104 protein-coding genes, 3 tRNA genes and 1 other RNA gene (1 of these 108 only partly in view) are annotated in these 115343 nt (G+C 58.2%); 42 read left to right on the forward strand and 66 right to left on the reverse strand.

All coding sequences use genetic code 11. The annotated features are described in order from the left end of the window. From V8V93_RS14440 to V8V93_RS14480, 9 genes are all read left to right on the forward strand, one after another. Positions 1-681, forward strand: the end of a protein-coding gene (locus V8V93_RS14440) for an outer membrane homotrimeric porin (protein ID WP_338667294.1). Its footprint begins 687 nt before the window's first position; the window shows 681 of its 1368 coding nt (coding positions 688-1368); its start codon lies beyond the left edge, outside the window; it ends in the stop codon at positions 679-681. A gap of 261 nt (positions 682-942) precedes the next feature. Next, on the forward strand, positions 943-2247 hold the full coding sequence (gene hisD / locus V8V93_RS14445; protein WP_338667295.1) for a histidinol dehydrogenase: 1305 nt from the start codon (positions 943-945) through the stop codon (positions 2245-2247). 29 nt (positions 2248-2276) lie between these two features. Further along, entirely contained in the window at positions 2277-3173 is an 897-nt protein-coding gene (locus tag V8V93_RS14450; RefSeq protein WP_338667296.1) for a phosphoribosylaminoimidazolesuccinocarboxamide synthase, read from the forward strand. Positions 3174-3437: 264 nt separating this feature from the next. Then, a complete protein-coding gene (gene rpsF, locus V8V93_RS14455; RefSeq protein WP_338667297.1) occupies positions 3438-3728 on the forward strand; it encodes a 30S ribosomal protein S6 in 291 nt (96 codons plus the stop codon). Between the two features lie 11 nt (positions 3729-3739). After that, positions 3740-4003: a 30S ribosomal protein S18 gene (gene rpsR, locus V8V93_RS14460; RefSeq protein ID WP_014321549.1), complete on the forward strand. Its 264-nt coding sequence runs from the start codon at positions 3740-3742 to the stop codon at positions 4001-4003. A gap of 12 nt (positions 4004-4015) precedes the next feature. Beyond that, complete coding sequence (gene rplI, locus V8V93_RS14465; RefSeq protein WP_338667300.1) at positions 4016-4564, forward strand: 50S ribosomal protein L9; 549 nt, start codon at positions 4016-4018, stop codon at positions 4562-4564. After that, the gene (dnaB, locus tag V8V93_RS14470) at positions 4536-5987 is read left to right on the forward strand and encodes a replicative DNA helicase (RefSeq protein WP_338667302.1); all 1452 of its coding nucleotides are present in this window, start codon (positions 4536-4538) and stop codon (positions 5985-5987) included. Before rplI ends, dnaB begins: the two co-directional genes overlap by 29 nt. Before the next feature lie 21 nt (positions 5988-6008). Beyond that, entirely contained in the window at positions 6009-7298 is a 1290-nt protein-coding gene (locus V8V93_RS14475; RefSeq protein WP_338667303.1) for a phenylacetate--CoA ligase family protein, read from the forward strand. Positions 7299-7307: 9 nt separating this feature from the next. Continuing rightward, complete coding sequence (locus tag V8V93_RS14480; RefSeq protein WP_338667304.1) at positions 7308-7805, forward strand: DUF456 domain-containing protein; 498 nt, start codon at positions 7308-7310, stop codon at positions 7803-7805. A 55-nt stretch (positions 7806-7860) separates the two neighbouring features. Here V8V93_RS14480 and V8V93_RS14485 read toward each other — a convergent pair whose 3' ends face one another. Both V8V93_RS14485 and V8V93_RS14490 read right to left on the reverse strand, forming a co-directional pair. Continuing rightward, positions 7861-8211: a carboxymuconolactone decarboxylase family protein gene (locus V8V93_RS14485; protein WP_338667305.1), complete on the reverse strand. Its 351-nt coding sequence runs from the start codon at positions 8209-8211 to the stop codon at positions 7861-7863. 99 nt (positions 8212-8310) lie between these two features. Continuing rightward, on the reverse strand, positions 8311-9195 hold the full coding sequence (locus V8V93_RS14490) for a patatin-like phospholipase family protein (protein WP_338667306.1): 885 nt from the start codon (positions 9193-9195) through the stop codon (positions 8311-8313). A 165-nt stretch (positions 9196-9360) separates the two neighbouring features. On the opposite strand from V8V93_RS14490, the gene thrC reads away from it, so the two are divergent. The 3 genes from thrC (at position 9361) to V8V93_RS14505 (ending at position 12576) form a co-directional block, all read left to right on the forward strand. Next, the gene (thrC, locus tag V8V93_RS14495; protein ID WP_338667307.1) at positions 9361-10809 is read left to right on the forward strand and encodes a threonine synthase; all 1449 of its coding nucleotides are present in this window, start codon (positions 9361-9363) and stop codon (positions 10807-10809) included. 137 nt (positions 10810-10946) lie between these two features. After that, on the forward strand, positions 10947-11696 hold the full coding sequence (locus V8V93_RS14500) for a TlyA family RNA methyltransferase (protein WP_338667308.1): 750 nt from the start codon (positions 10947-10949) through the stop codon (positions 11694-11696). 4 nt (positions 11697-11700) lie between these two features. After that, the gene (locus tag V8V93_RS14505; RefSeq protein WP_338667309.1) at positions 11701-12576 is read left to right on the forward strand and encodes a DMT family transporter; all 876 of its coding nucleotides are present in this window, start codon (positions 11701-11703) and stop codon (positions 12574-12576) included. Positions 12577-12592: 16 nt separating this feature from the next. On the opposite strand, the gene V8V93_RS14510 is transcribed toward V8V93_RS14505, so the two are convergent. The 3 genes from V8V93_RS14510 to V8V93_RS14520 all read right to left on the reverse strand — a co-directional run bounded on the left by V8V93_RS14510 (position 12593) and on the right by V8V93_RS14520 (position 14965). Further along, entirely contained in the window at positions 12593-13417 is an 825-nt protein-coding gene (locus V8V93_RS14510) for a rhodanese-like domain-containing protein (protein WP_338667310.1), read from the reverse strand. 97 nt (positions 13418-13514) lie between these two features. After that, entirely contained in the window at positions 13515-14225 is a 711-nt protein-coding gene (locus V8V93_RS14515; RefSeq protein WP_338667311.1) for a cobalt transporter, read from the reverse strand. Next, a complete protein-coding gene (locus V8V93_RS14520) occupies positions 14222-14965 on the reverse strand; it encodes an energy-coupling factor ABC transporter ATP-binding protein (protein ID WP_338667312.1) in 744 nt (247 codons plus the stop codon). The genes V8V93_RS14515 and V8V93_RS14520 overlap by 4 nt, the downstream gene beginning before the upstream one ends. A 360-nt stretch (positions 14966-15325) precedes the next feature. On the opposite strand from V8V93_RS14520, the gene V8V93_RS14525 reads away from it, so the two are divergent. Then, a complete protein-coding gene (locus V8V93_RS14525; RefSeq protein WP_338667313.1) occupies positions 15326-15574 on the forward strand; it encodes a PEP-CTERM sorting domain-containing protein in 249 nt (82 codons plus the stop codon). A gap of 115 nt (positions 15575-15689) precedes the next feature. On the opposite strand, the gene V8V93_RS14530 is transcribed toward V8V93_RS14525, so the two are convergent. After that, the gene (locus tag V8V93_RS14530; RefSeq protein ID WP_338667314.1) at positions 15690-16910 is read right to left on the reverse strand and encodes an OmpP1/FadL family transporter; all 1221 of its coding nucleotides are present in this window, start codon (positions 16908-16910) and stop codon (positions 15690-15692) included. A gap of 282 nt (positions 16911-17192) precedes the next feature. On the opposite strand from V8V93_RS14530, the gene V8V93_RS14535 reads away from it, so the two are divergent. After that, entirely contained in the window at positions 17193-17630 is a 438-nt protein-coding gene (locus tag V8V93_RS14535; RefSeq protein ID WP_338667315.1) for a hypothetical protein, read from the forward strand. Positions 17631-17670: 40 nt separating this feature from the next. Here the strand turns inward: V8V93_RS14535 and V8V93_RS14540 are convergent, their stop codons facing one another. The 3 genes from V8V93_RS14540 to arsS all read right to left on the reverse strand — a co-directional run bounded on the left by V8V93_RS14540 (position 17671) and on the right by arsS (position 20495). Then, positions 17671-18417: a DUF4198 domain-containing protein gene (locus tag V8V93_RS14540; protein WP_338667316.1), complete on the reverse strand. Its 747-nt coding sequence runs from the start codon at positions 18415-18417 to the stop codon at positions 17671-17673. A 129-nt stretch (positions 18418-18546) separates the two neighbouring features. After that, positions 18547-19470, reverse strand: coding sequence for a bile acid:sodium symporter family protein (locus tag V8V93_RS14545; RefSeq protein WP_338667317.1), 924 nt, complete (start codon positions 19468-19470; stop codon positions 18547-18549). An 80-nt stretch (positions 19471-19550) separates the two neighbouring features. Beyond that, the gene (gene arsS / locus V8V93_RS14550; protein WP_338667318.1) at positions 19551-20495 is read right to left on the reverse strand and encodes an arsenosugar biosynthesis radical SAM (seleno)protein ArsS; all 945 of its coding nucleotides are present in this window, start codon (positions 20493-20495) and stop codon (positions 19551-19553) included. Positions 20496-20660: 165 nt separating this feature from the next. On the opposite strand from arsS, the gene ffs reads away from it, so the two are divergent. Next, positions 20661-20754, forward strand: an RNA gene (ffs, locus tag V8V93_RS14555) — signal recognition particle sRNA small type. A 40-nt stretch (positions 20755-20794) separates the two neighbouring features. On the opposite strand, the gene V8V93_RS14560 is transcribed toward ffs, so the two are convergent. The 4 genes from V8V93_RS14560 to V8V93_RS14575 all read right to left on the reverse strand — a co-directional run bounded on the left by V8V93_RS14560 (position 20795) and on the right by V8V93_RS14575 (position 27625). Then, positions 20795-24226 (reverse strand): hybrid sensor histidine kinase/response regulator, encoded by a 3432-nt coding sequence (locus tag V8V93_RS14560; protein ID WP_338667319.1) that lies wholly within the window; start codon positions 24224-24226, stop codon positions 20795-20797. Positions 24227-24413: 187 nt separating this feature from the next. Continuing rightward, positions 24414-25061, reverse strand: coding sequence for a transporter substrate-binding domain-containing protein (locus V8V93_RS14565; RefSeq protein WP_338667320.1), 648 nt, complete (start codon positions 25059-25061; stop codon positions 24414-24416). 1378 nt (positions 25062-26439) lie between these two features. Then, the gene (locus V8V93_RS14570; protein ID WP_338667321.1) at positions 26440-27144 is read right to left on the reverse strand and encodes a hypothetical protein; all 705 of its coding nucleotides are present in this window, start codon (positions 27142-27144) and stop codon (positions 26440-26442) included. Then, positions 27116-27625: a hypothetical protein gene (locus V8V93_RS14575; protein WP_338667322.1), complete on the reverse strand. Its 510-nt coding sequence runs from the start codon at positions 27623-27625 to the stop codon at positions 27116-27118. The genes V8V93_RS14570 and V8V93_RS14575 overlap by 29 nt, the downstream gene beginning before the upstream one ends. Positions 27626-28533: 908 nt before the next feature. Here V8V93_RS14575 and V8V93_RS14580 point away from each other — a divergent pair. The 11 genes from V8V93_RS14580 (at position 28534) to V8V93_RS14625 (ending at position 37980) form a co-directional block, all read left to right on the forward strand. Further along, a complete protein-coding gene (locus V8V93_RS14580; RefSeq protein WP_338667323.1) occupies positions 28534-30003 on the forward strand; it encodes a hypothetical protein in 1470 nt (489 codons plus the stop codon). Between the two features lie 173 nt (positions 30004-30176). Then, positions 30177-30476 carry an acyl carrier protein gene (locus V8V93_RS14585; protein ID WP_338667324.1) on the forward strand — a complete coding sequence of 100 codons (300 nt, stop codon included), beginning with the start codon at positions 30177-30179 and terminating at the stop codon, positions 30474-30476. Next, positions 30469-30807: a helix-turn-helix domain-containing protein gene (locus V8V93_RS14590; RefSeq protein WP_338667325.1), complete on the forward strand. Its 339-nt coding sequence runs from the start codon at positions 30469-30471 to the stop codon at positions 30805-30807. Before V8V93_RS14585 ends, V8V93_RS14590 begins: the two co-directional genes overlap by 8 nt. Further along, positions 30807-31667, forward strand: a complete 861-nt coding sequence (locus V8V93_RS14595; RefSeq protein WP_338667326.1) for an ImmA/IrrE family metallo-endopeptidase — start codon at positions 30807-30809, stop codon at positions 31665-31667. Before V8V93_RS14590 ends, V8V93_RS14595 begins: the two co-directional genes overlap by 1 nt. Beyond that, the gene (locus V8V93_RS14600; protein ID WP_338667327.1) at positions 31660-32487 is read left to right on the forward strand and encodes a hypothetical protein; all 828 of its coding nucleotides are present in this window, start codon (positions 31660-31662) and stop codon (positions 32485-32487) included. The genes V8V93_RS14595 and V8V93_RS14600 overlap by 8 nt, the downstream gene beginning before the upstream one ends. Beyond that, the gene (locus tag V8V93_RS14605; protein WP_338667328.1) at positions 32487-32735 is read left to right on the forward strand and encodes a hypothetical protein; all 249 of its coding nucleotides are present in this window, start codon (positions 32487-32489) and stop codon (positions 32733-32735) included. The genes V8V93_RS14600 and V8V93_RS14605 overlap by 1 nt, the downstream gene beginning before the upstream one ends. A 16-nt stretch (positions 32736-32751) precedes the next feature. Next, positions 32752-34395: a nucleotide kinase domain-containing protein gene (locus V8V93_RS14610; RefSeq protein ID WP_338667329.1), complete on the forward strand. Its 1644-nt coding sequence runs from the start codon at positions 32752-32754 to the stop codon at positions 34393-34395. Next, on the forward strand, positions 34373-35404 hold the full coding sequence (locus V8V93_RS14615) for a thymidylate synthase (RefSeq protein WP_338667330.1): 1032 nt from the start codon (positions 34373-34375) through the stop codon (positions 35402-35404). The genes V8V93_RS14610 and V8V93_RS14615 overlap by 23 nt, the downstream gene beginning before the upstream one ends. A gap of 138 nt (positions 35405-35542) precedes the next feature. After that, a complete protein-coding gene (locus V8V93_RS14620; RefSeq protein WP_338667331.1) occupies positions 35543-36010 on the forward strand; it encodes a TIR domain-containing protein in 468 nt (155 codons plus the stop codon). Continuing rightward, on the forward strand, positions 36010-36615 hold the full coding sequence (locus V8V93_RS19500; protein ID WP_422394373.1) for a hypothetical protein: 606 nt from the start codon (positions 36010-36012) through the stop codon (positions 36613-36615). Before V8V93_RS14620 ends, V8V93_RS19500 begins: the two co-directional genes overlap by 1 nt. A gap of 138 nt (positions 36616-36753) precedes the next feature. Then, positions 36754-37980, forward strand: a complete 1227-nt coding sequence (locus V8V93_RS14625; RefSeq protein WP_338667332.1) for a tetratricopeptide repeat-containing protein — start codon at positions 36754-36756, stop codon at positions 37978-37980. A gap of 333 nt (positions 37981-38313) precedes the next feature. On the opposite strand, the gene V8V93_RS14630 is transcribed toward V8V93_RS14625, so the two are convergent. Together V8V93_RS14630 and V8V93_RS14635 are read right to left on the reverse strand one after the other, a co-directional pair. Further along, the gene (locus V8V93_RS14630) at positions 38314-39219 is read right to left on the reverse strand and encodes a helix-turn-helix domain-containing protein (protein ID WP_338667333.1); all 906 of its coding nucleotides are present in this window, start codon (positions 39217-39219) and stop codon (positions 38314-38316) included. A 491-nt stretch (positions 39220-39710) separates the two neighbouring features. Continuing rightward, positions 39711-40463, reverse strand: a complete 753-nt coding sequence (locus tag V8V93_RS14635; protein WP_338667334.1) for a ParA family protein — start codon at positions 40461-40463, stop codon at positions 39711-39713. An 89-nt stretch (positions 40464-40552) separates the two neighbouring features. Here V8V93_RS14635 and V8V93_RS14640 point away from each other — a divergent pair, with 89 nt between their 5' ends. From V8V93_RS14640 to V8V93_RS14650, 3 genes are all read left to right on the forward strand, one after another. After that, positions 40553-40804, forward strand: coding sequence for a hypothetical protein (locus tag V8V93_RS14640; protein ID WP_338667335.1), 252 nt, complete (start codon positions 40553-40555; stop codon positions 40802-40804). Between the two features lie 61 nt (positions 40805-40865). Continuing rightward, the gene (locus tag V8V93_RS14645; protein WP_338667336.1) at positions 40866-41327 is read left to right on the forward strand and encodes a hypothetical protein; all 462 of its coding nucleotides are present in this window, start codon (positions 40866-40868) and stop codon (positions 41325-41327) included. Positions 41328-41390: 63 nt separating this feature from the next. Further along, positions 41391-41669, forward strand: coding sequence for a hypothetical protein (locus V8V93_RS14650; RefSeq protein WP_338667337.1), 279 nt, complete (start codon positions 41391-41393; stop codon positions 41667-41669). Positions 41670-41814: 145 nt separating this feature from the next. Here the strand turns inward: V8V93_RS14650 and V8V93_RS14655 are convergent, their stop codons facing one another. The 4 genes from V8V93_RS14655 to V8V93_RS14670 form a co-directional block, all read right to left on the reverse strand. After that, positions 41815-44055, reverse strand: coding sequence for a DotA/TraY family protein (locus V8V93_RS14655; protein WP_338667338.1), 2241 nt, complete (start codon positions 44053-44055; stop codon positions 41815-41817). 6 nt (positions 44056-44061) lie between these two features. Beyond that, positions 44062-44352: a hypothetical protein gene (locus tag V8V93_RS14660; RefSeq protein WP_338667340.1), complete on the reverse strand. Its 291-nt coding sequence runs from the start codon at positions 44350-44352 to the stop codon at positions 44062-44064. After that, on the reverse strand, positions 44333-44779 hold the full coding sequence (locus tag V8V93_RS14665; RefSeq protein WP_338667341.1) for a hypothetical protein: 447 nt from the start codon (positions 44777-44779) through the stop codon (positions 44333-44335). The genes V8V93_RS14660 and V8V93_RS14665 overlap by 20 nt, the downstream gene beginning before the upstream one ends. A 220-nt stretch (positions 44780-44999) precedes the next feature. Continuing rightward, a complete protein-coding gene (locus V8V93_RS14670) occupies positions 45000-45284 on the reverse strand; it encodes a hypothetical protein (RefSeq protein WP_338667342.1) in 285 nt (94 codons plus the stop codon). Positions 45285-45314: 30 nt separating this feature from the next. Here V8V93_RS14670 and V8V93_RS14675 point away from each other — a divergent pair, with 30 nt between their 5' ends. Continuing rightward, positions 45315-45545, forward strand: a complete 231-nt coding sequence (locus V8V93_RS14675) for a DUF6471 domain-containing protein (protein WP_338667343.1) — start codon at positions 45315-45317, stop codon at positions 45543-45545. Between the two features lie 544 nt (positions 45546-46089). Here V8V93_RS14675 and V8V93_RS14680 read toward each other — a convergent pair. The 12 genes from V8V93_RS14680 to V8V93_RS14735 all read right to left on the reverse strand — a co-directional run bounded on the left by V8V93_RS14680 (position 46090) and on the right by V8V93_RS14735 (position 54325). Beyond that, positions 46090-46452: a hypothetical protein gene (locus tag V8V93_RS14680; protein WP_338667344.1), complete on the reverse strand. Its 363-nt coding sequence runs from the start codon at positions 46450-46452 to the stop codon at positions 46090-46092. Positions 46453-46510: 58 nt separating this feature from the next. Beyond that, positions 46511-47227 carry a metallophosphoesterase family protein gene (locus tag V8V93_RS14685; RefSeq protein ID WP_338667345.1) on the reverse strand — a complete coding sequence of 239 codons (717 nt, stop codon included), beginning with the start codon at positions 47225-47227 and terminating at the stop codon, positions 46511-46513. Beyond that, positions 47220-47606 (reverse strand): hypothetical protein, encoded by a 387-nt coding sequence (locus tag V8V93_RS14690; protein WP_338667346.1) that lies wholly within the window; start codon positions 47604-47606, stop codon positions 47220-47222. The genes V8V93_RS14685 and V8V93_RS14690 overlap by 8 nt, the downstream gene beginning before the upstream one ends. After that, positions 47603-48277, reverse strand: a complete 675-nt coding sequence (locus V8V93_RS14695; RefSeq protein WP_338667347.1) for a metallophosphoesterase family protein — start codon at positions 48275-48277, stop codon at positions 47603-47605. The genes V8V93_RS14690 and V8V93_RS14695 overlap by 4 nt, the downstream gene beginning before the upstream one ends. Further along, the gene (locus V8V93_RS14700; RefSeq protein ID WP_338667348.1) at positions 48274-48774 is read right to left on the reverse strand and encodes a hypothetical protein; all 501 of its coding nucleotides are present in this window, start codon (positions 48772-48774) and stop codon (positions 48274-48276) included. The genes V8V93_RS14695 and V8V93_RS14700 overlap by 4 nt, the downstream gene beginning before the upstream one ends. 473 nt (positions 48775-49247) lie before the next feature. After that, positions 49248-50324, reverse strand: a complete 1077-nt coding sequence (locus V8V93_RS14705) for a site-specific integrase (RefSeq protein ID WP_338667349.1) — start codon at positions 50322-50324, stop codon at positions 49248-49250. A 178-nt stretch (positions 50325-50502) separates the two neighbouring features. Continuing rightward, positions 50503-50967 (reverse strand): hypothetical protein, encoded by a 465-nt coding sequence (locus tag V8V93_RS14710; protein ID WP_338667350.1) that lies wholly within the window; start codon positions 50965-50967, stop codon positions 50503-50505. 58 nt (positions 50968-51025) lie between these two features. Beyond that, positions 51026-51292, reverse strand: a complete 267-nt coding sequence (locus tag V8V93_RS14715) for a hypothetical protein (RefSeq protein WP_338667351.1) — start codon at positions 51290-51292, stop codon at positions 51026-51028. 2 nt (positions 51293-51294) lie between these two features. Then, positions 51295-52173 (reverse strand): hypothetical protein, encoded by an 879-nt coding sequence (locus V8V93_RS14720; protein WP_338667352.1) that lies wholly within the window; start codon positions 52171-52173, stop codon positions 51295-51297. Beyond that, a complete protein-coding gene (locus V8V93_RS14725) occupies positions 52166-52687 on the reverse strand; it encodes a hypothetical protein (RefSeq protein ID WP_338667353.1) in 522 nt (173 codons plus the stop codon). The genes V8V93_RS14720 and V8V93_RS14725 overlap by 8 nt, the downstream gene beginning before the upstream one ends. Before the next feature lie 259 nt (positions 52688-52946). Further along, positions 52947-53204 (reverse strand): hypothetical protein, encoded by a 258-nt coding sequence (locus tag V8V93_RS14730; RefSeq protein WP_338667354.1) that lies wholly within the window; start codon positions 53202-53204, stop codon positions 52947-52949. Next, positions 53204-54325, reverse strand: a complete 1122-nt coding sequence (locus V8V93_RS14735) for a hypothetical protein (protein WP_338667355.1) — start codon at positions 54323-54325, stop codon at positions 53204-53206. Before V8V93_RS14735 ends, V8V93_RS14730 begins: the two co-directional genes overlap by 1 nt. Before the next feature lie 373 nt (positions 54326-54698). Here V8V93_RS14735 and V8V93_RS14740 point away from each other — a divergent pair, with 373 nt between their 5' ends. Continuing rightward, complete coding sequence (locus V8V93_RS14740; protein WP_338667356.1) at positions 54699-55862, forward strand: tyrosine-type recombinase/integrase; 1164 nt, start codon at positions 54699-54701, stop codon at positions 55860-55862. 45 nt (positions 55863-55907) lie between these two features. Here V8V93_RS14740 and V8V93_RS14745 read toward each other — a convergent pair. The 3 genes from V8V93_RS14745 to V8V93_RS14755 form a co-directional block, all read right to left on the reverse strand. Beyond that, positions 55908-55999: transfer RNA gene (locus V8V93_RS14745), tRNA-Ser, on the reverse strand. Between the two features lie 62 nt (positions 56000-56061). Further along, on the reverse strand, positions 56062-56979 hold the full coding sequence (locus V8V93_RS14750) for a dihydroorotate dehydrogenase (protein ID WP_338667357.1): 918 nt from the start codon (positions 56977-56979) through the stop codon (positions 56062-56064). A gap of 12 nt (positions 56980-56991) precedes the next feature. Then, the gene (locus tag V8V93_RS14755; RefSeq protein ID WP_338667358.1) at positions 56992-57777 is read right to left on the reverse strand and encodes a dihydroorotate dehydrogenase electron transfer subunit; all 786 of its coding nucleotides are present in this window, start codon (positions 57775-57777) and stop codon (positions 56992-56994) included. A gap of 11 nt (positions 57778-57788) precedes the next feature. Between V8V93_RS14755 and V8V93_RS14760 the strand changes: the two genes are divergently transcribed. Next, entirely contained in the window at positions 57789-59801 is a 2013-nt protein-coding gene (locus V8V93_RS14760) for a peptidase U32 family protein (protein WP_338667359.1), read from the forward strand. A 146-nt stretch (positions 59802-59947) separates the two neighbouring features. On the opposite strand, the gene V8V93_RS14765 is transcribed toward V8V93_RS14760, so the two are convergent. The 8 genes from V8V93_RS14765 to carB all read right to left on the reverse strand — a co-directional run bounded on the left by V8V93_RS14765 (position 59948) and on the right by carB (position 72086). Further along, the gene (locus V8V93_RS14765; RefSeq protein ID WP_338667360.1) at positions 59948-61975 is read right to left on the reverse strand and encodes a methyl-accepting chemotaxis protein; all 2028 of its coding nucleotides are present in this window, start codon (positions 61973-61975) and stop codon (positions 59948-59950) included. 230 nt (positions 61976-62205) lie between these two features. Beyond that, on the reverse strand, positions 62206-62544 hold the full coding sequence (locus V8V93_RS14770) for a phenylpyruvate tautomerase MIF-related protein (protein ID WP_338667361.1): 339 nt from the start codon (positions 62542-62544) through the stop codon (positions 62206-62208). An 8-nt stretch (positions 62545-62552) separates the two neighbouring features. Beyond that, positions 62553-63335: a PhzF family phenazine biosynthesis protein gene (locus tag V8V93_RS14775; RefSeq protein ID WP_338667362.1), complete on the reverse strand. Its 783-nt coding sequence runs from the start codon at positions 63333-63335 to the stop codon at positions 62553-62555. 15 nt (positions 63336-63350) lie between these two features. Continuing rightward, on the reverse strand, positions 63351-65699 hold the full coding sequence (locus V8V93_RS14780; protein WP_338667363.1) for a penicillin-binding protein 1A: 2349 nt from the start codon (positions 65697-65699) through the stop codon (positions 63351-63353). A 10-nt stretch (positions 65700-65709) separates the two neighbouring features. Then, positions 65710-66273, reverse strand: a complete 564-nt coding sequence (locus V8V93_RS14785) for a YkgJ family cysteine cluster protein (protein ID WP_338667364.1) — start codon at positions 66271-66273, stop codon at positions 65710-65712. Next, positions 66273-67286, reverse strand: coding sequence for a KpsF/GutQ family sugar-phosphate isomerase (locus tag V8V93_RS14790; RefSeq protein WP_338667365.1), 1014 nt, complete (start codon positions 67284-67286; stop codon positions 66273-66275). Before V8V93_RS14790 ends, V8V93_RS14785 begins: the two co-directional genes overlap by 1 nt. A 124-nt stretch (positions 67287-67410) precedes the next feature. Next, positions 67411-68823, reverse strand: a complete 1413-nt coding sequence (purF, locus tag V8V93_RS14795; RefSeq protein ID WP_338667366.1) for an amidophosphoribosyltransferase — start codon at positions 68821-68823, stop codon at positions 67411-67413. Positions 68824-68852: 29 nt separating this feature from the next. Then, positions 68853-72086, reverse strand: a complete 3234-nt coding sequence (gene carB / locus V8V93_RS14800; RefSeq protein WP_338667367.1) for a carbamoyl-phosphate synthase large subunit — start codon at positions 72084-72086, stop codon at positions 68853-68855. Positions 72087-72408: 322 nt separating this feature from the next. On the opposite strand from carB, the gene V8V93_RS14805 reads away from it, so the two are divergent. Further along, positions 72409-72690: a FeoA family protein gene (locus V8V93_RS14805; RefSeq protein ID WP_338667368.1), complete on the forward strand. Its 282-nt coding sequence runs from the start codon at positions 72409-72411 to the stop codon at positions 72688-72690. Between the two features lie 142 nt (positions 72691-72832). Further along, a complete protein-coding gene (locus V8V93_RS14810; protein ID WP_338667369.1) occupies positions 72833-73783 on the forward strand; it encodes a YbgA family protein in 951 nt (316 codons plus the stop codon). A gap of 57 nt (positions 73784-73840) precedes the next feature. On the opposite strand, the gene V8V93_RS14815 is transcribed toward V8V93_RS14810, so the two are convergent. The 8 genes from V8V93_RS14815 to murA form a co-directional block, all read right to left on the reverse strand. Continuing rightward, a complete protein-coding gene (locus V8V93_RS14815; RefSeq protein ID WP_338667370.1) occupies positions 73841-74599 on the reverse strand; it encodes a hypothetical protein in 759 nt (252 codons plus the stop codon). A 455-nt stretch (positions 74600-75054) separates the two neighbouring features. Next, entirely contained in the window at positions 75055-76992 is a 1938-nt protein-coding gene (gene metG / locus V8V93_RS14820) for a methionine--tRNA ligase (protein ID WP_338667372.1), read from the reverse strand. Positions 76993-77037: 45 nt separating this feature from the next. Then, positions 77038-78186 carry a regulatory iron-sulfur-containing complex subunit RicT gene (ricT, locus tag V8V93_RS14825; protein ID WP_338667373.1) on the reverse strand — a complete coding sequence of 383 codons (1149 nt, stop codon included), beginning with the start codon at positions 78184-78186 and terminating at the stop codon, positions 77038-77040. 179 nt (positions 78187-78365) lie between these two features. Beyond that, positions 78366-78761, reverse strand: coding sequence for a response regulator (locus V8V93_RS14830; protein WP_338667374.1), 396 nt, complete (start codon positions 78759-78761; stop codon positions 78366-78368). Positions 78762-78871: 110 nt separating this feature from the next. Continuing rightward, on the reverse strand, positions 78872-79753 hold the full coding sequence (locus V8V93_RS14835) for an MBL fold metallo-hydrolase (protein ID WP_338667375.1): 882 nt from the start codon (positions 79751-79753) through the stop codon (positions 78872-78874). Then, a complete protein-coding gene (locus tag V8V93_RS14840) occupies positions 79753-80616 on the reverse strand; it encodes an HDOD domain-containing protein (RefSeq protein ID WP_338667376.1) in 864 nt (287 codons plus the stop codon). Before V8V93_RS14840 ends, V8V93_RS14835 begins: the two co-directional genes overlap by 1 nt. 48 nt (positions 80617-80664) lie before the next feature. Then, positions 80665-83118 carry a DNA internalization-related competence protein ComEC/Rec2 gene (locus tag V8V93_RS14845; protein ID WP_338667377.1) on the reverse strand — a complete coding sequence of 818 codons (2454 nt, stop codon included), beginning with the start codon at positions 83116-83118 and terminating at the stop codon, positions 80665-80667. A 434-nt stretch (positions 83119-83552) separates the two neighbouring features. Beyond that, on the reverse strand, positions 83553-84809 hold the full coding sequence (gene murA, locus V8V93_RS14850) for a UDP-N-acetylglucosamine 1-carboxyvinyltransferase (protein WP_338667378.1): 1257 nt from the start codon (positions 84807-84809) through the stop codon (positions 83553-83555). 68 nt (positions 84810-84877) lie between these two features. Between murA and V8V93_RS14855 the strand changes: the two genes are divergently transcribed. After that, positions 84878-84953, forward strand: a tRNA-His gene (locus V8V93_RS14855). A 7-nt stretch (positions 84954-84960) separates the two neighbouring features. On the opposite strand, the gene V8V93_RS14860 is transcribed toward V8V93_RS14855, so the two are convergent. Together V8V93_RS14860 and selB are read right to left on the reverse strand one after the other, a co-directional pair. Beyond that, positions 84961-85710 carry a lipid-binding SYLF domain-containing protein gene (locus V8V93_RS14860; protein ID WP_338667379.1) on the reverse strand — a complete coding sequence of 250 codons (750 nt, stop codon included), beginning with the start codon at positions 85708-85710 and terminating at the stop codon, positions 84961-84963. Between the two features lie 31 nt (positions 85711-85741). Then, on the reverse strand, positions 85742-87649 hold the full coding sequence (gene selB / locus V8V93_RS14865; protein ID WP_338667380.1) for a selenocysteine-specific translation elongation factor: 1908 nt from the start codon (positions 87647-87649) through the stop codon (positions 85742-85744). Positions 87650-87862: 213 nt separating this feature from the next. Between selB and V8V93_RS14870 the strand changes: the two genes are divergently transcribed. Then, the gene (locus tag V8V93_RS14870; RefSeq protein WP_338667381.1) at positions 87863-88801 is read left to right on the forward strand and encodes a FecR family protein; all 939 of its coding nucleotides are present in this window, start codon (positions 87863-87865) and stop codon (positions 88799-88801) included. 38 nt (positions 88802-88839) lie between these two features. Continuing rightward, positions 88840-89379, forward strand: coding sequence for a tetratricopeptide repeat protein (locus V8V93_RS14875; protein ID WP_338667382.1), 540 nt, complete (start codon positions 88840-88842; stop codon positions 89377-89379). A 204-nt stretch (positions 89380-89583) separates the two neighbouring features. Here V8V93_RS14875 and V8V93_RS14880 read toward each other — a convergent pair whose 3' ends face one another. From V8V93_RS14880 to V8V93_RS14890, 3 genes are read right to left on the reverse strand one after another with little or no spacing between them, the layout of a single operon-like run. Then, positions 89584-90966 carry an aminopeptidase gene (locus tag V8V93_RS14880; RefSeq protein ID WP_338667383.1) on the reverse strand — a complete coding sequence of 461 codons (1383 nt, stop codon included), beginning with the start codon at positions 90964-90966 and terminating at the stop codon, positions 89584-89586. Between the two features lie 13 nt (positions 90967-90979). Continuing rightward, positions 90980-92386, reverse strand: a complete 1407-nt coding sequence (gene selA / locus V8V93_RS14885; protein WP_338667384.1) for an L-seryl-tRNA(Sec) selenium transferase — start codon at positions 92384-92386, stop codon at positions 90980-90982. A gap of 13 nt (positions 92387-92399) precedes the next feature. Next, positions 92400-93578, reverse strand: coding sequence for a bifunctional folylpolyglutamate synthase/dihydrofolate synthase (locus V8V93_RS14890; protein ID WP_338670197.1), 1179 nt, complete (start codon positions 93576-93578; stop codon positions 92400-92402). Positions 93579-93788: 210 nt separating this feature from the next. Here V8V93_RS14890 and V8V93_RS14895 point away from each other — a divergent pair, with 210 nt between their 5' ends. Beyond that, the gene (locus V8V93_RS14895; RefSeq protein WP_338667385.1) at positions 93789-95513 is read left to right on the forward strand and encodes a methyl-accepting chemotaxis protein; all 1725 of its coding nucleotides are present in this window, start codon (positions 93789-93791) and stop codon (positions 95511-95513) included. 77 nt (positions 95514-95590) lie between these two features. Here the strand turns inward: V8V93_RS14895 and V8V93_RS14900 are convergent, their stop codons facing one another. Then, positions 95591-96496: an AEC family transporter gene (locus V8V93_RS14900; RefSeq protein WP_338667386.1), complete on the reverse strand. Its 906-nt coding sequence runs from the start codon at positions 96494-96496 to the stop codon at positions 95591-95593. Between the two features lie 159 nt (positions 96497-96655). On the opposite strand from V8V93_RS14900, the gene V8V93_RS14905 reads away from it, so the two are divergent. Both V8V93_RS14905 and V8V93_RS14910 read left to right on the forward strand, forming a co-directional pair. After that, a tRNA-Leu gene (locus V8V93_RS14905) sits at positions 96656-96742 on the forward strand. 153 nt (positions 96743-96895) lie between these two features. Beyond that, positions 96896-98518 (forward strand): site-specific integrase, encoded by a 1623-nt coding sequence (locus V8V93_RS14910; RefSeq protein WP_338667387.1) that lies wholly within the window; start codon positions 96896-96898, stop codon positions 98516-98518. A 216-nt stretch (positions 98519-98734) separates the two neighbouring features. On the opposite strand, the gene V8V93_RS14915 is transcribed toward V8V93_RS14910, so the two are convergent. Next, on the reverse strand, positions 98735-99691 hold the full coding sequence (locus tag V8V93_RS14915) for an integrase domain-containing protein (protein ID WP_338667388.1): 957 nt from the start codon (positions 99689-99691) through the stop codon (positions 98735-98737). A gap of 788 nt (positions 99692-100479) precedes the next feature. Here V8V93_RS14915 and V8V93_RS14920 point away from each other — a divergent pair. Both V8V93_RS14920 and V8V93_RS14925 read left to right on the forward strand, forming a co-directional pair. Then, positions 100480-100968, forward strand: coding sequence for a helix-turn-helix domain-containing protein (locus V8V93_RS14920; protein WP_338667389.1), 489 nt, complete (start codon positions 100480-100482; stop codon positions 100966-100968). Further along, entirely contained in the window at positions 100965-101696 is a 732-nt protein-coding gene (locus V8V93_RS14925; protein ID WP_338667390.1) for a DNA-methyltransferase, read from the forward strand. The genes V8V93_RS14920 and V8V93_RS14925 overlap by 4 nt, the downstream gene beginning before the upstream one ends. Positions 101697-101730: 34 nt before the next feature. Here the strand turns inward: V8V93_RS14925 and V8V93_RS14930 are convergent, their stop codons facing one another. The 9 genes from V8V93_RS14930 to V8V93_RS14970 all read right to left on the reverse strand — a co-directional run bounded on the left by V8V93_RS14930 (position 101731) and on the right by V8V93_RS14970 (position 115222). Then, complete coding sequence (locus tag V8V93_RS14930) at positions 101731-104871, reverse strand: type I restriction endonuclease subunit R (RefSeq protein ID WP_338667392.1); 3141 nt, start codon at positions 104869-104871, stop codon at positions 101731-101733. A 6-nt stretch (positions 104872-104877) separates the two neighbouring features. Continuing rightward, positions 104878-106644, reverse strand: a complete 1767-nt coding sequence (locus V8V93_RS14935) for a GmrSD restriction endonuclease domain-containing protein (RefSeq protein WP_338667393.1) — start codon at positions 106642-106644, stop codon at positions 104878-104880. Positions 106645-106801: 157 nt separating this feature from the next. Then, positions 106802-107308, reverse strand: a complete 507-nt coding sequence (locus V8V93_RS14940) for a DUF4411 family protein (RefSeq protein WP_338667394.1) — start codon at positions 107306-107308, stop codon at positions 106802-106804. Continuing rightward, positions 107305-108453 carry an ImmA/IrrE family metallo-endopeptidase gene (locus V8V93_RS14945; RefSeq protein ID WP_338667395.1) on the reverse strand — a complete coding sequence of 383 codons (1149 nt, stop codon included), beginning with the start codon at positions 108451-108453 and terminating at the stop codon, positions 107305-107307. The genes V8V93_RS14940 and V8V93_RS14945 overlap by 4 nt, the downstream gene beginning before the upstream one ends. Before the next feature lie 37 nt (positions 108454-108490). Beyond that, positions 108491-109228, reverse strand: coding sequence for an abortive infection family protein (locus V8V93_RS14950; RefSeq protein ID WP_338667396.1), 738 nt, complete (start codon positions 109226-109228; stop codon positions 108491-108493). After that, positions 109225-110547, reverse strand: a complete 1323-nt coding sequence (locus tag V8V93_RS14955; RefSeq protein ID WP_338667397.1) for a restriction endonuclease subunit S — start codon at positions 110545-110547, stop codon at positions 109225-109227. The genes V8V93_RS14950 and V8V93_RS14955 overlap by 4 nt, the downstream gene beginning before the upstream one ends. Next, complete coding sequence (locus V8V93_RS14960) at positions 110540-112153, reverse strand: type I restriction-modification system subunit M (RefSeq protein WP_422394420.1); 1614 nt, start codon at positions 112151-112153, stop codon at positions 110540-110542. The genes V8V93_RS14955 and V8V93_RS14960 overlap by 8 nt, the downstream gene beginning before the upstream one ends. Positions 112154-113576: 1423 nt before the next feature. Next, entirely contained in the window at positions 113577-114671 is a 1095-nt protein-coding gene (rfbG, locus tag V8V93_RS14965) for a CDP-glucose 4,6-dehydratase (protein WP_338667399.1), read from the reverse strand. 341 nt (positions 114672-115012) lie between these two features. After that, a complete protein-coding gene (locus V8V93_RS14970; protein ID WP_338667400.1) occupies positions 115013-115222 on the reverse strand; it encodes a TOBE domain-containing protein in 210 nt (69 codons plus the stop codon). Between the last annotated feature and the right edge of the window lie 121 nt (positions 115223-115343).

Genomic DNA, 115343 nt, shown 5'->3' on the forward strand with positions numbered 1-115343 from the left:
AGCCAGGACACTGTCACCTCCGGTCTTAAGGGCCAGGATGTGTCCGCTTACTGGGTTGGCTCCAACTTCACCATGTCCCTGTTCGATCCCTTCATCGTGAAGGCCGACGTGAACTATGGTAAGCTCGACGCCGAAACCGACACCAACGACGCTTCCGGTTGGTTGTTCGACCTGGGCCTGGACTACACCGGCTTTGACTTCATGACCGTGTCCGCTTTCTTCGTCTACACCACTGGTAGCGACGACGACAACAGCGACGGCGTGGAGACCATGCCCATCCTGGACGGCGACTGGGCCGTTGGCTCCTTCTGGTTCGGCGGTGGTTCCATCACCTCTGACGACATCAACGGTGGCGACACCCCGCTGGGCTTCTGGACCCTCGGCCTGTCCCTGACCGACATCCAGTCCTTCGCCGAAGGCCTGACCCACGACTTCCACGTCCTGTACGTCAAGGGTACCAACGACAAGCGTGCCACCCTCGGCACCTACGGCAAGTACCTGACCGAGAAGGACTCCCTGTGGGAAGTTGACTTCAACACCGCTTACGCCGTGTACGACGAGCTGACCCTGTACGGCCAGCTGGGCTACATCAATTCCGACTTCGACCAGGACGTCTGGACCGCTCAGAACGTCGAGGACGATGCCTGGAAGATCGCCACTGGTGTTGTCTACAAGTTCTAAGCTCGCTTAGAACCTTAAGCTGAAAAGCTTATTTGCCAAGTAACGCCCAGAGGGCCGGGGAGTGCAAACCCCGGCCCTCTTCCATTTCTTCAACAATGCCGGGGAGCAGGCGTATCGACGCCATCCGGCCCTGGCCCGACATCGAGGGGCGTCCCCCGCCCCGCATTCCAGGCCTGGCCGCCCTCGACTTTTGATCGGCGCTCGGCTATAAAATTTCCCCTTGGACGAACAACAGGACAACCGCCTTTTTTCGAGGTCGATATGAATTGCAGAGAATTGACATATGCGAACCGGGACGATTGGGATGCCATCGGCCGGTGGCTGGAACGGCGCAAAGACCCGGACACCAAGGTCGACGCCATCGTGCGCGATATTCTGGCCGACGTCCGCGGCCGCGGCGACCAGGCCCTGGCCGAGTACACCCGTAAATTCGATTGCCCGGACTTTGACGCGGCCGCCCTGCGCGTGCCCGGAGCGGCCATTGCCGCCGCCCTGACCGAGATCCCGGACGCGGACGTCGAGATACTGAAGGAAGCCATCCACCGGGTGCGCGCCTTCCACCTGAATCAGAAGGAAAAGTCCTGGTGGACCACCGCCGAAGACGGCACCATCCTCGGCCAGATGGTCCGGCCCGTGGACCGCGTGGGCCTGTACGTGCCCGGCGGCCAGGGCGGGGAGACCCCGCTCATCTCAAGCCTGATCATGAACGCCATCCCGGCCCAGGTGGCCGGGGTCGACTCCATCGCCGTGACCTCACCTCCGCGCAAGGACGGCACGCTCAACCCGTATATCCTGGCCACCGCCGCCCTGCTCGGGCTGGACGAAATCCACCTGGCCGGGTCCGCCTGGGCCATCGCGGCCCTGGCCTTCGGTACCGAAACCATCGCCCCGTGCGACGTGCTGGCCGGTCCGGGCAACATCTTCGTGGCCACGGCCAAATCCCAGCTCATCGGACAGGTGGGCATCGACATGGTCGCCGGTCCGTCCGAGATCGTCATCCTGGCCGACGCCACGGCCACCCCGGCCTGGCTGGCCGCGGATATGCTCTCCCAGGCCGAGCACGACCCCCTGGCCGCGTCCATCCTGGTCACCCCGGACAAGGGCCTGGCCGACCAGGTCCGCAAGGAGCTGGACACCCAGTGCGCCGCCCTGCCGCGCTGCGACATCGCCGCGAAATCCCTTGAGGACTGGGGCGCGATCGTCACCGTGCCCGGCATCGAGGCCGGGACGGAGCTGGTCAACCTGCTGGCGCCCGAGCACCTGGAACTGGCCGTCGGCGACCCGTGGTCCCTGCTCGGCTCCATCCGCCACGCCGGAGCCATCTTCATGGGCCACAACTCGCCCGAACCCGTGGGCGACTACTTTGCCGGGCCCAACCACGTGCTGCCCACCCTGCGCACGGTCCGTTTTTCCTCCGCCCTGTCGGTGCAGAACTTCTGCAAGAGATCCAGCGTGATCGCCGCCAGCCCGGGCTACGTGGCCGAGCACGGCGCCAAGATCGCCCGGCTGGCCCGGCTGGAAGGGCTCGAAGCCCACGCCCGCAGCGTGGAACAACGCAACAAGTAACAGTACATTCAAGCAATAGAGGAAATATCATGGCTGCCGTTCTTGAAACCAACATCACCGAATATCCGCTCATCTCGCGGGGCAAGGTCCGCGACATCTACGAGATCGACGCGGACACCCTGCTCCTGGTGACCACCGACCGCATCTCCGCCTTCGACGTGGTCATGCCCGATCCCATCGAGGACAAGGGCAAGGTGCTCAACCAGATCACCCTGTTCTGGATGAAGATGATGGAGGACCTGGTCCCCAACCACATCCTCGCCACCAACGTGGACGACTACCCCGAACCGTTGCGCAAGTACCGCGACCAGTTGCAGGACCGCTCGGTGCTGGCCAAAAAGGCCAAGCCCCTGCCCATCGAATGCATCGTGCGCGGCTTCATCACCGGCTCGGGCTGGTCCGACTACCAGAAGACCGGCGAGGTCTGCGGCCACAAGCTGCCGGAGGGGCTGAAGGAATCCGAGATGCTCGAAAAGGCCCTGTTCACCCCGTCCACCAAGGCGGACCTGGGCGAGCACGACGAGAACATCACCCTCGACAAGGCCGCCGACCTGCTCGGCGAAGAGATGATGCGCAAGGTCGAGAAGCTGGCGCTTTCCATCTACACCCGCGCCCGGGACTACGCCAAGCAGCGCGGCATCCTCATAGCGGACACCAAGTTCGAGTTCGGCATCCTGGACGGGGAACTGCTCTTCATCGACGAAGCCCTGACCCCGGACTCGTCGCGCTTCTGGCCCGAAGAGGGATACGCGCCCGGCAAGTCCCAGCCGAGTTTCGACAAGCAGTACTTCCGCGACTGGCTCGTGGAGATCGGCTTCAACAAGCAGCCGCCCGCGCCCCACGTGCCCGAAGACATCGCCGCGCGGACCCGCGAGAAATACCTCGAAGCATACAAGCTCCTGACCGGAGAGGACCTGAAGGTCTAAGGAGGGCCCCATGCCCGAATGGTTGCAACTCATCGCCCTGGTCGTCGTGGGCCTGGCCATCGGCCGGTTCCTGCGCGGAAAATTCGGCGGCGGATGAGGACCGTCGAACCAATGCGGCTGGACGCCGCCCGACGACAAGGATAAGAAATAGAGAGCCCGGAGCCGGGACCGCCTCTTGACAGGCGGACCGATTCCCCATATGTAACGCCTCTTGCCTTGCTCTCCTCCAGGTGGAGGAGGGCCAATGACCAAAAGGAGAATGAAATGGCAAACAATTACGAGACGCTCGTCCTGCTCTCCCCGGAGCTGGCGGCAGAGGACAGGACCACCCTCCTGGACACTCTGACCGGCATCGTGGACCGCGAGGGCGGCAAAATGGTTGAGACCGACGACTGGGGCATGCGCCAACTGGCCTACCCCGTCCAGAAGCAGACCCGTGGATACTACGTTCGCCTGGTGTACGAAGCCCCCGGCGCGCTGGTTGCCGAACTCGAGCGCAACATCCGCATCGCTGACGGCATCTTCAAATTCATGACCGTCAAACTGGCTGCCTAGGAGGTTTCACCATGGCTTTCCGCAAGAAATTCACCCCGAGGAAGAAGTTCTGCCGCTTCTGCGCGGACGCAGAGCTGCCCCTGGACTACAAGCGCCCGGATATCCTCCGCGACTTCGTCACCGAACGCGGCAAGATCATCGCCCGTCGGATCACCGGCACCTGCGCCAAGCACCAGCGCCGCCTGACCAACGAGATCAAGCGCGCCCGGCAGATGGCCCTGCTTTTCTACACCACCGTTCACAGCACCGATGTGAAGAAACGGAGCTCCATGTAGGAGGGAGGACCCATGAAACTTATCTTACGCGCTGACGTCGACGCTCTGGGTCGACTCGGAGACATCGTTACCGTCAAGCCCGGTTACGGCCGCAACTACCTGATTCCCCAGGGACTGGCCAAGCCGGCTACCACCGCCAACCTGAAGGCGTTCGAACTGGAGCGCCGCAAGCTGCAGGAGCAGGCCGATTCCCTGCGCGCCCAGGCCGAGGGCCTGGCCGACCGCATCGCCGCCGCCCCCATCGAGATCGAAGTGCGGGTCGGTGACGGCGACAAGCTGTACGGCTCCGTGACCACCTCCAACATAGGTGACGCCATGGAAGCCGCCGGCATTGAGATCGATCGCCGCAAGATCATCCTGGCCGAACCCATTCGCTCTCTGGGTGAGTACGAGATCGAGATCCGCCTGCACCCGGACGTGCACGGCGTGCTGAAGCTCTCCGTCATCCGCCACGGCGGCCCCGTCGTCGAGGAGATCGAAGAAGTCGAAGAAACCGCAGAAGTGGCCGAGGCCGTCGAGGAATCCGTAGAGAATGTCGACGCCGAAACCACAGAGGCCTAAATCAGGCCAATACGCAGATAATCCGGAAGAGGCCCTGGACAGGGCCTCTTCCGATATCCTACGCAAAGTCCCCCCACACTCTTTCGAGGCCGAGCAGTCCGTGCTCGGCGGCGTGTTCCAGTCCGAGTCCATGTTCCACCAACTGGTGGACATCATCGGCCCGGATGATTTCTATTCCCCCGTCCACCGGGACATCTTCAAGGCCTTCACCCAGCTCTACGACGACCACCAGCCCATCGACGTGGTCACCGTCGCCAACCAACTGGCCATGAACGGCACCCTGGACACCGTGGGCGGCCCGGTCTACCTGGCCGAACTGTCCGACTCCGTGGTCAGCGCGTCCAACGCCCTGCACCACGCCCAGATCGTCCGCGACAAGTGCATCCTGCGCGAACTCATCGACATCTCCAGCGGGATCATCTCCAACTGCTTCTCCTCCGCCGACGTGGGCGAGGTCCTGGACGAGTCCGAAAAGGAAATTTTCCGCATCGCGCAATCTAAGGAAATGCGCGGCATGCAGTCCAGCGGTCAGTTGATGTCCAAGGTCTTCGACGAGCTGACCGCGCGGTTCAACAACAAGTCCGTGGTCACGGGCATCCAGACGCACTACCACGAATTCGACAGCATGACCGCGGGGTTGCAGAACTCTGACCTGATCATCATCGCGGGCCGCCCGTCCATGGGCAAGACCGCCTTCGCCCTGAACGTGGCCTTGCGCGCCGCAGCCCGGTCCGAATGCCCCACGGCCATCTTCTCGCTGGAGATGTCCATGGAACAGCTCATGACCCGCCTGCTGGCCGTGCAGAGCAAGGTGGAGCTGTCCAACCTGCGCACCGGCTACCTCGACGACTCCGACTGGAACAAGCTGTACGAAGGCGCGGACGTGCTCAGCAAGGCCCCGATCTTCATCGACGATACCCCGGCCCTCTCCACCCTGGAGCTCCAGGCCCGCTGCCGCCGTCTCAAGGCCGAGCACAACCTCGGGCTGGTGGTCGTGGACTACCTCCAGTTGATGCGCTCCAGCGCCCGCCCGGACTCCCGCGAGCAGGAAATTTCGGACATCTCCCGCCACCTCAAGGCCCTGGCCAAGGAGCTGAACGTGCCGGTCATTGCCCTGTCCCAGCTCAACCGCAAAGTCGAAGAGCGCACGGACAAGCGGCCCATGATGTCGGACCTGCGCGAGTCCGGCGCCATCGAGCAGGACGCGGACATCATCATCTTTCTCTACCGCGACGCCGCGTACAACAAGAGCGAGGACAACCCGCTCAAGAACCACGCGGAAGTCATCATCGGCAAGCAGCGCAACGGCCCCACCGGCAGGTGCGAGCTCTTCTTCAAGAAGGAATACACCCTGTTCGAGAACATGGACGCCACGGCCTATCCCTCCGAGCTGCCCGAGGGATTCCACCAGGACTCCGACTAACTTCAAGCCTGCGGAACAGCTATGTACTACGATCCGGTTGAAGCCATGGACCGCGCCGCCCTGGAACAACTCCAGGCCGAACGCCTCAGAGAGACCATCGAAATCGCCAAGCGGTCGCCCTTCTACTCCGAGCGCCTCAAGGGCGTGGAGCCCGGCGACATCAAGAGCCCTGCGGATATCACCTCCCTTCCCTTCACCACCAAGGACGACCTGCGCAACCAGTATCCCCACGGGCTGCTGACCCGGCCCCTGGACGACTTCGTGCGCCTGCACGCGTCGAGCGGCACCACCGGTACGCCCGTGGCCGTGTTCTACACCCAGAAGGACCTGGACACCTGGGCCGACCTCATGGCCCGGTCCATGTACTGCTGCGGCTGCCGCCGGTCCGACGTCCTGCAGAACACCTCGGGCTACGGCCTGTTCACCGGGGGCTTGGGCATCCACTACGGTTCCGAACGGCTGGGCATGCTGACCATCCCGGCGGGCGCGGGCAACACCAGGCGCCAGATCAAGATGATCCTGGACCACCAGGTCACGGTCCTGCACATCATCCCGTCCTTCGCCTTGTATTTCGCCCAAAAGGTCCGTGAAGCGGGCTACAAGCCCGAGGAGATGCCGTGGCGCATCGCGCTCATCGGGGCCGAGCCCCACACCGAGGAGGCCCGGGCCAAAATCGAGGAACTCATGCACATCAAGGCGTACAATTCCTACGGACTTTCAGAGATGAACGGTCCGGGCGTGGCCTTTGAATGCGTGCACCAGCAGGGCATGCACCTGTGGGAGGACGCCTACATCGCCGAGATCATCAACCCCGAGACCGGGGAGCACGTGGCCGAGGGCGAGATCGGCGAGCTGGTCATGACCACGCTCCGGCGCGAGGGCATGCCGATCATCCGCTACCGCACCCGCGACCTGACCCGGTTCATTCCGGGCCAATGCGAGTGCGGCCGCACCCACCGGCGCATCGACCGCATCACCGGCCGGGCCGACGACATGATGATCCTCAAGGGCGTGAACATCTACCCCATGCAGATCGAGCAGTGCCTCATGGCCATGCCCGAGGTGGGCCAGAACTACCTCATCGAACTGATCCGCGAGGGCGTGTCCGACCAGATGCGCGTCAAGGTGGAGATCAAGGACGAATACTTCGTCGAAGACATGCGCGCCCTGCAAGGATTGCAGAAGCGCATCGCCAAGAATTTGTGCTCGGAAATCCTGGTCACCCCGCGCGTGGAGTTGTGCCAGTCGGAATCCATCCCCAAGGCCGAAGGCAAGGCCGTGCGCGTGGTCGACCTGCGCGACAAGGAGTAGGGCCGGAGCATGGAATACGTCTGGGCCGTCCTGCTCATCCTGGGGCTGATGCTCTCCCAGGTCCTTCAGATCTTCAGCATGCCCGCCAACTGGGTGGCGCTGGCCCTGGTGGCCCTGTGGAAGTACATCTACCCCGAGTCCATGACCTGGAACTTCGTCTTCGTCTTCGGCGTGGCCGCAGCCGCGGGAGAGGCCTTGGAATTCGGGTTGCAGGCTTGGGGCGCGGGGCGCTACGGCGCGTCCGTGCGCGGCAACGTGGGCGGCATCGTCGGGGCCATCGCGGGCGCCATCTTCGGCGCGCCCTTCTTCCTCGGCCTGGGCGCGCTCGTCGGGGCCCTGGGCGGAGCCTGGCTCGGCTGCTTCATCGCCGAGACGCCCGGCCGCACCCGGCCCGAGGCCATGCGCGCGGCCAAAGGAGCGTTCGTGGGCAAGGCGCTGGGCTTCACGGTCAAGACGGCCATCGGCGCGACCATGGTCATTCTGTCCATCCCGCGCGTCTGGCCTTGATCCCATGAAAAAAGGCCGGAGCCGGGCACATGCCCGCCCCCGGCCCGACTCCGTTCTATTCGGGCAAAAGCCCCCGCTCCCGCAGATAGGCCATGACCCGCGTGGTTTCGCCCATGCCCGTGGTCCCGCGCAGGGCCAAGGTCACGGAGCAGGTCTCCAGAATTTCATCCACAGTGGCCCCCAACTCCAGGGCCTGTTCGGTCTGGAACAGAATGCAGGCCCGGCAACCGATGCACAGGGACGCGGCCAGGGCCATGAGCCGCTTGTGCTTGCCGCTGAGCACCCCGTCCTTGTATACTTCCTGGTTCAACTCGTCGTAGTGCCCGGCCACCTCGGGCATGAGCCGCTTGTACGCCGCCGCATTGGTCTCGTTGGCGTCCATCACTTCCATCTGTGTTTCAATCATGACTCTCTCCTGTTTGTTGGAGAACATACCATGCCGCGGCAAGGACGGACGGACAATCCGGAATTCCCGATACCGGCCATCATCGCGCCTGATCCCCGACTAGCGCGAGGCGAACACCTTGGGCAACTGTGCCTCGGCCAGATCGTAGCCGTGCTTTATGAGCGGGGCGGCCTTGTCGAAGTCCATCAGGCTGGACAGGTTGATGGGAATTTCCAGGACGGCGTCGGGCGGGTAGGCCGCGATCTTCTGCCGGGCGATGGAGCCCTGCATGGCGTCGAAGGATTTGTAGAGGATGTCGTAGGCGCGGATATCCTTGCGCTTCTGGGCGATCTTGTCGGTCACGGAACCGATGAACTCGCTCACGGCGTGGGACACCCCGGAGCCGTTCTCATCCCCGTTGTGCTTTCCAGCGGAGATCTCGGCCCCCTTGACCGGGGGCGCGCACAGGTTCACGGCGATGGTGAAGTCGGTCAGGTCGCCGAAGGTCGGGGCGATGGGCACGGGATTGAGGATGCCGCCGTCAATGATATCCTCGCCGTCCACGACCACGGGTTTGAAGACGAGCGGCAGGGCGATGGACGCCTTGATGGCGTCGAAAAGCGGCCCCTTGCGGATCCAGACCTCCTTGCGCCGGGAGATGTTCGCGGCCACGGCCGTGAAGCTGATGGGCAGGTTTTCTATGCGCTCCTCGCCGACCACGTCGCGCAGGGTGTCGATGAGCCGGTCGCCCTTGATCAGCCCGTCCATGCCGAATGACAGGTCCATCAGGGCGAGCATGTCCCGCTTGGTGATGCGCCGCGCCCACTGCTCGTACTCGTCGAGCTTGCCGATGGCGTGGATGCCGCCCACCAGCGCGCCCATGGAGCAGCCCGCGATGGACTTGATCACGCAGTTGTGTTCCTCAAGCCAGCGGATGACGCCGATGTGCGCAAGCCCGCGCGCCCCGCCGCTGCCCAGAACCAGGGATATGGTTTTCTTTTTCATGCGATGAGTCTCCGATGCGGGCCGGACCGGGAAAGGCCCGCCGTCCCGCTGTTTGCAAGGCCAGCCTACACAATTTTGACTTGCCATACACTACCTTTTAAGCGAACCTTTGGTCCCTTTCGAGGCGAGTGTGACGAGAGAACCTTATTCCCATCGGGTGAGACAATGACTGCCGATCTTTTTCCCTCCTACCGCGGCCACATGGAATACTTCTGCCTGGGCTGCGGCAAACGATTCCCCACGGACGAGCTGTACTACACCTGCCCCGACTGCGGCGGCGTGTTCCTGCTCGACAATCTGAATTTCGACGAGTTGAAAAAGACCTCCGGCGAGGAGTGGCGCGCCATCTTCGACCAGCGCGCGGCCTCCAAGAAGACCGCCCTGCGCGGCATTTTCCGCTTCTACGAGCTCATGGCCCCGGTGCTTGAGGAAGACGACATCGTCTATCTCGGCGAGGGCAACACCCCGCTGGTGGCCTCCAGTCCCACGCTGAACGCGGCCACGGGCCTGACCACGGCCTACAAGAACGACGGCCAGAACCCGTCGGCCTCGTTCAAGGACCGCGGCATGGCCTGCGGCTTCTCCTATCTCCGTTCGCTCATCCGCCGCCACGGCTGGGACCAGATCCTGACGGTCTGCGCCTCCACGGGCGACACCTCGGCCGCGGCCGCGCTCTACGCCTCCTACGCGGGCGGGGCCATCAAGTCCGTGGTCATCCTGCCCCACGGCAAGGTCACCCCGGCCCAACTGGCCCAGCCGCTCGGCTCCGGGGCCGTGGTCCTGGAAGTGCCCGGCGTGTTCGACGACTGCATGAAGGTGGTCGAGCACCTGGCCGACAACTACCGCGTGGCCCTGCTCAACTCCAAAAACGCCTGGCGCATCCTGGGCCAGGAGTCCTACGCCTTCGAGTGCGCCCAGTGGTACGACTGGGACATGGCCGGCAAGTGCATCTTCGTGCCCATCGGCAACGCGGGCAACATCACGGCCATCATGGCCGGTTTCCTCAAGCTCTATGACCTGGGCGTCATCACCGAGCTGCCGCGCATCTTTGGTGTGCAGTCCCACCACGCGGACCCGGTCTACCGCTACTACGCGGTGGACGACCCGACCGAGCGGGAATACCATCCCATGAAGGTCAGCGCGTCCGTGGCCCAGGCGGCCATGATCGGCAACCCGGTCTCCTTCCCGCGGGTCAAGTACTTCGCCGAAAAGTTCGAGGCCGTGGGCGGCAAGCGCGCCTTCCAGGTCATCCAGGTGACCGAGCAGCAGATCATGGACTCCATGATCCAGGCCAACCGCAACGGGCACATCGCCTGCACCCAGGGCGGCGAGTCGTTCGCCGGGGCCAAGCGCGCCCTGGAACTCGGCCTGGTCACCCGGGAGGAGTTGTGCATCCTCGACTCCACGGCCCACCAGCTCAAGTTCGTGGATTTCCAGAATATGTACTTCGACAATTCCTTCCCGCCCGAGTTCGGCGTCAAGCCCGACATGGCCCTGGCCAACAAGCCGGAACTGGTCATCTCCCCGGAGGAAAAGGAAACCCTGTCCGAAGCGGACTTCACCCGCAAGACCGCCGACAAGGTGGTCGCCAAACTCGGCCTCGAAAAGAAATAACCATTTCCCCGCTCTCCCGACCCCGCCGCAGGCGGCCTGAAAGTTCAGGAAGGGAGAGGGATGGAGTCGAGGAGGCAGAGGAAAGCCCTTTTCAAAGGGTTTCCCTCTCCCCTTCCCCCGACCGCCGGAGGCACATTATGCCCAAGAAACAGCGTGCGGATCAGCTTTTGGCCCAGCAGGGCCTGGTGGAGAGCCGCGGCAAGGCCAAGCGGCTGATCATGGCTGGCAAGGTCCACTACATGGATCGCGGCCAGAAGACGCCGGTGATCAAGCCGGGCCAGCAGTTCGACCCGGACACGGAGTTCGTGGTCCCGCATAACGAGCGCTTCGTGTCGCGCGGGGCGTACAAGCTGCTCACGGCCATCGAAGAATTCTCCATCGATTTCACGGGCAAGATCGCCATGGACGCAGGCGCGTCCACGGGCGGGTTCACGGACTGCATGCTCCAGTTCGGCGCGGTGCGGGTCTACGCCGTGGACGTAGGCTACGGCCAGTTGCACGAGAAACTCAGGCAGGACGACCGGGTGATCAACCTGGAACGGACCAACGTACGCCACGCCGAACCCGACCTGATTCCCGAGCCCGTGGACGTGATCGTGGCCGACGTGTCGTTCATCTCCCTGACCAAGATCCTGCCCGCATGCCTGCAGTTCCTGAAGCCCGGCGGCGAGCTGGTGGTGCTGATCAAGCCGCAGTTCGAGGTGGGACCGGGCCAGACCGACAAGGGTGTGGTCCGCAGCAAGCGGCTGCAGCAGGAGGCCGTGGACACGGTGGTCGGATTCTGCGAGTCCGAGCTGGGGCTGATCGTGCGCGGCGTGGTGCCGTCACAGATCCTGGGGCCCAAGGGCAACCAGGAATACATGGCCTACATGGCCATGCCGGAATAGCGCCATGCTCCAAGGCCTGATCTATGCGGTGATCTCCGCCGCCTGCTTCGGCTCCATGGCGATCCTGGTCAAATTCGGCTACATGGCGGGCATGGACGGCGCGGTGATGATGCAAACGCGTTTCACCCTGGCCGTGGTCATGCTGTTCTTCTACCTGCTGGTCAAGTCCCCCCGGATGCTGCGCATCTCCCTGCGCGACCTGGCCAAATGCGCCTTTCTCGGGCTGGTTGTCTGCTGGATGCAGACCTCCTGCTTCGTCTACTCGCTGGAGACCATCCCGGCTTCCACGGCGGCCCTGGTCCTGTACGGACACCCCATGGCCGTAACCCTGCTCTCCTCCCAGTTCCTGCGTATGCGCATCAACCGGGTGGTCATCCTCTCCCTGGTCCTGGTCATGACCGGCTGCTGCCTGGTCTTCTACGACGCCTTCCTGCGCGAGGTGGACGGCACGGGGTTGGCCTACGCCCTGGGGGCCATGGCCACCTTCTCCATCTACGTCATCCTGGTCCAGGTGCTGCTCAAGGGGCTCAGGCCGCTGACGGCCACCTTCTACGTCATCGGATTCGCGGCGGTGTCCTTCACCCTGTCGGGCGACATCCATGCGTGGGGATCGATGAACCTGGAACAGGCAGGCATCGCCCTGGCATTGGGCCTTTTCCCCGGACTGCTGGCCGCGACCTTGCAGTACACGGCTATCGAAAAGGTCGGCAGCGCGTACGCCTGCATCTTCTCGTCCGTGGAGCCGGTCATCACCCTGCTGGCGGCGGCCGTGTTCCTGGGCGAGCCCGTGGTCTGGCTCCAGATTGGGGGCGCGGCCCTGATCATCCTGGGCATCGTCGTACCGAACCTGCGCCTGCGGGAACCTGCGCCGGCGGGCTGACCCCGCCGGACCGGGCTCAGTCCCGCTTGTCCATAAACTTGCCGAGCAGCTTGAGGTGGGCCTTTTCCTCGCGGGCCAGGAGCTGAAGCACGTTCCGCGTGTCGTCGCTCTCGGCGCGCAGGGCGCAGCGCAGATAGTAGTCCAGGGCCTGGGCCTCGACCATGGAGGCCAGTTCCAACACGCCGCGGTCATCGTCGAACGCGCCGGGGAAACGGTCCATGAACTCGCTGACCGGCACCCCGCCCTCGGCCATGTCCGAGGCGTTGCGCAGGGCCATTTCCTCGAACTCGTCACGGCTCATGACCTCTTCGGCGGTGCGGGTGTACAACTCGTACAGGACGTCCTTGTGCTTATCCTCGAATCCGGCCAGACGCATGAACAGCTCGATGCGCTCCGTGGTCTCGGCCATGTCCGCGCGCTGCACGTAGAAGACCTGGAGCACGTTCTCCATGGCGTAGGCCTTGAGAATGACCTCGGCCGGGCTCTCGGCCCCGGTGAAGGCGATCATGCCCAGTTCCATGGGGCCGAAAGCGCCCTCGCCTTCCCAGGCGGAGATGCCGCCTACCAGGTTGTTGACGTCCTCGAACCCCTGGCCCTGCAGGAGTCCGGCGGCGGCCATGGACCGGCCGCCCGAGGCGCAATAAACCAGCAGGGGGCGCTCCTTGTCCAATTCGTCGAACCTGTCGGGCAACTCGGACAGGGGCACCAGCCTGGCCCCCGGAATATGGTCCTGCTCGTATTCCACTTCCTGCCTGACATCGAGGAGCGTGTAGGAGTCCGGTTTGCTGCCTTCCATGAACTTGCGGGCCTCATCCGGCGTCATCTGGGTGATGGTGGACATGATTTCCCCCTGGAAATTGCGGTCTGACGGGCAAAGCTGCCCTTTTTAGCAAACAGTAGGAGGGACGGCGCATTCCGTCAATACGGGTCGGGAAGGACTAGAGGAAAAACATGGCCCCGGCGGCCGCGAGCACGAAGGCGGAGCCCAACCAATCCCGGACGGACCAGGCGAAGTCCGGCTCCCAGGCCCCGGCCCGGTCCAGGCCGCGACAGGCCACGGCCAGGGTCTGGTTCCAGGTCTTCTGCCCGAGATTGCGGATCACGGCCTGGGGGATCATGCGCATGCGCCGGAAGAACCCCGCCTTGGGGAAGCGCCGGGCGACCACCTCGCGCACGCCCGACAGGGTGGACAGGCAGACAGGCAGGAAGTGGACCATCAGGGAAAGGGACAGGGCGATGCGCCACGCCCGCTTCCGGCCCAAAAACGGCCGCAGCGCCCAGGCCACGGCCAACCCTAGGGCGCGGGCAGAGGAGGACAGGGCCAAGCCCAGGCCGAGCAAGACCAGGGCCACCAACCGCACGCCCAATTGGCCCGCGTCCCGGGCCATGGCCTCCACCGGCACACCGGAGAGGCCGTCCAGGACGAGCTTGGCCGCCACCCAGAAGAAGACGAAGGAAAGCAGGCTGCGGACCATCTTGCCGCCGCCCGGCTGCCCGGCGGCCAGGGCCCGGTCCAGAACCAGCAGGAATGCGGCGCAGGCGGTGGCTGCCAACACGGGAACCTTCCACAGAAAGGGGCCGATCAGCAGCGCGGCTGCCAGCTTGAGGCGCGGATCCAGGGCCCGGACCAGTCCGGCCACGCCGATCATCGGCGCCCCCCTTCGTCCCACGGCACGATGGTCCGGCATGCGGTCCAGGAACCCGGCGGGCGCACAGCGTGCTCGGCCACGTGGTCCAGGACGGTCTCTGCCGGACCGTTCAGGACCAGCTCGCCGTTGTCGAGCACGGCCAGCCCGTCCACCAGGTCGATGAAACTCTCCAGGTCGTGGCTGGAGACGACCTGAGTCAACCCGGCCTCCCGGTTGGCCCGGATCAGAGCGCGCATCTCGCGCACGCCGGGATAGTCCAGGCCGCTGAACGGTTCGTCCAGGAGCAGTACCCGCGGCCGGTCCAGGAGGGCTGCGGCCAGACAGAGCTTGCGCTTGGTACCCCAGGACAGAGTCTGTACCGGGCGGTCCCAATATTTCAAGAGGCTGAACCGTTCGGCCATGGCTCGGGCCTCGGTCGTCGCCGCTTCGCCCCGCCCTCGGCCCAGGAGCAAATCCTCCTCCACCGTGGCACCGAGAATCTGCAGATCCGCGTCCTGCATGACCAACCGGCAAATGGAACGAATGTCCCCCTCGTGCCCGGGACTGGACCGTCCGGCCACTTCCAGCCCTCCCCCGGTGGGGGCGTACAATCCGGCCATCAGGGCGAGCAGGGTGGACTTGCCGCTGCCGTTGGCGCCGGCCAGCCCGAGCAGGCCGCCCTGTTTCACGGCCAGGGAAACTCCGCACAGGACCTCGTCCCCGGAGGGATAAGCGAATGTAACGGTATTGAATTCTATCATGTGTTCCTCACTGCCAACTCATCAACATTTAGCGGAAGCCTGTCAACCATGGCGTCGCGAGCCATGCCGCCGCGCCAGAAACTCAAGGGGTGGTCGGCACGAACCGCCCCGAACGGCTCTCTTCGCGGCATAGGGGCCACGGCAAGAGGCCGATCATGCTCCGCTGCCCGGCCCGACCGGCACGGTCAGTCCGCACTACTCCGCATACAACGGCTATGCAATGGATCTCAGCATACCCCGCAGCGAGGCCTCCCCATTCACTTTCAACAGCGCACCTCACCAGCCGCCTGGAGCTCCGGCCTGAACATCACCGTTAGGGGGCTTTTCGGCGGTTCCCTGCTCTACGACGCCTCGGTCGTCGTGGACACGTTGTCCGCCAACCTGTTCTCCTTCAATTTCGAGGGAATCGACACCCTGGTCCTGTCCGCCTCCGGCGGCACCGATTACGCCGCCAACGAAGGCGGCGCGGGGGCCCTGTTGGTGATGGACGACTTCACCTACAATGAACCCGTTGCCACTCCCGCGCCCGAGCCCCCCACCGTAGCCCTGCTGCCGGCGGGCTTCACGGGCCTGGCCGGATTCGGGCTTCTCAAGCGGCGGCGCGGCTGAACGACGGAGCCGACAGCGAACCCGGCGGGCGCACCGCCCGGGGGAAACCATGCCATGAGCCAAACAAAAGGCCCCTGCCGAAGCAGGGGCCTTGTACTTTCAAACCGGTGCCGATCTAGAAGCTGTAGCCGATGGAGGTGCCGACACCCCAGGTCCGGCCATGCTTGAAGTCCACGTCGAAGGTACTGGCTTTGTCGGTCATGGACAGGCCCGTGCGCTCCTTGGTGATGATGTACATGCCGGCCACGTCCAGGGTCCAGTCGTCCCACTTGTAGCCCGCGCCCAGCGTGAACATCTGGCGGTCGTTGGCGGGCAGCATGGGCGAACAGTACTCATGGCGGATCGGAGTCTGGTCGTAGACGTATCCGGCGCGCAGGGCGAACTCGTCGGTGAACCGGTATTCCGCCCCCAATTGGAAGCGCCAGGTGGACTTGTAGTTGAAATCCTGATTATTGTCGGGCAGCCCGGAGCCGGTGAAATCGAACTCGATGCGGTCAAACTGCTCCCACTGGGTGTAGACGACGTCGAACTCGACGGTCAGGTCATCCAGGGGCGTCAGGCCGACCCCCACGGTGTAGCTGGCCGGGAAATCGGCGGTCATGGTGCAATCGCCCTTGCCGTTGGCGTAAAAGCCGGCGTTGGCCACCTCGACACTCCCCTGGCCTTCGAAATGCACGGGGGAGCGGTAGGTAAGCCCAACGGTCAACATGTCGTTGACGTCGTACGCCAGGGCAAGGTTGAAGGCCAGGGCGGTGTCGGACACGTCGGTCTTGACGTTTCCGCCGAGGGCCGCGACAGGGATATCCTTGTGAACGATGAAGCGGCCTTTGATGACCTCCACGCCGCCCGCAATGGACAGCTTGTCGTTGACCTTGTAGGCGACGCTCGGATTTAAGGAAAAGGTTTCCAGCAGGGCATCCTTGACCAGCGTCCTGCCTGCCCAATTGTTGTCGTAGTTGGTGCCCAGGCCAAAGCGGGTGAACACGCCCACTCCGATCGTCCAGTCGTCGTTGAGCTTGCGGGTCGCAAAGGCATGCGGGACACCGAAAATCTGATTCTGGGTCTGGTTCTTCTGTCCATTGATATACACGTCGGAGTTGGGCGAGACCGCGGTGACGCCGCCGTAGAGATTGGTGGTGCCATCGAGCTTGGTCATCAGCGCCGGGTTGTAGGCGATGACCGAGGCATCATCACCGGTGGCGTAGTTGGCCGTGCCCATGCCCAAGGCGCGGTTGCCCCACTCGTACAACGCAAAACCGCCTGCCTGGACCACGGACGCGGTCGCCAGCAGGCAGACCAGAAAACTCAACACAAAACATGCGGATGCGCGTTTCATCCTTCCCCCTTCGTTGCCGCACGCGGCAGCGTTCTTCCAATGCCTCCAGCACCCTCCCAGATGCGGCGGTTCCATCCCGTCCCGGAAACATTGCGTTACTATTTGCACAAACTGCCAATGCATTCATGACGGGGTAAAAAATGTAAAACTGAAAAGTCTTTTCAAACAGCTGTTTAAGGTATTTCACGACGGGGCAAAAAAGGCCTGGACAGCGGCATGAATCTGGCAAGAGACAGGACAGACGCCGGGATGCGGAAGATATTTCCCGGCGCGGGAGGACACATGAAGGAATTCATTCCCCGGCCGGACGCCAAGGAGAAGAGCTTCCACGGCCTGCTGGCCATCGGCGGCCTCGCGGGCGTCATCGAAGGATCGGTCCGGTACGGCTTCACCCTGCATACCGCGTTTCCGGGCATGCTGCTGACCCTGCTGGGGGCCTTTCTCGGCGGGTTTACCGGTTTTTTCCTGAAGGATTGTTGCCGCACCTGGCGGGGCATGAAACCCTACCGGGGGGTGAACAACGACGGCTGGCTTATGGGGGGGGTCCTGGGCACATTGGTGGGCACCCTGTTCCAGGTGGCGGTCAGCCCGGACGGGTCCAACCTGGTCATCGGCTCCATTGTCGGCGCCTACCTCGGCGCGGCCTGCGGCGCCCTGCCGGACGAGTTCGTCACGCCCATCCTGAGCCGGATGGCCGAAAGGGCGTCCGACAGGCCCTGACGCCGGGAGTGACGCCAAGGGCCTGCCGGACAGGGACAGGCTACTTCATTTCCACCCAGATGACCGCGCCCATTTCGAGTTCGCGGCCCTCATAGGGCTTGTCGGCGGTGTTCAGGCCGGCAAAGCCCCACCACCCCTTCCACGGACAGGCGAAGGTGAACACGCCCTGGCCGTCGGCAATCACTTCCTGCGTGACCATGCGCTCGTTGGGGGCCTTGCGCTTGCCGTCCTTGTTGTAAAATTCCACTTCCACACGGGTATACGGGGCGGGCTTGCCACCCACCATGACCACGCCCTGGAAGACGTTGCCCGCGTAGTTGCCGAAGGGCCGCGTCAGGGGCACGATCTCGGTGTCCAAGCCGAGCGGGGTGTTCCAGCCCTCGCCCTCGCCGTAGGCGTCGACCACCACCTTGGTGATGTGACGGATGTAGTTGTTCTCGGCATCTTCCTTATAGGGGACGGGGTCGAAGACAAAGGTGTACAGGCCGGGGGCCTTGGGGGTGAATGAGGTCTTCCAGGCGGTGTGGCCCATGACCTCGGTCTTCTTCAGGGTCGGCAGCAGGTCGATCCGCTGGTCATTGTCCACGGCCACGAAAAAGGCGGCGGGCTTTTCCAGTTCCATGCCCTGGCCCTCGAAGGGATGGGAGAAGGACAGGATCAGGTTCACGGTCCGTTTTGCCTGGGTCAGTTCGTCGGTGTCGGGAATCAACATGCCGAAATGGGCCAGGGCCGGTCCGGCGTACAGCACGGCGCACAAGACCGCCAGGACGAAAGTCTTTTTTTTCATCACACACTCCTCAATGGTTATGACAGATATGAATGACCATTTCTTGATCAATTGATGTTACTAGTATCAAATTAGTAACACAAGTCAAGCAAGAATATGGATTCATTGCCCTTCGTGATGAAAAATTGCTTAATCCGGCTGGTTGCGCCAGCGGCGGGCCAGGGCCACGCCGGACAGGTTGTGCCACAGGCTGAAAAGCGCGCCGGGCAGGGCCGAGGCCGCCCCGAAGTGCTTCACGGCCAGGGCCACGCCCAGGCCGGAATTCTGCATGCCCACTTCGATGGCCAGGGTCCGGGCGTCCCGCCTGTTGCAGCGGGCCGCTCGGGCCAGTCCGTACCCGATGGCCAGCCCCAGGGTGTTGTGCAGGATGACCGCCAGCAGCGCCAGGAAAGGCAGCGCAAGGAGGGTCGCCTGATTCAGGCCGATGATGCAGGCGATGAGCAAGGCGATGACGATGATGGACAGAGACGGGAACCAGCGCAGGAACGGTTCCAGCCGACGCCGGAAGATGCGCCGCAGGATGAGGCCGTCGACCAGGGGAAAGACCACGATCCAGAACACGGACGTGACCATGGACCAGAAATCGATCTCCACCTGGCGCTCCAGGAGCAGGTAGATGATGGCCGGGGTCAGGAGCGGGGCCAGGCAGGTGGAGGCCAGGGTCATGGTCACGGACAGGGGCACGTTGGCCTTGGCCAGGTAGGCGATGACGTTGGAGGCCGTGCCGCCGGGGCAGGCCCCGACCACGATCATGCCGATGGTGATGTCCGCCGGCAGGCCCAGCGCGTAGGAGATGCCCACGGCCAGCAGCGGCATGATGGCATACTGCAGGATCACGCCCAATCCCACCAGGGGCCACTTGCCCAGGATATCCATGAAATCCCCGAACTCCAGGGTCAGCCCCATGCCGAACATGATGATCCCCAGTCCCAGGGGGATGTGCGGCTTGACCCAGGTGAAGGCCGGAGGATACGCCAGGGCCACTGCGGACATGGCCACGGCGATCAGAATAAAGTTCCGCTCGATCAAAAAGGGGACGGCGTCGATTTTCATGCCCGTGGGTTGGCCCAAATACGGGTTCTTGTCAACGCCGGAGCGAAAAAACAGGGGCCCGCTGGCCTTTTCATCGAAAATCAGACCTCGATGGCCCCCCCGCAACTCGACCCGGCACCGGCGGTGCAGCCCAGGCAATGCGGTCCGGTGGTGATCCTTCGGCCGACCCAGGCCGCCAGGTCGAAATCGGCCAGTTGGTCCGGTGCGTCCGGGTCCGTGCCGATGCGCAGGGCCTGATTGAAGTCGCAGTCGTAGAGGCGCCCGTCCCAGCCGATGTTGACCTGGTGGCGGCACATCAGCCCGTCCACGGTGGCCGGGTTGAAGGAACCGTCCAGGAGTTCCAGGTATTCGCGGTCCCTGCCCTGCTCCTCAAGCATGCGCATGAACCGGCCGATGGGCAGGTTGGTGATGGTCAGAAGGCGGTCGAAGACCACCCCGTGCCGGGTGCGCAGTTCCCGCTTGTAGTCCTTTTCCAGATTCTCCTGGCCTGGAGGCAGGTCCGGGCCGCCGGGGTTGAAGACCAGATCCAGGGTCAGGCCGTCCCCCCGCCCATAGCCGAGTGCATTGAGCCGCTTGAGCATGCGGACGGAACTCGCGTAGCAACGTTCCCCGCGCATGCGGTTCACGTTCTCCGCGCTGTAGCACGGCAAGGACGCCACCAGAGCCACCCCCTTTTCGGCGAAGAATTCCGGATACCCTTCAGCTCCCGGCTCTTCCATGGCGGACAGATTGGTCCGCGACTGCACGGCCAACCCCCGGTCCGTCAGGGCGGTGATGAAGTCCCGCAAATATGGATTGAGTTCAGGCGCACCTCCGGTGATATCCACCAGCCCGGGCCGGACGGCCCCGGCCAGAGCCACGATCCGCTCCATGATCGCGCGGCCCATGAGTTCCTCGCGCGCCGGGGAACACTCCAGGTGGCAATGGACGCAGGCCTGATTGCACTTGAGCCCCACGTTGACCTGCAGGATGTCCAGGTCGGCGGCCCGGAGGGGCTCGCCGATTTTCTTGTCAAAAGCGTTCACCGGCACCTCGCCTGTTGCGGTTTTGCTCCAGACTATACGGGAACCCCTCCTCGGCGCAATATCCAGAGCCCGGCGGTAGCGCATTGCGCCGAGATTCATGCAAACCGATGCAAGGGAAGAGTTGACGAACGCTCGGGAACGCTGTAGGAAAACCATTCCCGTACAGAGGGAAGCCGGACGGCGGTTGCGTCGAGAACCCCGTCAGGTCCGAGAGGAAGCAGCGGTATCGATTGCTGCCGGGTGTCCGGTTTCCACTCAAAGGCGCGTTCAGCGATGAACGCGCCTTTTTCATTGCCCTATCAGGCCGCGGCGTCCGGTCCCGATCCGAGCCCGGCTTTCAACTCGTCGAGCACGGCCAGGGCCTTCTTGAAATCGTATTCGGCAATAAGCTTGAGCAGTTGCTTGACCTCGGCACGCGCCTCTTCGGGCCAGACCAACCCCTTCACGTCCTGGCTTCGCTCCCGGCACTCCACCGGCGCCCCCTGGGAGAGGGGAGCCCGGAGACCGTCCAGGCTGGCCATGAGCGCCTCCACCGAAGCCACCTCCCCTTCCTCCGGAAGCTCCGACTCCTCGGTCTGGGCCTCCTTGAGCTCGCCGATGCTCCGGACCACCTCGTCGAGCCGTGAAGTGAACGTGGCCAGCAACTGGGAGGGGTTCTCGTCCCCCTGGTCCAGGGCCTTCTCCAGCGCCCCGGCGGCCTCGAACAGGTCCATGGCTCCGAGCATGCCGGAGGTACCCTTGACGGAATGGGCCAGGGCCACGGCTTCATGGATGTCCCCCGCGGACAGGTGCTTCCCGATCTGTTCGGCGGCGTCCGCGTACTTCTCGTCCAGCAGGAGCAGTAGCGTCCTGTAGAGCTTCTCGTTGCCCCGGGCGCGCCGCAGGCCGAGTTGCACGTCGATGCCCTGCATCATGGCGGGGAGAGCGTCCTTGTCCGTGGTCGGCCGCTCGCGCTTCTTGTCGGACCTGGCCGGGCCGGCCGCAGCCTCTTCGTCTCCGCCGGTCAACCACTTGGTCAGGACGGCGAACAGGTCGTCCGGATCGAAGGGCTTGGCGATGTGGTCGTTCATGCCCACTTCCTTGCTCATCTCGATGTCGGCGAGCATGGCGTGGGCGGTCATGGCGATGATCGGCAGGTCCTTGAAGCGGGCCTGCTCACGGATGAGCCGGGTGGCCTCGTGACCATCCATGACCGGCATCTGGATGTCCATGAGCACCAGGTCCACTTCGTTCTTATCGAGAAATTCCAATGCGCTCTGCCCGTTGAAGGCCTCGAAGACCTCGACTCCGATGGAAGCCAGAATCTCCTGGGCCACCTGGCGGTTGATTTCGTTGTCCTCCACCAGCAGGATCCGCTTGCCGGCGAGCTTTTCCAACGCCCTTTCGGGCCGGGCGGTCTCGTTCAGGGTGACCATGCCCTTGCCCAGAGTCTCGACCACCAGGTTGAACAGGAAGGACTGGTTCACCGGCTTGAACAGCAGGCCGCGGAAACCCAGTTCGTTGGTCCGCTTGACCAGGGAGGCGTTGCCGTAGGCCGAGACCATGAACATGGGCGGCTTGACCTGGATGGCCCCATCCTTGAGGATATTCTCGGCAGTCTCCAGGCCGTCCATTTCCGGCATACGCCAGTCCACCACGAGCAGCTTGAAGGTCTCCTTGTCTCCGCAGCCGCGCAGGATGTCGATGGCCTCGAAACCCGACTTGGCCGTGGTCACGGACAGCCCCATGTATTCGAGCATGCCCTTGAGGATAATGCGCGAGGTGGGGTTGTCGTCCACCACCAGGGCGGGCATGCCCAGCAGTTCCTGAGGCAGGGTCGCGCTCTCGGTCTCCTCCCGGTAGATGGGGAAGGTGACCTCGAACCAGAAGAGGCTGCCCTTGCCGAAATCGCTCTCGGCTCCGATCTCGCCGCCCATGAGCCCCACCAACTGGTTGCACAGGCTCAGCCCCAGACCGGTGCCGCCGTATTTCCGGGTGGTGGAGGCGTCCGCCTGGGTGAAGGGCTGGAACAGTTCCTGAATCTTTTCCGGCTTGATGCCGATGCCGTCGTCCTTGACCGTGAAACGCAGCTTGGCCGTGTCCGAACCCTTTTCCACCGTGGCTATGCTCACCACCACGGACCCCTCGTCGGTAAACTTGACGGCGTTGTTGCACAGATTGATGAGGATCTGGGCCAGACGCATGGGGTCGCCCTGGATGGAGGGCGGCACGTCCTTGCACACGCTGATGAGGAACTCAAGTTTCTTCTCGTTGGCCCTGGGCGAGACGATGGAGGTCAGCTGCTCGAGCACCTGCTCCAGCTTGAAGCCCACGGATTCCACGGTGAGCATGCCCGCCTCGATCTTGGACAGGTCGAGCACGTCATTGATGATGCCGAGCAGGGACTTGGCAGAAATGTCGATCTTGTTCATGTAATCCCGCTGGGCAAGCGAGAGCTCGGTCATTTTGATCAGGTGGGTCATGCCGATGATGGCGTTCATGGGCGTGCGGATTTCGTGGCTCATGTTGGCCAAAAATTCGCTCTTGGCCTGGGTGGCCTTTTCCGCTGCTTCCTTGGCCTTGATAATCTCCTTCTCGGTCTGTTTGCGGATATGGATTTCCGAAGTCAGCAGCCGATTGGTCTTGTTCAATTCGTCCGTGCGCTCGACAACTCTCTTCTCCAGCTCGTCATAGGCGGTCTTGAGGTTGGCTTGGGCAATACGCAGAGGCGTGATGTCCGTGATCATGGCGAACACCCCGTTGAACAGGCCTTCGGCATCGAACTGCGGGCTGGCCGAAATCAACGTCCAGACCTCGGAGCCGTCCCGGCGGACGAACCGGCGCTCGTACTGCGACCCCTCTCCGGCGCGGCGCTTCTCGATCTCGGTGCGATGGTTCCCCTGATCCTCGTCGAGGATAAGATCCGGCACGTACATGCCGACCAGCTCCTCCTCGCTATAGCCGAGCATGTCCGCGAAAATCCGGTTGACCTGGAAGATGTGCTCGGACGCGTCGATCATGACGATGCCTTCAATGCTCGTCTCGAACAGGCGGCGGTACTTCTCCTCGCTCTCGCGCAGTTCGGTCTCACGCAGCCGGATCTGTTCGGCCATCTCGTTGAATTTGGAAAGGATGAGCTGGACCTCCTGGAACCCCTCCTCCTCTTCAGCGTGCTCGGAATACTCGCCCGCAGAGAGGCCTTCGATGCGCTGAATGAGCTGCCCCAGCGGCATGCGCAGGCTGCGATTCAGGATCAGCCGGGTGGACAGGCCGAGGACAATGACCACGGACAACAGGGAGAGCAGGCTGATCCAGGTAGTCTCGTAGACCTTTTCCCGGAAGATGGCCGGGGTCAGGCCGAGCCGGACCACGCCGACCTCGATGTTGTCGTAGCTGATCCGCTGTTCCTTGATGATGGTCTCGCCCGGCGTGATCTCGCCGTAGCGGTAGATATCGTTGCCGCGGTGGTCGCGGACCTCGATGAAGACCACGATGTCGATGTTGGCGAAGGTGTTGCACAGGTTGACCACGGACTCCTCCTCCATATGCCAGAGGTAGGATTCCAGGCTATTGGCCAGGTGCGTCAGAGCCTCGTCGGCCCGCTGCTGAAACTGGGCTTCGGACTTCTGGAACAGGAGGACGAAGATGACCGAGGATACGGCAAAGGAGGAAAGGACCACCACCATGACCAGGCTCGTGGTCAGGTGTTGCACCAGGGAGCGTTTTCTCCTGATTTTATGCAGCAACGGCATTCTCCCCATCCTCTCCCAAAATGACCCGAGGCCCTGCTACAGGCCACTTCCCGGCGTGTTGTGCGGCGGCAATGCGCGGGAACCTGCCGGATTCCCAATATCCATCCACCGCTTCACCATAGGCCGAAGTTCATTTCCAGTCGATTATATTCAACATCCGCAGCCTGATCGGGACGTCGCGTCATCCTCAGTGCAACCAACGGTCCAGGACCGGTTGCAGGGCGCCCTCCCGCTTCAGTTCCTCGATGGCCTTTTCCAACTTCTCCAACAGCACGTCGTTGCCCGTCTCCACGGCAAAACCCACCGGGGAACCCGGGTCGCCCACGTCGATGACCCTGACCGGCACCCCCTGACGTTTTGCCAGGAGCTGCCCCACGGCGAGGGGGGCGATGACCGCCACCACCTTGCCGTCCTTGAGCATGCGCATGGACTGCTCCTTGCTCTTGGTCCGGACGATGCGGATGGCATTGAGCAGCCCCCGCTGCTTCAGATAGTGCTCCGCAAAGGAATGGCGGTCTCCGGCGACGGCCTTGCCGACAAGGTCTTCCACCGTGCCGAGGCCAGCCCCGTCACGACGGACGAAGATAACCACCTTCCGGCTGTAATAGGGCGTGGTGAAGGCAAAAAAATGCTCGCGGTCGCGATTGATCTCCATGCCGCACACGCAGTCCAGCCGCCCCAGGCGCAAACTGGCGACCACATCGTCCCAATCGCCCGGGACCATGCGGCACTCGACGCCCATCCTGGCGAAGACGAGCCCGGCCACCTCGATGTCGAGGCCGGCCGGTTCCCCCATGGCGTCCAGGAACTGGTATGGCGGGTATCCACGGGCCATGCCGCAACGCAGCGGCGGCTCCTCCGCCGAGGCAACGGCGGGCGCAAAAACAAGCCAAAGACAACAAGCCGCAATAAAAAACCGAAAAATCCGCCGCATCGTTCGTGCCCCGAAGGGCCCACCTCCAATCCACTCAACTCGATCAAAAAATGGTTAGTATGCAATAATATACCACATGGCCTTGGGCCGCACCAGTCCTTTATTCCCCTGTCCCGCGGCCAGAAAGTCCCCTTTTTTATGTAACCCTTTCGCCCTTTCGAGCGCTTTTCCTTTTAGGAGGGGGGGAAACCTCAACCAAGGTGGCACCTATGTTCGGCAACAACGGCCACAGGCCCATACTCAGCGAGAAGGAAATCAAATTCCTGTTGTCCGATTGGCCCATTCCCGACAATCCGTCCCTTCACCTTCGATCGGACGAAACGAACGCAACGGCTGAAGCTTCGACAAAGGACACACTCGCCAACGACCTGCTCACGACAATCCGGGACCCCCGTTAGTCGGGGCAGGCTCGGCGCGCGACAAGAAAAAGGGCCTGCGAGAACTTCTCGCAGGCCCTTTCGCTTTCCATGGGGTCGGGAGAGGGCTCGGGCCTCCGGAAGCGCCGCCGCGCCCGCTTTCCCGCCCCCTGTCCTGTTATTATTTATTAGCGCACCCAATTGATTTATTTATCTTCCCCCCCCGAGGCCCAGGTTCGAGGCGGGACCCCAAAAAAGGCCTTGTTCGTCAGCAACAAGCTGATGAACAAGGCCTTTAAGAAAAGTGGCGGAGAGGAGAGGATTTGAACCTCCGTTGGAGTTCCCCCCAAACACGCTTTCCAGGCGTATTACTGAAACAGCAGCACTCAATAATACTAACACTTTCAGACACTAAGTTCGACCATCCTCATCAAAGCATGCACCATTTTCACTGACTCTAATTGAGTTATGGTGCACAAATTGGTGCACTCAGCCAACATGCCGCTGGCCTTATCCAACACACTAGCTATTAATTTTATTTTACTTGACGGGTGGGCACAGCATTACGACCTCAATTTCGATTGATGACATGTTCGATCACTTCCTGTCGAAACGCAATAAAGACATACTTGACGTAGTCCGATTTTGCTATCCCTTTGACGACGATGACAACCTCGTCGAGAGTAACAAAGTCATCTTCAACACAGCGTTTTGCGATCAGCTCGCTATCGCTCTACTCTCCAGCAATGAAAGGGCCTTATTAGAGACCCTTTGCCACTTTCCACGGCCAGTGTGGACAATGACATCCGGCCTTTTGCCAAGTTCATTGTTGGTGCGGTGTTGGAAGACAAAGCAGCGGACTCTTAATCCGAAGGCTAGGCACAGAGCCTTCCAATGGAAACCCACTTTATAGACGAAGTCCGTCAGTCCGACGCATTCGATACGATTTGTCTCATTCGTTCCATAATGATCGGCACCCGCTGCTGGCTGGCAGCATCTGTGGGAAGATGCCCGGGCAAGGCATCTCGAAATTCTTCATCCGCCAAAAGTCCAGACAACTCACTTGCGAGATATGCGCGGATATCATCCAGTGCTTGAGTTACCTCTTCCACCACATCTAGGTTGCCATCCAACACCGCAATGATGTCTTCGATATCGTGGCTAGTCATGAAATCGCCTTCGCCTCGTCCATAAAAAGCCTCAAGTTTGGTCCCCAGGAAATACGGCGGCGTGATAGCTAGAAACGACACGCCGTCAATCTCACATTTCCGAGCATAGCGAAGCGAATCAGAATACCACTTGTTTGAAAAGCCGAGGATGTCGGGGTTGGTAGGCATGACGTCAAGCAGAAGCGTACCGTTCCGCCACCTGCAAATGACATCTTCCTCTAGGCTCTGCTTAAAACCTCTCTCACGGAGGCGTTCTTCCACCGCATAGTATTCGCCTCTGGTTGCAACTTCGATGACCACATCTACATCCAAAGTTGGCCGCACATCCGTGATGGCCGGATCGTTCACGAGCAGCCCGGCTGCGGCCCCACCGACGAAGACGACCTCCTCCACCATATCGCCGAGAAGTTGCGCCGCCAGGACAATCTTATCAACATATTGATACTTGCGCCTTTGCATGGTGCAGCATCTCCCTCAAAATGTTTTCAGCAAACCTCTGCTCCCTTGCACGTCCGATACGCAAGGCATCCAAGACGGCGAGAGCGTCATGCAACGCCTGATCCCTTTCAACAGCTTCGGGGACAGACTTGTGTAGTGGCGATAATCCCATGCCCCGATGCTCCCCTCTGGGATGCGGCCAAACATAAATATTCATGTCTTCGTCGAATGATCCGAATTCGCCCCGGAACACCGGCGCGGCAAAGGCCGTGGGAATACCGCGCGTAAGCGACCCCACATCGGGAACAAAAGCGTACTTGACCCCATGGATGAGGAATTCTTCCAATGCCTTGAATCGGGGTCGCCGTTCGTGCTCATTGAAAAGTTGAGCCTGTATGGCTCGCTTAACTGCACTGTGGACTACCGAACTGCTCAGCCCGAGTTCATAGGCAATACTGCCGTAAGTCCATTCCTGTCCGGCCAAGACCGTGAGCTTCAACATGATAAGAACATCTTGCGGGAGTAAATTCATACACATTCTATATTCTAGATTCTAGAACGTGGCAAGTTGAAAAGATACGAAGTAAGAGCGCTTCAGGTTGATACCGCGCAATGCATTTCGCTGTAAGCCTTTTTTCCACACAACCAGCCCCCCTTCCTACTTCCACAAAACCATTCTCAAGCAAAATGTTTATTGTTCCACACTCGCCTATTTACACCGTCCAAAACACACCCAAAAAGGGCTTACGATTCTCATCGTAAGCCATTAAAATATAACGGAAAATGAGAGATTTGAACTCTCGATGGAGTTTTACGCCCCATACACGCTTAGCAGGAAGAGCACGCCCCTAAAAACCAACTGATTTTAAAGCATTTTAACAAGTTAGACTCATACAGCTGCGTCCAACTGCGCCCAAATTCGTACTCATGAGAGGTTAGACACGCATGAAGCACGCATCGCAAGTATTTCCTCTACCGATCCCGCTACAACTTGTCTTTATCCCACACGGTGTCAGGAAGTCACTCAACAAGCTTCAGATTCCCGCGCTGTACATCTGATACGGATATCCAGGCGCTACAATTCAAGCCAGTCGCACCAAACACAAACTCAGCTTATTACAGATCATTATTTGGGTGGCCCCCGTTTTTCAAGAAGAGAAAGAGATCCCTCCGCAGAGTTCACAGTCCGTGCAACTCTAAAACGCTGTCCTGAAGCCTCCTTTCCAAGTTGGGCGGCAAGTATGGTGCTCCCCCCCCCAATCGACATCCAAACGGAAGAAGCAAGCCCAAAGGTAAATTGCTAACCCTAATTTCAATTGACAACAATCGCCCTTTAGCTTCTAAATAATCAAAATCGCATATACGAACTATCAATTATATTATTCAAATCAAGGACATAATGAGGTTGCTATGAGCAAAAAGATGGGCATAATCACCATCAAAACTGTTGAGCTTAATGACGATTATCTAAAAAAAACGGTATTCAATCAGTTAGGCAATAATGAAATTCCTTTCATTAGCCCGACAGCTCAAGCAGCGATCAAAAAGTACACTGGAGAAGGTGGACGAGAGGCCGCTAAGGAATTGTGGAAGGAACTGCTGATCGACACTATCTGCTTATTAAAACTTAATGACTCAAGAGAGAAAGTTTATAGCGACATCCCTATCGATGACATGAAAGCCTTTTCCGAACATTTTGACCAAATTCGCAATAGAACTTCACACGGCATTGACGAACTCCTGCTATATTATGATGACTTCGTAGCTTATGAGTCTGTTCTTTACGGAACAGAAAAATACTATCGGGACCACATTGAACATGTATTACAAGTCTGGGGTGTTGGCATCGGTTTAATCTTTGAAGATAACCCCGTCATATTAAACGACATTCAACACCTTAAATTTAATAGTGAAATCAGATTTCACAAAGAGAACAAGGGAGCCCCAAACGTCATTTCCCAAAGCGAACTGTGGGCAATGTGGACAATCATAGCTCTGTGCCACGACCTTGGTTACCCCATTGAAAAAACGTCCAAGATCAACCAGCATGTCCGAAAAATAATCAGTCAATTTGGCTGCTTGAGTTTTAATGAACTAGATTTCAGTTTTGATCTTTTAAATAGTTTCATTGTAGAAAAATTCATCAATATTTCGTCTTCGAAAGCCATGTACATCCATGGAGTCCAAGAGCACCGAACTAAAATACAACACAAATTCCGCGACAAATTCGCAAAATCACTTGAAGATTACAAACACGGGATGTTTAGTGGCCTGCTATTGTTCAAAAAACTCGTCTATTTTTTAGAGACTGACTATGGCCCTGACGACAACCCCTTATCCGACGAAGACCTCAGACAGTTCATGATAAGAAGAGAAATTTTGCGGGCGATATGTGGACATACTTGCCCCAAAATTTACCATCTAGATCTAAATACACTTTCATTCTTACTTATCTTATGTGATGAAATTCAAGAATGGAATCGCCCCCGCTTGGCAGAGCTACTTGATCATCGCCTAGACAATTTCGTTCCAACAAACTGCATTAAAAAATTTGATGTAACTAACGGCGACTCCAATAAGTGTGAAGTGCACATTGAGTCAAATTATGGAGATGTGACTTTGGACCCCCAAAAAGACACGAGCCTATTCGAAGCGCTCGTTGTAAAAAAATTTAAAAATTTCAACTATCTACTAAGAACAGCAAAAGACGACACCCGAAGGAAAATCGTATTTCAATGGGATATTCTGTTCTCAGAAATTAGCTACTCGTTCAAACTTGACTCAGATGAGAGCGCCCTAGTAACTCCAATTACCTATAAATCAATTACTGGAGTTGACGGCAAGGTGAGTCAGGAGAGATTTGACCTTTACACCAGATGATCTAAAGTAAAATTGCTGGCCCCGGAAAAACCAGTGGACTTCTTTTTAAGTTGATTTCGTCCCCTCATACTGGTCATTTTCCGACAAGCACCTAGCCCCTACTCAGTGACTATTGATTTCTCTTCCTACATGATGTAAGTATTTCTTACTGCACGTAAGGAGGAGCTCGCACCATGCCCCAACAGTCGATAAGAGAAATTATCGTCAAATGCCTTAAAGACGTCGCTGAACTAGACGCCGAAAGCAAGCCTGTCAGCATTAGCGACAACATGTGTCCATTTAAAAGCTTAGGTCTCTGTAGCGAAGATGGGATGCTCGTAACTCTCGAGGTTGAGGCACAGTTGGGCCAAGACTTCGGAGACGAAAACCTGTTTGTTGACGGCAAAGGGAAGAATGGGAAACGCAGAACTGTTGGCCAAATGGTAAAACATGTCGAAGAGCTTATAAAAAAAGCTGAGGGGAGTAATGGCTAACCAAGATATGAAAACGGTTATTTCAAATCGTCTTCGTGCTGCGAGAGAGCAGGCAGGATTGTCTCAAGGACAAGTTGCAGTGCTCATGAATAAGCAAAGGCCAACAATAAGTGAAATTGAAGCCGGTCGAAGAAACGTGACTGCAGAAGAGCTGGCTCATTTGGCAGATATTTATGGAGTAAGTGTAAACTGGCTGCTTAATAAAGCAGACGCCCAGGACAACCCTTCCATTCATTTGGCGGCACGCGAATTAGCAAAGCTAAAGAAAGAAGATCTAGACAAAGTTCTCAATCTCCTAAGCACATTACGAGACGTTAACGGAGAATCTTGATGTTTGATCGTACCACACTTGGCAGACGGGCATTAAAAGGGGCCATGCTTCTTCGAAAAAAACTTACAATTCCCCAAGATGCCCCCATATGCATATATGATTTTGCTGAAGCACATGAAGTGCTGGTTTGGTTCACAGGCGGGTCTAGTTTTGGTGGGATGTATTCTAAAGAAAAGAATACAATCCTTGTCCCAGCTCTTCGCAACTCTCCAAGGCAGGTGTTCACAGCCGCGCACGAACTTGGCCACTGGTTCTTTAATCACGGCACCAAAGCAGATGATCTCCACACGATTGGCTGCGCAGAAGCAGATTCTGAAGATGAGCTTTTGGTCAACCTTTTTGCTGGACACCTTCTTATGCCGATCCACTGCCTGAAAAATGAGTTTGGCAGGCGCCATATTACAATTCAAGTCTGTACTCCGATAGAGATATATCGAGTGGCCTCCCAGCTGGGGGTTGGCTACCAAACACTCGTCAACCAACTTTACTACACTTTCGAGATGATCAATCAGGACCATTTCAAAGCCCTGTCAAAAGCAACGCCTAAGAGCATCCGTTCAGAGGTACTGCCGAATAAGATCGCCACCGACCACCTGATTTATGCTGATGCCCAATGGGACAATTCAATAGCCATCGATTTACAAGTGGGAGATTGCGCATACGTCCCATGCCAGCTGGACAAACACGACAAGAATTTCAGTATACTCTCCCACAATCAGCATGGGTGCCTGATACAGGCTTCAAATCAAGGAATATCAATTATCGATTCTGAAAACGGCTGGACCAATTCCCTCAGGGTTAGCCGCAAAGAATTCTCTGGACGTAGCATACACAGACACTTTGGAGACCCTGATGACTAAAAATAAGCAGACCAAGGATAAATTCGTAATCGAAGCTTCAGATGTCTCTACTGCCTGGGCAAACGTATTACTAGAAGTAGGAAAACCTGGTAAGCGCTCAAACCCAATTTGTGTTGTAATTACAGACCAGGGAAACAATCCTCCACTGCTCCATAGAAGTATTCATAACACATTGAATAATTTCTTAATGAAACGGAAAGAAACTAAAGACAAATTCGTCACGATTGAAGAAACAGCTTCTACAATCTTTCCGTACAAGAAATGGGAACTCTCTGGTCGAATAGGCATTGAGGCTCTTCAAAAGTGGTATATTGGTACATATTTAAAAAAATACAAAGCGAGATGTACTTTTTCAAAAGAAACATACTTCGAGAGAATGGTTAACTTCAGGTGCGTAAAATCCAATAAAACGGCTGACGAGATAACCCATTTGAATCAACTAGAGTACCTCATCAACAAGTGGAATACCCAGACAATATCACCTACTAAATCTGAAATGCAGCTGTCGTGTTTCGACCCTGGCAAAGATCATACAGATCCACATGGCTTAAAATTCCCATGCCTTCAGCAGCTTGGATTCTGGATAACGCCGAACAAGCAGCTTACATTGTCAGCATTTTATACCACTCAGTACATCGATAGCCGGGCCTATGGGAATTATTTTGGCTTGCTATATTTAGGGAAATTTCTTGCCCAGCAAACCCACTCCGTTTTTCACTCGCTTAGATGTATGGTCAGCAACCCTCTACTAGAGGCGAAAAAATGCTTACTCAAAGATGTATTCACAGAAGCTAAGAACTATAGGATTCAGGAGAACTAATGTCTCTTTGGAGTACTCAAACTCTACAAAAAAGAAGTGTAGATGAAAATTTGATAAGTCCATTCAATAGCAGCAATATCAAACACTGCTCCTATGAACTTGCCCGTGGAGGTAAGTATTATTCAACAGAGGACCAAAACCGAATCGCGATTTGGCTTGGCGGAGTTCTTTTCACCATCATTATCACTCTAATGGGCGCTATTATCAGCGGGATATTCCCCAAATTGCTAGACCGCTGGCTGGGCTAATAAATCAACTGAAGATATGAAACAACTTTCACTACTTAATACTGGCAAACTATTTGTCTTTGAAGGCCCTGATGGTGTAGGGAAAACAACTTTGTGCCAAGAGTTCTCTGACCATCTCAGCTCAAAAGGTATAACCAATCAAATCTTATCATTCCCAGGACAAAAAAAAGGAAGCCTTGGGAAAATCATATATGACATCCACCACTCAAGACTGGATGTATTAACCGACGACATCCATCCAACGAGCCTGCAGATATTACATCTTGCAGCCCATATTGATCAGATTGAGCAGCAAATAAAACCATTGTTGGACATGGGGACATCAGTTGTTTTGGATCGATACTGGTGGTCTCTGTACGCATACGGCCAGCTCAACACTGTTCCAGACGACATTTTAGAATCCATAATTCAAATAGAGAAGCAATTCTGGGGAGAGTTAAAGCCAGAAGCAATTTTTTACATACAAAGAAAAGAAGCATTTAAGCTGTCAAAAGAATCTCAACAACTAAATACAAGATACGAGAACTTAATACTCGAACACCCTGACAGCAATATCCACATTGTCATAAATGACAGCACATTAGATGTAACGATACAAACATTGAGCAAGATAAGCTCTAAATCAACTGAGAATACAATCCCTAGTAGAATCAACCACATTACCAACAAGCAGGCGAATCACCCATCAAAGCTCGCGAAGCTACTAAAGCCAACTATTGTTTATGACACCTATTGGAAGTTTGCAGTAGAACGGCAGAACATCTTTTTCTTGCGACAGAAACAAGAGCGATCACCCTGGACAAGTGACCCAATTCTTACGACTTACAAATTCACAAATGCTTACAGAGCTTCGGACCGCGTAAGCCAATATCTAATAAAAGAAGTCATATACAAGGGAAGTCAGGATATTAATGAATTGTTCTTTAGAATACTGCTTTTCAAAATATTCAATAAAATTGAAACGTGGGAACTACTCAGGTCAGAGTTTAAGGACATTGTTTATTCTGACTATTCTTTCAATCGGTATGACAAAATCCTCACTAATGCGATTTCATCCGGCACCCGCATATATTCTGCAGCTTATATAATGCCCTCTGGAGGAAAAAGCTCACCACATAATAAGAAACATCGGATGCACTTGGATCTGATACATAAAATGATTAGTGAAGAGCTACCAACGAGAATAGCAGAAGCAAGGTCAATGCGAGCTGCATTCGAACTAATGAAAGAATACCCATCAATTGGAGACTTCCTAGCCTACCAATACGTGACAGACATCAACTACAGCAGACTTACTGATTTCAGTGAAAAGGATTTCGTTGTCCCAGGGCCAGGAGCCAAAAGCGGAATAAAAAAGTGTTTTCAAGCGACAGGTGGATTGACCGAGGCTGAAATAATCAAGCTTGTAACAGAAGAACAGGAAAATGAATTTGAAAGACTTGGACTTAAGTTTAAAGACCTGTGGGGTAGACCGCTTCAATTCATTGACTGCCAGAACCTCTTTTGTGAAACAGACAAATACTCTAGAGTCGCACATCCAGAGATACAGGGCCAAGCAAATAGAACGAGAATCAAACAGAAATTCACTTCTTCACCGAAGAAGATTGAATACTGGTACCCGCCTAAATGGGGGATAAATGACCGCATTAAAAAGAATTGATACACCAGTTAAGCTATTTCATGGAACCGGTGCCGACAATGTTTGGCTTGAGGCTATGCGTTACTTTGATGAAGTTCACTCTTCGACCAAGCAGGATAGTCGACTTGGTGCAACTCGCGAAATACTCCATGCAAATTTTAACATCACAGATCCCAAACAACGCTGGGTGCTATCTCGTCAACCAGCTATTAGCCCTGCTTTTGCAATCGCTGAGATCATATGGATACTGTCTGGTCAAAATGACTCAAAATTCCTTAACTTCTGGAATCCAGCATTGCCCAAATTTATGGGAAAAGGGCCAACATACCACGGTGCGTACGGTTACCGAATAAGGAATCAGTTTGCCTTTGACCAGTTGGAGCGGGCCTATCATGCTTTAAAGGGCAACCCCGATTCACGACAAGTCGTGATCCAGATTTGGAATTCTGAAAGAGACTTCCCATCTAATAACGGTTCTCCGGTTTCTGAAGACATTCCGTGTAACATATGCTCTATGCCTAAAATTCGCGATGGAAAGTTAGAATGGTTGCAAATCATGAGGAGCAACGATTTATACAGAGGTACACCATACAACGTAGTTCAATTTACTACCATTCAAGAAGTATTGGCGGGCTGGTTGGGGCTTGAAACTGGGGCCTACCACCAAATCAGTGATAGTCTTCACATATATTGTTCTGATCTTAATGAATTGAGCTATTCTGAGTCCAAGCTGCCATCTAACAATGATTCGTTAGCACTACCCAAACAAGAGTTCGACAAGACCCTCCGCCGAATGGATCGAATGCTCAGAGACCTTGCAGGAGACAACTTGACCCCTGCTTTATATAAAAGCATCTGCACAGCAATAGACCTGCCGCACTCATATAAAAATTTATTTTGGATCTGTGCAGCAGATGCAGCCCGCAGGCATCAATGGTTTGAGGAAATGGATTGGGCTGCTGACCAATGCGACAATAACCTTTTAGTTTACGCTTGGGACAACTGGAAAAATCGATGGATCAGTTCCTAGATCCCCCCAAAGAGGACACATAGTGGACGAGAGAAAGAGGGTAGAGCCATCTCGCAATATAGACAGAGACAACTAAAGTCTCTGTTCAATATACACCGTCTTAAATCCCTATACCCTTAATCATTGAGGTTAGTCATCATGAAAGAAAAGAAGGTATTCATCAGCCACCATGGAAAGGATGACGAACACATAGGCAAGTTGAAAGATTTGCTTGGAGACAAAGGCTATACGCTTAAGAATAGCTCCATTGACAGCACAAAGCCCAACGATGCGAAAAACACCGATTACATTAAGTCTATGTTGAGGCCGCGAATTAACTGGGCTGGAGCAATGATAGTTCTTATTGGACCAGGAACTGCTAAACGGGACTTTGTTAACTGGGAAATTGAGCAGGCAGCAAAAGCGGACAAGAATATTTTTGGTGTTTACATCCGCGGTGGAACCGACTCAGACATCCCTCCTGCGTTGAATAAATATGGTTGCGGCGCATTTGGCTGGATGTCTGACAAAATCATTGATGCTCTTAATGGGAAAAGTCCTGGTTGGGAGAAAGCTGATGGGAGTCCAAGAGACAGCTACTATAAGGCTTCAGGGGTAGATTGCTAATGAAAGGATACTCATATGTTGCGCCAAGGGAATTTGGGTTCGCTCCCAACCCTTTCTGGGGGTACTGCACATTAGCAACATGCAAACCTAGAATTCGACAAGGAGCCGTAATTGGGGACTGGATTATAGTCCTTGGATCAAAACAGAATAACCTCAAAGGGCACTTAATATGCCTTATGCGCGTTGACGAGAAACTATCATATAGCACCTATTGGAATGACCCAAGATTTCAGACCAAAAAACCCATAATGAACGGCAGCTTGGTACAGATGCATGGTGACAACATATACAACCAAAGCAATGCCACTTGGATTCAAGCACATTCTCACCATAGCTTAGAAGATGGCAAGGTAAATATACGCAATCTTAGAAGGGACACTCAATCTGACAATGTAATTGTATCCTCTTGCTATTACTACTTTGGGGAGAATTGCATTAAAATCCCCCAGAACATCTTCCGACATCTCCATGTTCAGCTGGGAGAAAAAAAAATTGGCAAATATCATGTGAAAGCTCTTGTGGAGTATGTCTCAGGACAGTACTCTACAGGGCGACACGGAAACCCTTCAGAGTTTGAGGGTTTTACATACTATGACGGCAAGTAACAACCGTACACAAATCTCAGTATTATGCTGCCTAGCAACGAAATAAACGCAATTCGAAAATCCAATTCAAAGTCGGCGATAGTCTTCCTGCATGGCTTCTCAGGCAGTGCAATTTCGACGTGGTCAAGATTTCTCACCATGTTCGGCACAGATCGCCAGTTTATGAACTGGGATTTATACTCTGTGGGCTATCCAAGCGCTTTGACGCCGGACATCCCTTTTTGGAAGAAAGAACCACCCATTTCTTTGATCGCAAAATCTCTTTTGACCCAAACGAACCTCGGGCCCTTAAGCGAGTATCAAGCTATCGCAATCGTGGCGCACAGCATGGGAGGACTCGTGGCTCAAGCTGCTTGCATAGAGTCCAAAGAGTTTGCCGAAAGAGTTTCTCATCTCGTGCATTATGGGACACCTAGCCTCGGCCTAAGAAAGGCCAAAGCACTAGGTTTCTACAAAGCCCAAATTGCAGACATGAAAGCTGGAGGGAAATTCATTGAAACGCTAAGAGGCAAGTGGGATCTCATCACCACCCACGGACTTCCTTTCTCCTTTCTTTCTGTGGCAGGCAACCAAGACGATTTTGTCCCATCAGCCAGCTCTCTCTCACCCTTCCTAGAGGAACACCAGGCAGTCATTTCCGGTAATCACGTTGATATCGTCCGCCCAGTGTCACAAACGTGTGCCGGGGTGTGTTTGCTCAAAAATTTTTTGGAGTCAGGGCACTATAAAGCTGGCCCAATTGATAGTGCTGCGCTTGCGGTTGAACGGAAGGACTTTCAAGCTGCGATAAACACCTATGAAATGCATATTGATGAACTTGATGAGAAAAGCCTTGGTACTTATGCTCTGGCTTTAGCAAGTCTTGGAAAAGCTGAAACGGCCATTGAGCTACTTCAAAACAATCTTGAGAAAGGTACTGACATACAAGGAATTCTTGGGGGCCGCCTAAAACGCCGCTGGCTAGCTGAGGGTAAGTCTGGTGATGCCGAACAGGCTAGGGAGCTCTATACGGAGGCTTTTCGCCAAGCAGAGAGCAAAGGCGATCATTCCCAATGTCACTATCATGCAATCAACGTAGCTTTTATGGTCTTAGCTTCTGCCAGGGACTACACTGAAATGGAGAAGTGGGCCAAAGTAGCAATGGATCATGCGAATAAAGCCACACGCGACAAATGGGCTGAAGCAACAGTAGCTGAGGCACATTTGTATCTTGGAGACATCGAAACTGCCAAAAAAAAATATAAAATCATATTTACACTGGGCAACTTTTCTCCAAGAGAACTCGCGTCCATCGCGTTACAATCATTACATATCTCCGAACATATCAATTCAACAGACTTCACAGATTTTATCAACTCGCTCTAGCCAAAAGCCCATCCCACCTAGTCCAACATAGCTTCTGCACCAAGAGTCTTTGGTGACGGATCGCTCAGTGCTGGCTACATGCTCCATCGCATGATCAACCACTAAAGCAACCTGGAGACCTGCATAAATGTGCTCGCATCCATTTCCCGAAACGGAGGAGAACTCTACGGATTAATGCGCCGAAAAAATGAACCTTTACTCATAAGCCTCTTGGATAATAAGGAGCCATCAAGCAAAATTGGTGTGCTAACTATCCGCCTTGATTACATTATAAGTAGGATAGTAGGCTCAAATTTATTAAGTGCTTGGCCTCCTAAGCAATTGGGATCAATTTTAGGCAGCAGTTTTCCCCCACGCCAAGTTATGCACACTGTACTCTTTGTACCCTTTTTCCTTAATAAAATAGCGGACCATTCTTTGGCCACGAACAAAATTTTCACCGTATGCTTCTAAATACCCAGAGGCACACGGATAATATCCAGAAATATCTGTAAAATCATCCCACCAAAAGCTATTATGTTTCATTGGAGAGAGATAAGTCTTAGGATAATGTTTCCCATTCAACAAATCCCAAAACAACTCCTCCTCAAAATCAAAGGAACAACAGCGAGCACCGCTCAATTTCAACTCACCAATTAACTGGTAAAGGCTGTAGACCTGATAGCTCCCTTCTCCAGATCGTGCTCCAAGAGCCCACCAGCTGTCGACAGTAATGTACCTATATTCATTCAATTTTATCACGATGCCGTATTCACCAAATGAGGACTTCGATCGAACAAAAAACACATACTCATAGGGATTCCTTTGCAACCAATCCATCAAATCAAATGGATCATGAATTCTCCTCAAAGGATTACTAAAGGGCTCTCCTTTTCCCTCAAGGAGCCAGTCGTAATTGACACCAAAAAAGCTTGAAAAACTTTTCAGCAAATCGATTGATGCCTCTTCTTTGCCCAGCAGGACATTTTCGAATTGGCTCACTCGAGGCAAGGACAACAGCTCGGCCACTTTGGGGATGGTGAGGAACTTATAGCCATTATTACTTTTGTTCATCAACTCCACAGCCCTTATCAGCCTGAGTGAAATCATCTGACTCTCAGTCTGAGACTCCTGTTTCTTTGGGGGCTGGACGCTATCAGCCACAACAGATTGTTTTTTTGAATTTTTATCCCGCTTTCCAAGAAACCGATTCCCTATCCCCGAAAAAAGCAACATAAGCAGCCACTTCAGATCTTCCATTCCGATAACCAACCTTCTTTTAATACGGCAGCTTAACAGCTCACAGACAAAAATGGGGGTGACCTTCAGCTACACGATTGCCTTACGGTGCCTAAGAGAAAATCCCCTTGGGCATACAAATGTACAAAGGAACATTGATACAATCATACTAAACAAAAGAGCTCTCGACAACTATCTGAAAAACTGGCGGTCCCCCCATCATCGCTTAGACTAATACCCCTTGTTCTCAAGGTATTCGTCTAAAGCCTCTCGTATCAAGTGGACCTCTTTTCGGTCCATTTCAAAAGCAGCTCTCCGAAGCCTTTGGTATAGCGCCATATCGAATTCAACATTCTTAGACTTTTTCATTGGCACCCCACCAGATTTCCCAATTATTGTCTCGATCGCTTTAACCTGCCGAACACTAGAGCGCTGTCCTAACCCCTTGGGCTTAGCCATTTGTATAAAACTCCATTTATACCTTGATACAAATGTACATTGGTACATTAAAATTACCGCAAAAACTCGCGCGCTAACTGAGCATAATCAAGTGCACCATTAGCTTTTGGATCATATTCAAAAATCGACATGCCATGACTTGGAGCACTGGCCAAATCAACGTTGCAACGAATCTTAGTCTCGAAAACCTTATTTACAAATTGTCCTTGCTCTCCGATGGATCGGACAACGTCTCGATGAAGCACTTTTCGCTTGTCGTATTGCGTGACGATCACGCCAGCCAATTCGACTGTGGCGTTAAGCTCTTTGCATGCTTCAAAGGTTGTCCAAATCAACCCCAATCCACTTAATGCATAGTATTCCGCCTCAGACACGAAGTAGACATGCGTAGCTGCGACAAACGCATTTACCGTCAGAAGTCCAAGATTTGGTGGACAATCCAGCATGATATAATCATAGGAACTCAAAACAGACCTAAGCCCCTTCCGCAAAAGCTGCTCTCTAGCGATTCGACCTGAGAATTCGAGATCTGCGGTGGCCAAAAGCTGTGACGCCGGAAGCAGATGAACATCGCCAACATCAAGGATCATTCGCTCAACAGGTTGCCCTTTGAGCAAATCAAACACACTCTGCCCGACACCATAGGGATCCACACCAAGGCCATCCGTGAGGTTCGCCTGCGCATCGAGATCGACACACAGGACCTTGTAGCCAGCCTTGGCAATGGCAACACCAAGGTTGTTCACGGTGGTTGTCTTTCCAACGCCCCCCTTTTGATTCGCAAAGGCACAAACTTTCGCTTTCACTCGTCCTCCTACTTAAAACATCAAACTTGACATTCCATTAGCACAATGCAACCATTAATTTATATATTTTGATAAATCAAGAGGCAACAATGAACAAAATCTCGGAAGCTCAAGTTAAGCACATGATTTCAAATGGAGTAATGGTTGACGTGATATTTACTCCTGCTGACAACAGAAAAGACAAATATATCAGTGTAATTCGTGTCAACGACAGAGATAACATACTTCACACTCAAAAAGATCACATACGCAGGTTCACAGCAAAAGCTGCTATCAACTGGTCCCTCGAAATGAAGACAGGAACTCAGATTATATTTGACGTAGGCCACAACGCAGTTTAACTGATCAATTTAGTAGGATTGACATATTATAAAATACATCCTGACAAATTGAGAGGCAAAAATGCTTGTAACTGCAAACCAAGATGAAATCCAAATGATGTCAGGGAAATGGGAGCCAATTTACGAACCCGCACTTAAGAACTCCATCAAAATGGGAACACCGTTCGAAATTGAATTCCGCGAGATTGCTGGGACTAGAGATTTTAAGTACAAAGATAGAGAACCCCCAAGATTCTTTTTCGCTGTAATTACGACCCGGCAGCAGCACTCATTTTTCCTTCTTACCCAAAAAAATAAAATCAGATATTTCTCTGAAAAAGCTGCCTATAAGTGGCTAAAAGACATTAATTATTTTGGCCCTTGCATTTTACGTTCAGACATAGAACCACGATCTCCCAAAGACCACGTTGGCGAGCCAACGTTAGCTCAACTCCACGGCAATCAACTTGATGTCGAAAAGAAGAAACTTGATGACGTGAAGATGGACAGCACAGTTCAAAAGACTAATTCAAAAGGCAATTAAACTTTCGACAAGAAAGGGCCGTGTGACATACATGATCTATCGGTGTTTTAAGAGGAGTCAAATATGACCAATAACACAGGCCTCTTCGGTTTTGGGAGTTGTCAGCCTGTAATCAAGAAAGGCTACAATAAAAAGGCAACTGACAAGATCCTCCAGAGGCATCGTCAAAATGCCGAGACTTACAGAGAGCGCATTCGTGAGTTGGATGAAGAGTTGGATCTGGTGACGAGACAGAGAGACGCCACGCGAAAAGCCTATCTCAATTATTTAGAAAATCATGGTATCAAACTGGATGAAGATGAGTTCGACCAATATTTTGAAGAGTGCATGAATGAGATGTAGAAAAAGAAGGGCGAATAGATCTCAAGGCGGTTTCCATAAATATTGATAAAATGGCCCCGATAAATTCGGGGCCATTTTATTGACAACTACACCAGCCAGATATCCAAGAAAGCTGCTCAGTGGTCCAACAGAGTGGGCCCACTTCTTAGCGCCCTTTATATTTTGAAGACGCCTCGTGGTTCTGTTCAGATTTCTTTTGCAAAGACGCATCTTCATCCTTCGCAGAACCTGCTCCAGAGTCAGAAGGCTTCCCCCCACCTCCAACGGCATGTGCGGTTGTAGTAAAGACACCAAACACCTGGTTTGTCCCTCCCTTCATATGATCTTCAGCGCCATTCATAAGCTGTGCACCAGCACCAGCTTGGCCGAGCCAACGCATAATGTTGTCAGGCAAGTGGTTGATGAGCTGATAGAGCTTGTTGCAGAGGAAAAGAATGAAAGCACAGAAAAAGAATATATAGAAGATCGTTCCGGCAAGCCCTATGTGTCTTTCTGTGCCTCCCGGCAACATCGGTGCGCTTGAGAGTATGATTTCAGCACTTTCCGAAATGATTGGTCCAATGACCGCGATTATGATGAGGGCAACCAGAAGGCCAAGCAGCATGAGCAAAGGACGCAACAAAATGCTCAAAAGGAGAATAAAGCCAGATCTTCCGTGCTGGCCTGCAAAGCCGTCTCCTTCGGGCATAGCAAGAGCAAGGCACCAAATTGGCGCGGCAACAAGGCTTTCAATGACCAGGATCAACCAGCTAATCACTGCCCCCCACCAAATGACAAACGGCAGTGCCGGCAGAAGAAAGGCCATGGCCAGGCCTGCGAGATAAACAGGAATAACCCCAACGATTGCAAAGTCGCCAAGGCCCTGGACAACTTTGTTTCCTGCCTTGATAAGCGCCCCGGTTATCCCACCAGAAAGCCAGTTTCCGATCTTTCCAACCAAACCATGGTCAGATGCGTGTTCAACGGCAGTGGCACCGGCCTTAATCGCTATGATAGCAGTTATGTAGCCGTGAACCGTCGCGACTAACTTGTGACCCACTTCGGACATAGAGACTATAGGGTCGCCCGAATTCATTCCATGGATGACATATGTAATCATTCCTCGGAAAAATTCATTGAACAGAGTGCTTAATGTCCCTTCTTCATTCCCGCCTTTCCCGGCTTCAGCCGCCGCCGTCATGTCAAAGGCCTCTTTGGCCACCTGGCTTGCTCTAGACATGATGATTGCGCCTCCGCTCTCAGCGGTTGTGGGGCCGAGGTCATTAAGGCTTCTCGGCAAAGCCGTATTATCTGGCTTGAAGGCGGTCGGAAATGTCTTGAGTTCTTGATTCAAGCCTTCCAAGAAGCCACTCATGGTCCACACATAGGCTCCAGCACTGACCCAACCACGCCACAAGGCCTCATTTTTAAAATTAGCGAAAGCTTCTTTTCGCTTTTCCGGAACCTCTTTTTTGTAATATTCAGAAACGAATTTCCGTAGTTCCTTTTTATAGGCGTCTGAGGCGAGCCAAAGCAATTTTTGAGGAGATACGGGGAATACCTCTTTGCTCACAAGAGCCTCATTTTCCGCAAACGGTTTTGCGATTGCGTTGCACTCGACAACAAGTTTTTTAATGAGATTTTCGTGGATTGCTTGCATGGCCGGATCTGCCATGAGGGGCATCCTAATATAGCCCATTTGGGTGTCGAAAGATCTCGGCCCGTTCCACACGAACAGAACATATTTTTGACCGGATCTTTCTTCTTCGCGCCGTTCATATATAGCATTCCCTTCTATGGGGTCGTATAGCGGGGAATCCGGATCACCATAGAAATGATCCCAACGCGCTTGGTTGACTTGATTTATAAAAATGGTTTTCACCAAGTCGTCTGCTTGCTCGGCGACTTTTGGTGGCAAAGTAGCTACTAGCTGGCCAACTTGTTTCTCCTGATAATCTAGAGCCACATACCACATCCAATTTGCAAACTGGATGCTGAAAGCAACGCACCAGAGTATCCCCAATTGCAGGAGGCAGAAACCTTTTGCGACAGGAGCGATTGCGCCGAGTGCCGTTGAAATACGGATGGGTATCCAGGCGGTATGGTATTTCGAGCCGAGGGGCTTTCCTTCAGATGCGGTGCCAACCATCCCGGTTGTATATATCCAGATGAAGATAATGATTATGGCGCTAGTAAACAGCCAATTCAGTTGTTCAAAAATAGGCAGAAGGACTGACACCGCAGCACTGCCCCCTAAGCTGGGATCGCCTCCGACCCGGAGGGAATGCCATCCAGGGCCGAAGACCGAATCCAACAAGCGTGAGGATACATCATGCGGGTTGAGTTTAGGCAGAGAAAAACCGTTCGCCGGGTCAACAGGCAAAGGATATGGGTTGCTCATGGGCATGTGTGCCTACCTTCTAAAATAGGACGGAATTTTGCTGACTACGTTTTTGGCCCAAGGCCAAAATTCAGAATCCTTGCTGCGGCTGCGGGGAAGCACCATCACGCTCCACCAAAGCCGAGGAAGGCTGTAAAGACATGCGGCGATGATCATGGAGTACACAAGAGCGTTGCCTTGCAAGTTGTACATGTGGGTTTCAGTGGTGTGCCAAACGAGAAAAAAGACCGAGTAAAAGGCAAGAATGAAAGAAAACAGAACACTGAGCAGAACACGAACGGTTTTAAATATATTTTTCATCATTTTTCACTCCCAACCAAACGGTAACAGGTTGAAATTTTTTATTTTCAAGCATCCAAACACGCCATTCCGAGCTGATAAGAATGACACAGCTTAAAACCAGAAGCAGGACGGCGATCAAAAGGCTGTTCAGAGTAGGAAATCCGAAAGTGACAACCTGGTCCCAAACAACCAATCCGACTAGCAGTGCGGGAACGAGGGCCATCCATCTATGAAGTTTATAGGCCCTAATGAGGCGCGATCTGTCCTTTTCGGTGAAGCCCCAATGCTTTTCTACTTCGGTCCAGTTCGTCATGTGTGGAGCATCAGGGTGGTCCAACGGCATAGGTTTCCTGGGCAGAGCACTGCGGAACACTTGACCGATATGGCGTCTCAGCCCCTTGTGCTCTTCCCATGCAGTAAGTCTCTTGGCGTATTTTATAGGGTTCATTCGTATTCCTCGCTTTAAAATTTTGCTGCATAAATTGCGAATACCGTACTACATCTATATTTCTGCGGCAAACAAAACGCTAAAAACTTTAGTTTTCCCAATTTTACCTGTATAAATTTTGAAAAATTTCTCAAAGCAAAAGGACTCAGATTGCTCCGAGTCCTCATTACTTTGTGATTTATTTGATTCATATGAATCATGCATTGCCAAAGTGTGCAGCTCACATGATTTCACGGCGTAAATAAATGCCTAGGAGATTTTTATATACGTCCGTCTCCTGTGCTGCCTGGCCTGCCGTGTCCAGCAGCTCACGCAACTCCTCTTGATCCAAGACAAAAGCGCCTACCTGGTCGGCCAATGCCTCAAACTCGGCGGGACTCTGATTTTTGAAATCCAACAAACTCCAACTCACCATGTTTTTTACCTCCATTGATTCAACGAATAAGGGTAAATTTACCCGAATACGGGAATAAGTGTCAACTTGTATTTGGGTAAATTTCTTCATTTACGGGTAGGGCTGTTTTGGTGTAGAAGTATGGGCATGACGTTGAAATGGAACGAAGAACAGGCGCGGAACACGCTCAAGGCTCTACTGGCCAGTCAGGGCCTCAAGGTTGCGGATCTTGCCGACCGCCTCAATGCTATTGGTGTCCATGAGACGCAGAAAAGCATCTATGGGAAATTACAACGTGGGACCTTTACCCTCGCATGGTTCCTGCAAATCCTAAAAGCCCTCGGCCTGAAACTAGAAACAAAGAATATATGACAAGTTTAACTGTCAGGCTCAATTTGTGGCCATAAAACGACCGACACTCACACCTGAAGAGATAAAACGCCGAGAGCGGGTTCTAGAAAATGTCGTAGCATCATGTGCGACAGGAGGGACTTCACCTAACTCCTGAGGACCTCGATGAAGTCCGCAGGCTGATTATAACCTACAAAACGAGTGATGAGATGGTCGCTGAGTTAAAAAAGATGGGGATTGATTAGTCCAACCAATCATCGCCAAAGACCTTGTCGACAGCGGAAATATCCCTCCCGCAAATCCTGACAGGCTTAGCTCCGTATGTATTTCTCAAAGCTCTTGCGACTGAGGGAGCCGCTTGGCTCCTCCCACTAGTAGGTATCCTTAAATTTTTCACCGTCATCACTTGCAAAGATGAAACTCCGACCGCACCAATTTCGGAGGGCTTGCCAAAAGCGCAGATCGGGATGAGCTTCACAGTATTTCACAAAATCATTGAGTGTCTTTCTAATTCTCATATAACCATCTGTTTTCAATTGGGTTAGTATAAACTATCAAAATCATGTTACCCCTTTATCTCGTCATATGCAGCTTCCAGATCAAAGGACTGGCCATACACTTTTTCAAGCACTTCCTCAGCGTGTTCCAAATCCCAAGGGCCATTGAAATAGACGTGCTTCAGCAACCGAGAATCCGCCGGGCCGGCCGGAACAAATCCAAAGTCATCCGTGATGTGAACTTCGGCAGCGCTGCGGCAGCTCTCGCCAAACCGCTCCACCATCTTTTCGATGCCAAGTTGGTGATGCAAGATGACCCAATGGAGCGAACTACGAAATTCCATGTAATAATCGTCAATGGCGATATGTAGTTCCTCGAACTCGTTGCCGAGTTTTTCCCTAGTTGATTGCATGTGATCTTCAAGTATCATGGCTTACCTTTTAGCCAGTTCTCGGCCCGGGCAACGTATGAATGCTGTTCTAGGTTGTTCATAGCCAGTCCCACCACCGCTCGCTTGACCCGGCGCAGCCCAGCGCCGTCCACCGGCAACCATCAAATTCGCCGTGCTGGTAATGGTGAAAATGGCCCAGGAACCATTGTGCCGGCTGATAGCGTCTTAGGACCTCGCTGAGCGCCCTTTCAGAAGAATCCGGTGTGCGGTCCCACCAGTTAGGCCATTGTGTCCAGGGCAGGCCCTGCACGTCGAATTCGCGGGGCCGTGTGTGCGAGATCACGATGTCGATCTTGATCTTGCCCGGATCTGGAAAGTTGGCCAGGTCCTCTTCAGTCAAGATCTCATGGTTGGGAAACCAGTTCTTTCCTGGTAAACGCATCCCGTTGTCCACTGAAAAGCCACCGCCGGCGAAGAGTATAATGCGACCGTCTGGTAGCGTGAGTGTCGAACCCCGCGGCTGATAAAAGCAGCTCGGCGTGACTTCGAGCTGACCGGCAGCTCGGGCATGCTCAAGGGCCTTATGGTCCTCGTGATTGCCATCGCACCAATGGAGCCGCGTGGATCCAAGTTTGAGATTGAGAGCAGGATCATACCGTTTGTCTCCTGGCCAATAGCCGAAGTCTCCAACTTGCAGGATAATTTCCGGATGTTGGCTGTTAATCAGCGTATTCAACTCACCCCAGGACGCATGAACGTCTCCAACGATCATAATCGTGTGGGCTTCGTTCTTGTCTCTTGGCAGATTAGTCAAACGCCGCCTCCAAATCGAATTTTTTGCCGTATAGCTCTTCCAAAATTTCGTCAGCGTATTCGAGATCACGAGGGCCGAGAAAATTTACTCGTTCGAGCAGTCGCGGATCGATCGGGCCGATCGGAGTGAAGCCCTCTTCGACAACTTCATTTTCGAAGTTCCGGACAGCAAAATCATCTCTAATATGGATTTCTGCCGACCGGCGAGCCTCTTCGCCGAATCGCTCAACGAGCAGCTCAATACCGAGCTGGTGATGCAAGATGACCCAATGTAGCGAGCTGCGAAAGTGTACGAAATATTTATCAATCTCGATGTGGATTTGACGAAAATCTTGACCGATTTGCTTGTATGTCGAGTTTATGTGGCTATCCAATCTCATAATTCAATCCACCATCTATTTGAGCTACGGGGGTAGCTAAGTGCGGTCCAATCTACTCCCTGATCATGGCCAACCTGGTGGACATGGTAATGACCGAAAAACCATTGTTTCGGCTTCACAATCTCCAAGATAGCATCAAGCATCTTCGGGGTCGGTTCATCGAATTTGGCTAGCCAAGACTTCTTGGCGTAACCAAATGGCGGCTCCTTCTTCAGGCTGAAGCAAGCCGGGGCCGTGTGACTGACAACTATATCAACCGGCTCGTCCATCACTTTGGCGAAATCCAAATACGTGGGTACTTCCTGCGGAAACCAATCTTCTCCACGGTTTCGGTGGGCCTTGTCCATGAATTCAGCGCCGCCGAAAAACAATACTCGCCTTCCATCCGGCAGTTCGAGTATCGAGCCTTGTGGCTGATAAAAACAATTCGGAGCAACTTCGAGCTGGTCATTAACTTGGATCAGTTCAAGCGCCTCATGATCTTCATGATTGCCGTCACACCAATAAATCTTGGTTCCCTGCGCTTTGACTCTCTTGGCAGGATCATACTCCGGTTCCTTGGGATAAAAGCCGAAATCGCCCACCTGGAGCACGATTTCGGGCCTCTTGTGATTGATCAAGTGGTTGAGTTCTCCGAACTCGCCATGAAGATCACCTACAACCAGGATCATTTCATCTTCCCTTGAAATATTTTCTGCAAACGCTGGAATGAAACGGGGTAGAAATTGTGGCAATCGACACCCACGTCAAGGGACAAGCCAACCGGATCTAGCCGGCCATGTTCGTGGCCATAGAGATGCCAGCTCGTCTTGTGGTGGCTCAGTGGCCATGACCGCATCGGATAATGACAACAAACAATGAGCTGCTTTTCGATTGTGACGGTATAGATGTCCGGCGCTTTGCCCTTGCCGCACAGCCACCAGTCGTGCGAGCCGTTAAGAAAAACGTGCTGGCCGTTCAACCGTGATATATATCGCCGTTCCGCGTCAGGACGATCTTTGCAAAAGGCAAAATCACCTACATGGACAACCGTATCTTCCGGCCCAACCACTTCATTGTGTCGGCGGAGAATCTCGTTATCCATTTCTTTGACTGACGCAAATGGCCGGTTACAATACTCAATGATCTTGTCGTGGCCGTAATGTTCATCAGCAGTGAAAAAAAACAAATTACCCCCTTAAGCATGGCCGCTTCACAAACCTTTCCTATCTGTCCGGAACCGTGCACCACATATTTCATGAATCACTTTCAGCCAATCGTGTACTTGTTGATGGATGTCACCACCCTAAACAATTTCGAAGGCCTCTTTTAACTCTTCACAGGCCGAATATGTGATAACTCTGCCTGCTCGATATTTTCTTACGGTGTCTTCTAGTATTGAGCCGACACTCCGCAAAGCCTCAACCTCCTGTACACTAAAGCGTTTTAAGTAGTTCGCTAGAAAAGGGGAAGGCATTCGTAGACAAGTATGAGGTGCAAACAGTCCACGATCAAATAATTCATTTTTCTTGAGCTCCCTTAGACGAAAAAGAGTGTTGGCGATCATTAAGATCAAAGCGAGAATCAACCTGAATCAACCTAATTGCCATTGTTACCCCACGATTTCATTCTTGGCGAATACCGGAAGCGTGAATCACATATTTATCGTGGAGATTCATTAGAACCAGGCTTTAGAACACGCCGTTTAACCGGTTGAGAACCTTCCACGTGCACAAGCCCTCTGCTTCGACCTTTCCTCTTTTGACAGGCCAAACCATAATGCCCTTGAGTCCGTTCACTGCAGTGTCCCATGGCCAAAGCGATTTCAACCTTACTGACACCAGCCCCTTTGAGATCTGCAGCAAACTGATGCCTAAATGAAACCAGTGACACTTTTCCGACCCAACGCTTCCCGAGGGCTCGAAGAACAGCTCCCTCGACTGCCTTTCGAACTGCCCGCTCGCTCGCAGCTTGTTCAACCAGAAGTCTCTTCTTCATGGCGGCTTTGTAGAGTAACTTTTCAAAAACGGACTTCGGCTCAAACCTCATGATCCGGATTTTTTGTCCGTATCCAGCGCCAGTCTTGGCTCCGTTAATGGTCAGAACAAGTTGCCCCCCATCTACTTCAACGGCCACTCCCTCTCTCACTTCTCTCGGTCGACAACCGGAAGCTGCAACAACTGCCAATAGCGCTCTATGCTGCTTGGGCAATGCGTTGAATATTCTCTTTTGCCAGTCTGGAAATGCTCTATTCAGACTGCCTAGGTATGGCCTTTTACTTCCCTTAGGCTTCCTATTCACCTGAACCCCTGGATGCGCTGAAGGCAACCCTTCTCGTTTCCGCTGCCGGTCATAATCTGGCACCTGAGCTTCAAGCAAACTTGCATCCCTTAGTATCAAAGACTCTAAATGATCGACCTGGTCACTAGCTCCACCATCGTCAGCCTTTCTAAGCAAGTGGACTTCCTCCAAGCGAGCAACAATCTGCTCTGCCAGGCCGTATTGGAAAGCTGTCTTCAATGCATAATATCTCCCCTTGCTCAAAGGCTTCACTCCGACCGCAGCCCCGGCGTATTCCTGTGGTGTCAGCCCCAAGTCATCGAGCTGATGGAATGATCGAGAATACCCCTGGCGAGTATCGCCATTTAAGTCTCGACCGACGATCTCCCGAGCCATTTTTTCTGCTCGCCTTAAATCCATATTTGACAGCCCAGTTTGATATGTATTCTGATTTTCCAAGCCTCCCCTCTGCCCTTCCGGGCAGCTCCCCTCAAAGGGGAGGAGCGGCTTATGGCTTTTCCGAAGCGTGAATCACGCCAACTTTTCGCAGGCTCAAACCTGTCATGATTCACGTATCGAAAAAGCCATAAGCCTATATTCGCGGTAGGCAAATTCCTACCTACCGCGAATATCAAAACTACTCGTGATTCATCTTTTCAAATACGCCATGAAAATCCACCTCCTCATCCTCTTCTGATTGAGCGTCTTCAATCACATGTAATGGACAGTTCGGAACAGCAAAACGGCTCCATTCTCTTTCCTCAAGCCCAGGCACATCCGCCCTCCAAAGATCCTCGCCTGTTCGCCGACAAAGCTGCATCAGGACGTCCCAAGCGACAGGCTCTGGATCGGTGCCCGGAAGCACGCACCAATTAACCAAGCAAAGTTGATGAGTAATCAAATTATGCGAGTTGCCAGAATAATAGGCGTTCCACTTGACCAAGGGTGATAGCCTTTGAAAATACGCCAAGTCATGACTGTAGGGGGGCTTATACGGGCTCTCAAATTCTTTCAGGCGGCAATCCAGCTCTTGACGATAAGCCCGTACCTGATCTGCTCGTTCCGGCTCATCATCAAGACCCAATTCAAAAATCAAAGACATAGATATAATCCCCATCAAGAACTAGAGATACAGACCCCGGAAAGCTTGGCCTCTGTTTTCATGGCCTTGATTGAGCACCACAAAATGGACAAAATTCAACAGCACTCTCATATTCATAATTACCGACCCAAAACCAACCATCATCGGCTTCAAAACAGTAGCTCACCGCTTCCCCAAACATTCCTGCTTTGGTTTTGACGTAGCAGAAATGTCCATCCGCACTCTCTTTCGCTGCTTGAACCTTCACGGGAGACGCAGCGCCCCAATTTGTCATTCCCGCAGCCAGCCGTTTGGAGCGCTCTTCATAAAACTCTGATCGTTCCATTCTCACGCTGCCTGCTGTTTTGGTGACTTGTTTTTGGGCGGTGCAAAGGATTCAGCAACATCTTTGCCGATTAGCCAAGCCTCGTCGATCTGGCGTGCTTCGATAAGTCCCTTTTCACACCACTGTCGAGCAATGCGATCCGTGACATTATGCAACCTTGCCAAGCCTTCAATCGGATAGCCGTTATACTTTTCAAGTACTGCATCGATGTACTCCGTTGTCGTATTGGAACGGCGTGTGAGATAGTTTCGAGCTGTACGAACGTCTTCCTGCGCAGACTTCTTTGCCCAGCGACCGAAACAATTTACTTTTTCAAGAAAACTCTCCGTTTCCTTAATCCCAAACTCGATACCTGCGAGATATGTGTCGATTTCTGGTTCAGGTATATCTTCATCACGCCCCCCCCCCACACGCGGCGGTTCGGTGTGTTCTTTACGGGTGTGTTTAAGTTCACCGAGAATGCTTCCGGCCGTTTTGGTGGCTTTTTCAAGCACCTTCCACTGCTCAATGATCTTGCGAGTCGAATAGTCCACGGCCTCCATGAGCAGCTCCCGGGCCAAATCAACAAGGGACGTGCTGTCGGACGAAAAGATGTCTGTGTCCACATTGACATATTGACCGACGTATCTGCGAAAGTGATCCGGATCTGCCGACCAGATCATGTATGGATACCTAATTTCTCCATATCCAAATCGTTCATTGTAACGGTATATAGCCGCAAAGCGGTTGTGTATCTTCCACGCCTTGGTCACGGCATCAATAAGCTTTGCCTGAGTAACCTTTTCCCCTGCATAGAGCTTTTCGAGCAACTCCAGGCACAGCACATAGGCCTGCTGCGCTTGCTCATCCATCGTTTCAGTATATTTCTTCATTCTAGCCACGATGTTGCTCCTCTGTTGGGGCAAACCTTTCCAACGCTTCCCTGAACAACTTGGAGGCCTCGTCAAACTCTTCATGCACCTGGCAGGTGAGCTTACCTTCCTGAGCTCGGCAAAGACACGAAGTGCTGCCCAAAAAACTCCCCGTGGTCTTCACCCAACATCCGCCCTTATGTTTGGGCTTTCCAAGACATTCGACTTCAGCTTTCGACATTGCCTCAATCCGATATAACCTCTCGGCAAGGCCAATCAGGCTTTCAAGCCCCCCCTCCTGAGTGTCGAATGCAGCTCGATCCACAAGAAACTTCTCCTCAAACTCAGGATCAGTCTGCTTACCGTCCACATCCACGAGTTTCCATGTTCCTGTTTTCCAACATAAAAAATAAGCCGGGTCTTCAAACAGAGATGGATCATCATTTTCAACTTTTTCCCCATTCTCATCATGAATAGAAAAAGCGTTCAAAACATGATTGACAGCTAACGTCCTTTGCCATTCGTTCTCGCCTGTTTGATTCATGTGATTGCCCCTTTGCTTCTTTCTTCTTTTTCATTGGCTGCCTTTCGCGCCGAAGGCGCTTGGAGGCGAAGCCGACTTCATTCGTAATCCGCCGCTGCCGGTAGGCAGCTTTCTGGCGGTCCTTTTTAGTTACCAAGCCTCTCTCTTCTCTTCTTTTCTTAGGGAATGGGATATAAGAAGGGGGAGGGCCAAACCAAACTCAAAACTATCTGAAATTAAATAGATTAAATTTTTCATTGCAGTTCATCACTACCGTTTTCTACAGGTCATCACTACCACTAGGCTGACATTGCCGCTCACCACTACCTAAGCGCTGCAGGTGATCACTACCAATGGCCGTGTTCTTGCCGTTCATCACTACCAATTTCATTAGTGTTGACCGGCAAACAAATACTTTCGGCAGGTCATCACTACCGCTCTGACACCCGCTCCCATCAAATTTGGTCTTTCTCTGCCGCTCATCACTACCGATTGTGAAAAAATGGGAGGTCAACACTACCGCTTCATTGCCGGTCATCACGACCGTCCCCTCTGGCTGTAGATTGCTTGAAATCGGTCCTTTTCCAGCCGATTGGCCTTCTTAAATTCAGCGATAAACTTTTCAGTTGGATACAAAACGAATTCAGCATCAACCTTCTTTCCTGTTTCTGAATCAAAGACTTCTGAATAATATGTGTACCCATGAACCATTTCATCCAAATAAATATCTTCAGGACACCAAGGAGCAATCCTGCCAGCATCGATTAGTACGTTGACACCCTGCACCACCGCTTTGACATTGTTTGCAAACCGATCCTGCCAAGTGAACCCATTGCTCAAGAACCCCTTCATAGGCAGTCTGTATGGTGTCCTTGGTCCAAAATTTTTACAGGTAAGCACCAATAATTTATGAAGCTGCCTTGCTACATTGCTTCCAGCTTTTTTATACATTGCGGCTTCACGAAAATTGAAAATTCTCTGAGAAGCATGCTCTAGGCAATTTTTTGTAAGCGTAGAGAATCGACAAAATGCCTTTTGATTTGTTCCTGGATTACCAAACCCCAATGTTGGAAGCATCGCTTCGGAAAACTGAGGTTCCTTATGCCCCTCTTCAATATATTCGATCTTGCATCCATTCAATATTCGTAATGAATGCTTAACTTGATCTGCACTTTTACTACGCCCCATACCCTTCAATTCACGTCGAATCTCACGAACTGAAAAAGCCACCCCCAACATATTGTCCAACACGACTCCTCTCCCCTCTGCCGCTAGCCTCCTCAGAATGTCCAAAATTATCTCTTCAGACTCTCCAGGATAAAACTCAATAAACTTGCCCTTATATTTGCCTTCAATTGCCGGCAGCCGGACAGGGTATATTCTGCAAACATAGCGTTTTAGTATACCTGCAGCGATTCTGACTGAAAAAGGCCTATCAACAACATCTAGCATCTCGTTCTCATTTCGATTGGTTTTCCCATAGAAAAATTTGGGAGCAACATCTTCAATGTGAATTAGAGATGAGTATCCCGCTTCTCCCGGGGTGGCTTGATACACTTCAAGCCATTTGGGATTTGACTTCCTAAAATCTGCCAAATTGGCTTCTGTGGGAGTCCGCTTCTTGCTAACGCACACTTGATTGATAGGCTTAATGCTCACTGACTTTGTCACCCTAAAACCCGGCTTCTCATTGCCGCCTCAATCTGTATATCGCCTCAAAGGCATCCTTAGTCTGGGATTATTGTTATTTATTGACATTCGATATGTCAAGAAGTACTTATTGACATCGCAACAAACATAAATCATCGCTTTGCAATGACTGATAATCAACTTAAGTGCCTGACATACAGAGAATTAGCTCCTCTTATCCATCTGGAGCCCAAAACCATGTACAATATATGGAAGGCTCTTCCCCACTTTTTTGTCACACCAAAAGGTTGGGACAACCCTCGGCTAGAATCAGCAAGATTCGACTATTTTGAAGTGATTGCACATTGCAAAGCCATGAGCCGACATGAAGAGGAGGCTGCAAATGGCAATCAATGTTTGGTTCCGCCCTTATCCAAGGAAGGGGAAAAAGTATCGCGCGTACTTCAAATACAAGGGAAGACAGCCGTCCAAAGCGGTAATGACGAAAAAGGAAGGGCGGGAATGGGCCGAGCTGAAGGTCAAAGAAATAGACGCGATGCTCAAGAAGGAAAGCTCAGAAACTTTGATGTATTCCGCAGGATCCAAGGAGTATCTTGACGATTGCGCCTGGATGCAAAGGCAGACTGTCACCGAGAAATACCACCACTACACGAACTTTGCAGAATGGATGATCACGGCCATCCTAAAAAAACCTGAAGACTTTTCTTTCGACTCAATTTCTATTGAGATTGCCCGAAAATATTACAGGCACGTCCAAAACAAGATTTCGACCAAGACAGCCAATAACCACATTAAAAACCTTAAGGCCATGTGGAATTGGCATATCACCGAAGCAAGAGCCTCTTTCAATCCTTGGACTCACATAAAAAAGAATAAAGGTGAAGAGCACCAAGAATACGTTCCACCAACTGAAAACGTTGTGGCCGTTCTCTTGGCCGCTCAGCCGTGGCAGCAAGACTACCTCAACATCATTCTAAAAACAGGCTGCAGGGCAAGTGATCCACGTCGACTGAGATGGCCTGCTGTCAATTTTGACCAGGAGTGGTTGGCATTCTGGACCCGCAAACGTGTCGGCGGCGAAAAAAAGTACCGTAAGATATCAATGCCCAAAGACAGCAAACTGTATGAAATCCTCTGGCGGCTTTGGGAGGGACGTGACAAGCACAGCGACTATGTCTTTACCAACCCCAAAACCGGCACTGGCTATACTCGCCGTGAAGAAGCGATTAAATACCTACTGGCGGACCTGAAAAACACGAAAGGCGAGATCCAAACCATGGGGCTATGCACCAAAGCTGGCGTCAGGTCCTTCACCCTGAAGTCACTTCGACACTTCGTAGCACTTCGCCTGGATGACTCTGGTAAGGCAAGCTTAACTGACATCCAAAAAATCCTTGGACACGAAAACGCAACCACCACAGATACCTACTTAAAAGGACTTCGCGGAGACACTTCACGGGCAGCGTCAATCCTTGATGAGGACGATCTGGAAAAATCACTCCTTGATCAAAATGGTGCACAAAGCGGTGCACGCACGAAAGACTAAAACAAAAAAAGGCTTACAGTAATTACTGTAAGCCTTTGATTTTCCTGGCGGAGAGGAGAGGATTCGAACCTCCGATCGAGTTCCCCCGATACACGCTTTCCAGGCGTGCTCCTTAAGCCGGACTCGGACACCTCTCCGCGTCAGAGAGGCAGTTTCTACCCAATATGGTGGGGCTTGGCAAGCACTAATTTTCCCCTTTTTAAAGCGGCAGTTGCAGGCTGCCCCGGAACTCGTCCAGGCCGGCCGCGCCGATCTCCGAGAGCAGGGCCTCCATCTCGTCGGCCAGGCCGAAGGCGAAGTCCGGGCGCAGGAAGTTGGCTGTGCCCACCTGCACGGCCTGGGCGCCCACCAGGATAAACTCCAGGGCGTCCTCGGCAGAGGCTATGCCGCCGACCCCGACCACCGGGATATCCACGGCGTGGACCGCCTGGTGCACGCAACGCAGGGCCACGGGCTTGACGGCCGGGCCGGACAGCCCGGCGATGACGTTGGCGATGCGCGGCCTGCGGTTGCGGATGTCCACGGCCATGCCGGACAGGGTGTTGATCAGGGACAGGGAGTCCGCTCCGCCCTCGGCCGCCGCCCTGGCGCAGACCGCGATGTCGGTCACGTTGGGCGAGAGCTTGACCATGACGTGCTTGTTCCCGGCCTTTTTCTTGACCGCCTCGGTGACCCTGGAGATCTGGGCCGGGTCCTGGCCGAAGGCCACCCCGCCCTCCTTGACGTTGGGGCAGGACACGTTGACCTCAAGCGCGGCCACGCCCTCCTCGCCTGCCAGCACCCCGGCCAGCTCGCCGAACTCCTCGGCGTCGCAGGCGTAGAGGTTGGCGATGACGGCCACCTCCTTCCAGGGGAGCATGGGCAGCGCCCTGGTGACGAAATACTCCACGCCGGGGTTCTGGATGCCGATTGCGTTGAGCATGCCGCACGGCGTCTCGGCAATACGCGGCATGGGGTTGCCCTCACGCGGCTTGAGCGACAGCCCCTTGGCCACAAAGCCGCCGAGCCGGGTCAGATCGCCGTAGGGCGCGAATTCCAGGCCGAAGCCGAAGGTTCCGGACGCGGTCATGACCGGGTTCTTGAGCGAGAGACCGCCGAAATTGACTTGCATATCCATGGTTGCGGCCTCCTACAGTTCCACTTTGTCGGCCCAGAACACCGGGCCCCGCGTGCACACCTGGACGTGATGCCCGGCGCCGTCCTTGGTCACGCAGCCCAGGCACGCGCCCACGCCGCAGGCCATGCGGTTCTCCAGCGAGAGTTGCGCCCTGGCGCCGAACTCCTTGGCAAAACGCTGAATGGTGCGCATGAACGGCGTGGGACCGCAGGACAGGATCAGCCCGCCCTGTCCGGCGTTGTCCTCGATCAGTTCGCGCAGGGTGCCGATGATGCGGTCCAGATCGGACGGCTCCGCTTCGAGCATGGACCGGCAGGGCGCCGCCTCGGACAACCGGTCATACGGATAATATTCGCGCGGCAACCGGTGGGCCAGGAAGAGGGACAGGTTTTCGGGACGCGGATGTTGCTCGACATAACCGCGAAAAGGTGCGATGCCGATCCCCCCGGCGAGCAACAGGGTCGGGGTGTCGGGCTCCACGGCAAAGGAATTGCCGAGCGGCCCCCACATGGTCACCACGTCGCCGGGCGACAACTCGGCGAGGCGCCGGGTACCGCGCCCTACGGCCTGGATGAACAGAGTCACCGACGACTCGTCTCCGCAGCAGAGGGAAAACGGCCTGGCCCAGAGCATGTCGAGCTCCCAGGAGCAGGGCCGGATCATGACGAACTGGCCGGGCTTCCACCCGTCCCAGTCCGGTCGTTCGAGCGTCAGCTCGAAGAATTCGCCGGCCGTTTTTGATTGACCGACCGGGGATACTTTCAATACCTTGACACTGCGGCAATTCCTCAAGGACATACAGATACCTTATGAGCAAAAAACATATTCCGGAAATCATGGCCCCCGCCGGGGACAAAAACGCCTTCCTGGCGGCCGTCGCGGCCGGGGCGGACGCAATCTACGTGGGGTTGAAACACTTCTCGGCCCGCATGCAGGCCCAGAACTTCTCTATCAGCGAGCTGGCGCAACTGGCAAGCCTGGGCCGGGATCGCGGCACCAAGACCTACGTTGCCATGAACACCCTGGTCAAGCCCCAGGACGTGGAATCCGCGGGCAGGCTCATCGACCGGCTGCAGCAGAACGTCAAGCCCTACGCCCTGATCGTCCAGGACCTGGCCATGCTGACCCTGGCCAAACAGGCGGGCTACACCGGCGAGCTGCACCTGTCCACCCTGGCCAACGTCTCCCACCCGGCGGGCCTGGAGGTGGCCAGAAAGCTCGGCGCCAACCGCGTGGTCCTGCCCCGGGAGCTGAACCTGGACGAGGTCAAGCTCATGGCCGACGCCTGCCCCAAGGACCTGGACTTGGAAATTTTCGTGCACGGCGCGCTGTGCCACTGCGTGTCCGGCCGCTGCTACTGGTCCAGCTACCTGGGCGGCAAGTCCGGCTTGCGCGGCCGCTGCGTGCAGCCCTGCCGCCGATTGTATACCAGAGGCAAGGAACAGCCCGAACGGCTCTTTTCCTGTTCGGACCTCTCCCTGGACGTGCTAACCAAGCCCCTGCTGTCCATGGACCGCGTGGCCGCCTGGAAGATCGAGGGCAGAAAAAAGGGACCGCACTACGTCTTCTACACGGTCAAGGCGTACCAGATGCTGCGCGACAACCCGCAGGACGCCCAGGCCAAGAAGACCGCCATGGAACTGCTGGACCAGGCCCTCGGTCGGCCCTCCAGCCACTCCCTGTTTCTGCCCCAGCGCCCGTTCCAGCCCATCCAGCCCAAGGAGGAGACCAGTTCCGGACGGCTCATCGGCGAGATCCGGCGCGACCAGAAGAAGCTCTACTTCGAGCCGCGCGAGCAGCTCGAAACCGGCGATCTGGTGCGCGTGGGCTACGAGGACCAGCCCGGCCACCGGACCATCCCCATCCGCCGCCGCGTACCCAAACGCGGACGTATGGACATCCCCTTTTCCCGCAAGCACACCGGCCCCCCCCTGCCCACGGGCACCAAGGTCTTTCTCGTGGACCGGCGTGAGCCGGAACTGGTCAAGCAAATCAGAGAGCTGGAAAAGGAACTCGACTTCTTTCCGGCCCCGGAGATGAAGGAATCCACCTTCACCCCCACCTGGCCCAAGGCCGCACCGCGCACCCGTAACAAGGGCAAGAGCAGGGGAAAGAGTTCCCCCCGGACCGAGGCCGTGAGCCTGTTCCGCCAGCCGCCCAGAGGCAAGACCTGGGACCGCCCGGCCTTCTGGCTGGAGCGTTCGGTGCTCGGCAAGGTAGCCGGAAAGGATACGGCCCGCGCCCAGTGGTGGCTGCCCCCGGTCATCTGGCCCGACGAGGACAAGAAATATCGCTCCCTGATCAAGGAGGCGGTCCGCAAGGGTGCGCGCGAGTTCGTGCTGAACGCCCCGTGGCAGGCCGCCTATTTCGAGGACCGCAAGAACGCCGTCCTGACCGCCGGACCGTTCTGCAACACGGCCAACAAGCTGGCCCTGGACGTGCTGCGGTCGCTCGGCTTCTCCAGCGCCATCATCAATCCGGAGTTGCCGCTTGAGGATCTCCAGGGGCTGGCCCAGAACCCGCCCCTGCCGCTCGGCTTCGTCATCAAGGGCATGTGGCCGTTCGGCATCTCCCGGTTCCTGGCCGACGCCGTGCCGTTCGACGAGGCCATCAAGAGCCCCATGAACGAGGTCGCCTTCGTGCGCAAATACGGCCAGAACAACTGGATATTCCCCGGCTGGGAGGTGGACCTGACCAAGGAGGCCCGCACCCTGGAGCGGCTCGGCTTCAAGACCTTCGTGACCATGCTCGAACCCTGGCCGCGCAACGTGCCCCGGCCCACCCGGACCAGCGAGTTCAACTGGCGGCTGAAGCTGTTATAAAAAAAGGGTGCCGCCTTCGGCGGGATTGCCAGGTGATTTCGCCTCCGGCGGCCAAAGGGGCGGGCCCCCTTTGGAATCCCTGGGCCGCCTTCGGCGGGGTTTATTCATACATATTGAGATGGGCGGCTGTTACCGGCCGCCCTTTTTTATTGCACGGCTCCCAGCTTGCGGCTCTCGGGCTGGTCGGTCGGCACCCGTTCGGGTTCCCGCTCGTCGCCGCCCAGACGGCCGATGATCCCTTGCAGGCTCTCGGCCATGGCGGCCAGGCCCGCGATGGCCGAAGCCGCCTCCTGGACGTCCTCCGCCGTGCCCGCGACTAGCCGGCTCACGTCCAGCACCGCGCCACTCATCTGCTCGGTGGCCACGGACTGCTGACGGGCCGCGATGGCGATGCCCTCGATACGGTCGGCCACATTGGCCGAAAACTCCCGGATGTTCCGGAAGGCGTCCACGGAATTGCCGACCTCGCCGTTGGCCTCGGCCACGTGGGACAGCGTCTCCTTCACGTCGCGAATGTTCCGGCCCGTGGCCGCCTGGATGGCGGTGATGCGCTCCTCCACCTCCTTGGTGGCGACCATGGTCTTCTCGGCCAGCTTGCGTACCTCGTCGGCGACCACCGCGAACCCCCTTCCGGCCTCGCCCGCACGGGCGGCCTCGATGGCCGCGTTCAGGGCGAGCAGGTTGGTCTGGTCCGCGATCTCGTTGATCACGCTGATGACCTGTCCGATGGACTCGGTGTCCGTGCCCAGCCGGGTCATGCCCTCCTCCAGCACGGCAACCGTCCCGGCCACCTCGGACATGGCCTTCTCGGCCCGCTGGACCACCAGGATGCCCTGGCCGGCCTCGGTGTTGGCCTCGCTGGCCATGTTGGACGCGTCGCTCACGTTCATGGCCACCTCGTTGAGCGTGGCGTTCATCTCCTCCATGGCCGCGGCCGACTCGGACATGCGCTCCTGCTGCGTGACCGCGCTCCCGGCGATCTTCCCGGTGCGGTCCTTGAGGTCAAGGGATACCGACGTCAGCTTCCCGGCCACCTCGTCGGCCCGCCCGGCGGCCTCGGCCATGCATTCCAGCAGGGTCTGGACACGTTCCTGCTGGGCCAATGCCTCGTCTCGCGCCCGGCCCGCTGCATCAGCCTGGGTGCGCGCGTCCTCCTCCATCTCCCGCGACCGCCCGATCACGGCCCGGAGGTTGGCGACCATATCCACCAGCACGCCCTTGAGCGCGCCCAGTTCGGCGCTGAACGCGCCCTCGGGTTCCGCGTCGAGATCGCCCGCGGCCACGCTGCGCGCAAAGGCGTCAAGGCGCATGAGCGGCCCGTTGATGGACCGCATCACCCACAGGAGGAGCAGCAGAATAGCCGCACCCACGGCCAGCTCCACGCCGACCACGAAATAATCGATCATCCGTGCGTCGTGTTCCGACTGGACCGCGCTGCTGTCCGCGATCTCGGCATAGACCGGCTCCAGAGAACGCGCCGCCTCGACGAGCCCGGTCGTGATGGCCGCGATCCGCTTTTCCTTGTCCACATAGTTGTTGAACGCGTCGAGATACCCCTGCAACGCCTTGAGTTGCCCGGCCGCCTCCTCCGGGGTGAACCGGTCCGCGAGCATGCCGCGCAGCTCCTGCGCGCCCCTGGCCACCCGGCCCACGTACTCGTCCCCGCCCCGGATGATGTAATTCTTCTCCTGCCGCCGCATCTGGAGCAGCTTGATCACGAACTCCGAGCTCATGGCCGCTTTCCCGAACTCGGCCTCCATGTTGCGGGCGGCCTGGATGAACTCCCAGCGCAGCCCCTGCTGCATGGTCAGCCCCATGGCCACATACAGGCCGTTCACCTGGTCCAGCGCCTCCTCGTACCGCTTCAGGATGCCCTGGGCCTCCCGGCAGCGTTCGGCCAGCCCCGGTTTGAGCCGGGCGATTTCCTCAAGGACGCGCCCGGCCCTGTCCGCGTCCTCCAGAGCGTTGCGCGTGTATTGCTCGTCCTTGCGCAACAGGAAATTCTTCTCCTGCCGCCGCGCCTGGAGAAACAGGGCGGTGCCGTCGCCCGCCAGTGTCGCCAGCTTCCGCGCCTTGATCACATACTGCCCGCCCACATAGTTCACGGCGAAGATACCGGCCAACCCCAGCAGTACGGATACGAAAATCAGGATCAACTTGCTTTTGATGCTCACAAATGCCCCCTCGTGAAAACAGCGTTGCCAAAAGCCATGAGAGTGCAAAAGACGTGCACAAAAAATATTTAACTATATCGGAATGATAGTCGCGCAACGTTGCGCAAGATCGCGTTGCGCAACACTTTATCCGATTCAGCGGCGCTCGGTGACGATGGGAGCGGGAAGCCCCGGCGAAAAACGGCCGTGCGGCGACCGGGTGCGAAGGGAGGAGGGCTGGCCGGGGACGCCTAGAACGTCCCGCCGTCCCAGCCGAAGAGGTGCCGTTGGATATTACCGAAGGCGATGTACACGCGATTGGCCGGGACGGACAACTCCCGGTTCAGGAACCCGCAGATGGCAGCGGAGAATTCGGTAGTCCGGTCCTCGGGCAGGCCGATGGAGTCAAGGGTGACGAAGGCTGCCGGGTCGGCGGTGCCGCCGAAGAGCAGCTTCTTGCCCGGTTCGATCACGGCCAGGACGTAGGACTCGGGCTTGCCGAGCATGTCTGCGGCCAGGGCGGAGACCCCCTTGAGGCAGGCGGTCTCGTCGGGAACGGAAACGTTGGTTTCCACTTTGATGAACGGCATGTCGCCTCCTAGAGGTGAATGGTTCCGGTCATGTAGGTCACGGCGTTGCCGGATATCTTGACCCGGTCGCCGAGGTATTCGCAACGCATGGAGCCGCCGCGCTTGGAGGCCTGGTAGGCGTGGAACGTGGACTTGCCCAGGCGCTCCGCCCAGTACGGGACCAGGGTACAGTGGGCCGAGCCGGTGACCGGGTCCTCGGGGATGGAGTCGCCGGACACGAAGACTCGGGAGACGAAGTCGTGGTCCATGCCGGGGGCGGTGCAGATGAGGCACAGCCCGTCCAGGGAGGATATCTGGCGGAAGTCGGGCCTGAGGGCCCGGATCTGCTCTTCGGTCTCGAACACGGCCATCATGTCGCGGCTGCCCATGTAGAGTTCGGCGGGCCGTGCACCCAGGGCCGCCGCCACGCGCTCGGTGACCTGGGTCTTGGCGCAGGACCAGGCCGGGAAGTCCATGGAATAGCCGTCGCCCTCGCGGTCCACAAAGAGCCGCCCGCTCTTGGTCTCGAAGACCACGGCCGGGTCGGTGTAGTCCAGGTGGCGATAGAGGACGTGGGCGCTGGCCAGGGTGGCGTGGCCGCACAGGTCTATCTCGATCTCCGGGGTGAACCAGCGCAGTTCGAAGTACTCGCCCTTGCGCATGAAGAAGGCGGTCTCGGCCAGGTTGTTTTCCTGGGCGATGCGCATCATCAGCTCGTCGGACAACCACTCGTAGAGCGGAATCACGGCCGCCGGATTGCCGGTGAAGACCTCGTCCGCGAACGCGTCCACCTGATAGAGATCGAGTTCCATGGCGCCCCCAACTACCTAGAAGGTTTGCTTGAACAGATCATCGGTCGACGCCGGTGCCTCTCCGTTCCCGCCATAGGGGCGCGCCGTCTCCGTGGGTTCGGAGCCCACCTTGAACGGCAGGAAAAACTCCTTCGTCGAGGACGGCGAGGCGAGCTTGCCCGTGTTGCCATCCACCTTGACCATAACAATTCCCGGCGGCTGGGTGAAGTCCTCATAGGGATAATCGTCCTCCACCTGCTTGCGGTAATCCACCCAAATGGGCGAGGCCGCGCGCGAACCGGTCTCCCACTTGCCCATGGGGGTCAGTTCGTCGAAGCCGACGTACACGCCGGTCAGCAGGTACGGGGCGTACCCCATGAACCAGGCGTCCTGCTCCTGGTTCGAGGTGCCGGTCTTGCCCGCCACGGGCCTGCCCAGCACCTTGGCACGCCAGCCGGTGCCGTTCTGGACCACCTGCTTCATCAGGGTGGCCATGATGTAGGCGGTCTGCGGGCTGATGGCGTCCACGGGCTCGGGTTTGGAGGAATACAGCTCGTCGCCCCAGGCGGATTTCACGGACAGGACCATGCGGGGCCTGATGTAGGAACCGCCGCGGGGGAAGGTCGTATAGGCCTCGCACAGGTTCATGGGGGTGACCACGGCGGAGCCCAGCGACACGGACAGGTCGTGCGGGAAGTCCGTGTCCAGGCCCATGGCCTTGGCCCGGTCGATGATGGCCCGAATGCCGATCTTCTGGGCGATGCGGATGGTGCACAGGTTCTTGGACTTGACCAGAGCGGTGCGCAGCAGGGTCGGTCCGTCGAAAGTGCCCTCAAAATTTTCGGGCCGCCACAGCTTGCCCTCGGCGTCGTTGGCGTAGACGATGGGCGCATCCAGGACGATGGAGGCGGCGGTGAAGCCGTTGTCGATGGCGGCCGAATAGACGATGGGCTTGAAGGCCGAACCGGGCTGGCGCTTGGCCTGGGTGGCCCGGTTGAACTGGCTGGTGGCGAACGAGTAGCCGCCCACCAGGGCGACGACCTCGCCGGTATCGGGCTTGATGGAGACCAGGGCCCCCTGGACCTTGGGCTCGCGCTCCAGGTCGAGAATCCAGGTGCCGTCCTCCTTTTTCGGGGCCGTGTCCACGGTCACCCAGACCACGTCGCCCTTTTTGAGGATCTTGCGGGCGTCGGTCGGGTCGGGCACGTCCTCGTGGCTCTTCTTGACGTCGGGCTCGCGCACCCACCACATGGCCTTGATGGGAATTTCGCCCTTGTACTGGCCGAAGCTGACCAGGGCCTTGTCCTTGGAGACCTTGGTCACGAAGGCCTTCATGAGCTGGTCCTTGGCCATGATGTTGTCCGTGTTCTGCGGGCCCTCTTCGAGAATCCTGGGCTCGTCCGCCGCGGTGAAATGGCCGATGGGGCCGGTCCACCCGCGCCGCTTGGCCGAGTCGATGAGTCCGCGCCTGAGCGCCTTCTCGGCGGCCTCCTGGTGCTTCAGGTCGCACGGGGTGGTCACGGTCAGGCCGCCGTTGTAGACCTCGTCCTCGCCGTACTGGTCGACCAGCCAGCGGCGGACCTCTTCGAGGTAATACGCCCCCACTTTCCAGGACGGGTCCTCCATGGACTTGAGCTCGATGGGCTCGACCAGGGCCTCCTGGTACTGCTCGTCGGTGATCCAGCCGAGGTTGCGCATCTGGCCGAGGACGTACTCCTGGCGCTGCCGGGCCAGCTGATAGTTCTGGTACGGATTGTACCGCGTGGGCGCCTGGGGCAGGCCCGCGATCATGGCCGCCTCGGCGACAGACAGGTCCTTGGCGTGCTTGGCGAAATAGGTCCGAGCCGCGGCCTCCACGCCGTAGGAGTGCGCGCCCAGAAAGATATGGTTCAGATAGATGGTCAGGATCTCTTCCTTGGTCAGGTAGTTCTCCAGACGGAAGGCGAGGATGGCCTCCTTGAGCTTGCGCTTGTAGCTGCGCTCGGAGGTCAGCAGCAGGCGCTTGATGATCTGCTGGGTGATGGTCGAGCCGCCCTGCTTGGTGCGCCCGGCCATGAGGTTGGCCTTGAAAGCGCGGACGATGGCGGTCAGGTCCACGCCGTCGTGCTCGTAGAAGGAGGCGTCTTCGGCGGCCAGAAAGGCCTTGGGAATCCACGGACTCATCTGGTCCAGGGTGACCAGGAACCGCTTCTCCTTGTAGAAATAGCCGAGCACCTTGTTGTCCTTGGCATACACCGTGGTCACCAGGGGCGGCTTGTAGTCCGTTATGTTCTTGAAGCCGGGCAGGTCGCTGGAGGCCCAGTGGTAGAGCCAGACGGCCCCGCCGATGCCCGAAAGGGTACAGATGAGAACGAATATGCCGAATATCTTGAGGAATTTCTTCATGTTCTATCCATCAGAAGGTTTTCTTGACCGGATTCGCGCCCTTGGTCGGGGGCAGTCCCCAGACCAGGCGCAACCGGCCGTACAGATCCTTCACGGTCGCCTTGTTGGTGTCAAGGATGTCGAGAATACGGGCCAGGGTGCCCCCTTCCCGCCGGGCGAGGCAGGTGGGAGTATCGAAATGCGTGACCGTGCGGCCCGCCATCCAAAAGGGAAAGAGACGGCAGTAATAGGGGCGCGCCTCCTGCGGGATCTCGCAGCCCAGCGGGCCGAGGAAGCGGCACGCGCCCATGGAGTCCACGGCCAGCCGGAAGTGCTCCTTGCCCTCCGGGAATATCCGCCGGACCAACGCCTCTTCGCCGGGGAAGAGGCGGCAGGCGTAGTCGATGAACGCCTTGGAGTTGGGCGACAGCACGAAGCCGCCGGTGTACGGCACCAGATCCTGGATGCGCTCCTTCTCGGTCTGGGACAGGGGAAAGCAGTACTCCTCCTGGCCCGTGGTGATGCGGCAGCAGGTCGGCCCTTGGAAGGAACAGCGCCTGCAGACGTCGGCGTCTTCGGTACGGGTCCGGGCCATCAACCGGCTCCCCCGCCGTTGCCGCCGGAAAAAGTCAACTCGCCCTTGCCGAGCAGGTCGTGGAGGTGGACCATGCCCGCCAGCCGTCCGTCGTCGCGGACCACGGGCAGGACGGTGATCTGGCTGCGCTCCATGAGGTCGAGCACCCGGGCCGAGGACTCCCCGGCCGTGGCCCTTCTCGGCGACACGGTCATGACCTCGCGCACCGGGCGGTCCATGTCGAGCCCCCCGGCGCAGACCAGGCGGCGCACGTCGCCGTCGGTCAACACGCCCTTGAGCACCGTGGCCTGGTCGACCACGGCCACCAGGCCGAGCCCGCCGCCGTTGAGGGTGGCCAGGGCGTCCTTCAGGGCGGCCTCCTCCCGGACCACGGGCAGGCCGTCGCTGTGCATGAGCTGGTCCACGCAGGTGGCCAGCCGCTGCCCCAGCGAACCGCCGGGGTGGAACCGCTTGAAATCGTCCTGGCCAAAGGACTTCCACTCCATGAGGCAGACGGCCAGGGCGTCGCCCACGGCCAGTTGCGCGGTGGTCGAGGACGTCGGAGCCAGCCCCATGGGACACGCCTCGCGCGGCACATGGACCTGGATGTGGATGTCCGAGAGTTCGGCCATGGGCGAGGCAGGGTTCGAGGTCATGGCGATGACCGTGGCCCCCAGGGACTTGAGCGTGGGCAGGATGGCGTTGACCTCGTCGGTGGCCCCGGAGTTGGACAGGGCCAGGACCACGTCCTCGTCCCGGATCATGCCCAGGTCGCCGTGGGCCCCCTCCACCGGATGGAGGAAGAAGGACGGCGTTCCCGTGGAGGACAGGGTGGCCGCGATCTTACGGCCCACCAGCCCGGACTTGCCCAGGCCGGTGATGACCACGCGGCCCGTGCACTCGGCCATGGCGGTCAGGGCCTCGATGAACGGCCCGTTCAACTGGTCGCGCACGGCCTCAAGCCCCTGGACCTCGATGTCCAGGACCTCGCGGGCCAGGGCCAGCCAGTCCTTGCGCTCGGATGTGCATGCCATGCGTTGTTCTCCCGAATAGGAACCGGAGCGGACGCGAAAACGCGTCCTTCCCGGCAGGCGGCCCGTGTGCCGCCCTCTCCCGGCCGGTCCCCATCGGGGACGCCGGGCGTTGATGATTCGCAGCCTAGCAGAATTCCTTGATGATGCCGGGCGTGGCCTCCAGACAGTCCTTGCCCATATGGTCGGTCAAGGGGACCGGATAGTTGCCGTCGAAGCAGGCCAGGCACCACTCGTCCTGCGTCACGGAGTCCACGAGCCCCTTGATGCTCAGATAGTGCAGGGAGTCGAGCCCCATGAAGCGGGCGATATCCTCTTCGCTGTGGTTGGCGGCGATGAGCTCGCCCTTGGAGGAGAAGTCGATGCCGTAGAAACAGGGGAACCGGATGGGCGGGCAACTGACGCGCAGGTGGATCTCCCGTGCGCCCAGTTCGCGCAGCTTCTTGACCCGGGCGCGGATGGTGGTGCCGCGCACGATGGAATCCTCGATGATGATGATACGCTTGCCCGTGATCATGGACTTGACCGGGTTGAGCTTCACCCTGGTGGAGAAATCGCGCATGTCCTGGGAGGGCTGGATAAAGGTCCGGCCCACATAGTGGTTGCGGATCATGGCCAGCTCCAGCGGCAGGCCGGACTCCTGGGAGTAGCCCACGGCCGCGTAGTTCCCCGAATCCGGGAACGGCATGACCAGGTCGGCGTCCACCGGGGCCTCCTTGGCCAGCATGGCGCCCATGGCCTTGCGCCGCTCGTAGACCACGTCGCCGAAGATGTGCGAGTCGGGACGGGCGAAGTAGATGAGCTCGAAGATGCACTTGCTGCACCGGATGGGCTCGGCGAAGCGGTGGGAGGTCAGCTTGTTCTTGTGGATGACGACCATCTCGCCGGGCTCCAGGGGGCGCAGATACTCGGCCTCGACCAGGTCGAAGGCGCAGGTCTCGGAGGCGAAGACGTAGTTGCCCGCCACGGAGCCGAGCACCAGCGGCCGGAACCCGTTGGGGTCCTTGACCGCAATCATCTTGTCGTTGGCCAGGATGAGCATGGAATAGGCGCCGCGCACCTTGTTGCAGGCCTTGCCCACGGCCTCCTCGATGCTCTCGGACTCGTGCAAGTACTTGATGATCAGGTGGGCGAAAACCTCGGTGTCCATGGTGGTCTGGAAGATGGAGCCGTTCTGCTCCAGCTCCCTGCGCAGCTCGTAGGTGTTGACCAGGTTGCCGTTGTGGGCCACGGCCAGGCGCAGGTCGCCGTGGCGGACCAGGAACGGCTGGGCGTTGCGGATGAGCGACGCGCCCGTGGTCGAATAGCGGATGTGGCCCATGGCGATGGAACCCTTGAGTTCCTTGCCCAGGTGCCGCTCGTTGAACACGTCGGCCACCAGGCCCATGCCCTTCTGTTCGCGGATTTTCTCGCCATCCCAGGTAACGATGCCCGCGGACTCCTGCCCGCGGTGCTGCAGCGCGTACAGACCGAAGTAGGTCATGCGCGCCGCCTCCTTGTTACCGTAGATGCCGAAAAGACCGCAATACTCTTTTTTCATGAAGACTCTCTCGTGTGTCCGGCTTCTCTCTAGCCGTAGTATTCTTGCAGGCTCTTCACTTGCAGCCCGGTTTGTCTGAGTTCACATATGGCCTGCACCACCGCGCGAGCCCCGGACACCGTGGTGGTGTAGGGGATGTCGTACAGCAGCGCATTCTGACGGATCATCTTGGCGTCGCCCACGGTCTTCTTGCCCGAAGGCGTGTTGATGACCAGGTCGAACGCCCCGTTCTTGATGTGGTCGACCACGTGGGGCCGCTGGCCCTCGTGGACCTTGTGGACCTTTTCCACGTTGACGCCCTTCTCCATGAGGAAGTCGGCCGTGCCGCCCGTGGCCGCGACCTTGAAGCCCATGGCCTCGAAGTCCTTGGCCACCAGGACGATCTTGGACTTGTCCCAGTCGTTGACCGACATGAAGACCGTGCCCGAGGTGGGCAGCTTCTGGCCGGCGGCCAGTTGCGACTTCATGTAGGCCAGGCCGAAGCTCGGGTCGATGCCCATAACCTCGCCGGTGGAGCGCATCTCGGGTCCGAGCAGGACGTCCACGTTGGGAAAGCGGGTGAACGGGAAGACCGACTCCTTGACCGAGACGTGGCCCCGCTTGCGCAGTTCCCAGGGCTTCAAGTCCTTGAGCTTCTCGCCAAGCATGACCCGCGTGGCCAGCTTGGCCAGGGGCACGCCCGTGGCCTTGGACACGAAGGGCACCGTGCGCGAGGCGCGCGGGTTGACCTCGATGATGTAGACCTCGTTGTCCTTGATGGCGAACTGGACGTTCATCAGCCCGACCACGCCCAGTTCCTTGGCCATGGCCACGGTCTGGCGCTCGATCTCGCGGATGAGTTCGGCGCTGAGCGAGTACGGCGGCAGCACCGAGGCGGAGTCGCCCGAGTGGATGCCCGCCTCCTCGATGTGCTCCATGACCCCGCCGATATACACGTCCTCACCGTCGGCCAGGGCGTCCACGTCCACCTCGACGGCGTATTCGAGGAACTTGTCGATCAGGGTCGGGTGCTCCGGGGAGACCAGGGCCGAATGGCGGAAGTAATGGTCGAACTCGTCCATGGAGTAGACGATGTCCATGCCCCGGCCGCCGAGCACGTAGGACGGGCGCAGGACCAGCGGGAAGGTCAGCTTCTCGGCGATCTCGCGGGCCTGGACCATGGACATGGCCGTGCCGTTGGGCGGCTGCTTGAGGTTCAGCTTGTTCAGGAACTGCTTGAACCGCTCGCGGTCCTCGGCGCGGTCGATGGCGTCCGGGCTGGTGCCGATCAGGGGCACGCCCGCATTCATCAGCCTGAGCGCCAGGTTGAGCGGGGTCTGGCCGCCGAACTGGACGATGACCCCGTCCGGCTTCTCGAACTCGATGATGTTCATGACGTCCTCGAAGGTCAGGGGCTCGAAGTAGAGCTTGTCCGAGGTGTCGTAGTCGGTGGAGACCGTCTCCGGGTTGGAGTTGACCATGATCGACTCCACGCCCATTTCCTTGAGGGTGAAGGAGGAGTGGCAGCAGCAGTAGTCGAACTCGATGCCCTGGCCGATGCGGTTGGGTCCGCCGCCCAGGATGACGATCTTCTTGCGGTCCTCGCGGACGTTTTCCTGCCCGGTCTCATAGGTGGAATAATAGTACGGGGTGTAGGCCTCGAACTCGGCGGCGCAGGTGTCGACCAGGTAGTAGGTCGGCTCGATGCCGAGCTCCTTGCGCAGGCTACGCACCGCGTCTTCGCTGGTCCGCCACATGGACGCCAACTGCGGGTCGGAGTAGCCGTATTCCTTGGCCTTGCGGAGCATCTCGGCCATGCCCTCGGCCTCGGCCGTCACGCCCTCGCGCTTGCCGAATTCGATGAGCGCGTGTTCCATGTCCACGATGTCCTTGAACTGGCGCAGGAACCACGGGTCGATCTTGGTGGCCTCGAAGACCTCCTCCTCGGTCATGCCGCAGTTGAGCGCGTTGCGCAGGGCGTACAGCCGCTGGGAGTTGGGCCGGCGCAGGAGCTTGAGGACCTCGTTGCGGTCGATGTCGCAGTTGTCGAACTGCTCGCCCAGGCCGGGGTGGCCGGTCTCCAGCGAACGCAAGCCCTTCTGCAACGCTTCCTTGAAAGTCCGGCCGATGGCCATGGTCTCGCCCACGGACTTCATGGCCGTGGTCAAGTAGTCCTCGGTGCCGGGGAACTTCTCGAAGGTGAAACGGGGTATCTTGACCACGCAATAGTCGATGGCCGGTTCGAAGGAGGCCATGGTCTCGCGGGTGATGTCGTTGGGAATCTCATCCAGGGTATAGCCCACGGCCAGCTTGGCCGCGATCTTGGCGATGGGAAAGCCGGTGGCCTTGGAGGCCAGGGCCGAGGACCGGGACACGCGGGGATTCATCTCGATGATGATCAGCTCGCCGTCCTCGGGGTTGACCGCGAACTGGACGTTGCTGCCGCCGGTCTCCACGCCGATCTCGCGCATGACCGCAAGCGAGGCGTCCCGGAGCCGCTGGTATTCGTCGTCGGTCAGGGTCTGTGCCGGGGCCACGGTGACCGAGTCGCCGGTGTGCACGCCCATGGGGTCGAGGTTCTCGATGGAACAGATGATCACGCAGTTGTCCTTCTTGTCCCGCATGACCTCCAGCTCGTACTCCTTCCAGCCGAGGATGGAGCGTTCGAGCATGATCTCGTGCTTCATGGACAGGGCCAACCCGTTGGAGCAGATCTGTTCCAACTCCTCCATGTTGTAGGCCACGCCGCCGCCGGAGCCGCCCAGGGTGTAGGCGGGGCGGACGATGATCGGGAACGGGATCTTCTCGCCCCACTCGCGCACGTCGTCCATGTTGTGGCAGATGCCGCTCTCGGGCATGCCCAGGCCGATGTTGCGCATGGCCGCACGGAATTCCTCACGGGATTCCGCCTTGTTGATGACGTCGATGTTGGCGCCGATGAGCTCCACGCCGAACTTGTCGAGCACACCCATGTCGGCCACGGCCAGGGCCGTGTTCAACCCGGTTTGTCCCCCCAAAGTCGGCAAAAGAGCGTCGGGACGCTCTTTTTCAATGATTCGGGCTACGGTCTCGGGCTCTATGGGCTCGATATAGGTCGCATCGGCCAACTCCGGGTCCGTCATGATGGAGGCCGGGTTGGAGTTGACCAGGACCACCTCGTACCCCTCCTCCTTGAGCGCCTTGAGGGCCTGGGTGCCGGAGTAGTCGAACTCGCAGGCCTGGCCGATGACAATGGGGCCGGACCCGATCAACATGATCTTCTTGATATCTGTGCGTTTGGGCATTCTGCTCGAAGTAGTTGAAGTTACGGCGGTATTCGAGGGAGGGGGTCGAATCCCTTCCCCCCGCCCGGCTCGGCACCGCCGCCGCCCGCCGGACAAGCAATCTTTATTATAAGGTTATCCCCCGAAACGCAACGGTTATATCCCGGTCCGCGCGGCTTCCGGGGGCGGCCCCGAACGGGACGGGAGACTGCCGTATCCATGGACCATAAGCATCCTGAAACGGTTGCCAAGGGGGGACCGGAAGATCGCAGTTTCCCATTGACAGAGGAGAGGTTGATACTTACTCTCAACCTCAACGCAAGATTTGAGGGAAAGTCCAGCGATGCAAAAGCCTTTGACCGAGTTTCCGACAGGGTCCATAGTTCGAATAGCCGGTATAGACGGTGGCCGCCAGGCCCGCGCCCGTATGCTGGCCATGGGCATGACGCCCGGCTGCCCTGTGACCGTCCTGACCGGGGACAACAAGGGATGCCGCGTGCGTGTGCGCGGCTCGGACGTGGTTTTGTGCTGCGGCCTGGCCGCGAAGATCCTGGCCGTGCCCGACGAGTCCGACGAAGGCCCCCGCTGCTCCTGCTGCCCCGGCCGCCAAGCCAGAGCCTCCTAGCCCCCCCTCTCCGTTCCGATTTTTCCACGAGGCCGCCCCAACCGGGCGGTCTTGTTGTTCGTCCGGCGGCCGCCGGGCGAATTTTGCTTGTTTCACGGCTCCGCCCGATGTTACATTGAAAAGAAGAACCATGGGAGGGGCCATGTCCGATAGCATCAAGATTGGCGTCAGCGCCTGCGTGGCCGGAGAAAGGGTCCGCTTCGACCGCACCCACCGCCGGAGCGCCTACCTGACCGAAACACTGGCCAAGCACGTGGAATTCGTGCCCATCTGCCCTGAGATAGCCTGCGGCATGGGCATTCCCCGCGAACCGCTCCGCCAGGTGGACTGCGCAGGCGAAATCAGGCTCATCGGCTACGAGTCGGGCAAGGACCTGACCGCCAAGATGACCAACTGGGCCAAACGCGTGCTCAAGGGACTGGACAAGGAAGGCATCTGCGGCTTTGTCCTGCGCGTGCACTCGGCCTCCTGCGCGGTAAACAAATCCAAGATCCACTCCACCGACGGCACGCCTCCGAAACCCGGGCCCGGCTTCTTTACCCGCCTGCTCCGGGCACACGATCCCCTGCTGCCCGTAGTCTCGTCCGAAGGATTGCAAAACGCCGCGCAACGCGAGAATTTCATCCGCCGGGTCTTTGTCCTGCACCGCTGGCGCGCTCTCACCGCCAGAGGGGTGTCCATCGGCAACCTGGTGGACTTCCATACCCGGCACAAGATGCTCATCCGCGCCCACGACCTGCGCGGCTACCGGGACCTCGGCCGCCTGCTCGGCGAAAGCACCCTGCACAACGCCGAGACGATCTTCGAAAAGTACGGCACACTCCTCTTCAACGCCCTGACCCTCAAGGCTACGCCGAGCAAGAACCGCGACGTGTTGAGCCACGCGGCGGGCTACTTCAAGAAGAACCTGGACGCCGAGGACAAGCGCGAACTGCACGCCATGATCACGGCCTATGCCAAAGGCAAGGTCCCCCTGCTCGTGCCCGTCACCCTGCTCAACCACTACGCCCGCAAGTATCGCGTGCCGTACCTGACCCAGCAATACTACCTCAATCCCGAGCCCGCCGAACTCAAGCTGCTCAACCACGCCTGACGAAAAACCCCCGCAACGACCGTCGCGGGGGCTTGCTTCATTCGAAAATATCGCGACCTAGGAAAAGGCCGAATGCTCGGGTTCCAGGCACAACCGCACGCCCTTCAGGTCGCCGCCGCCGGCCAGCCACGCCTTGAGCAACTCCCGGTTGCGGAAGACCACCGGATGCGGACAGCCGTACCCGGCCTGGTCGAGCAGCCCGGCCGCCTGGTCGGGATAATGCTTGGCCGCGGACAGGCAGGCCAGCAGGTTCAGGCAGAGTTCGTTCATGGGGAAACGCAGGGTCATGGCCTTGCCCAACGGCAGCATGACATCATGTAGCCGCCCGGCCCGGTAATAGGCCACGGCCAGGTCGAACTGGGCCGCGTGCAGACCGGGCAGCCGCCCGGCAATGGCCTCGCGCTCGGCCACGCCGTACGTAATCCGCTCGGCCGCATAGGACGCGCCGTCCAGGTTGCGAATGCGCACGTCGAACCCGTAGCGCCGGGCCCAAAACAGCCCTTCCACGGCCTCGTCCGGATTCAGGCGCATCTCCACCCGCTGGCACCCGGCCAGCCGCATGGCCTTGAGCAGCCCGTCCGTGGGCACCGTGTCCATCCGCGCGCTCCACAACACGTTCAGATCGCGTACGCGCATGTCCGTGCACATGGCCACCACCCGTCCGTGGTCCGCGAACATGGCCGCGTCCTCAAAGGCCAGGGCGGTCAAACCCCGCTCGCACACCCCGCGTTCCACTTCGTCCAGACACCAGCTCCGGTCAAAGCGGACAACACCGTGCGCAAAAGGAGGCTCCCTCCACTCGGTCTTTTCAGGCATAATTGTTCTTAATTCCACTCGCATACGCTATCCCGGCCGCCCGTTTTTTGACACTGCGGGCAGACCTGACAACGATTATTGCAAACACTTTGCCAAAAGGCGCGCCTCCGACGGCCGGGGGGAAGGGGAAAGGGAAACCCTTTGAAAAGGGCTTTCCCTTCCCCCGGACCCCCCATCCCCTTTTCTTCCTAAACTTCTTGTATGCGCGTACGCGCGTGCCATAGGTTGAGATAATACGTACCGTTTCGCCGGGCGAGGTGCGTACGCGACGAGTCGGCTAAAAACTGCACGCCCACCCGCGCCCGCACACCCTGCCGAAGGCACACAAAAGGTCCTGGAGGGGAGTCCAGAGGGGAACCTCTTTCAGAGGTTCCCCTCTGGCCGCCGGAGGCAGCCCAAACGAAAGGGCCCCGCTTAGCGGGGCCCTTTCGTTTGATATATGTCACGTACCGTGGCTAGCTGACTTTGCTGCCCGGGGGGACTTCCCCGGTGGGGGTGAGGAGTTCCATGCCCTTGTCGGTCTTGACGGCCAGGACCATGCCCTGGGAGAGTTGCTTGCGCAGCTTTCGGGGCTTGAGGTTGGCGACCACGACGACCTGTTTGCCGACGAGTTCCTCGGGCTGGAAGTAATCGGCCAGCCCGGCCACCACCTGACGCAGGTCCTTGTCGCCGGTATCCACCTTGACGAGCAGGAGCCGGTCCGCGTCCGGGTGCTTCTCCACTTCCTTGACCGTGCCCACGCGCAGGTCGAGCTTCTGGAAATCCTCGAACTCGATCTCGCAAACGGCCTCCTCGGCCTTGTCTTTCTTGGGGGCCTTCTTGGCCTTTTTGACAGGCTTTTCCGGAGCCTCCTCGGCGGGCAGCTCCACGCGGGGGAAGAGATTGGAGGTCTCGGCCACGGTGATGTCGGACTCGATCAGCCCCCAGACGTCCAGTTCCTTGGGCAGGTTGATCTTTTCCGGATCAAAGGTGATGCCGAGCTGTTCGAGCATCTTCTCGGACGCCTCGGGCATGACCGCCCAGAGATGCACGGCGATCTTGCGCATGTTTTCGAGGAGCACGTAGATGACCGTGGACAACCGCCCGGTGTTTTCGGCCTTGAACAGGGCCCAGGGCGCGGTCTCGTCGATGTACTTGTTCAGGCCGCGGACCAGTTCCCAGAGCCCTTCCAGGGCGCGGGAGAACTTCAGTTCGGAGAAGAAGTCCTGGAAGGACTGCATGGCGTCCTGACCGATCTTCTTGATCTCCGCGTCGACCACGTCCTCCACGTCCGGCCGGGGAATCTTCCCGCCGAAGTATTTGTGGGTCATGGACAGGGTGCGGTTGAACAGGTTGCCCAGGTCGTTGGCCAGGTCCGCGTTGAGGCGGCCGACCAGGGCCTTTTCGGAGAAGCTGGAATCCTGGCCGAAGGACATCTCGCGCAGCAGAAAATAGCGGAAGGCGTCCAGGCCGTAGGCGTCCTTCATGGCCAGGGGCTCGACCACGTTGCCGATGGACTTGGACATCTTGGTGTCCTCCACCAGCCAGTAGCCGTGCACGTTGAGATGCTGGTACGGCTCGATGCCAGCGGCCTTGAGCATGGTCGGCCAGAAGATGGCGTGGGGCTTGAGGATATCCTTGGCCACCATGTGATTGGCCACAGGCCAGAATTTCTTGAACTTTTCGCCATCAGGCCAGCCCAAGGCGGCCACGTAGTTGATCAGCGCGTCGAACCATACGTAGGTCACGTAGTCGGTATCGAACGGCAGCTCGATGCCCCAGGTCAGGCGGGACTTGGGCCGGGAGATGCACAGGTCTTCGAGCTCGCCGGACTCGAGCAGGGAGACGACCTCGTTGCGGTAGCGCTCGGGACGGATGAAGTCGGGGTGCTTGTTGATATGGTCCAGGAGCCAGTCGCGGTACTTGGACATCTTGAAGAAGTAGTTCTTCTCCGCGATGTACTCGGGCTTGGTCTGGTGGTCCGGGCACAACCCGTTGACCAGTTCCTTCTCGGTATAGAACCGCTCGCAGCCGAAGCAGTAGTGGCCGCCGTACTCGCCGAAGTAGATGTCTCCGGCGTCATAGACCTTCTGCAGGATCTGCTGGACGACTTCCATGTGCCTGGGCTCGGTGGTCCGGATGAAGTCGTTGTTGGAAATGTTCATGTTCGGCCAGAGGTCCTTGAAGAGCTTGCTGATGGTGTCAACATACTCCTGGGGCGTCTGGCCGTTGCTTTCCGCGGCCTGGACGATCTTGTCGCCGTGTTCGTCGGTGCCGGTCAGAAAGTAGGTCTCCTCGCCCATGAGCCGATGGAAGCGATTCAGGGAATCGGCCACCGTGGTGGTGTACGCGTGGCCCAGGTGGGGCTTGGCGTTCACGTAGTAAATGGGCGTGGTGATGTAAAAGCGTTGCAAATCGAATTCTCCTTGTCGTGAAGAAAGCGGCCGCCCGGACGGGCGTTACTTCTTGGGAGGCCTGCGCCTGCGCCTTCTGGGCCTGCGGCCGCGCTTGGACTTGGCGTCGCCCGCCTCCCCGCCTTCGGGGCCGAAGGCCGCCTGTTCGGGCCGTGCTTCCGGAGCGTCCGCCTTGTGCGGAGCTTCCTTGCGGGGGCGGCGCTTACGGTCGTCCCGTGCCGGTTTGGCTTCCCGTGCGCGGGGCGGAGTATCGGAGCCGGACGGACCGGACTCGTCGGATTGCGGACCGCCGGAGTCGGGCCGTACGGGACGTCGCCCGCCCCTGCGGGCCTGGGGACCTGCGGACCGGGCCTTGGCTTCCGCCTTGGCCTCGTCGCTCGGCGGCTTGTTAACTATTTCATTCCATTCGTCAATGGAAACTTCCTGCTCTTCGAAGTTTTCGTCAAGCAGCGATAAGGATTTCTTGAAGAAATTGGAACGGAGGACCTTCATCTGCCCGAGCGAGGTCTGGTACTTCTTGCCCACGCGCGGGCACATGCGGTGGAACTCCTCGTAGCCCTTCTGCTCGAAGCTCAGGCAACAGAGCAGCCGCCCGCAAATCCCCGAGATCTTGGTGGGATTGAGGAACAAATTTTGCTCCTTGGCCATTTTGATGGTCACGGGCACGAACTTGCGCATGAACCGCCTGCAACAGCACATCTGGCCGCAGTTGCCGATGGCCCCGAGCATCTGGGTCTCGTGGCGTACGCCGATCTGGCGCAACTCGATGCGGGTGCGGTACTCCTTGACCAGGTCCTTGATCAGCTCGCGGAAATCGATGCGGCCGGGCGCGGTAAAGTAGAAGACCATCTTGGAGCGATCGAAAAAGACCTCCACGTCCACCAGCTTCATGCCCAGCTTGTGGTTGTTGATGCAGGCGCGGCAGAACTTGAAGGCATCCTTGGACAGGGCCTCGTTCTCGGCCACGGCCTCCATGTCCTTTTCGTTGGCCAGCCGGTAGATGGCCTTGTGGCCCTCGGGGTCCTCGTCGTCCACCTCCTTGGGTGCCTGGCGGACGAGGATGACCTTGCCCAACCCCATGCCCTGGTCGGTCTTGACGATGACGTGCTGGCCTTCGCGGACTACGAACGGACCGGAGCCGAAGTAGTATACCTGCCCGTAGTCATTGAATTTAACACCAAGTGTCTGGCTCATGAATTCCTATCCTGTATAAAAGCCCCCCTGGTCGCGGGGGGAGTAAGTATCGAGCAAAGAGGCTTAACATATTAGAAAACGGCTCCAACTTCAAATCCGTTCGGAAACGCGAAGCCGGGTGCCGCTTCAAGGCACGGCACCCGGCTGTAATGTCTTCGAAATCGCTGGCGTTATCCGCTTCAGATAAGGCCGAGGCTCTTGATCTCGTCCATGAGCTTCTGCTCGTCGATGGGCTTGACCAGGTAGGAAGTGGCCCCGCCGAGGAAAAAGGCGTCGTGCGTCTCTTTCTCGTCCGCGAGCATGGTGGTGACGATGACCTTGGATTCGCTGTGCGGGCTGACGCCGTTCTCCTGCTCCAGGGTACGGATCTCGCGCAGGGCCTGCTGGCCGTCCAGTTCCGGCATGAGCAGATCCAGACAGATCAGATCATAGGGATCACCGTCGAGCAGGCCGCGCCGAAAGGCCTCGATGGCCTCCTCGCCGTTCACGGCGATGTCGCACTTGGCGACTTGGCGCAGTATTTCGTGAATCATGTTGCGGCTATAAAAATCGTCATCCACGATCAACGCTTTCATCTTTCGCCCTCCTGTGAATCTCATCGTCTTGAGTTGGAGATATGTTTCAATGTCACTTTCTCATGAAAAGCGCAACAGTTCGGCTGGGCCGAGACCGGACGGGCGGCCGCTCACGCTTGCAGCTCCAGGCCCTCCCTGGCCAGTTCGAAACGCACGCCCCGGTCCTTCCAGCGGGCCCGGAGCCAGGCGTCCAGCCCGTCCAGGTCCGCGTCCGTCCGGTTCACGTCGTGATGGGTCAGGACGGTCATCCCGGCCCCGACCTCGCGGGCCAGTTCCAGGGCCGTGGCCATGGAGCCGTGGCCCCATCCTTTTTTCCGCTGGTATTCCTCGGGAGTGTACTGGGCGTCGATAACCAGCAGGTCCACGTCGCGCAACATGTCCAGGACCACCCGTCTGCGCTCGGTGACCAGAGCCGCGTACGCCTCGAAATCCTCGTCCCCCGGTAAATATATGTTGCCGAACGGCTCATGGTCACCGGTGAAAAACAGGGTCCGGCCGTCGCAGCGCACCAGATAGCCGAAGTTCGGGGCCGGGTGGTTCATGAGCAAGGGCGTGACCCGGGCGAAACCGAGGTCCACGGTCTCGCCCTCGACCAGGGTGCGGTAGCGGATGTCCGCCGCGAGTTCGGCGGTTCGCACGGGAAAGAACGGGTACTCCATCTGCCGGGCCAGGGCGGCCTCGATGCCGGTCATGTTCAGGGGGTCGCCCGGTCCATGGAGGGTCACGCGGCTGCCGGGCACGAACAGGGGGAGAAAAAACGGCAGTCCGGAGATGTGGTCCCAATGGATGTGGGTGATGAAGACGTCGCAGGACGCGGCCCCTTCTGCCACCAGTTCGCGCCCCAGCTCGCGGATGCCGGTCCCCGCGTCGAGGACGAGCAGGCTGCCGTCGTCGGCGCGCACCTCGATGCAGGTGGTGTTGCCGCCGTACTTGATGGTCTGCGGGCCGGGAACGGGCAGAGACCCGCGCGTGCCCCGAAATCGGATACGCATCAGCGGGACTCCCCGAGCTTGATGAAGATGCGCGCGTTCTCAACCTCCTCGCCCAGGGAAGGCATGTCCGCGATGAGTTCGTCCATGGTCATGTTGAACCGGTGGCCCACGCCCGTGGGCAGCGGCTCCACGTCGAAGTTGCCCGCCGAGCCGAAGGAGAGCTTCTTGCTGATCTGATCGGCGGCGAACAGGCAGTCCTTGAGCATGAAATCCCCGCCCTCGCCCATGGAGTGGTGGGCGGCGATGACCTCTCTCAACTCGCCGGGCAGGTGCCACTTCTCGGCCAGCAGCCCGCCGATGTCCGCGTGGGTAGCCCCGATAACCTCCCGCTCGCAATGATGCAGAACCGCCCCCGGTTCGGCGGCCATGCGGGTGGCGGTCTCGAACCGGCCGGGCATGTACAGGGCGAAGACCACCTTGCCGATGTCGTGCAGCAGCCCGGCGGCGAAATAGTTGGCCACGTCGTCGCGGGAGACCCCGAGCTTGCGGCCAAGCATGGACGCGCAGGCGGCCACGGCCAGGGAATGGAGCCAGAAGGCGCCCATGTCCAGTCGGTCCGAGGCCGACCGGGGGATGGCCCCCACCGCGGCCAGCCCGAGGGCCACGTTCTTGAGGGTGTTCAAGCCGAGGTAGACGCTGGCGTGGTTGATGGAGGTGATTTCCCTGGACAGGCCGAAATACGGAGAGTTGACCAGGCGCAATATCTTGAGGGTGAAGACCGGGTCCTTCTTGATGACCTCCACCAGGTCCTTCTGGGAGCAGTTGATATCCCCGGACAACTCCAGGACCTGATGCACGCTCTTCGGGAACGCGGGCATCCGCTCCACGGCCTCGAGCAATTTCTGTCTGACGTCGTTGTTCATGCCTTGATCAGCCTGCTCCGGCGGTGCTCCGGGACGAACCGCCCACGTTTATTCGGTATCGGGCTCCGACACAGCCCCTATTCGGACTTCTATATCAGACGGGAATTCCTGGCAAGCCCCCGCCTCGGTCCGCACTTCGAGCGGGCCGCCGGGCCCGTCCCAGGCGCAGACCACCCGGCCGTCGCGGCCCGTGGTGTACACCCGGCCTCCGCCCGCCGAGGCCGCCTCGACCACACCTGGGTCCGGGAACCCGTAGCGGTTCAGGAATCCGTTGGAACACAGGATCGCTTCAGGCCGCACCCTGGCGTAGAAATCCGGTTGAAGACTCCTGCGGCTGCCGTGGTGCGGCAAGACCAGGACCTCGGCCGCCATGTCCGCCCCGGCGTCGAGCATGGCCCGGATGCCGCCGATTTCGACATCCCCCGGCAGCAGGGCCAGGGACCGGCCGTCCCGTTCCAGGCGCAGGACCAGCGAGCGCTCGTTCGCACGGCCCCCGGCGAACCCCGCATCAGGGTGCAGGACCACGAACCGCACACCGGGCGACAGAGCCACCGCATCCCCGGCCGCCAGGGGCGCGGGCGTGACGCCGCTGTCGGGCAACGCCCGGTCCAGCCGCTCGCCGGTCAGGCCGCGCGGAAGCATGCCGTTGGTGTACAGCGCCCCGACCTCAAACCGCTCCAGGAGATACGGCAGCCCGTGGCTGTGGTCCACGTCCGGGTGGGACAGGAAGATGCCGTCCAGCCGAGGCGGCCGCCCCAGGGCCAGGGACGGCCCGACCACGGCCTCGCCCAGGTCGTAGGTAATCGATCCGCCGCCCGTGTCCACCAGCCAGCGGTGCCCGCCGGGCAGGGAGACCACGAGGGACTGGCCCAGCCCCACGTCGAGCATGGTCAGACTCACCCGGTTGCGGCTGTCCTCGGCCATGACCCGCACGTGCGGCGCGGCCAGCAGGACGAAGCCAAGCCCGGCCAGCAGCACCGGGACATTGCGCCTTGAACGCAGACATACAGCCGCCGTGACCAGGAGCAGCGCGAACCCGAGCAATTCCGGCCACAGGGGACGCAACACGGCGAACACCGGGGTCAGCCCGCTCCCCTGCACCGCGTCCAACAGCCGGAGCAGCCCGTCCGCAATCCGTGCGGCCAGACCGAGCAGCAGCGCGCCCGCCGGTGCGGTCCAACCGGACACGGCCAGGAGCATGCCGAGCAACCCCAGCGGCATGACCGCCAACCCCAGGACCGGCAGCCAGACCAGGTTGAGCAGCAAATTGGGGCTGAACGTGCCGAAATACCAGGAGACCAGCGGCATGATAGCCAGCGTGGCGCAGACGCTGACCGCAAGCACGCCGGCCGCCCACGACAGCAGCCGGACCAGCCCCCGGCGCCGGGGGGCGAAGAGAAAACGGAAAAACGGATAGAGCAGTCCGATCCCGGCCACGGCGGCCATGGACATCTGCAGCCCCAGATCGAACACGGACAGCGGCGAGACGAAGACGATAGCCGCCAGGGCGAAGAACAGCCCGTCCATGAGCACCCTGCCCCGCCCCTGGAGCAGGAGCACGCCCCAGAAACCGAACATGACCGAGGCCCGGACGAGCGAGGCCGACGGCTGCCCGAGCCAGGCATATGCCAGGACCAGCGGCGCGGCCATGAACACGGCCAGCTTGGGCCTGGGCACGCGCAACAGCAGCCCCGGCCACATCAGCCCGGCCAGATAGGCCAACCCCCAGCCCATGGCGGCCACAAAGCCCACGTGCAAGCCGGACAAGGCCAAGGTGTGCGCAAGGCCCGCGCTCCGCGTGGCGTCCATGGTGGCCATGTCCAGCCGGGACCGGTCGCCCGTGGTCAGGGCCAGGACCATGGCCCCGCCCTGCGTCGGCGGCAGGAGCCCGGCCACCAGCTCCCGCAACTCGCCGCGCAGCCCCGCCGGCGAGGTGCCGGGCCGCGCCCCCCAGACCGGCTTTTCCCGGCCCGCGGGCCAGGCGCGCCAGAACACGCCCTGCCGCTGCCAATACCATTGGTAATCCCACAACCCCGAGTTGCCGAAACCGTGCACCGGCACCACTCTGGACACGGTCCGCACCCGCTGCCCCGGCAGCGGCACGGAGTCCGGGTTGCGGATAAACCAGGCGATTTTGCCGGGCAACGGCTCGCTGCCCTGCCCCGCGTCGAAAGAGACATTATCCAGAATCACCCGCAGCCGGTGCCCCGAGCGCGGCTCGGCCCGGTCCACCGCGCCCTCCAGGGCCACGGCCTTATGCGCCGCCATCCAGCCCGGCACATCGTCCGGGAACTCCGGCGTGCGCTGGGTCGCATAGGCGAACCCGAAGACCGCGCACAAGACCACGGCCAACACCGGCACCCGGCATTCCCGGCCGCGCAACACGCCCTCGGCTGCAAGGAGCAGCGACAACGCAACCACGGCCGGGACCGCGAACCGAACCGCGAAAACTCCCGCCGTGAACGCCAAGACATAGGTCTGCCACGGCAATAACCCCGGCACCGCAGCCTCATATGTCCAACAGGCATCCTTCACCCCCCTCCCGTACCAGGAACCAAAGGATTGAGAAGAGAAGGAGGACGCCTCCGGCGGCCGGGGGAAGGGAAAGGGAAACCCTTTTCAAAGGGTTTCCCTTTTCCTTCCCCCGGACCCCCATCCCCTTTCCCTTCCTAAACTTCTTGCATGCGCATCCGCGCGTGCGGCGGGTCGAGACGATCCGTGCCGTTTCGCCTGGTACGGTGGGCACGTGAGGACTTGAATGAAATCGTACGCCATCCCGCCCCGCACGCCCTTGCCGAAGGCACACAAAAAGTTCTGGAGAGGGAGTCCAGAGGGGGAACCTCTTTCAAGAGGTTCCCCCTCTGGCCGCCGGAGGCATAAAAAAAAGGACCGGCCTCCGTCAGGAGGCCGGTCCTTTTTTACTTATGATTCGACGCTCAGCCCGCGACGCGCTTGATGCGGGCGCCGACGCCGGAGAGCTTGGCTTCGATGTTTTCGTAGCCCCGGTCAAGGTGGTAGATGCGTTCGATGGTGGTGGTCCCTTCTGCGGCCAGCCCGGCCAGGACCAGGGAGGCGCTGGCACGGAGGTCGGAGGCCATGACCGGCGCGCCCTTGAGCGACCCCACGCCCTTGACCATGGCGGTCCTCCCCTTGAGGCGGATGTCCGCGCCCAGGCGGACAAGTTCGAGGACGTGCATGAAGCGGTTCTCGAATATTTTTTCCTCAATGGTGCCGATGCCCTTGCCGAAGCACATCAGGGCCATGAGTTGGGCCTGCATGTCCGTGGGGTAGCCGGGATGCGGCAGCGTGGTCACGTCCACGTTTTCGAGCAGCCCGTTGGCCCGGCGGACCAGGACGTAATTGTCCTCCTCCTGGAGCCAGACGCCCATCTCGCGCAGCTTGTAGCTGACCGCGTCCAGGTCCTGGAACGGGCAGTCCAGGATTTCGAGTTCGCCGCCGGTGATGGCCGCGGCGACCATATAGGTCCCGGCCTCGATGCGGTCGGGCATGACGCGGTAGTCGCAGCCGGACAGTGAGGACACACCCTGCACGTGCAGGACGCTGGTGCCCTGGCCGGTGATCCTGGCCCCGCAGGCGTTGAGAAAGTTGGCCAGGTCCACGACCTCGGGCTCGCGGGCCGCGTTCTCGATCTCGGTTTCGCCCTCGGCCAGTGCGGCGGCCATGAGGATGTTCTCGGTGCCGCCCACGGTGGGAAAGTCCAGAGTCATGCGGGCGCCCTTGAGGCCGTTCTTGCACCGCCCCTTGATGTAGCCCTCGGTGATCTCGAACTCCGCGCCCATGCGCTCGAAGCCGCGCAGGTGCAGGTCCACCGGGCGCGCGCCGATGGCGCAGCCGCCGGGCAGGGCCACCTTGGCCTCGCCCAGCCGGGCCAGGAGCGGGCCGAGGCAGAGCACCGAGGCGCGCATGGTCTTGACCAGGTCGTAGGGGGCCTCGGGCTTGAGACCGGTGCACAGGCTGGTGACCGCATTGTCCTCGAAGGTCGTTTCGCAGCCGAGGATGTTGAGCAGCTTGAGGGAGGTGCGGATGTCTGCCAGGCGCGGCACGTTGGCCAATGAGACCTTTCCTTCGGCCAGGAGGCAGGCCATGAGGATGGGCAGGGCCGCGTTTTTCGCGCCGCTGACCTGAATGCTTCCCTGGAGCGGGACCCCGCCCTCGATGATAAGTTTATCCATGTGTATCCTTTTTTGATTCTTTTGCTTGACCGGGGGTGAAAGCTTAGTTAAAAACTGCCCCTCACACGGTGGGTGTAGCTCAGTTGGTAGAGCACCTGGTTGTGGCCCAGGGGGCCGTGGGTTCAAGTCCCATCACTCACCCCAGATCGACCTAATTGGACGGAACTTCGGTTCCGTCCTTTTCGTTTTTCGGGGTGGCGGAACCAGCCTTGTCCAGGAGCTCCAGCAGCCGCTCCGCCCCATGGGGACGGAGTTTTTTGTCGAACAATATGGTCTCGGGCGAACCGCCGTCCACGCCGGAGAAGGCCTGGTTCAGCCCCTTGCGGTTGGAGTAGCCGCCGGTGCTCAGGGCCACGCCCGCGTACAGGCCGGTCCGCTCGCCCACGAAATAGATCCTGCCGGACTCCTGGAACTCAGGGGTCTGGTTGGCTTCGACCTCGGCGTTCAGGGCCACGGCCCGTGCCTGGCCGCTCAGCACCGCGCCCTTTTCCAGGATATAGCGGACGTCTTCCCCGTTCATGATCAGCAGCAGGCCGGACTCCTTGGACACGCCCGCCTGCAACCCCCAGCCCACCGAGGACTTGGACATGAAGACCGGCCCGGTCCAGCCCTTGTCCGTGCGGGCGGCCAGCAGCGCGTTGCCGTGGCCGATGGAGAAGAAGAAGCTGACGTCACCCACGGCCGGGATGATCATGATACCCTGGGCCTCGCCGATCAGCCGACGGAGGCGTCCGTCCTTGTCGTTTTTCAGAGAATTCTCAACCATGCCGGTGGCTTCATCCACCAGGGCCTGGGCCGTTCCGCGGTCCGTGGTCGCTCCCTTGGAGGCCGTCGCCGCGCACCCGGCCGTGAGGGCCAGAAGCAGCAGGACGGCCGCGATGTACGTTGCTCGAATTGCCATAGCCTTGGCCTAAAGGGTGCGTCCTACCCTGTCAAGACCGTTTGCGCAGGCGGCGGACGTCCCCAACGCGCACGGTCAGTTTATCCTTGTCGAAATATTCAAGGACCGGAATGAGATACTTGCGCGACAGCCCGGTCAATTCCTTGAAGTCCGGGGCCGACATCTCGTCGTGGCCGTCGAAGAAGCCCACGACGGCGTCGCGGATCCCGGCCAGGGCCGGGGCGTGGTAGTACATGTCGTCCTTGATGCGCGTCAGTTCGCCCTGGTCCTGCAACAGCTTGAGCACGGGCCCGGCCTGCTTGGCGTCCATGCCCAGCGGTTCGAGCACGTCCTTGAGGTTCGGTGGCGTTGCCCCGCCTTCGGCGTAGGCGGAGAGGATGGCCTCACGGACCTTTGCCTGGTCCGAGGCGAGGGAGACCTTGTGGTCCTTGAGCCGGATGACCTCCTGCTCGGCCACGATCTCGCCCTTCTTGAGCAGCCGCTCCAGGAGGAAATGCATGAGCTTGGGCGGCAGGTCCCGGCCCCAGGACGAGGCCAGTTCGCCGCGCTGCACGCCGGGCTTCATGGACTCCCGGCGATGGTAGGCCGCCAGGAATTCGAGGAGTTCCGAGGAGAGGCGCTCGGCCAGCTCCCCGCCCGCATAGCGCCGGGTCTCCTTGTCGAAGAGCACGGCCCGCTGCTGACCGCCGAGCAGGCCCAGCGTCTTTTCCAGCCCCTTGGACTCGAGGTTGGTCATGGTCAGCAGTTCGGCGAAGTCCACCCCCTTGGGACCGGCCAGTTCGAGCTGGGCCGCGGCCACCTCCTCGGGCAGGTCCGAGGCCAGCCGCTTGAGCAGCTCCACGTCCCCGGAGAACCGCTTTATGCTATGTCCGGACGGGCCGATGAGCCGCCCACCCGCAAACGCGCGCAGGGGCGAGAAGGAACGCAGTACGATGCGGTCGCCCCAGACCCCGGCCATGGGCTCGGTGAAACGGGCCTGGCACACGGCGGTCTCGCCGGGCGCGAGCTCATCGCGGTCGAGCAGGTAGATGCGCGCCAGGACCTCCCGCGCGCCGTGGTGGAAATGGATCTCCTTGCGGTGCTTGAGCGACAGGCGCGAGGATTCGAGCACGGTCAGCTCGATGTCCCAGACATCGGCCGGAAACAGGGAGCCGGGCCGGGCCAGGACGTCGCCCCGGTGGACGTCGTCCACTTCGAGATTGGCCAAGTTCACGGCGGTGCGCCTCCCGGCCTGAGCCGTCTCCACGGTCACGCCGTGGGATTGCAGGCCGCGCACCTTGGTGCCGATCGCTCCGGGATAGAGGCGGATGTCCTCGCCCACGGAGATGGAGCCGGAGATCATGGTCCCGGTGACCACGGTACCGTGGCCCTTCATGGTGAAGACCCGGTCCACGGGCAGGCGGAAGAGGTCCGAACGCCGCTTGGGCTGGAACTCGGCCACCAATTTCCTCAAGGCCTCCTTGAGGTCTTCCAGCCCCCGGCCGGTGTGTGCGGACACGGGCAGGATGGGCGCGCCGCCAAGAAAGGTCGGTTCCAGGTAGGCGGCCACTTCCTCCTCGACCATCTCCAGCCACTCCGCGTCGACCATATCGGTCTTGGTCAGGACCACCAGACCGGTGGTCACGCCGAGCAGTTGGCAGATTTCCAGGTGCTCGCGGGTCTGGGGCATGATGCCCTCGTCGGCGGCGATGACCAGGACCACGAAATCCACGCCGGCCGCGCCCGCGACCATGTTCTTGACGAATTTTTCATGGCCCGGCACGTCCACGATGCCGAGACGGTTCCCTTCGCCGAGGTCCAGGAAGGCGAACCCCAGTTCGATGGTGATGCCGCGTTTCTTTTCCTCGGACAGCCGGTCGCAGTCGATGCCGGTGAGCGCCTTGATGAGCGTGGTCTTGCCGTGGTCGATGTGGCCGGCGGTTCCCATGATGACGGGCATAATGCGTTTTCTCCGCTACGTGCTGGTTGAGATTCAGGGTGTGACAGGAAAACATGGTAGAAAAAAACAGGCCGCGTAACAAGGCTGCGAATGCGGTTTGTAGTTCTGTACGTCGTTACCGCAGAGGCAGGAAGACCGCAATTATATTGACCTATACTGCACATGTGGTAAGAATGCCCAATATAAATAGACTTTCCACAGGGAGACGCTTTTATGAGTACAATACGCGCAGTACTGCAATGTTTCCTGCTGGCGGCGGCCCTTCTCACGATTATTCCGGAGGCCGCCCGGGCCGCGGACCCCGTTACGGCGCGGCCCGACGCCATCGGCGAGGTGGTCTCCCTGGCCGGGACGGTCACCGCCCAGAGCGCGGACGGCGCCACGAGAAAACTCGGCCCGAACCATCCGGTGATCCCCAGAGACGTCATCGTCACCGGCTCGCGGAGCCATGTGGAAATCCTGTTCAAGGACCGTTCGGTGCTCTCCCAGGGGCCGGACTCCCGGACGTCCATCGACGACTACGTGTACGCCGCAAATCCATCCGCCTCGAAGATGCTCCTCAAGGTGGGCACCGGGACCTTCCGCTACGTGACCGGGCAGATCGTCAAACAAAATCCCGACGCCTTCGCCCTCGAGACCCCGACCACCACCATCGGCATCCGGGGCACCGAAGTCTTTGCCGAGAGCACGGATGCGGGTGAGGAGATCGGCGTGCTCTCCATGACTCCCGGCCACCAGGTGGACGTGTCCGCAGGCACCGTCCGCAAGACCATCGCCAGGGCGGGCTACTCGGTCATGTCCGTCGACGGGCGGTTGTCCGACCCGACTCCCACGGACCCGGCCACCCGCGCCAGGGTAGTCAAGGCCGCCCCCCAGACCACTCAGGGCGAGGCGGGCGCACCCGGCCGGACCGCCCTCGAACGCCGGATCGAAGCCTTTGCCGAGGCCATCGACCGGACCAAGGGCAGCCTCGGCGGCCTGACCGGCCGCCCCGATTACAACGCCCTGCACAACATCACGCTCCAGACCCTGGCTCACGACAACGCCGAAAGAGGCCGCGGCGGCTCCGTGGGCGCGGGGCTGGGCAGCGGCGGCGACGGCGGCGGCGGCACGGGCGATGCCGGCGGCCCCGAAGGCGGCGCCCAACCCTGACTGCGGATTCATCCCAACCCTCGGAAAGGAATATCGACATGAAAGCATCTCTGCGATACGCGATCATCCTCGCCCTGCTCCTCCTGCTGTCCGGCTGCGTGGTCAGCACCATGAGCGAACGGCAGGGGACCAAGGCATATCTGGAAAAGGATTACGCCACCGCCAGCATGAAGTACGAGGAGGCCGTGGCCGAGGGCAACGCCAAGGCCATGTACCACCTGGCGGTCATGTACGCCGAAGGCCAGGGCGTTGAACAGGACTACGCCAAGGCCGCCGGACTGCTCGAACGGTCCTCCGCGCTGGGCCAGGACGACGCCACGCTCATGCTCGGCCTGTTCAACCTCTACGGAGACGGCGTGCCGCGCGACGTGGACAAGGGCGCGGCCCTGATCGGGACGGCCGCCGAGAACGGCAACGACACGGCCATGTACTACCTCGGCAACCTCTACGCAGCCGGGCTGGGAGTGGAAAAGGACCTGGACACGGGGCTGTCCTGGATGCGGCGGGCCAAGGAAGCGGGCTTCCCGGTCAAGGATGCGCTGCTGACCAGGGAAGGCCTCGCCGCCCTGTACGAATAGACCGGGTGCTGAAAGCGCCTACCGAGGGCAGCCTGCCGGCTCCGACGAACAAGCCGGTCCCCAGGCCCAACGACTTCTGAACGCTGAAAAAGAGAGGCGGCGGGGATGATTCCCGCCGCCTCTTGATTTCGAAGGGGTATTCCTCGGTGAAGATCAGCCTCAGGCCGAAACCCCAGAGAAACGAGAGTCGCCCAAGGCGTCCCCCTACCGCTTCAGGAACTCGCGGAAGGCCTTGACGCAGGCGTAGATGTCGGCCTTGGCGGACAGCTCGAACGGCGAATGCATGGACAGGACCGGCACGCCCACATCGATGACGTCCATGCCGTACACGGCCAGGAACTTGGCCACGGTGCCGCCGCCGCCCGCGTCCACCTTGCCCAGCTCGGACATGTGCCACGGGATGCCCGCGCCGTCGAAGATGGAACGCAGCCAGCCGATGAAGTCCGGATGGGCGTCGTTGGCCCCGACCTTGCCGCGGTGGCCGGTGAACTTGTTGAAGCACGGGCCAAAGCCCAGGCGGGCGGCGTTGAGCGGCTCGTACACGTCCTTGTGGTCCGGGTCCATGGCCGCGGACACGTCGGCGGACAGGGCCGAGCCGTTCATCAGGATCGAGGACAGGCGCGCGCCCGGCTCCCAGGCGGCGACCAACTCCTCCATGCAGTACTCGAAGAAATAGGACTTGGCGCCCGTGGCCCCCTCGGAGCCGATCTCCTCCTTGTCCCAGAAGAGCACGATCTGGCAGTACTCGGGCTCGGGCTCGGCCAGCAGAGCCTCCAGCGCGCAGAACACGCTGGAGCGGTCGTCCTGCCCGTAGCCGCCGATCATGGACTCGTCCAGGCCCACGTAGCGGGCCGGACCGGCGGGCACGGCCTGCATTTCGGCACTGAGGAAATCGGCCTCCTCAATGCCGTAACGGGCGTGCAGGATCTCCAGGATCTTGCGCTTGACCGGCTCCTTGGCCTTGTCCTCGCCGTCGGACGGGGCCGGGACCGGGGACTGGCCCAGGACCAGGTTGAGCTTCTCGGCCTCGAAGGCGTCCTCCACCTTCTTGGTCACTTCCTTGTAGGCCAAATGCGGCAGCAGGTCGGTGATGGTGAAGACCGGATCGGCCGGATCCTCGCCGATGCACACGGTGACGGCCTCGCCGGACGTCTTGACCACGGTGCCGTGCAGGGCCAGCGGGATGGTCAGCCACTGGTACTTGCGGATGCCGCCGTAGTAGTGGGTCTTGGCCAGGCAGATGTCCAGGTCCTCGTACAGCGGACGCTGCTTGAGGTCCAGGCGCGGGCAGTCCGCGTGGGCCCCGACCAGGCGGTAGCCGTCGGACAGGGGCCGCCTGCCCTTGCGGGCCAGGAAACAGGTCTTGTTGCGGTTGAAGCGGAAGACCTGCGCCCGGCCGAAGTCCTCGGCGAACCCGGCGGCCGTCGCCTTTTCGCGGACATAGTCCATGACCAGCCGCTCGGTCTTGCATTCGCTCAAAAATTTCAGGTAGTCGGCGGCCAGTTCGTCCATGGCCTTGCGGTGCTCGTCCGAGGCGTAGGCCTCCCAGGCGGACAGGGGTTCGTATTCCAGTTTCAGCGTGCTCATGACATATCCCTTTTTAATCGGTCAGTCCGTCCACGGCCTGTTTCAAGGCATGGGCGGCCAGCTTGAGTTCGGTGGACGCCAGGGTTCGGGGGTCCAGCAGAAATTCGTTATCCTCTATGCGCGCCACCAGCGGCGGATCGGTGTCCAGCAGTGCGTCGCGCAGGTCCTCCACGGCCACGCCTTCCACAGCCACGGTGACCATGGTGCCGGGCAGGTCGTACTCGGGGAAGGCCCCTCCGCCCACGCGGGAGACGCCCTTCTTCATGCCCACCACGGCCCTGCCGCCCAACGCCTCGCGCACGGCCTCGGCCAGCCGCCGGGCCTTGGACTTGAGCGCCTCGGGCGAGGCGGTGATCATGTTCAGGGTGGGGATCCTGCGCCGGGCCTCGGGCATGTCGAGGTACAGCCGCAGGGTCGCCTCCAGGGCGGCCAGGGTCATCTTGTCGATGCGCACGGCCCGGTTGATGGGGTTCTTCTTGATGCGGTCGATATATTCCCGGCGGCCCACGATGACCCCGGCCTGGGGTCCGCCCAGGACCTTGTCGCCCGAGAACGAGACCACGTCCGCGCCTTGGGCCACCACCTGCTGCACCGTGGGTTCGCCGAGCAGCCCCTCCCCTTCCAGGGAATAGAGGGAGCCTGAGCCCAGGTCCTCGATGACCGGGAGGTTGTAGCGATCGCCCAGCACGCGCATCTCGGCCAGGGTGACCTCCTTGGTGAAGCCGACCACGCGGAAATTGGAGGTGTGTACGCGCATGAGCGCCCCGGTCTCGTCGCCGATGGCGTTCTCGTAGTCGTGCACATGGGTCCGGTTGGTGGCCCCGACTTCGCGCAGGGTGGCCCCGGACTTGGCCATGACGTCCGGGATGCGGAAGGAACCGCCGATCTCGACCAGTTGGCCGCGCGAGACGATCACCTCGCGCCCCTTGGCCAGGGTCTCGAGCATGATGAAGACCGCGGCCGCGTTATTGTTGACCACCAGGGCGGCCTCGGCCCCGGTGATGTCGCACAATATCTTCTCCACATGCGAGTAGCGGCTGCCGCGCTTGCCCGTGGCCAGGTCGAACTCGCAGTTGGAGTAGTGCCCGCACGCCTCGGCAACGGCTTCAATGGCGGACTTGGCCAGCAGGGAACGGCCCAGGTTGGTATGCACGACCACGCCCGTGGCGTTGAGCACCCGGCGGAAATGGGGCCGGGCCTTGGACCGGACATAGGCGGTCAGCCGAGGCGCCAGGGCCGCTGCCGACAATTCATCGGGCCTGGAAAACGCGCCCGCACGGATTTCCTCGCGGCAGATGTCCAGGAAGTCGTTGACCAGATTCTTGACCAACGGCCGGGGCAGCTCGCCGATCCCCTCCGCCTTGGCCAGGACGGAGAGAATCTCGTCCATGGAAGGCAGGTACCTGAAAAGATTGCTCATGCGTGTTCCAGTGTTAGGCGGTAAGAAAACGAGGATTCAGAATATAGAACTCCGCCAGCAAATACAAGGACCCGCACACCAGTGTCGGCCCGTCAACATCAGGCCCCTCGATCAGCGCTGCTTCCAGGGATTCCGACGCCGTGGCCCGTTCTCCGATGGCCGCGGCGATGGCCCGGTTGTCGGCGGCTCGTTCCCCCTCCATGGCCGGGACCAGAATGGGCCCGTCGGTCAGGGAGCGGATAAGCGGCAGCATATCGGTCAGGTTCTTGTCGCGCAGGCAGGCGAAGACCACCTTGCCCGGCCGGATATTTTCCGCCCGCAGGGCCGCATTCAGGGCGGTCAGGGCGTGGGCGTTGTGCGCCCCGTCCAGAATGAGCTCCCGGCCGTCCAGCTCCACCCGCTGGAAGCGGCCCGGCAAAAAGGCGCTCTCCAGGCCGAAGACTTCGGTCGCATGGTCGGCGCGCAGGGAATGCCCCGCCGCGAACCAGCGCCACCCGGCCAGGGCCAGGCGGGCGTTGGCCGTCTGGTGGATGCCCCGGAGCCCCAACTTGATCCCGTCCACGGGCCCGGCCGCGTCCACGGCGTAGACTAGCCGCGCGCCGACCGCTTCGGCCCGCTCCTGGAGCCGGATCATGGCCTCGGGCTCCTGGGGGCCGGTCAGGGCCACCCCGCCCTCATGGATGGCGCCGGCCTTGTCCCGTGCGATGTCGGACAGCGTGGGGCCGAGAATCTTCTCGTGGTCCAGGCCCATGGGCGTGAACAGAGTCAGCCCCGGCTTGAACACGTTGGTTGCGTCATAGCGTCCGCCCAGCCCGGCCTCCATGACGGCCAGGTCCACTCCGGCGCGCTCGAAGGCGAGCATGGCCAGGCAGGTCTGGAACTCGAAATAGGTCAGATCCTCGCCGCTGGGCACGGCCATGACCTCGTTGGCCAGGTCCACCCAAGTCTCTTCGGAAAGCATACGCCGGTTGACCTGGATGCGCTCGCGGGGAGAAACGAAATGCGGCGAGTTGAAGGTGCCGACTTTCTGTCCGTGGGCACGGGCCAGGGATGTCAGAAAAGCGGCGGTGGAGCCCTTGCCGTTGGTGCCGACCACATGGACCACGGGGAGCTCGGGCAGGCCGTGCGCTGCCCAGAAGGCCTCCATGCGGCCCAGCGTCAGGTCCATGTGGAACAGGCCGAGCCGGTCCATGTAGGCGGAGAGTTCGGAGTAATTGCTGAATCGTGTCACGAAGGGGTTTCTATCAGGAATGCGGCCGGGATGGAACTCCCCAGAGAGAGAGATCTTCTCCCGCCGCTCGATCCGCAGCCCTTTCAACGTATTATAAATTGCAGTATCCTTGGCACAAGAGGAATCAAATGTGCTAGTCGCTGTTGTCGATTACTTTGCAAGGAGAAACGAATGCTCAGGAAGATAACCATCAAGGTTCGAATTTTATTATTGATCTGCTGTATCGTCGTATTCACCGCCGGATTCACCCTGGCCTTCCTGGACGGTGTGACCAAAGTGAAAGAGGTAGGCGTCGACTTCGCCACCAAGGCCATGCTCGAAGGCGAGAAGCGCAAGATCGAGGTGGCCACCGTGTCCATGGCCGAAAGCATCGGCGCGGCCATCGCGGACGTGGCCGATCCCGACGCCAGGGTCGAGCTCATCCGCAAGCTCGTGGACAAGATCCGCTTCGAAAACGACAAATCCGGCTATTTCTTCGTCTACAACAAGACGACCAACGTCTCCCTGCCCCCGAACCATTCCCTCCAGGGTAAGGACCTGAGCCATCTCAAGGATCCCAACGGGTTCCAACTGGTGGTCGAACTGAACAAGGTCGCCCACAACGGCGGCGGCTTCGTGACCTACATCTGGCCCAAGCCCGGCAAGGGCGACCAGCCCAAGCTCTCCTACGCCACGCTCATCCCCGGCACCGACATGTGGATCGGCACCGGCGTCTACCTCGACAACGTGGATGAGGAAAAGCAGCTCATCACCGGCAAAATCGAGGACATCGTCTCCAATTACGTCTGGGTCATCGGCGGCGCCATCCTGGGCGTGTTCGTCCTGCTCCTCCTGCCCTTCTGCCTGTTCATCGTCCGGTCCATCATCCAGCCCCTGAACGAGGCGCTGGAACTGGCCGACCATGTGGCCTCGGGCGACCTGACCCGCGACATTTCCTCCGAATACAACGACGAGCCCGGCAGGCTGACCGCCTCATTGGGCACCATGGTCCGCCGGTTGCGGCAGATCGTGGGCCAGGCCAAGGACGGCGCGGACCAGGTGGCCTCGGGCAGCACCGAGGTGACCAGTTCGGCCACCGCCCTGGCCGACGGCGCCAACCGCCAGGCCGCGTCCGTAGAAGAGGTCTCCGCGTCCATGGAAGAAATGATCGGCCAAATCAGCCGGAACACCGAAAACGCCACCCAGACCGAGCGCATGGCCCAACAGACGGCCCAGGACGCACAAAAGGGCGGCGACACGGTCATGGAAGCGGTCCACTCCATAAAGAACATCGCCGAGAAGATCTCGATCATCGAAGAGATCGCGCGGCAGACCAACCTCCTGGCCCTGAACGCGGCCATCGAGGCGGCCCGGGCGGGCGAGGCGGGCAAGGGGTTCGCCGTGGTCGCCGCCGAGGTGCGCAAGCTGGCCGAACGCAGCGGCGCGGCAGCGGCCGAGATCGGCGAGCTGTCCACCTCCACCCTGGCCAAGGCCGACGAGGCCGGGGCCATGCTGACCCGCATGGTCCCCGACATCCGCAAGACCGCCGACCTGGTCCAGGAAATCTCGGCGGCCAGCTCCGAGCAGAACGCCGGGGCCCAGGAGATCAACAAGGCCATCCAGGAGCTCGACAGCGTCATCCAGCAGAACGCCGGGGCGTCCGAGGAACTGGCGGCCGCGGCCAGGGAGTTCACCTCCCAGGCCGGGCAGCTCCAGCAGGCCATGCAGTACTTCACCATCGATTCCCGGCCCGTGTCCCGGCCTCGACCCCAGGCTTCACGGCCCAAGGCCACCCAGGCCAGGGTCTCCCGGCCCGCACCGGCCCGGTTGCCGGCCGCCAAGCCGCAGACCCCGGACGACAAAGGACTCGACCTGGACATGGATTCCCTGGAGGACAAGGACTTCGAACGGTTCTAGTCGACCTGAAGATGACAACGAAAAAGGGCGCACCGCTAGGCGGTGCGCCCTTTTCCTTGTCCGAAAGACCGTGAGGGTCAGATGAACGTAAGCAGCCAGTACCACAGGGGACGGGTCAGAATGGAGAGCGGCACGCCGATGCCGAGCATGGTCGCGGCCAGACCGGGACGCGCGCCGTAAGTCATGGCGATAATCCCGCCGGAGATCATCGGGCCCATGCCCGCCTCGAAGATCGTGACCTTGGTGGCCATGTCCGTCTGCCCGAGAATCCAGACGTAGAGGACCAGGATGAGAACCGGGGCAGCGACCAGCTTGTATCCAAGCCCCACGGTGAGTTCCCGGCCCAGGCCCGCGATGGACTTGAAGCGCAGGGTCAGCCCCACGGACAGCAGAGCCAGGGGGCTCAGGGTGGAGCCGAGGCGGGTCAGCATCCCGGTGAGCCACTGCGGATAGGGGACCGCGTGCAGGGCGAAGCCGAGGACGATGGCGATGAGCGGAGGAAAGAGCAGGACCTTGCGGATGAGCTCGCGCCGGCTCACATCCCGGCCCGAGGCCCCGGCGGCCAGGACGATGCCGGGCCCGGCCAGGACCATGAAGGAGCCCGCCGTGTCGCAGAGCATGCCCACGCCGAGATACTGCGGCCCGTAAAAGGCCTCGATCATGGGCAGCCCGACAAAAGAGGTGTTGCCCAACGCCCCGGTCAGGGCCAGGCAGACCACGGTCTTGCGGTCCCACCCCATGCGGCGGCCCAGGGAGACGAACAGGACATACCCCGCGCCGAAGACGATCCAGGCCATGGCCGCGGGCGGGATCAGCTCCGGCCCGAGGGGCAGATCGTGTGCGTACAGCAGGGCCAGGGCGGGCAGGGACATGTGGATGATGACCGCGTTGAGCGCGGCCGGGCCGTGCTCATCGATGATCCCCGCGATCCGTAATCCCACGCCCAGCACGAAGCAGACGCCCAGCAGCAAAAAATTGTCCATTGAAATCTCCGGATATGCCCTGCTCGTTACCGGGATTTCACGGTAATTTCAAGGTCTTCGGCACCCGCTTCCGTTCTCGGCCGGTCCTTTGCGCATTTCCCCACAAAAAGTGCTTGCCAAGCGCCTGCAGGAAATATATACCCCTCTTCGCCTGAACGTGCCGAAGTGGTGGAATTGGTAGACACGCATGGTTCAGGACCATGTGGTTTTACGACCGTGGAAGTTCGAGTCTTCTCTTCGGCACCAGATTGAAACAAGGGTTGTGGCTAACTAGCTACAACCCTTTTTCTTTTTGATTCGGCAACTTACATGATTTTCTTCTTTTCGGCGTGATTTGACCCCGCGGGGTCAAAATGGTGGGTCAAAGTACCCGGAATCGTCTACCGCCGGAGACGTCACATGCCGCAAATCGCACGTTGCCCGAACCATCTTTACCGGAAGGGCTCAATCTATTACTTTCGCCACGTCATCCCGCACGACCTGCGGGACTCGTTGGGCCGCTCCGAAGTCAGGATGTCTCTCAAGACAGGCTACCTGGCCGAAGCAAGGCCCAAGGCCCGAATATTGGCCTCGGGCGTAAAACGAATACTGACCAAGATGAGGAACGGTGAACTCCCCATGGATGATTTCGACCAGATAAAAGTCTTCATGAATGACTGGCTCAAGCGTTTCCTGAAAGAAAATGAACACATTGCCATCAAAAAGCTCACACCGCCCTGCCCCCACACGCAATACGTGCCGGGAGATACCGAAAGGATTATCGAAACACTCAAGGCCCTGATGGTGTCCAAAGACTACGTCACCATGCGGAAATACACGATCATGGCGGCTGAAGACGGGGCTTTCGGCCCACCTGACTCGCTCCCCCTGTCCGATGAATTCGCGCACGAATTCATCAAGACGCTCATTGCCTACTATCGCATCATCAGCCACCGGGCCGAAGGCGATTACACCTTTGAAAAAACCATCCTGCCGCCTGAATCAGCCGCTCCGCAGCCGGCACAGGAACCCAAGCCCCAAATCCTGCTTTCCGAAGCCCTGGAACGCTACAAGGCGGACAGGATCGCCGCCAAACGCTGGAGCGAAGGCAGTGCCAAGGATATCATGTCCACGCTCAACAGCCTGACTGACATCCTCGGGGACATTCCGGTGGATGAAGTGGACCGACAGGCCGTGCGCCATGTACGGGATACCCTGCTCCAGCTCCCCCGATTTCGGAACAGCAAACGATTCAAGGGCAAGACCATCCAAGAAATGGTCGCCCTTGAACCAGACAATACCGTTGCCGTCAGCACCGTGAATAACAACCTGACCAACATCTCATCATTTTTGACGTGGTGCGAGGATGAGCAGCTTATTCCCACCAACCCCGCTCACCGTCTGAAAATCAAAGAAGAAAAGCCGGAAACGGAACACCGATCCCCGTACACGACCAAAGACTTGGAAAACATCTTCAACGCTCCTCAATATGTTGACGACACATTCCTGCACCCGTCCGACTTCTGGTGCCCTATTCTTTCCCTTTTCACGGGTGCACGGCGTGAGGAGGTATGCCAACTCCACGTTGAAGATGTCCGACTGGAGGAAGGGGTGTGGGTCTTGGATGTCAACAAGGAAAAGAATGTTCATGGGTTCGCCAACAAGAAGCTGAAAAACCCAAGCGCCAAGCGGCTCCTCCCGCTTCATCCTTTCCTCGTTGAAACGCTGCGTTTCCCCGAATTCGCTCGACAACAGGCCCACAAGGGACACCTTCGGGTCTTCCCCGAACTCGTCAAGATCAACACGAACTACGGCCACAAACTCGGCGAAAGGTTCAGTGAATTCAGGAAAACCATCGAACTTGAGGAAGCAGAAGGGGTCAAGGATTTTCACAGCTTGCGGCACACGTTCTCCAACTTCTTCAAGCAGAAGAAGATGCAGGATGACCCGTTCGAACAGACCTTTGGCCACAAGCTCAAGAAGATGTCCGCCGAAAGGTATGGGGGCGTTTCCCGGCCTCCATGTGCTTCGAGGAGGTCATAGCCCACCTCGACTACGGGGTAGACCTGTCTCATCTGGCAAAATCGAAATACGTTCCCAAGTGACGGTCCTCATTTGGCGATAGTCCTTCCCTCCTGTCGGCCCCAAGCCGACAGGAGGGAAGGACAGTTCCATGGGGGAGATAAATCGCCTAGGCGATTTATCTCCCCCATGGAACCTCTCACCCAAAAAGAAAAACCCCGCCGAAGCGGGGTCCTGTCACTGACTGCTGCCAAGGTAGGCATCGGACACATCACGCCTTCCTGCGGAATGTCCTGCGGTCACTTCGATTTCGTCACGGGCTTCGGCGTCGAGCCGGGGCCATTCATCCCCAGCCTTGTCATGGGCGGCCTGTTGAAAGGCTTCCACTGAAGGATGCTGATTGGGCGGCTGAAAGCCCGTGTGCTCGACGTACATACGGTGAAACCGTTCATGACGGTTACTGTGCAGCGTCCACCCGCTTTCTCTCTTGGTGAACCCGCAAAGCTTGGCCGCATAGGACAGTTTTTCCTGCCACTTGTCGCCCATCCCGCTCGGCATGAGATTATGAATCCCCGGCCTGTCGGCTTGGCTGATATATGGCAACGCCCGTTCCAAGGCTTCCTGCTGCTTGTCGGACAGATTGGTCAGCGTCCTCGACCGTCCCCCTTTCGTCCCGTACTGGACGAGGAGGCTACGCTCTGCCCTGTCCCAATCGCTGACTAGATCGACTTTGGCCGATTCTTCCCGGCGAAGGCCCAGTTCCCATTGCAGGCGGATTTGGGCGGCACACCGGGGACCGTATTCATAACCAAGCTCGTTTTCCAGCTTGTTGATTGCCCCCTGCACGTAGGCGAGGGCAACCGCTTTGCTGTTGGCGTTGGCAATGCTGCCCCGCCGGATGTCGAACACGTCATTGGTAGGGCTGATGCTGTCGTTGCCATAAGTCTCACACAGGGTACGGGCCGCCGCAAAAACTTCGGCAATACGCCCGTCCCCTACGTTTTCGTCTTTCATTTGCTTGGCCACTGCCGCGAAATGTTTGTTGGAAATCTTGGCCCATTTCTGAACGCCAAAACCCGCACGGCGAAGCCGCTTTGCAAAGGCTCGGGCGTTTTGTCTGACCCGATGTTGTTTCGAGCGCGGACCTGACAATGTTGCCTTGTTCGCGCCCCATACCAGACTGATGGATTTCATATGGATCTCCTTCCTGAAGTTCGGGGCAGTGCCCCGGGACAAAGCGAACCCACGGGTCCGCCTATGGCGCGAATGCGCCACACAACAACCGACACGGGACAAATCAATGTCCGTTTCCCACAGAAGGAAAATCCTGAGAATCCATTCAATAAGGGGTGCCACCACGCAGGCTCGTTCGTCCTGCGCATAAGGGGTGGCCGTGGGGGAATTTCGACAACGGCAGATTTCTAGATACCTGTCGTTTGTCCGGCGGGGGTGCTGTGTTTCAGCCTGGTGTTTGTATGTGAAAGTGTGCCGTTGGGAAATGAACGGCAGCGAAGTGTTTGGTGTTCCGGCACGTTAGTGCCTACTTAAGCGTTCATCAGTTTAGACTTGCGTCAAAACTTATGAACGCGCCTAGGGTGCGTTTTACCTCCTTCTAGTGACCGATTTATCCGGTGGATATGCCCTACCATATGACGCCGCAAAACCTTCGCGCAAGCTCCGACGGCACGAATTCTTCACCTCCCGCCGTTTTCCCTGCGAGCGTGACGCGAGCAGCCGTCAAGGCAAGGCCAAGCCCTTCGGGCGGACGCTTCGCGGTCCGGCCTTGCCCCGACGACTTTGCTTGCGTCGTCATTTACGCAAGCGACGGCGAGAGGGATGGCGATTCCGACTCCGGCTCAAGGGATATGCCTTGGTCCTGCTTCACCCATTCAAGAAAGGCTAGAAAGTGCTTTGCCATTTTTTTCGATTCAGTTATTAATAAACTAATTGCTTTACGGCATTAATAAGGTAGTTAATAAACCATGTCTGAAAATCAAGTCGTCGACCTCACCCCTGAAAAAACCCCGGAACAATCTCTCAAGGAAGAGGTCGGGCTTTATCTGAAGATTGTCCGGGATACTCAGGGCAAACCTTTGAACTGGGTCGCCCAGAAGTTGGGATACTCCAACTCGTTCATATCCCAGATCGAGAAAGGGCGCGCTCCCATTCCGCTGGATCGGGTCCTAGACTTTTCCTTGGCCTATGACCTCCCCATACCGGAGTTCGTTCGTATCGTTCTCGTCACCATGCACAACGACACGTATAAGGCGTTGATGAGCATACTGGAAAATGATCCGGAAATGGCCCATGCAGCTGAGCAGTGCCACTCGACGAACGATGCGAAACTACGAGCCAAACGACGTAAAGCCCTCAATCCGGGACTGAGCTCAAAGTCGCTTGACCGGATGCGAGAATTCATCCTGAAAAACCAAAAACCGGAATACGGGAAACCGATGGCAGGTGACGCTTGAAAGACCTTCGGAAACAAGACTATCTGGGGGTGACTTCATCGTCGGAAGACGGCGACATCCACAACAATGACGCCTACCTGTTTTTGGGGAATTGTCCTGCCCATCGGTACGAAGCCATAATCACGGACCCGCCCTACGCAATCGGTATTGCAGGCAAGGACTGGGATTGCAAAGAACTACAAATCGACGTCCTGGCTTACCAGTTCCATCGAGTCCTGAAACCTGGTGGCAATGTTTTTGTCTTCTGCTCGGACTTCCAATTCGGCACTTGGTATCGAGAGCTCTCCCGCTACTTCACCAAGTTGCGCAAGTATGCTTGGTGCAAGCCTGATTCGGTCGGATACAACAAAGGAATGTTTCAGGAAAGCTTTGAACTCGGGCTGCATGCCTGCTCGGACGATTCATACTTCGACATGGGGAATTATTATAAAAATCATACCGTCACAGGGAAAACATCGGGAAAGGAACGGATTATGCCTGACCCAGATGAAGAGTGGACAAAGGGAAAAGGCTCCAAGGCCCTTCATCCCACTCAAAAATCTCTGAAGGTAATCAAAGATCTGGTTACCGCATTGAGCAAAGAAGGCGACACGATTCTTGATCCCTTTTCCGGCACCGGAACCCTTGGGGTCGCAGCCAAGCAGTTGGGCAGGAAATTTGAGATGGTCGAGTATGGATTCCGAAACCACATTGCGGCTTGGGATAGGATCTTAGGGAAACAAGTGTAGAGTGAGATGGTTATAACTCGTTAAACATGACTCTTTAGCTTGCCCACTGCGCCGAAAGCTCTTCCGCCTGCCTGAGCACGGTCTGGACGGCGGAGTCCTGCATGTCGGGCGGGTAGCCATACTTTCTCAGAATCTTCTTCACCAGCACCCGCATTCGGGCCCGAGCGCTTTCACGTTTGGACCAGTCAACGGTCACGTTCTTCTTCAAGCTATTCAGCAGCTCGTGGGCGATAACCCGGAGCGGCTCGTCCCCCATGACTTCCACGGCGCTTTCGTTCTCTGCCAGAGCGTCATAGAAGGCGATTTCTTCCTGGCTCAGCCCTTCCGCTTCACCTCGACGGCGCGCCTCCCGAATGTCCCTGGCCAGCTCAATGAGTTCCTGCAGGAGCTCTACTGTACTGACTGCGTTGGTGTGGTATCGGGCGATGGCCAACTCCAGCCGCTCAGTAAACTTCTTGGTCTGCACAACGTTGGATCTGCTACGGGACCGGATTTCGTCGTTGAGGAGCTTGCGCAAGGCATCGAAGGCCAGGTTCTTTTTCTCCATCTGTTGGATCTCAGCCAAGAACTCGTCCGAGAGAATCGAAATATCCGGGGAGCTGATTCCGGCGGCGGCAAGGATGTCCACGATCTCGGTGGAAACAACCGCCCGGTCCAGAATCTGCTGCACAGCAAGTTCTTTGTCGGCCGAGGACACACCCGACCCCTTCACGGATTTGGTCAGTGCCGCGCGGATGGTCTGAAAAAAGCCCACCTCGTCCCGGATGGCCCGGGCTTCGTCGCTGGCGGCGGCAAGAGCGAACGCCTTAGACAAAGCAAGCACGGCATCCTGATAGCGTCTGTGGGCCTGTTTCTTGGCTTCCTTGGAGCTTTCCCTTTCGGCCGCAAGGCGTTGATGCTCCAGAACCCATTCCAGGGCCTCAGCCATAACCACAAGCCGTTGTTGGGGTGTGCCCCGCAGCCCGCGCTCGTAGTCGAAGCCATGAAACATAGCCTTCACGACCTCGAACTTCTCCATCATGACGGCGATAGCTTCGCCCTCGTCTATGCCCGCCTGATTGCGGTCGGAGTCGGAGTATTGCCCTAGGGCGTTCTTTAGGTTCTGCCCAATGCCGATATAGTCGACGATCAGCCCGGCGGGCTTGTCGCGAAAAACGCGGTTTACCCTGGCGATGGCCTGCATCAGCCCATGCCCCTTCATGGGCTTGTCGATGTACATGGTGTGCATGGAGGGCGCATCGAATCCGGTCAACCACATGTCTCGAACAATGACGAGTTGGAGCTGGTCCGAGGTATCCTTGGCCCTTTTTGCCAACAAATCCCGGCGGGCCTTGTTGCCCACGTGGGGCTGCCAGTCCTGCGGGTCCGAGGCCGAGCCGGACATGACCACCTTGATCCGGCCCTGGGTGTCGTCATCGCTATGCCAGTCCGGGCGTAGCGCCACGATCTCGTTGTACATGGCCACGCAGATGCGGCGGCTCATGCATACCACCATGGCCTTGCCGTCCATGGCGGCCACCCGATCTTCAAAGTGCTGCACAAGGTCTTCGGCAACCATCTTCAGACGTTTCTTGGAGCCAACCAGGGCTTCCACGGTGGACCACTTCCGCTTGATCTGCTCCTGCTCGCTCAGGGCCTCGTCTTCGGTGAGCTCTTCGATCTCCGCGTCTATGCGGGGCTTTTCCTCGTCCGCCAATTCAATGCGAGCCAGGCGGCTTTCATAGTAGAGCGGCACCGTAGCCCCGTCCTCCACGGCCCGGCTGATGTCGTAAATGTCGATGTAATGGCCGAACACCGCAGGGGTGTTCACATCGTCCTGCTCAATGGGCGTGCCGGTGAACCCGATAAACGAGGCGTTGGGCAGGGCGTCCCGCAAATACTTGGCGAAGCCGTGCGCCATTTCCCCGGTCTTTTGATTCACCCGGGCCTTGAAGCCGTACTGACTTCGGTGGGCCTCATCGGCAATGACCACAACATTGCGCCGATCGGTCAGCATGGGGTAGTCGGCCTCGCCCCGCTCCGGGAAAAACTTCTGTATGGTGGTGAACACCACCCCACCGGAAGCGCGGTTGAGCGCTTTTTGCAGGTCCTCCCGACTTTCCGCCTGTTGGGGGGTCTGCCGAATCAAGTCCCGGCACATGGAGAACGTGCCGAACAACTGGTCGTCCAGGTCATTGCGGTCGGTGATGACGACAATGGTCGGGTTCTCCAACTCGGGGCGGCGCACCAACTGCCCCGCGTAGAACGCCATGAGCAGGCTTTTCCCCGACCCCTGGGTATGCCAGATGACGCCCACCTTGCGGTCCCCTTCCGGGGACGTGGCATCGACCGTATGCCGGACAGCGTTGCGAACGGCGTGGAATTGGTGGTATCCGGCCACGATCTTGACCAGCCCACCCCCGGTGTCCCCGAACACGGTAAAATCGTGCAGGAGGGCCAGGAAGCGTCTTTTTTCAAACACGCCGGGGATAAGCACGCTCAGTTCGGGCATCCCCTTGCCCGCGACCTCTTCCCCGTCCACCGTGCGCCAGGGCATGAACCGTTCCTGGTTTGCCGTCAGCGATCCGATGCGTGCTTGGAGACCATCCGAGGCCACTAGCACGGCATTGGCGCGAAACAATGTGGGAATCTGCTCTTTGTAGGTCTGGAGCTGGTTGTATGCGCCCTCCAGAGTTGCATTCTCCGAGGCCGGGTTCTTGAGTTCGATGACCGCAAGGGGCAGGCCGTTTACAAAAACCACCACGTCCGGACGGCGGTTGGTCTTGTTTTCAATCACGGTGAACTGGTTCACCACCAGCCAGTCGTTGTCCTCGGGGCTGTCGAAGTCGATGAGTCGGACCTTGTCGCCACGGATGGTCCCGTCCTTGGCGTAGAACTCCACGTCTACACCTTCCACCAGCATGGAGTGCAGGCGGCGGTTCTCCTCCACCAGGGACGGGAACTCCGTGGACAGGAGCGAGCGGAGGGCGTCGTCACGGGCCTCCGACGGGATGTCAGGGTTGAGCCTCGCCATAGCCTCTTCCAACCGGGGCAAAAGAAAGATGTCCGAGTAGGACGCACGTTCAGGGTGTGTCCCATCCGGTCCGATCTGGTTGTCGGAGGATACTGCGTACCCGAGTTCGTCAAAGGTCGAGATGAGAATGCTTTCGACCTCAGCTTCGGTGATGAAAACCATGGAGACCTACCTCAATGTTTCATATCCTCGCCGGATAATGTCCGCCATGAGCACCCTTCGTTGCTGGAGAAAATCATCATATGGCATGCCTTCCCACTCGGGCGGCAGGGCGTGCAGCTCGCACATGGCCTGCCAGTCCTCAGCCGAGAATCTTTCCCGGACAACAGGAACGTATTCGGAGGGAGCATCGTCGCTGATGGAGATGTTGTCGGGCCATTCGAGCAGCGCATAATTGGCGATCTGGTTGATCCGCTTTCTATCGTCCTCGCCCTGTCGTTCCAGCCAGGCCCGGGGAAACAGATGATGGCGCTCCAGGGCCTTTTTCTTGGTCGTCAGCGTTGGGTCTAATAGTTCGGGCACGCGCTTGTGGGAGAAGAGAACCGGAGCGTTCAGTCTGTTCTGGGCCGCGACAAAGGCGAACAGGCCTGGGGCCCGTGCCGAAGAACTTTCCAGAGCGGATGGCAGGGTTATTCGCCAGAAGTCGTTCGTCAGCTCATTGGTTTGCATTTCTTCCAGGATGCCCAGAAATTCCTCTCCTGTTTTGGCCACGGCTACGCGGTTCAGGTCAGCGTCCATGGCCGATTCCGGCGAGTTCGTGTACCAGCCCGTAAGGCTCGTTGCGAAAAACCACCTGCCGATGGCCTTCTGCAGCACGTGTTCCGGCACAGCATAGCGCTTCCTGCCTAGGAGGTAGAAAGCATAGGCAAACAGCAACGCGTTTTTTGAGGAGATCATTTCCCAACTACGAAACCCCGCTCCGACCAGAGCGCTCAGGTATTGATGCCAGTTGGTGAGATCCAGGACCTGGGCTTGGGCTTCCTCCAGAATTTTGAACTGCTTTTCTCTATGTTCGGTTGAGTAGGTGTCCGTTTCCAGGTCCTTGCCCCGAAGGATTTGATACACACTTTTCAGCCTGCCGCGTCCAAATCCCAGGGCGATGCTCACGCGCAAAAGCTGATCCGGGTCGGGCTGGATGAAATGGTTGAACGATGATGCCCCCGCTCCCTGGACTGAAGGTTGACGCGAGGCCCTGCAGAAGCGTTCCAAGTCGGCCCGCCCCTTATCCCAGAACACCGACAGCAGGGTCAGGATGAAGTCGGCCTGATTCAGCGTCACGCCCTCGCTGTTGATGCGAACAAAGATGTCCGCGACCTGCTCCTCATCAACCGATGAGGCGATCTCCAGAGCCGTAAAGGGATATTTTTGGAGGTCGAACAGCCGGTCGAGGTTATGAGAGATGTGCTCTTCTTCATCCTCAGTGAGGGGTGTCTTTGCAGACAGGGCGTCAATGAAGCTGTTGACCAATTTTCGGCTTGATTGTTCCGAGGTCCACAGTGCGGAAATATTGGCTATCCACTCTGGATCCCGCCGAATGGCCGCATCCGCCACGTCAAACTTCCCGTCCCTGGGGCGAAATGCGATTTCTATGCGTCGTTCGACATAGTTGGCATCGAGGACGGTCTTGCCCCGAAACACTGCGAAGAGTGAGGTTAGGCGCTGTTGTCCGTCAACGATAAGGCGAGCTGGGACTGTGTGGGCCTTGTCGCCTACACCAATTTGTTTTGCTCCGTTAATGTTGGCATTCTCCCAGAAGAGCAGGTAGCCCACTGGAAAGCCCTTGTACATAGAATCGAACAGGTCGCGAACCTTGGTATTCGGCCACACAAAGGGACGCTGAATATCTGGCAAACCAATGTCCCCGATCTCGATGTAATGGAGCAGGCTGGAGAGGTCGTAATCAACACGCTTGAAACAGGTTTTTAGCTCACTCATATGGCAGCAATCCTATTAGACATCGTGGTTTCGAAAACGTGTCCGTGTATAAAAACCGTTACCACGGCCTGCCCCTGAATAGGGTTCCAGGCCTTAGCCCAGGTGATAAACTGCTCCATGAGCACCTGTTCCAACTCGGATTCGGACATGTAGGCCATCATGGCATCCTTTGCGTAGCCCCCAGAACGAAACGGGCGCGTTCGCGCCGAAGCATCTCGTAGGGCGACACACATTTGATTCCAAGCCCGATGCAGGCGTTGGGGATTTTGATCTTGCGCACGGAATCGGTCGGGACTTCATGCGTGACCACAATGCATTCATGCGCCAGAGCGTGGGCGACCAGCCAGTAGTCCGCCACTTGCAAAAATGTAGAGATTGCGGCGGATGCGTAATTCTGCCCCGTGGCCCAAATGCTCACGCTGGAAAGGGCCGGAAGCACGCTGTCGTCGGGCTTGAGGAAAAATGAGCCGTTCCTATCGTTGGCCCAAACGGACAAGTCGTCATCGCCAGCCTGGAGTTCGTCAGAAACCTTGTCGATGCTCGCCACCAGACCGTCCTGATTTTTGCTGACCAGCCACTCCCAGAAGGCCGGGCAGAAATCGAATCCATAGTGAAGATTCTTAGCCTGGATGAATACGTTGGCGTCGAGAAGATACCGGCTCACAGCTGCACCCCTACTTTTCGGGCAAGGGTATGGAAGGTCTCTGTCTTGCTCACCCCCAGCATCCGGAAGGCATCTCGGTAAAGCGTCTGCCCCTCGAGGGTACTTTCCATAAGTGCACGCGCAAAACGAGGGCTGACTCGGGTCATGGTGGTGTTGTAGAAATTCCCGCCACCGGAAGAGCTGCGCTGCTTAAAGCCAGCCATAGCGATGCCCCAAGCCTCATTGAACCTGTCACGGTCTAGCTTGCCCGCGTCCAGAAGCCGACGCAGAACGACAAGGGAGCTTACCTTGAAAATGCGCCCAAGCCTTCGCAGGGCATCTTCCAGTGGCTCGGCCTCGTCATATTCCATCCGCAATTCGTCCAAGGGAACAAGATATTCCGCCGCAACCTTGTTGCACCATATTTCCTCTCGGCGGAGGCTGTGCCGAGGCGCTGCGCCCATGTCAGAGAGCGCGGAGGTCCCCAGCCAAAGGTGGGCCAACTCATGCGCCAGGGTGAACATCCGGGCAGCCTTGGTGTCGTTGCCGTTAATGAACACCAGGGGAGCCAGCGAGTCGGCCAGGGCGAACCCCCGGAACTCCTCTGGGTCGAGCTTGCGGCGATTGTTGCTGCCCACAACGCCACTAATCATCACCAGCACCCCGGCCGCTTCGGCCTGGAAGCTGAAAAAGCGCAAAGACTCTTCCCATCCGCGGCACCTGCGGCGCTCCTCAAGGCTGAAACTGAAGGTGTCCCGCATTGTTCTGGCCACCCTTTCCGGGGAATCGTTTATGGTCGCGCTGCCAACGAACTTCACCTTGCCACGGCGGGAGGACTGCGCGAATTCACGGTACCAGGCTTGTTTTTCCTGGCAGGCGTAGATGGTGTCCAAAAGGTTCGGGCCGGGACGCAGAACCTCACGCCCGGCTATTGTGCGAAAGTCCGGGATGGGCAGTTGTTCCTCCGGCGGCGCAGGCAGGAACAGATATCCCAGCGGCACAAAAACAGCCTGGGCAAACTTCTCCAGCTGCCGGAGCGTGGGGCGTTCCTCACCCTGTTCCCACTCTTCGAGCTTTGGGAACCGCGCCAGCAGTTCGAACAGGTCAAGCCCTGCCCGCTTTCTTGCCCAGCGCAAAAGGTGAGGTTGTACCGCAACACGTTGCATGACTACACGCTACCCCATTTTGTCATGGCTTTCATCATTATCCATCCTCCTTCTCCTGGAGGTCATCGACAACAGCTTCCATGCAGGCGTTTAGTGCGAGCTTGTAAGCCTCTTTATCGGTGTGAAACAACAACTGTGAAACATTGGTAGCCAGAGGAAGCTCTTGCCTATCCGGCAGGGTGAACACAGCGGTAATACCACCTTCGTCGTCCGCTTCCAGCCTGCACCCGACAAACTGATCAATCAAATCGTTTGCTTTTTGATAGCGCTCATAGGGTTCCATGCTCAAGGTTGGGTCGGGATCAATCTCCAAATATGCCTCATGCAGGAATGTAACAATGGCGTCTGCTGCCAAAAGAGCTGCTCTTCGCTGATGTAGAGACAACTTGTCGATGAAGCCGTCCTTGCCGTGGCTGAGATTGCCCGCTTTGTCCCGCAGTAAAACTATGGTTTTTGATAGCTTGTGATACTGTGAAATGAGCTTTTGAAATGCGCTATCCCTCACTTCGCTTAATTCTAGTGCCCGCACTGTCGCAGTTAGCAAATCTCCCAAGGATGGGGATTCCTTTTGGGGCTTCATCGGCATTGATGGGTCATCCACGCTTTCCAGGATCACCCTGCAGGCACACTCCACCATGGACTTGGAGGCATCAATGCAAGCATCATTGTTGTCCTCGAATTCTCGATCTAAGGCTTCTAATGTGTGCTGAAGCATGGGCGCATCGCGCCAATGTGCACAAAAGGCACGGATGCCCGGATACCAGTCAGCGGTCACAGCACGTCCTCCACGGCCCGCTCCGCGCCCTTGACCCGGATTTCGCCGGACATGAGCTTGGGGAGGAGAAGATCGCGGGTTTGGGCGAGTATCCGCGATTCCATAGTATTGGCAATTGCCTTGTTGTAAAAGTGAGAGGATAATTCTGAAAATTTTTCCAATGTTTCCGTAGACGGTTGGATGATTGGTAAAGACTCAAGGTGTCCTTTTGTAACAGCCTTCCGTGATCCTCCGGCGTCATTGCCGAGCAACCAATGCTTGGCTGACTGTTGCGCAAGCCACAGATGCAAAAACCTAGCTGGTATCCCTTTTACTGCCCTGACTATGCATACATGTTGATTGACCCTTGCTGGTAATACGCCTGGATCAACAACACATGTTCGCAATATTGAGTCACCAGTAATGTTAATTAATACATCGTCTGGTTTTACAGCTACATTCCGAAGTTGAGCCGAATCCTCATCCGAAAGCTGAACCAAGCCATCCCATTTGAAATAGAAATCATAAACATTTTGGCTGCGTATAAAATTTGTTCCTTCGGAAACGTAGACCCCTTTCCCTCCGCGCGGGGTGGCCCCACTTCCAATCTTGCTTGTTAAGGAACCAAGGGTCGTCATTCTCCACCCCTCAGGCTTACCCTCGTCGTCCAGGCGGTCTGGAAACAGATCCCATATCTCAGGGGCGAGGTAGGGGGGGCGACCTTCCATCTTGGCCTTTGTCGGACCGAAATCCACGAACCAGTCCTTGAACATGGCCCGCGCCATGGCCTCCAGCGTCTCGTTCATCCGGCGGTTGCAGTCGATCTTGTCCTCAAGAGCGCCAAGAGTACGGCCAATCCCACGTTGAACCTCAATGGGAAATCTCGGAACCTCGAAGTTCTCGATCATGCTTTTGGTAAGCGCGTTCCGAGTCGCGCCTGCACCTGCATAGGTGAGCATTAAGGATTGCATCCCCGGAGAAATGAGGAAGAACCGGAGAAATCGTGGGTCTATCTCGTCTGGGTTTGGCCTGACTATGGCTACGTGTTGGTTGACGCGCGCAGGAAGAACAGCGGAATCGACTTGGCAGGTTCGCGCAACACTGTCACCGGTGATGTTAAGCAAAATATCTTCTGGGAGAACCTCAACGTTGCTCAGCGTCGAGGCCTGTTCTTCAGAAATGCAGACGAGGCCACCATTTGAAAATCCAGAATTATAAATATTCTGGCTTCGGATAAGTCTATATGGTCCGGACTCAAGGTAGGAATCTTTCCCACCTCGCGGCGTAGCGCCGCTACCTATTTTGGTACAGTGATCGCCAAGGCGTAGCGGTTCAGGCATCAGCAAGCACCCCCGCTAACTTCTCCCGAATCAAAGCTGTCAGCTTCTCCGCCTCCTCGAACTGATCGTCCAACTTCTCCCGCAACATCGCGAACCGTTCCGAGAAGGGGGTGTCATCGTCCTCCTCCACCGCCGCGCCCACGTATCGCCCTGGAGTGAGCACGTAGCCGTGCTCCTTGATCTTCTCCAGCGTGGCGGATTTGCAGAAGCCCGGCACGTCCTCATACTCGATATCTTCCGATGCCCCACGCCATGCATGGTAGGTTCCGGTGATCTTTTCCACGTCATCGTCGCTGAACTCCCGGCGGGTGCGGTCCACCAGATGCCCCAGGTTGCGGGCGTCGATGAAGAGCACCTCGCCCCTGCGGTCACGGAACTTGCCGTTGCCCTTGTTCCGGGCCAGGAACCACAGGCAGGCGGGAATCTGGGTGGAATAGAAGAGCTGCCCTGGCAGGGCGATCATGCAGTCCACCACGTCGGCTTCCAGCATGGCCTTGCGGATGTCCCCCTCGCCGGACTGCGTGGAGGACATGGAGCCGTTGGCCAGCACCACGCCTGCGGTGCCCTTGGGCGAGAGGTGGTGGACGATGTGCTGCAACCAGGCGAAGTTGGCATTGCCCGTCGGGGGGATGCCATAGCGCCAGCGCACGTCGTCGCGCAGCCGTTCCCCGCCCCAGTCGGACACGTTGAAAGGCGGGTTGGCCAGGATGAAGTCCGCTTTTAGATCCTTGAGTTCGTCCTTGTGGAAGCTGCCCTCGCTGTTCCAGTGGATTTCTGCGTCGATGCCGCGCACGGCGAGGTTCATCATGCACAGCCGCCACGTGGTATAGTTGGACTCCTGGCCGTAGACCGCGATGTCGCCTATGCGGCCCCCGTGTTCGGCCACGAACTTCTCGGACTGCACGAACATGCCGCCCGAACCGCAACAGGGGTCGTACACGCGGCCCTGGTAAGGCTCCAGCATCTCGACCAGCACTCGGACCACGGAACGTGGCGTGTAGAACTCGCCGCCGCGCTTGCCCTCGGACCCGGCGAACTGGCTGAGGAAATATTCATAGACGCGGCCCAGCACGTCGCGGGCCTGCCCCTCCTCGGTGCCCAGGCCGATGCCGGAGATAAGGTCGATCAGCTCTCCCAGCATGACCTTGTTCAAGGCAGGGCGGGCGTAGTCCTTAGGCAGTACTCCCTTGAGAGTGGTATTCTTGGCCTCAATAGCCAGCATGGCCTCGTCCACCAGCTTGCCGATGGTCGGCTGCTTGGCATTGGCCTTGAGGTGCGACCAACGGGCCTCCTTGGGCACCCAAAAAATGTTCTCAGCCAGATACTCGTCCATGTCCTCGGCGCAGGCAGGGTCTTCGGCCATAAGCTCGGCGTACTTGGCCTCGAAGCTGTCGGAAATGTGCTTGAGAAAAATGAGTCCCAGGACCACATGCTTGTAATCTGAAGGCTCCATATTTTGCCGAAGCTTGTCCGCAGCAGCAAATAGCTCGGCCTCATAGCCCAGGGCCGCTTCGCCGTTATTCTTGGCCGAGCGGGCCTTGCTCTTCTTTGGGGTGCTGGGTACGGGGGCGGCCCCCACGCTGGTTGCCAGCCCCGGTTCGGCCATGGCCACGGAGCCGCCCCGGCCTCGGCCTTTTTGGATGGTGCCGTTCGCCAGCAGCTCATCCCGCACGGCGTCGTATGCTTCCTCAGACCAGCCCAGCGCCTCTCGCAGCTTGATATTTCCGGCTTTGCCCCCCAGTTCGCTGAGGGCCTTGATGAACAGATTTTGTCGTGCGTCCTTCGTCACGGTCACTCCCAAAAAATGGATTGCAGAACAAACGGATGGCATTGCCAACCCACAAACCAGTTAGTAACGCATGGACGATGCAAAATCTAGAAGAAGAGCAGGCAATAGGAGATTGTCATTACACCCGCATAAAGGAAGTTTTAGTCCCGAGGTCGAAGAAAAAAACAGTAGAGAACCTTCTGCGAGGATAAAAACTCAAAACGGCTCCGACGCTTCAAGCTATTTCAGGCATAGAGGGCTTTGCTGGATGAACTGAAAAAACAGGACTAAGGGGCCGTAGTATGTGTTCTGAGCAGGGTTTCAAAAAGGGAGCCCCCTCTTGGCGAGGGGGCTCTGATGGTAATGCGCTTAGCAAGGAGTCGGGGAGGATTCGAGGAGTGTCCTCGTCACCCTCTCTGCCAACTTAGGCAATGCGGGTTTGATCTGCTCATTCCAAAGCTTGAGAAGCCAAGGCTTAAGTTCTATCTCCCACGCACGGCGAAGCGCATTGCGTATTTTCTTCCACATGAGAACCTCCTTGTGGAAAAGAGTTTATCCTCGGGGCATTTACCGAGTGACTCTTTTCGCCGGGCTTCTGGGGGCACGAGATTATAGGTTATTCCCGCCGGTTCGTTGACCGATGCTCCCCCCGTGGTACCTTTGCAGTTCAGAAGTTTTCCAGCGGAAGAATACAAATATAAGATAGCCTGTCTAATGTGATGGGTCAATAGGTCTTCAGCAAAGCCCCTTTTGAGTTGATCCTGCCCTACAATCCTCCAAGAATGCCATCCAAGAAGTCGTAGTGATCAAATCTGCTCAGTTGACTGTCCGAATTTGACAATTTGCGTGTCGCCCAAGTGTCATTTTCAGCGGCAACTATGGTTTTTGTGGTGAATATGGCGTTTTCAACCCATTGAAATAACGTAGGTAAGCGACCTTCCGGTTGATTGTTTACGGCCTTTCACGCCGTTACCAACCTCTATAACTGACCCTGCCCACCACCAGTTGCTGAAGCTGGGTCAAAGTGGTAGGTCAAAGAACAAATACGAAGGACACGCCAAAACAAATTAGATTCATAAAATCAGCATATTGCCGCATAGCCGAAAAAGCAGGACTGCCGAGTCTTCTCTTCGGCACCAGCATGAAACAAGGGCCGCATCCTCAAGGATGCGGCCCTTTTTCCTTTGTCGGCTGAGCGCCGGGATCTTGTTCTCGGCCACGACGGGGCCGGGACGGCCGGCGGGCGGAGGCGCGCTCCGCGTCACAGCGCCCACGGCATGCCCTTGCGGGCGGCGAAGGCGGTGTATTCGTCGATCTGTCCCAGGCAGACCTCCCCGGCGTCGAGCTCCCTGCCGAGAAACGGCCGGTAGCCGCGCATGGTCATGTCCACGGTCCGCTCCAGGTCCAGGACCGCCTTCCATTGCAGCCGCACGGCCGCCTTGTCGCTGCACAGCTTGAGCGTGTCGGCCTCGCGCGGCTCCCGCCCGCCCTCGGAAACGGCCTTCCAGCCGCCCATGCCGCTCAGGCAATGAATGGTCTCCACCAGCGTCTCTACCGAGCAGGAATTGTCTGCGGGCGCGAAGTTCCAGGCGCCGCTGAAACGGGCCGGATCCCCGGCCAACTGGACGGCCAGCCAGAGGTAACCGCTCAGCGGCTCGAGCACATGCTGCCACGACCGCACGACGTTGGGCCGGCGGATCTCCAGGATCCGGCCCTCGCGCACTGACCGGACGTAGTCCGGGACCAGCCGGTGCGCGGCGAAGTCGCCACCGCCGAGGATGTTGCCCGCGCGGGCCGTGGCCGCCCCCACCCGCCCCTCTGGAATGAAATAGGACCGGCTCCAGGAGGCGCATATGTGTTCCATCGCCCCCTTGGAGGCGCTGTACGGATCATTGCCGCCCAGCGGGTCGTTCTCGCGGTAGCCCCAGGGCTGGTCGAGGTTGTCGTAGCACTTGTCCGACGAGGCGCAAACCAGGGCGCGCACGGAATCGGTCCGGCGCACCGCCTCGAGGACGTTGGCCGAACCGATGACGTTGGTGCGCAGGGTCTCCATGGGCCGCTCGTAGGACTCGGGGATACGCGCCCTGGCCGCCAGGTGGAAGACCACCTCGGGACGGCTCTCGTCCAGCGCCCGATCCAAGGCGTCGACATCAAGGATGTCGCCGTTGAGATGACGGATGCGGGCCGCCACGTCGGCGGCCTCGAACAGGTTGGGCTCGGACGGCGGTGCCAGGGAGAACCCGGTGACCTCCGCGCCCAGGGAGTGGAGCCACAGGGCGAGCCAGGCGCCCTTGAACCCGGTGTGGCCGGTCAGGAACACCTTCCGGTCTTTGTAGAAATCGGAAAACGGAATCATGATGTGTAGATAAAGGCTGTTGCCCAACGCCCGGAAAGGGTTGAGGTCGTCGCGTTCGCGCGGGCGGTCATTGCCCGGCCGAAAGCCGCCACGGACACAGGCGGCCGGTCTCCCGGGCGCTTGACGGTTCCGGCAGGCAGCCCCCGACGACGAGGCCGCCCGCACGGCGCGATATGCTCCCAAACGCGCCCGGCGTCAATGAGCGCATGGGGCCCCGGCCCGCGCCCGTCGGTACATACGCAATAAAAGTCCCAGTATCCCGGCCCGGTGCGCGGGCACAGAAAAAGGGGCATCCCCTTCGGAGACGCCCCTGGCCGTTATCCGGTACCGGAAGCGGCGGATTAATCCTTGGCGACCATCACGCTGGTCGCCTTGACCATGGCCTCAACCTCGTCGCCGACCTTGATGTCCATGCGCTCCACCGAGTTCTTGGTGATCACGGAGACGATCTCCACGGCCGGGGCGATCTCGATGACCACCTCGGCGTTGACCATGCCCATGGTTACCTTTTTGACTACTCCGGGGATGAGGTTTCTAGCGCTCAGTTTCATAACCAATCTCCTTTCTGTATGGGTTGATGAGTATTCGGAACGGAAAATCGCGGCCCGACCGAACGGAGCCGGACACCCTGGCGTTTCGAAACCGGACCTGATACTGATGCGCGATGTTTGG

Origin of the sequence: Pseudodesulfovibrio sp. 5S69 (assembly GCF_037094465.1) — a bacterium.
Classification (GTDB): domain Bacteria; phylum Desulfobacterota; class Desulfovibrionia; order Desulfovibrionales; family Desulfovibrionaceae; genus Pseudodesulfovibrio; species Pseudodesulfovibrio methanolicus.

What these genes read in the sequence shown, in the direction of transcription:
- V8V93_RS14605 (WP_338667328.1), top strand. Translation starts at nt 32,487, where the DNA reads ATGTCTCTTTGGAGTACTCAAACTCTACAAAAAAGAAGTGTAGATGAA.
- V8V93_RS14520 (WP_338667312.1), bottom strand. Translation starts at nt 14,965, where the DNA reads ATGATAGAATTCAATACCGTTACATTCGCTTATCCCTCCGGGGACGAG.
- V8V93_RS14730 (WP_338667354.1), bottom strand. Translation starts at nt 53,204, where the DNA reads ATGACCGGCAATGAAGCGGTAGTGTTGACCTCCCATTTTTTCACAATC.
- V8V93_RS14610 (WP_338667329.1), top strand. Translation starts at nt 32,752, where the DNA reads ATGAAACAACTTTCACTACTTAATACTGGCAAACTATTTGTCTTTGAA.
- selB (WP_338667380.1), bottom strand. Translation starts at nt 87,649, where the DNA reads ATGCCCGTCATCATGGGAACCGCCGGCCACATCGACCACGGCAAGACC.
- V8V93_RS14475 (WP_338667303.1), top strand. Translation starts at nt 6,009, where the DNA reads ATGTACTACGATCCGGTTGAAGCCATGGACCGCGCCGCCCTGGAACAA.
- V8V93_RS14540 (WP_338667316.1), bottom strand. Translation starts at nt 18,417, where the DNA reads ATGAAAAAAAAGACTTTCGTCCTGGCGGTCTTGTGCGCCGTGCTGTAC.
- V8V93_RS14695 (WP_338667347.1), bottom strand. Translation starts at nt 48,277, where the DNA reads ATGATCCTGGTTGTAGGTGATCTTCATGGCGAGTTCGGAGAACTCAAC.
- V8V93_RS14665 (WP_338667341.1), bottom strand. Translation starts at nt 44,779, where the DNA reads ATGAACCCTATAAAATACGCCAAGAGACTTACTGCATGGGAAGAGCAC.
- V8V93_RS14960 (WP_422394420.1), bottom strand. Translation starts at nt 112,153, where the DNA reads ATGGCCGAACCGGGGCTGGCAACCAGCGTGGGGGCCGCCCCCGTACCC.
- V8V93_RS14590 (WP_338667325.1), top strand. Translation starts at nt 30,469, where the DNA reads ATGGCTAACCAAGATATGAAAACGGTTATTTCAAATCGTCTTCGTGCT.
- V8V93_RS14710 (WP_338667350.1), bottom strand. Translation starts at nt 50,967, where the DNA reads ATGTCTTTGATTTTTGAATTGGGTCTTGATGATGAGCCGGAACGAGCA.
- V8V93_RS14900 (WP_338667386.1), bottom strand. Translation starts at nt 96,496, where the DNA reads ATGGACAATTTTTTGCTGCTGGGCGTCTGCTTCGTGCTGGGCGTGGGA.
- V8V93_RS14615 (WP_338667330.1), top strand. Translation starts at nt 34,373, where the DNA reads ATGACCGCATTAAAAAGAATTGATACACCAGTTAAGCTATTTCATGGA.
- V8V93_RS14690 (WP_338667346.1), bottom strand. Translation starts at nt 47,606, where the DNA reads ATGAGATTGGATAGCCACATAAACTCGACATACAAGCAAATCGGTCAA.
- V8V93_RS14565 (WP_338667320.1), bottom strand. Translation starts at nt 25,061, where the DNA reads ATGGCCCGTGGATACCCGCCATACCAGTTCCTGGACGCCATGGGGGAA.
- V8V93_RS14675 (WP_338667343.1), top strand. Translation starts at nt 45,315, where the DNA reads ATGGGCATGACGTTGAAATGGAACGAAGAACAGGCGCGGAACACGCTC.
- V8V93_RS14480 (WP_338667304.1), top strand. Translation starts at nt 7,308, where the DNA reads ATGGAATACGTCTGGGCCGTCCTGCTCATCCTGGGGCTGATGCTCTCC.
- V8V93_RS14585 (WP_338667324.1), top strand. Translation starts at nt 30,177, where the DNA reads ATGCCCCAACAGTCGATAAGAGAAATTATCGTCAAATGCCTTAAAGAC.
- V8V93_RS14535 (WP_338667315.1), top strand. Translation starts at nt 17,193, where the DNA reads ATGAAGGAATTCATTCCCCGGCCGGACGCCAAGGAGAAGAGCTTCCAC.
- V8V93_RS14815 (WP_338667370.1), bottom strand. Translation starts at nt 74,599, where the DNA reads ATGCCTGAAAAGACCGAGTGGAGGGAGCCTCCTTTTGCGCACGGTGTT.
- V8V93_RS14910 (WP_338667387.1), top strand. Translation starts at nt 96,896, where the DNA reads ATGCCGCAAATCGCACGTTGCCCGAACCATCTTTACCGGAAGGGCTCA.
- V8V93_RS14560 (WP_338667319.1), bottom strand. Translation starts at nt 24,226, where the DNA reads ATGCCGTTGCTGCATAAAATCAGGAGAAAACGCTCCCTGGTGCAACAC.
- V8V93_RS14450 (WP_338667296.1), top strand. Translation starts at nt 2,277, where the DNA reads ATGGCTGCCGTTCTTGAAACCAACATCACCGAATATCCGCTCATCTCG.
- V8V93_RS14780 (WP_338667363.1), bottom strand. Translation starts at nt 65,699, where the DNA reads ATGAAGAAATTCCTCAAGATATTCGGCATATTCGTTCTCATCTGTACC.
- V8V93_RS14775 (WP_338667362.1), bottom strand. Translation starts at nt 63,335, where the DNA reads ATGGAACTCGATCTCTATCAGGTGGACGCGTTCGCGGACGAGGTCTTC.
- V8V93_RS14570 (WP_338667321.1), bottom strand. Translation starts at nt 27,144, where the DNA reads ATGCAAAGGCGCAAGTATCAATATGTTGATAAGATTGTCCTGGCGGCG.
- V8V93_RS14660 (WP_338667340.1), bottom strand. Translation starts at nt 44,352, where the DNA reads ATGATGAAAAATATATTTAAAACCGTTCGTGTTCTGCTCAGTGTTCTG.
- V8V93_RS14670 (WP_338667342.1), bottom strand. Translation starts at nt 45,284, where the DNA reads ATGAAGAAATTTACCCAAATACAAGTTGACACTTATTCCCGTATTCGG.
- thrC (WP_338667307.1), top strand. Translation starts at nt 9,361, where the DNA reads ATGACTGCCGATCTTTTTCCCTCCTACCGCGGCCACATGGAATACTTC.
- V8V93_RS14895 (WP_338667385.1), top strand. Translation starts at nt 93,789, where the DNA reads ATGCTCAGGAAGATAACCATCAAGGTTCGAATTTTATTATTGATCTGC.
- hisD (WP_338667295.1), top strand. Translation starts at nt 943, where the DNA reads ATGAATTGCAGAGAATTGACATATGCGAACCGGGACGATTGGGATGCC.
- V8V93_RS14645 (WP_338667336.1), top strand. Translation starts at nt 40,866, where the DNA reads ATGCTTGTAACTGCAAACCAAGATGAAATCCAAATGATGTCAGGGAAA.
- V8V93_RS14805 (WP_338667368.1), top strand. Translation starts at nt 72,409, where the DNA reads ATGCAAAAGCCTTTGACCGAGTTTCCGACAGGGTCCATAGTTCGAATA.
- V8V93_RS14515 (WP_338667311.1), bottom strand. Translation starts at nt 14,225, where the DNA reads ATGATCGGCGTGGCCGGACTGGTCCGGGCCCTGGATCCGCGCCTCAAG.
- V8V93_RS14890 (WP_338670197.1), bottom strand. Translation starts at nt 93,578, where the DNA reads ATGGACCGGCTCGGCCTGTTCCACATGGACCTGACGCTGGGCCGCATG.
- V8V93_RS14830 (WP_338667374.1), bottom strand. Translation starts at nt 78,761, where the DNA reads ATGAAAGCGTTGATCGTGGATGACGATTTTTATAGCCGCAACATGATT.
- selA (WP_338667384.1), bottom strand. Translation starts at nt 92,386, where the DNA reads ATGAGCAATCTTTTCAGGTACCTGCCTTCCATGGACGAGATTCTCTCC.
- V8V93_RS14630 (WP_338667333.1), bottom strand. Translation starts at nt 39,219, where the DNA reads ATGGAAGATCTGAAGTGGCTGCTTATGTTGCTTTTTTCGGGGATAGGG.
- V8V93_RS14680 (WP_338667344.1), bottom strand. Translation starts at nt 46,452, where the DNA reads ATGATACTTGAAGATCACATGCAATCAACTAGGGAAAAACTCGGCAAC.
- V8V93_RS14750 (WP_338667357.1), bottom strand. Translation starts at nt 56,979, where the DNA reads ATGGATATGCAAGTCAATTTCGGCGGTCTCTCGCTCAAGAACCCGGTC.
- V8V93_RS14600 (WP_338667327.1), top strand. Translation starts at nt 31,660, where the DNA reads ATGACTAAAAATAAGCAGACCAAGGATAAATTCGTAATCGAAGCTTCA.
- V8V93_RS14880 (WP_338667383.1), bottom strand. Translation starts at nt 90,966, where the DNA reads ATGAGCACGCTGAAACTGGAATACGAACCCCTGTCCGCCTGGGAGGCC.
- V8V93_RS14620 (WP_338667331.1), top strand. Translation starts at nt 35,543, where the DNA reads ATGAAAGAAAAGAAGGTATTCATCAGCCACCATGGAAAGGATGACGAA.
- V8V93_RS14505 (WP_338667309.1), top strand. Translation starts at nt 11,701, where the DNA reads ATGCTCCAAGGCCTGATCTATGCGGTGATCTCCGCCGCCTGCTTCGGC.
- V8V93_RS14870 (WP_338667381.1), top strand. Translation starts at nt 87,863, where the DNA reads ATGAGTACAATACGCGCAGTACTGCAATGTTTCCTGCTGGCGGCGGCC.
- V8V93_RS14580 (WP_338667323.1), top strand. Translation starts at nt 28,534, where the DNA reads ATGAGCAAAAAGATGGGCATAATCACCATCAAAACTGTTGAGCTTAAT.
- V8V93_RS14500 (WP_338667308.1), top strand. Translation starts at nt 10,947, where the DNA reads ATGCCCAAGAAACAGCGTGCGGATCAGCTTTTGGCCCAGCAGGGCCTG.
- carB (WP_338667367.1), bottom strand. Translation starts at nt 72,086, where the DNA reads ATGCCCAAACGCACAGATATCAAGAAGATCATGTTGATCGGGTCCGGC.
- rpsR (WP_014321549.1), top strand. Translation starts at nt 3,740, where the DNA reads ATGGCTTTCCGCAAGAAATTCACCCCGAGGAAGAAGTTCTGCCGCTTC.
- V8V93_RS14655 (WP_338667338.1), bottom strand. Translation starts at nt 44,055, where the DNA reads ATGCCCATGAGCAACCCATATCCTTTGCCTGTTGACCCGGCGAACGGT.
- V8V93_RS14875 (WP_338667382.1), top strand. Translation starts at nt 88,840, where the DNA reads ATGAAAGCATCTCTGCGATACGCGATCATCCTCGCCCTGCTCCTCCTG.
- V8V93_RS14650 (WP_338667337.1), top strand. Translation starts at nt 41,391, where the DNA reads ATGACCAATAACACAGGCCTCTTCGGTTTTGGGAGTTGTCAGCCTGTA.
- ricT (WP_338667373.1), bottom strand. Translation starts at nt 78,186, where the DNA reads ATGAGCCAGACACTTGGTGTTAAATTCAATGACTACGGGCAGGTATAC.
- V8V93_RS14595 (WP_338667326.1), top strand. Translation starts at nt 30,807, where the DNA reads ATGTTTGATCGTACCACACTTGGCAGACGGGCATTAAAAGGGGCCATG.
- V8V93_RS14510 (WP_338667310.1), bottom strand. Translation starts at nt 13,417, where the DNA reads ATGTCCACCATCACCCAGATGACGCCGGATGAGGCCCGCAAGTTCATG.
- V8V93_RS14810 (WP_338667369.1), top strand. Translation starts at nt 72,833, where the DNA reads ATGTCCGATAGCATCAAGATTGGCGTCAGCGCCTGCGTGGCCGGAGAA.
- rplI (WP_338667300.1), top strand. Translation starts at nt 4,016, where the DNA reads ATGAAACTTATCTTACGCGCTGACGTCGACGCTCTGGGTCGACTCGGA.
- V8V93_RS14945 (WP_338667395.1), bottom strand. Translation starts at nt 108,453, where the DNA reads ATGCAACGTGTTGCGGTACAACCTCACCTTTTGCGCTGGGCAAGAAAG.
- V8V93_RS14640 (WP_338667335.1), top strand. Translation starts at nt 40,553, where the DNA reads ATGAACAAAATCTCGGAAGCTCAAGTTAAGCACATGATTTCAAATGGA.
- V8V93_RS14785 (WP_338667364.1), bottom strand. Translation starts at nt 66,273, where the DNA reads ATGGCCCGGACCCGTACCGAAGACGCCGACGTCTGCAGGCGCTGTTCC.
- rfbG (WP_338667399.1), bottom strand. Translation starts at nt 114,671, where the DNA reads ATGATTCCGTTTTCCGATTTCTACAAAGACCGGAAGGTGTTCCTGACC.
- V8V93_RS14790 (WP_338667365.1), bottom strand. Translation starts at nt 67,286, where the DNA reads ATGGCATGCACATCCGAGCGCAAGGACTGGCTGGCCCTGGCCCGCGAG.
- V8V93_RS14530 (WP_338667314.1), bottom strand. Translation starts at nt 16,910, where the DNA reads ATGAAACGCGCATCCGCATGTTTTGTGTTGAGTTTTCTGGTCTGCCTG.
- murA (WP_338667378.1), bottom strand. Translation starts at nt 84,809, where the DNA reads ATGGATAAACTTATCATCGAGGGCGGGGTCCCGCTCCAGGGAAGCATT.
- V8V93_RS14760 (WP_338667359.1), top strand. Translation starts at nt 57,789, where the DNA reads ATGAGCAAAAAACATATTCCGGAAATCATGGCCCCCGCCGGGGACAAA.
- rpsF (WP_338667297.1), top strand. Translation starts at nt 3,438, where the DNA reads ATGGCAAACAATTACGAGACGCTCGTCCTGCTCTCCCCGGAGCTGGCG.
- V8V93_RS14625 (WP_338667332.1), top strand. Translation starts at nt 36,754, where the DNA reads ATGTTCGGCACAGATCGCCAGTTTATGAACTGGGATTTATACTCTGTG.
- V8V93_RS14920 (WP_338667389.1), top strand. Translation starts at nt 100,480, where the DNA reads ATGTCTGAAAATCAAGTCGTCGACCTCACCCCTGAAAAAACCCCGGAA.
- V8V93_RS14545 (WP_338667317.1), bottom strand. Translation starts at nt 19,470, where the DNA reads ATGAAAATCGACGCCGTCCCCTTTTTGATCGAGCGGAACTTTATTCTG.
- V8V93_RS14755 (WP_338667358.1), bottom strand. Translation starts at nt 57,777, where the DNA reads ATGTCCTTGAGGAATTGCCGCAGTGTCAAGGTATTGAAAGTATCCCCG.
- V8V93_RS14930 (WP_338667392.1), bottom strand. Translation starts at nt 104,871, where the DNA reads ATGGTTTTCATCACCGAAGCTGAGGTCGAAAGCATTCTCATCTCGACC.
- V8V93_RS14725 (WP_338667353.1), bottom strand. Translation starts at nt 52,687, where the DNA reads ATGAATCAAACAGGCGAGAACGAATGGCAAAGGACGTTAGCTGTCAAT.
- V8V93_RS19500 (WP_422394373.1), top strand. Translation starts at nt 36,010, where the DNA reads ATGAAAGGATACTCATATGTTGCGCCAAGGGAATTTGGGTTCGCTCCC.
- V8V93_RS14955 (WP_338667397.1), bottom strand. Translation starts at nt 110,547, where the DNA reads ATGCCTGAACCGCTACGCCTTGGCGATCACTGTACCAAAATAGGTAGC.
- V8V93_RS14740 (WP_338667356.1), top strand. Translation starts at nt 54,699, where the DNA reads ATGGCAATCAATGTTTGGTTCCGCCCTTATCCAAGGAAGGGGAAAAAG.
- V8V93_RS14715 (WP_338667351.1), bottom strand. Translation starts at nt 51,292, where the DNA reads ATGGAACGATCAGAGTTTTATGAAGAGCGCTCCAAACGGCTGGCTGCG.
- V8V93_RS14485 (WP_338667305.1), bottom strand. Translation starts at nt 8,211, where the DNA reads ATGATTGAAACACAGATGGAAGTGATGGACGCCAACGAGACCAATGCG.
- V8V93_RS14490 (WP_338667306.1), bottom strand. Translation starts at nt 9,195, where the DNA reads ATGAAAAAGAAAACCATATCCCTGGTTCTGGGCAGCGGCGGGGCGCGC.
- V8V93_RS14860 (WP_338667379.1), bottom strand. Translation starts at nt 85,710, where the DNA reads ATGGCAATTCGAGCAACGTACATCGCGGCCGTCCTGCTGCTTCTGGCC.
- V8V93_RS14770 (WP_338667361.1), bottom strand. Translation starts at nt 62,544, where the DNA reads ATGCCGTTCATCAAAGTGGAAACCAACGTTTCCGTTCCCGACGAGACC.
- V8V93_RS14935 (WP_338667393.1), bottom strand. Translation starts at nt 106,644, where the DNA reads ATGAGTGAGCTAAAAACCTGTTTCAAGCGTGTTGATTACGACCTCTCC.
- V8V93_RS14575 (WP_338667322.1), bottom strand. Translation starts at nt 27,625, where the DNA reads ATGTTGAAGCTCACGGTCTTGGCCGGACAGGAATGGACTTACGGCAGT.
- purF (WP_338667366.1), bottom strand. Translation starts at nt 68,823, where the DNA reads ATGAAAAAAGAGTATTGCGGTCTTTTCGGCATCTACGGTAACAAGGAG.
- V8V93_RS14840 (WP_338667376.1), bottom strand. Translation starts at nt 80,616, where the DNA reads ATGAACAACGACGTCAGACAGAAATTGCTCGAGGCCGTGGAGCGGATG.
- V8V93_RS14915 (WP_338667388.1), bottom strand. Translation starts at nt 99,691, where the DNA reads ATGAAATCCATCAGTCTGGTATGGGGCGCGAACAAGGCAACATTGTCA.
- V8V93_RS14835 (WP_338667375.1), bottom strand. Translation starts at nt 79,753, where the DNA reads ATGCGTATCCGATTTCGGGGCACGCGCGGGTCTCTGCCCGTTCCCGGC.
- V8V93_RS14970 (WP_338667400.1), bottom strand. Translation starts at nt 115,222, where the DNA reads ATGAAACTGAGCGCTAGAAACCTCATCCCCGGAGTAGTCAAAAAGGTA.
- dnaB (WP_338667302.1), top strand. Translation starts at nt 4,536, where the DNA reads ATGTCGACGCCGAAACCACAGAGGCCTAAATCAGGCCAATACGCAGAT.